This is a genomic window from Halobacillus aidingensis (genome assembly GCF_900104185.1).
GTDB lineage: Bacteria > Bacillota > Bacilli > Bacillales > Halobacillaceae > Halobacillus > Halobacillus aidingensis.
In genome coordinates this window covers 1-98140 of sequence record NZ_FNIZ01000017.1, presented here as the reverse complement: position 1 = coordinate 98140, position 98140 = coordinate 1, and the positions used below count along the sequence as shown (strand labels likewise).

The following is a 98140-nucleotide window of genomic DNA, read 5'->3' as shown; positions in this document are numbered from 1 at the left end:
CGGAGAACGGCTTCACGTAAAGGTAAAAAGCGCGCAGGAATCGTTGTAGCTCATGCGATGTTACGAATCTCCTACTACCTCTTAACACGAAAGGAAATGTATGTAGATTTAGGAGAAGATTACTTCGATAAACAAAAACAACAAGCCATTGTTAAGCACTCATTGCGTAGGTTAGAGGGGTTAGGTTACACAGTGACAATTGAGGAACCAAAGGTATCCTAAGTCCATTCTCCAACTCAATAGATCTTTGAATGAGACGCTCTCCTCAAAAAGAAGAATGAGCTGCGTCTACTTTAGTATTGCCATTTTTCCATATTATAGAACTTTATTTTCATGGTAGGAGTCTCACCGTTTCCCTCCGCCCCTTTGCCATATAAGTGTCTCGAAACCACTTCCAGGATAAGCTGCTTTTATGCACAGATTTAATGGAGGATACGAACTTGCAGGCACTCTATTCTGGGTGCGGAAACCTTGTTATGTAGCGCTTTATGCATATAACACAAGGATAGTGGAAGACCCCCGACACAGTAATGGGGTTCGTTTCTCACATTCATCGAATGGGGTGGTTGGGAAGCTGCGAGACTCCCGCGGGAATGGCTTGCCGTCATCCCCGCAGGAAAGCGAGTGGCTTCCCAACCACCCCTGACGCTCCACACGGAAAACGAACCCCGAAAAGTCTCGAAATAGAGTCTTCAAGAATCCTGCCAAATACTTTAATAACTCTTTTGTGTAATAAGTATCCTATATGCGAGCTTTAGGTTTATGTTCTCCCTTTTAAAGGAAAGCAATCTTTAGATTGTAAAATGAAGGGAGTTTATGAACATGGAAGAGAGAATCGAGTATTTGACTGATTGGCTGCGTACGAAGACAAAAGAAGCAGGGGCTGACGGGCTTTTGGTCGGAATCAGTGGAGGGATTGATTCCGCAGTTGTTTCGTATTTGATTAAACGTGCCTTCCCTGAAAATTCTTTAGGAGTAATCCTACCAATTAACCAAGGTGTTGAAGACCAAACCGATGCTCTGGATGTCGTAGAAGGTGCGGATCTTGATTATGTCGGTATTGAATTGACCGATACTTATCAAACGACTTACGACACGATTAAGAACCAGTTAAATGAAAAAGGTGATTGGAATGACGAAAAGTCACAGCTTGGTGGGGCGAATCTTCAAGCGCGTCTCCGTATGAGTACGCTTTATGCTGTAGGGAACAACTATAATTATCTTGTCGTGGGGACAGATAATGCAGCGGAAGATTATACGGGATATTTTACGAAATACGGAGATGGAGGAGTCGACCTCGTTCCTCTGATCAATTTAAGAAAAGAAGAAGTAAGAGAAATGGCCAAGGCGCTTAAGGTCACGGACTCTATCGTTCATAAAAAACCGAGTGCTGAACTTTGGGAAGGGCAGACAGATGAGGAAGAACTGGGAATGTCTTATGATACGATTGATGCTTATTTGAGAGGGGAAAAAATCGACCCCAAAGACGAAAAGAATTTGAAAGAACTTCACAAGAAAACCGCACATAAGCGCCAAATTCCAGCAGGTCCTGAGCGGTTCGAAGGAGAGTGATTGTCCAATTATGAAGCAGGATACAGCAATGATTATCATTGATATGATCAATAAAATGGACTTTGATGGTGGAGAGAACCTACTTGAAAACAGTCTCCCTGTAGCCGAGCGCTTACACAACTTCAAGAAAGAGGTGAAGAAGCAAGGAGTACCGGTGATTTATGTGAACGACAACTTCGGGCTTTGGCAGGATAACGCTTCTGATTTGTTGGAAGAGTGTAAAAAAGGAATAGGAAAACCTGTCGTGGAACAAATGGAGCCTGCTGAAGACGATTATTTTATTATTAAACCGAAGCATTCGGGATTTTTTGGTACACAGTTAAGTATTCTCTTAGACCATTTAGAAGTGAAAAACCTAATTTTGACTGGAATTGCTGGTGATATCTGCGTTATTTTCACAGCGAACGATGCCTATATGAGGGAATACAACCTTTGGGTGCCGGAAGATGGGACAGCTTCTGAGTATAAAGAAGATAATGAAAATGCCTTGAGAATCATGAAACGATCGTTGGCTGCCAGAACCGATTCTATGGATATCAATCATTTGAGAACCATTTTCAGTAGTTGACAGTATGGAGTACCTGTCATATATTATTAGGGAACACAGGTGATGGTTTCACGAATGTAACTTTTAACCCGTGAAGGAGAAATGATTTATGAGTGTGGTTGTTCTTAACTAATCCATGAACTGGATACGTCCTGAAAAAAGTGTGCGAAAGCATGCTTGGTTTGTTATACCTTTTTTTCTGGAACAGTTAAGAACAAGCATAAGCATAGCCGGATAAAACGATCCTAAAAGCTATGACTGGCTTAGTCAGTCATAGCTTTTTTTTCGTACATTCGTGGAACTACATTCTATATGTGTCCCTACGGAGTCCGCAGCGAGCTATCTTCAGCTTGTTGCGGACTTTTTTATTTAAATGATCACCAGTTGAAATAAGGAGGAAAAACATTGAATCAACAAACATATGAAAGTTTAGGCTTGAACACTATTTTAACAAGGGTTAGTGATTTCGCTCATACAGATCAAGGGAAAGAAACGATTCTGAGCCTGCAGCCATCCAATGACCAAAAGAGGTTGGAAAGAATGCATGAGGAAGTCAAAGAGGCAAGAGCCATTATAGATAGTCACAGTCATGTACCCATTCATACCCTTGGTGACATTCAGGCTATGATTGATCAAGGGAACAAAGGAATCTATATCCGTCCGCAGCAATTTGGTTCCCTTGTTTCTTTTCTGGAGCATTGTACAAAATTGAAAAGGTTTATGAATGATAAGCAGATTCTTGCGCCGACCATCTCTTTATATGTTGACTCTATCGCGGATTTATCCCAATTGGAAGAAGAGATTTATGGGAAAATACGCCATGGGCAAATAGATGAGTCTGCAACGAAAGAGCTGGGAAAGCTTCGAAGGAAAATAGATAAAACTCACAGTGATATGAAGACCAGAATGGAAAGTTCAGCTAAAAAGTATAGCTCTCTTCTCCAAGAAGCTAGGCCAGTGGATAAAGGGGGACGTCTGACCCTTCCTGTCAAAAGAGAAAACAGGTCCAAAGTGAAAGGTGTCATCCTTGACCAATCTTCTTCTGGAGCGACGTTATTCATAGAACCGAATGAAGTGACTTCCCTTCAAGAGCAGGTCCAGCTCTTGAAAATGCAGGAAGAGCAGGAGGTGGAACGGATCCTCTATGCGTTAACTGCCTCTGTTCTGGAAAAGGAATATGAATTGAATATCGCTATGGAAACGATGCACCAGTATGATGTTCTTTTTGCTAAAGCGAAATACAGCAAAGCGATTGATGGTTATTCCCCGGCGTTTTCACAAGGGGAAATTGAGGTCAAGGAGGGTCGTCATCCTCTACTAGGGGAAAAAGCCGTTCCGCTGAATCTCCATATGGGTGTGGATGATCAAGCCCTGCTCATTACTGGGCCGAATACAGGAGGGAAGACGGTAACGTTAAAAACGGTCGGCTTGTTTTGTTTGATGGCCCAATGTGGTCTGCCGATTTCTGCACAGCCCGGCACAAGGTTACCTCTTTTCCAACACGTTTTTGTTGATATTGGAGATGGGCAAAGTATTGAAGAGAATTTGAGCACCTTCAGTTCAAGACTGACGAACTTGATTCATATTTTGCAACACGCTAATGATCATTCCTTACTTCTTCTGGACGAAATCGGTTCAGGAACAGACCCTGGAGAAGGGATGGGATTAGCGACTGCGATTCTGGATCAACTCGCCAACAAAGGCTCGACCATTTTGGCGACCACTCACTATAGTGAAATGAAAACCTATGCCATGGAGAAAGAAGGGTTCATTAATGGAGCGATGGCCTTCGATTTGGAAACCCTTAAGCCTACGTACCAGCTGCAAATAGGAACAGCTGGGAAAAGTCAGGCGTTTGATATCGCCTATAAATTAGGACTGCATCCGGAAATCCTCAATCATGCTTATGACATCACATACAAGCAAAAAGAGAGCTTTACGAAAGATGATAAGCTTTTGAAAAATCCGTCCTATGCCAAGCAAGTGGCGATCAATAGGTACAGGCAAAAACGCAAAGCTCAGAAAAAAGAGAAAGCAGGTTTTCAAATGGGGGATAATGTGTGGATTCCAGCAGAAGAAGAAATGGGTATTGTCTATAAAGGGCCGGATGCTTTAGGCAATTACGTCGTCCAAATCAAAGGGGAAAAGAAAGAATACAATCAAAAGCGCTTGAAACTCCACATTTCAGCCGATGAATTATACCCAGAGGATTATGATTTTGATATTATTTTCAAATCCAAGGAATATAGGAAGATAAAAAAAGTAATGGATCGGAAACATGTCGATGGCTTAACTCTGGAAGATGACGAATAAAGGAGAGTGTTAGAATTTCAATTGGCACGTATAGGCGTGTTATTCTGAGTTAAACAGCAAAAAGGGGTGAAGAGGGTGAAGAAGCGGACGAAATGGGTCATGATTATAGCCGTACTTTCATTAGTTGCTGTTCTTGCCATCCCGGAAGCATATGCCTATTTAACAAAACGAAATTATGATAGTGAAGCTGTGACAGCAAATGAGATACCTGAAGGGTACGAGGTGGCGACTCTTTCGGGTGGATGCTTTTGGTGTATGGAGCCTCCATTTGAAAAACTGAAAGGCGTCCATAGTGTCGTATCCGGTTATACGGGAGGGGAAACAGAAAATCCTTCTTACGATGAAGTAGCTTCCGGGGGAACGGGCCATATCGAATCTGTCCAAGTCTATTACGATCCAGACCTGATTTCCTATGAACAGATTCTCGATGTCTTCTGGAGACAAATCAACCCGACCGATGACGAAGGTCAGTTTGTGGATCGAGGGTACCAATATACGACCGCCATTTTCTATCACACACCTGAACAGCGGGAAAGCGCTGAACAATCCAAACAAGAACTCCAAAATTCCGGTCGCTTTCAGAATGAATTAGTTACCCCGATCCTGGAAGCAGAAGAGTTTTACAAAGCAGAGGAATACCATCAAGATTATTACAAGAAAAATACTTTAAGATACGATTTTTACCGTGGGAACTCAGGGCGCGATCAATATTTAGAAGAGAAATGGGGAGAGGACTTAGAAGTGGATCTTCCTAAGAAATAATCTTTTTCATTGGACGCCATCTTTTATACAAAAACAAAACCCCTTCGCGGGAGCGAAGGGGTTTAAATCATTGAAATTCAATAACTCTCTGTTTCTTTAGGAATGGAAGGATTCGCATCCGTATCCATACTTGTATAGCCTACGTAACTGAAACCGATGACAATAATCATAAGAATGGCAAGTAAAATTCTTCTCATTATATTTCCTCCATCACTACAAACGACAGAAAAAAGCAGGTTTTGTCGAATATTGTAGATTGTTGCTTATTCCATTGTAAGCTTTCGAAAATAACATTACAAGCCTATCCTTCGTCTAAGAGACCATTTTTAAACCGATAACTCCGGCAACGATACAAGTAATGAACAACAGACGTTTTCGATTCGCTTTTTCTTTAAAGAAAAAGATGCCCAGCAAAACGGTACCTGCCGACCCAATTCCTGTCCATATCCCATAAGCCGTTCCGATTGGAAGATCTTTTAAAGATAAAGAAAGGAAATAGAAGCTCGCTGCACCTGCAAGTATAGCCATGAACGCCGGTTTGCGTTTTTGAAAGCCATCCGACAGCTTCAAGAAAAACATGGCCGTCATTTCTCCTACTCCAGCCATCATTAAAAATACCCATGCCATGCTTATCCCTCCTGTTGTACCTGTTCTGAAGTGGTCTCAGACATTTTCAAACCAATAATGCCTGTAATTAGAAGCACAATAAAAAAGACTTTCCCAGCACCGCCTCCGTCGCCAAGAAAGATCATCCCGATTAAAGCTGTACCTGCTGCGCCAATCCCTGTAAATATCGCATAACCTGTTCCAATATCAATCACTTTTAATGCTTTGGTGAAAAAAGTGAAGCTGATAACTATACAAATGACGGTAATAGTTGAAAAGAGGGGATCCGTGAAGCCCTCTGACAATTTCAAACCAACAGCCCATCCGATTTCGAAAAAAGCACCAAAGAATAAATAAATCCATGCCATCGTTTCATACCTCCCTAATGCTCCGGGTTTTTAATGCCAAGCCAGAAGATTTGCCAACTTGCTTCCTGTCTTTTTTCAAAAACATCCCGGTCATAAAAATTTTCTTCCAGAAACAAACCGTCAATCAACGTATAAAATGCAGAAGTCAGCGTATTTGTAGAAAGAGGGCGGATAATTTCCTTCTCTATCCCACGTTCAAATACCGGGCGGATAATCTCAGTCATACAGTCTTCCACCATTAAGAAAACTTTCTTAATTTCATCTGCGAATTCTTCGGGCGGAAAAAAGGTTACACGCTTGAAAAACATACCTTCTGTTGAATGAGCCATATGTTCCAGGTAGACACGATAGATCTCATGAAGATGATCAGCCACTGAGTCCTGGTGAATGGATCCTGATTGATTCATCAAATGACTCTTTTCTCTTTCTCCCACGTCATAAAGAACATGAAGAAAGATATCTTCTTTATTATCAAAATGGTTATAAAGAGAAGGCTTCTTTATTCCAACAGCTTCCGCAATATTGGCAAGGGTCGTATTCTCATATCCAAAATTGGCAAAGAGCTTGAGACTCTCTTCAATAATAGTTTCTTTTGTCATTCAGCTCTCTCCTTTCACTAACTAACGTTTGTTAGTTTCATTTTACCACGGCAGATGAACGTTGTCTAGAACTCTAATTTCGACATGTTTAGTCATGATTAATGAAGGGAATGCTCTGTAATAAGAGGACTTATACCATAAAAGGAAATGGTGAAATGGCACATAATTTTTTTCAAGGTGCCTGATACTAAAACAGAAGGGGATTGAATCGGTGAACCAATATAAACTGGATCGATACGAAGGGGCTTATGCGATTTTGGTCGAAGAATCCGAATTTAAGAATGAACTTTCTGTACTCAGAGAAAGGCTTAGCTTTGTAAAACCAGGAGATTATGTTGAAATAGAATTCGATTCCATTGGTAACCTTAAACATGTAGCTATTTTATCTAAATGTGACAAAATGGAAAAAGCTTAAGAAGAAGTGCGTCAGCGGCTCAGAAACTGAACCGTTGACGCACTTCTTCTTTTTCATCTACAAAAGCTCCAGATTGTGGAAGACTCAGTTTCGAGGCTTTTGTTGAGTGGATGAGGGCTGCGGGGAATAGCTCGCTTTCCGCGGGAGCGCGGTGAGCCTCCTCAAGCTTCGCTCTGCGGGGTCTCACCATGCACTTTTTTCCCGTAGGAGTCTCGCCATTCCCCTCCGCCCCTTTGCCATTTAACTATCTCGAAACCACTTTCGGAATTAGCTGCTTTTATGCACATGGTTATTGGAGAGGAATGAACTCCTAAACACACTATTCTGCATGCGAAAAGCTTGTTATAGGGCGCTTTTTGCTTATAAACCAGGATAGTGGAAGGCACCCTCCCACAGTAAATGGGTTCGTTTCTCACTTTCATGGTATGGGGTGGTTGGGAAGCTGCGAGACTCCCGTGGGAGAAGGAGATAGGCGAGATCCCGCAGGACGTAGTCCGAGGAAGCTCGGCGCACCCCACAGGAAAGCGAGTTGCTTCCCCACCACCCCTGACGCTCAACACAACAACGAACCCCGAAACATCTCAAAACTGAGTCTTCAAGAATCCTGCCATTAAGTTGAAGATATAGAAGGGGATTGTTATTTATTCATAATATTTAGACAATAATGTTGAATTACCTTGCATTTCTTTTGTATATCATCATAATAAAAGTAAGAGATTTGTACTGGGGGGATAATCATGCTGTTACGGAATGCAATGGACCTTTTGGATGAAGGTGTATTGATTAGTGATGAAGAATACACAATCACATACGTAAATCCTGCCTACGTAAAGATGTTTCAATTAGAGGAAGAACGGATCGTTGGCGAGAAACTTAATCATCTGTATCCGGATTTAGCACCAGAAAAGAAGCTCCTTTCCAAGTCCATCCAAGAGAAAAAAGACATCGGTTTTGAAGGTATGGATTTTCATTGGCAGGGAAGGGACATGGTGCTGCACTTTTACACTAAACGCTTCACTCATGAAGGGGAGAGTTTTGTTCTCATCCGTATATTCGATATGACGGAGCAGTCAAAGAGAGAGAAAGAATTAATCCATATGATTGAAGAAATGACAGCGAATATTGTAACCATTGCTAAAGGATATGCCCTCCTACCATTGCAGCCAATCTTGAGAGAGGAACAGCGCGATATTTTATTGGCAAGAGTACCTGTTTTATGTCAGGAACAGAATGTGAGCCGACTTGCCATCCAGTTTTCGGGGATTACTTCAATTGATGAAGAATGGGCGGTCCTTTTGAAAAACCTTATGATGAGTCTTAGGTTGTTGGGCATTGAAGTTGTCCTTGCTGGAATGCGTCCACAGGTAGTGGTGCAATTTGCGCAAAACCATATTCAATTAGATGGGGTCCGCACATTTATGAATGTGCAGCAAGCGACGAAATATTTCTTGGAAACGGGGTTGAAGCCGAGGTTCGAATAGAAGTGGAAAATACCCTCTCCATGGGAACTGCAGGCCCGGTCCTTATGGTTTTACGAATCATGGCCTTCATTATATTTCTAAGTATCTGCCTAAGGAAGCATGAAGGAATTGAAATGGGGACTTTCATTTTTCACTTCGTTGTAGAAGAGCAATTCTGAAGTCACCCTGTATTCCGCCCTTAGCTATGACATGTATGAAAGCAAGGGGACATGCCCTGATTTTATCTGAAGAAGGTCATAAACATGATCTTTTTAAGCTCAACTACCACTCCCGTTCGTTTTTTCCCCCTGAGAAAATACACATTCCGAGAAGGTTGACTTTCCTGAATACGATCCTTATTTAGATAATTTCCACACAAAACAGTAACGATTTTTAGTGTTCCTTCTTTATTTATCATCTTTTGATGTGATTCAGTAAACCACCCCATCCACATTTCCCCTGAGGCATATTTTCTGTTCAGGGGATTTCTATTATCCTCATCTTTCATTCAAGCAAAGAACACAGACTGCCTGCTGTCTAATGTGCTATAATACAAACAAATGTTCTTGGAAGGTGATCGATATGGAAGAGCTACTGGACGGACTAAATCCATCACAACAAGAAGCGGTCGTATCTACAGAAGGGTACGTCCGTGTCATCGCCGGTGCAGGTTCCGGGAAGACCCGTGCCTTAACTCACCGCTATGCCTTCATCGTGAATGAGCTGGGGATCGATCCGGCAAATATTCTATCTGTAACTTTTACGAATAAAGCGGCTCATGAAATGAGGCGACGAGTAAAAAAGTTGATCGGAGGGGAGCAGGACACAGGTTTTATAACCACCTACCACGGTTTTTGTGTCCGTGTCTTACGTGAAGATATCCACCGGCTTTTTTACCCGAAGAATTTTGTCATTTTGGACGTGGAAGATCAGAAGATTCTCCTAAGAGAGATCTTTGAAGATATGGGGTTAAAACTGAATGATAAAACGTTCAAAAGGATTCTCGATAAGATTGGAATTCTTAAAGGGAACACACATTATGTACAACAAATGATTTTACGTGGAGAAATGCCTTCTGTGGATGATTCGGGAGATCTTGACAGTCAGATTATTCAACAATATCTCAAGAAGCAAAAGCGAGTGTATGGGCTGGATTTTGATGATTTACTCAACTTTGTCTTTACTCTTTTTGATCAGAATAAAGAAGTACTGGAAAAATGGAAGGATCGACTTTATTATATCCAGGTCGATGAATTTCAGGACAGCAGTTTGAAACAATTCGAACTTGTTAAAATGCTTGCTGAAAAACAGGGGAATTTATTTGTTGTGGGTGATCCTGATCAAACCATTTATGAATGGCGTGGAGCCGATCCTAAGTATATGGTGGATTTTGAGAGTTACTTCCCTGATGCTCAGACCATTTTTTTGAAAGAGAATTACCGTTCGACACCGGAAATTCTCTCCTTGGGAAATGCTTTGATCCAGAACAATTATTTCAGGGTAGATAAGGACATGCTTCCTGTCAATCCACCTGGTGTGAAGGTGGTTCATTATCATGGAAAAGATGAGATTCAGGAAGCTAAATGGATTGTGAGTAAGATTAAACAGGTCGTGGCAGAAAAGAAGGCGAGCTTGAGCGATGTGGCCATTTTATATCGAGCGAATTACTTATCCCGTTTTGTAGAACAGGAACTTATTGCTGAGAATATTGAATATAAAATATTTGGAGGCTTCAAATTCTTTGACCGGTTAGAAATCAAGGATGCGCTCGCTCACTTGAGGATGATTGCATTTCAGGATGATTTGTCTTTCAGTCGCATCATAAATGTTCCTAAACGACAAATTGGCAAGAAGCGGATGAGTTTTCTCAGGGAGAAAGCAGAGGAGGATGGGCTTTCCTTATATGAAACCTTGAAAAAATATGTAGACCATGATCAGCTGAGGCGTACAGGAGCACGAACTTTTATCGAAGCGGTCGAGTATTTGAAGAAAATTAGAGGCAAGAGAAAAGTATCGGAACTGCTTCAAGAGGCTATGCAGGTGACGGGCTATGAAGCCTACCGGAGGGAAGACGGTGACCAGGAGAGATTGGATAATATGGCTGAGCTTCTTCATTCCATTGTCCAATATGAACAAACGCTTGGGGAAGACATTTATTTGGATGAATACTTACAAATGATCTCCCTCTACACAGACGACGACAGGGCTGACGAGGTGGCATCTGTCAAACTCATGACGATTCATACAGCGAAGGGCCTTGAGTATCCTTATGTATTTGTTATAGGAATGACAGAAAGTGTTCTCCCGAATGTCCGTGCATTAAGGCAGCGGAAAGAGAGAGGGCTGGAAGAAGAGCGAAGGCTTGCCTATGTAGCTGTAACGAGAGCGGAAAGGGAACTCTATTTGACTGAATCTGAAGGCTTTCAAAATGGAGGACAGAAGAAATACCCTTCCCGATTTATCTTTGAAGTCGAAGATCGTTTATATGACCGGGTCGGAGAGTTGGATGAGTCTCTTATTGAAGAGGCAAAAGAATATATACGTGCTTCGCATCGTCTTGAGAAAGAGCCTTCTGGTGAATTTTTCGAAAAAGGAACCCGGGTCAAGCATCCTGTTTTCGGTGAAGGTTCCATTGAAGAGGTCGATGAGAAGAAAAACAATTATATGATCTTTTTCGACCGACTTAAAGCTCCGAGACCAATCAGTCGGAACTTTAAAAAACTAGAAAAACTATAAATTAATCAAAAGAGCCGTCACCATACACGTGACAGCTCTTTTTTAGAAATCCTTGTATAAAAGATTATAGGATTTTATATAGCGTTTGCAACATTCATTGCTTTTTCTGCACGTTCCTCTTCAGGACCAAAGTATTCGAGCTGATAGATGACATCGAGATCCCCATCATACCATTCCACAAAAATATGGTCCTCCTTTTCCTGGACACCAGCTACAGCCCCAGAGTTTAATGGGACCTGCAGTTCAGATTCTTGGAGAATGTTCCCTGGTTCATACAGGGTGTGCACCACAGCTTTCTCTGAACCATCCGATTGGTAGAGGACCTCTACTCTCTCGTCTTCCACATTTGACTCAACATGAGTGACTTCGAAAGGGACATCTTCAGGAAGACCAAGCTTCTCCTTTTTCTCATCCGATAAGGAACCTACCGGCTGAGCGAACGTCTCCGGATAAGCCGTTTTCAAATCCTCAAGCGATAAATTTTGCGAGGAACAAGCGGCGAGAAAGATCAATGTCGCGAACAGTAGAATTCTTTTCCACATGTTTTCCACTCCTTGAACATAAAAAGAAAAACTTCCGTTCACATTTTACCATACTTTCCTCTATCTGATTCTTAAAAATTCTGATTTGTTTTCAATCCCACCCGTTAGATTTATTGTTGGGTATACCAACACGGATGTAGGAAGACATTAAAGGTTATTTGAAAAATAGTCAGATTTTCTTATATAACTTGAAACGTTTAAGGGAATCAAACGTAATAATAGAGTAGAAAAATAGAATCAACAGACTGGGTGACGGCTCAAAGGGGAAAATCTTAATCACAGTGAAAGGTAGGATGACATGGAAGCTATTCAAATTCGTACGTTTCTTGAAAAAGATTTTGACGCTGTCCAGCAACTAAATGAAGAAGAAGGATGGAGCGGCCTTGTGGAACGTGGTGAGGAAACGTTATGCTCCTGGCTGAATTCAGAACCAGCTTTGGTTGCGGTGGTGGATGGTGAACTCGTCGGTTTCCTCCGAGGACTGACAGATGGGTCCATCACTTTGTATGTGTGCGATCTGCTGGTGAAAGAAAGTTTTAGAAATCAGGGGATTGCGGATAAATTGATTCAAACCGCTCACGAATGCTATCCAAGTACACGTGTGGAAATGTTAGCATCAACAAAGTCCGAGGGTTACTATGCTCATCAAGGGTACCGCTCCTTTTATGGATTCAGGAAATCGGCTGAAGAAATGTAAAAAAACAACTGACTCGATGATATCGGGTCAGTTGTTTTCTTTTATATATTCGGCTTCTTCCTCAGGAGTGAGGAGGCGCTTGGCTTTTCCAATTGTGCCACGTTGCATTTCCCAAATCGTATTATGGTCAGCTACAGCATTTGAAAAATCCTCATCGGCCCATTTCATTAAAATTTGTTTATAGACATGCTTATGAGTCAAGTCATTCGTTTCCAAATGTTCGAGCAGCCAAGAAATGCGAAGGGAGTGGATTTCAAAAAACGTCCATTTTTCATCTGCTTTCACTTTTTGATGTGACATGCCATGAATGTATTCCTGGTATTCCTTGTCTGTCAACTCCGGCCCTGAAATCTCTCCTCCAAAAGGATTTTTTCCATCTTTCTCATAGGCTCTCAGTTCTTCCGCATTCACTGTTCCTGTGACACCCTGAGCTGTAGATACCCCCTGGGTTTGTACATACAAATAAGCTCCTGCGACGGCACCGATACATAGACAGAACGAAAACCATAGGATTAATCTCTTCATGTACAGCCCCCTTAAAAGTGTTTACCAGTAATTTCTATTATATAGGATGGGGTAGAGGAGAAAAAGAGAATGGTCGCAAATAAACTTGTATGACCTCTCCTTAGCTATCGACATAATGAGCTAATTTCGCTGCGAATGAGCGTGGGATGAATTTGGAGGCATAGGCCAATCCCTGGTTCATCACGCCGGGAATAACCACACGTTTTCCTTTCACAAAGCCGAGGAATCCTGACTTGGCTACCGATTCAGGAGACATCGTACTGTTTACAAGTTTCGTGTGCTCTGCTTTCGCTGTTTTGAAGAAATTGGTGTCTGTTGCGCCCGGGCATAAGGTGGTAACCGTCACACTTGTATCTTTCATCTCCTCGACAAGGGCTTCTGAAAGAGAAAGGACGTAAGCTTTGGAAGCATAGTACACGGCCATTTTTGGACCAGGTTGGAAGGCAGCCGTGCTTGCTACATTCAATACCCCTTTAGGGATGGAGCGGAAGCGAGCCGCTTTGATTTCAGGTAAAAACAGGTGAGTCAGTTCAGTTAGGGCATTGATGTTCACGTGCAACATTTTCTGTTGGTCTAGTAGAGGGAGGTCCTCAAAAAGTCCATTCAAACCAAAACCAGCGTTATTTACAAGAACAGTAACATGGAGGCCGAGTTCTTTCACCTTACTATACACAACTTCAGCTGCTCCAGGTTCTGATAAATCCTGAGGAATGATCGTAATCGGATGACCGTCCAGTTCCTCTTTTAACTGGTGAAGCTTGTCTTCGGATCGTGCAACGACAATCAAGTGATACCCTGATTTAGCGAATAGACGGGCAAGTTCGTATCCAATACCACCCGAGGCTCCTGTGATCAATGCAGTTGGCTTCATGAAAATCTCTCCTTTAACAACTTCATATGCAATAGATGCTAACAGTCTATACCCTATTACCAAGAAGAACAAATCACACGTTTGATTACTAAAAAATAACCAGACCAGGTCATCCATAATTTGGATGACCTGGTCTAGTATGTTTTGGCTATACAATCTCTTTTCGTTTTAGTGTTTGAATGGCTCCGAAAAGGAGGAGAACAATCGTAACAATGGTAAATAGACTTGCTAACCAAAGGTCTTGCCCGACTTCTCCGGTTCTTAGTAAGGAAGGGAGATAGGAAGTAATGTTTGTTGGACTCCATTCCAAAAGGTGAGAAAAAACACTTGTGACCAAATTTAATATCATGATGATACTAATCGTTAAAAACAAAACAAGGCCTGGGGTTTTCGTCCATGTGTTCATGAAGAGGCTTATGCTGATGACGAAGATAATATACAGGCCGTAAAAGCCAGCTGTACTCAATGCGTGAATGAAAGATACGTCACCAAAAAGAAGTTGAACATAATACCAGCTTGCAATTAAGCCGACGAAAATAGAAAGAAGAACAAGCGTAACATGGGCTGCCCATTTGGCAGTCACATAGGCGGTATAGGATACCGGCTTTACTAGGATCAACTCGGCCACCCCTGATTTCCGTTCTCCGGCGATTGTTCCCATCGTAATCAGGGCTATGACGAGCACACCGAGTGTGTTGATTTGTGAGATGCTCATCATGAATACATTGGCCGCCGGCGGAGTCGGGATATCAAAGGTCGCGCCGTCGGGGAGCCCTCCGGTAGATTCAAGTATTTGAGGGAGGTAATAAGTTGTCAAAGGATCCATGATACAAAAAAGAATAAAGACAAGAGGGACCCAAACCCACTTGTAATTTCTGGCGGACTCCAGGCATTCCTTTTTATAGATGGTCAGCCATTGCATGCTCGTTCACCACCTTCATGAATAGATCCTCAAGTGTCGTCTGTCCTACTTCAAAGAAAAGAAGCGGCCATTGTTCCTTAGATACAAGCTCTAAAAGAACATCTCGAGCTTCAGGCACATTTTGTACATAAACATGGATCTTTTGCTTTTGGATATCTGTATGGGTGACGAATGGGAACTCCTCCATTTTTTCTTTGTATGCTTTCATGTTTCCGTCAAAACGTAGAGTGATCTTATCTACCTGATGTCGTTCTTTGACGTCTTGAAGAGAGCCTGATTCTACAATAGCTCCTTTGTGCATGAGGAGGATTTCATCACTGGCCTCCTCCGCATCACCTAAGATATGTGTAGAATAAAGCAACGTAGTTTCTTGCTTCAACTCTTCCATCAAGTTTAGTACATCTCTCCGGCCAATTGGATCTAAGGCGGAGACCGGTTCATCAAGCAGGAGAACGCTCGGCTTGTGGATCATGGCTTGTGCAATCCCGAGTCTTTGCTTCATCCCGCCGGAGTACTTCGATATTTTTCGATTCTTGGCATCCGCGATCCCGACACGATCCAGCAACTGTTCCGCTAGTTTTTGAGATTCATGCTTAGGGATATGGGAAAGACGGGCGACGTAGTGAAGGAATTCCATACCAGTCATCCAACTGTGAAACTGCGGATGTTGAGGCAAGTAACCGATGTATTTGCGAATATCTCCTTTTACTCCATTCGCGAGTTCCACTTGGCCGGAGGTGGGGTGCATGAGCCCTGCGATCATTTTTAATGTGGTGGTTTTCCCTGCACCATTGGGGCCGAGCAAAGCGACGCATTTCCCTGATGGCAAATTGAATGTGATGTTCTTCACTGCATATTGTTTATCAAATGTTTTCGTTAAATTTTTCAGTTGAATCAAGACTCATGACTCCTTCCGAAAATAAAATAAGCGATGGGGCCGATCGTGTTGATGAATAAGATGATAAGCGCCCACATCCATTTTGGGCCATTTGTAGTCTCTGCACGAAATAAACTTACAAGAGCTGTAATCATTAAAACCAGTTGGATGATGAGCAGGGGAGCGATGATCGCTATATTCTCGTTAATGATATCCAAAACATTTTGAGTGAGTAACATGACATCACCTCCTTATAAGGTCTTTGTTCTGCCTTTAGAAAATTTTATGATTTCGTCACCGTTTTTTTTCTCTTCCAAACTGTTTTCCATAAGATGAAAAAGATGATGCTTGGTACAGGGAATTGAATCAGCCCTACGATTCCCCACAACCATGGTGCTTTTCCGATCTTTCTAGCTTTAATAAAAAGAATAGAACTTTGTGTCATGAGAATGAGAACAACGAGAAGCCATCCCCATATAGGCATTTCTTCAGGTCCGTAATGTTTCATTGTCGCATCTCCACCATTTCATAGCGTTCTTTATAGAAGTAGCGGATTAAAATGATAATTGAAGTGATTTGTGCAAAAACAAACAAAAGAGGGACATAGAAAAAGCTGAAAATAAGGAAAGAAATAAAAATGAACGCCATCCCCCATAAACAAGTCAATTCAAACCACAGTCGCCGGTACCAGAGGGCTGTCTGTTCTTCGATAAGATTCTCGAAGTAGGAGAGGGAAGGTTCAGTTAGTTCCATTTGTTCTTCTGTGTGCCGGGCTGCTTCCTGAAGCCTTTCTTCCAGTTTTTTTGGTGTCTTTTCATCTGTCATCCGTTCTCAGCTCCTTTCGTAAATTCTCCAGCCCATAATGGACCCTGGATTTCACTGTCCCTACTTTCACCTTGGTCATTTTTGCAATATCTTTATAGTCATAGCCGTAATAATGCTTCAAGACGAGTGGGATTCGATGTTCGTCCTCAAGTTTCCATAAGGCCTCCTGGACTTCATGCCAATCACTCGGAAAAGAAACAGGGGAGTGGGGAAATTCTTTTCGCAGTTTCTCATCCAGTTCCTTTTTCTTTTTTTGCTTTCGTTTGTAGTCCAAGTATGTGTGTGTAGCCATTTGGATCAGCCAAGTAGAAAACTTGGATCGATGATTAAACTGGTTGATTTTCTGGATAGCCTTGATTAGTACGTCCTGTGTCACATCATAAGCCAATTGTTCATCCCCGCTCATTTTCCATACATATTTAACGATGAAGCTATAGTGTTTTTTCAGGAGTTCAGCAAGCGCCTGTTCATTACCATCTTGTGCTCTCCTGATGAGATCCGAATCCATAAACATCCCTCATTTCGTTCCCTGACTATAAGACGTAAGTTTTCGTTGTTTCGTTCAAATGAACATTAAAAAATTTCTATTTTCCTCTTTTTCATCATAATTGTTACTAAAGGTCTCTGAAAATGACCTGAAGGAAGTTATTTCACTATATGGCAGGATTGTGGAAGACTTGATTTCGAGATGTTTGTGGGATTCTAGGGGCTACGGGAAAAGGTTCGCTTTCCGTGGGCGAGTGATGAGCCTCCTCGAGCTAACGCTCTGCGGGGTCTCATCTACCACGCACTTCCCACAGGAGTCTCACCGTTTCCCTCCGCCCCTTTACCATATGAGGTTCTCGAAATCGCTCTAGTAGTAACCTGCCAAGTTCGGTAATGAAAGACCTGCTCACCCACGCCGTTATAGAGTCGTTTTAACCATAGATTCTGCACGAATAAGGTGTGGGAACAGGGTCTGGGAAACGTCCGCATGAAAAGCGAATGGAGACACGAACGTGTGTGTTTTTCTACTGACTGATCCAAAACACCGCAAATCGTCGTTTCCCTGACCCCGTATCCATGGCCAGGAATTGTCATTCATTATTTCAACTAGGCAAGGCTGCCCTTAAGGCTGCACGGAATGTGCTCACCGCGCTCCCGCGGAAAGCGAGCCATTCCCCGCAGCCCCATCCACTCTACAAAAGTCTCGAAACTGAGTCTTCAAGAATACGAAGCTTATTTGGAATTCCACTGAGATTCATGGCTTAAGAATTATTGGAACAGACTGGTTGACTTTATTATCTGAATTTTATAGACTATTGGAAAGATATTTAAAAAGTGGCTTTATTACAAAGTCGAAATAAGCAAGTTGAGTAGAGAATGAGTTGAGTTGAGGCATAGGATGAGCTGAGCTGAGTGAGCGAGGAATCTTCGGACGTAAGGAGCCGACGGATTGCCTGGCCAATTTTCACCCCTTTTCTATCCACTCGTTTTCATCCCTCAACGTCTCATTCTCCATGATTTTAATGGAGAGGTGAGCCTTTATGACCACTTTTGAAACATTTCAAAGCGATGCTGAAGAGCATCAGACCATCCCAATTACACAATCGTTTTATACGGATACGTTAACACCGATTCACATGTTTCATGCACTGAATCATGAAGCTGTGTACATGTTGGAAAGCCAGGATCCTGAATCGCCATGGTCGAATTATTCCTTCCTTGGTCTTGATCCTATGGTTCAAATCAAAGAGGATAAGCAGCAGTTCCAAATCAAGGACTTTGACCAGAATGAGATCACGTATTCTGAAGACTTCAAGTCTGCTTATGAGAAAGTACTTGCAAAGCTTGATGTGAAACAGCCTCCCATCGACCTTCCGTTTAAAGGAGGAGGGGTCGGATATATCAGCTATGATGCCATTTCAGATTATGAGCCTGTAGAGAGAGCCATGACGGATGAGTTGAATCTGGCTAATTATCATCTGCTTTTCTGCAAGACGTTAATTGCTTACCATCATAAGACAAAAGAAACGACGATTCTATCCTTTGCTAGAAAAGAATCGGATCGCCCACTAGAAGAAATTTATTCTGAAACGAAAAAGCGGATCAAATCCATTACAAACCAGCTGCAGAAGGCCCACACACTTCCTGATTTAATGCTGATTGAAAATGAAACGGATAATGAATCCTTCCAGTTAGACAGCAATTATGAACCAGAAAAATTCAAAACTGATGTGGGAAAAATCAAAGAGTATATCCATGCCGGAGATATTTTTCAAGCGGTATTATCTCAACGTTTTCATACAGTAACGGACCGAAGCGGCTTTGAACTTTACCGGGTGTTACGGAGAGTGAACCCTTCTCCATATATGTTTTATTTGAAAATGGATGAAGTGGAAGTCATCGGAAGTTCTCCTGAACGACTCCTTGAGGTGCGTGACCGTAACCTTGAAATCCATCCCATAGCTGGAACGAGGAAAAGAGGACGAACCAAAGAAGAAGATGACGCTCTTGCTGAAGAACTCTTGCAGGATGAGAAAGAGTTAGCGGAACACCGCATGCTCGTGGATCTAGCACGGAATGATATTGGCCGCGTAGCTGAATATGGAACCGTACAGGTAAGTGAATATATGACCATCGGACGTTTTTCGAAAGTCATGCACATCATCAGTAAAGTGACCGGTCGATTGAAGGAGAGTGTTTCTCCTATTGACGCCTTGATTTCCTCCTTCCCGGCTGGAACATTATCAGGAGCACCAAAAGTCCGAGCCATGCAGATTTTGAGAGAGCTTGAACCTACTCCTCGGAACCTCTACGGTGGAGGGATTTTATATTTAGGCTTTGATGGAAACATTGACTCCTGCATTACCATCCGAACGATGACAAGAACAGGAAAAGATTTATATATCCAGGCAGGGGCAGGGATCGTTGCTGATTCTGACCCTGAAGCAGAGTATCAAGAAACATTGAGCAAGGCGAGTGCATTGAAGAAGACGATTCAATTAGCTGAGAAGATATTTGAGAAGAGTGGAGAAGGAGTGGAGACGAGATGAAAGATACATTAAGTAAAGTTGTCGCAGGAGAGGAAATGACGGAACAGGAAGCTTTTGAAACGATGGATAGGATTATGAAAGGTGAAGCGACAACGGGCCAGTTGATGAGCATGCTCAGTGTGATGCGTTACCGAGGAGAAACCGTTGAAGAAATGACCGGTTTCGTTCGAGCGATGCGTGAAAACATGACGAAAATGGATACGAATGATCCGTCCATTGTAGATACATGCGGCACCGGGGGCGATGGTGCTTCTACCTTTAATATTTCAACAGCTGTTTCCATCGTTCTTGCGAGCATGGGCGTGAAAGTCGCGAAGCACGGGAATCGCAAAGTTTCTTCAAAAAGTGGAAGTGCCGATGTTTTGGAGAAGTTAGGTGTTCCGATTGACACAACTCCAGAACAAGGAGCGCAGGCACTATCACAAAAAGGAATGACATTCATGTTTGCGCCTCTTTACCATAAAGCTATGAAACATGCAGGACCTGCACGGCAGGAGCTTGGCTTTCGTACCATTTTCAATTTACTCGGACCTATGTCCAACCCCGCGAATGCAAAAAGGCAGCTAATCGGCATTTATGATACGAATTATGCAGAGAAAATGGCAGAGACACTGAAGAAACTAGGCTCCACCCACGTGCTCTTAGCAACAGGAAGAGATGGGCTGGATGAGATCACGGTCACAGGGAAAAGCGATCTCGTTGAATTGAAAAATGGGGAAATCACTCGTTTTACTGTTTCACCTGAAGATTTCGGGCTTCCTTTAGGGAATCTGTCAGACATTCGTATTTCTAAAACAGAAGAAAGTGCCAGGATCATTAAGGATGTCTTGTATGGTCGTTCAAATGAAAGTGCTGCTTCCATTGTCACATTGAATGCGGCGGCTGGGCTTTACGTGGCAGGAAAAGCAGCAGACCTTCAAGAAGGCGTGCACCTTGTTCAAAAGGCGATCAGTGAAGGCGTCACAAGCAAGTACTATGAATCGATTGTTAATGAAAAGGAGAATCGTCAGTATGCTTGAAACCATCTTAGCTGTAAAACAACAAGAAATCGAAAAATTATATTTACCAGAAGAGCAGTCATTCCCTCATCATTCTCTCTATGAATCTCTGAAGAACGCACCATTTGCAGCAGGTGTGATTGCAGAGGTGAAAAAAGCATCTCCATCCAAGGGAATCATACGTGAGGACTTCAATCCTGTCCGCATCGCCCATGACTATAATGCAGCAGGTGTGCAAGCCATTTCGGTTCTTACCGATCAACATTTTTTCCAAGGGCACCGTGATTATTTGACGAACATCAAAAAAGTGGTGGATGTTCCTGTATTACGTAAAGACTTTATAATCGACTCATTACAAGTAGCTGAGAGTGCGTACATCGGAGCTGATGCTATTCTGTTAATCGGCGAAGCATTGGAAGCGGAGAAGTTGCATGAACTTTATCTTCAAGCCTACGAACTTGGATTGGAAGTACTTGTTGAAGTACACAGTGAAGAAACATTAACAAAAGTACTGAATGAGTTTACACCGAAAATCCTTGGCATCAATAATCGAAATCTCCATACGTTTGAAACGAAACTTTCACAAACCGAGCGCATGGCGAAACTTGCACCCAAGGAGTGTTTGTTGGTTTCAGAAAGTGGCATCTCTTCCCATGATGATCTACAGAAAGTAGCTGGTTACGGGGCTGAGGGTGTACTAGTCGGAGAGTCTCTTATGCGCCAGAAAGACATCAAAGAAGCGGTCCGTCAGTTGTTGGAAGGAGTGAATGTTCGATGAAAGAACCGATTGTAAAATTATGTGGGAACAGATCTTTATCAGATGTAGCCAAAACATCTTCCTCCCAAGCATCCCATCTTGGTTTCGTATTTGTCAGGAGAACAAAACGATATGTCCGACCGGAATATGTCGGACGCTGGGTGAAAAAAATCCGACCTAGACAAAAAATCGTCGGGGTTTTCATCGAGCCCACGATTGAGGAAATCGAAGAGATTCTTCATTTTGTCCCATTAGATGTTATTCAACTGCATGGAAATGAGACGGTATCTCAGTTGTTGAGAATCAAAGAAGCGTTCGGTCTGCCGGTCTGGAAAGTGGTTCACCATCAATCGGATGGCATTAAACAAATGGAAGTGTTCCGTGGGGTTGCTGATGGATACATTGTAGACAGCAAAGTGGATGGTGTTTCAGGTGGAACCGGGGTACGCTTCGACTGGGAGTCTGTGCCGACCTATCAGAAAGAATCATTTGACCAGGGTGTTCCGTGCTTGATTGCAGGTGGGATTAAACCAGAAAACGTTACAAAGTTGTTGCATTATCGACCGGACGGCATCGACCTATCCAGTGGCATTGAAATTGAGGACGGTAAAGACATTGGAAAAATTCAAGCAATCATGAAAGAGGTGGAGCAAAATGTTGCAAGTATTTCCTGATTTAAAAGGACGCTACGGTGATTTTGGCGGTAAATATGTACCGGAAACCCTGATGGGGCCGTTGCAGGAGCTGGAAGAAGCGCTTGATCAAGCGATGGCGGATCCGGCCTTTTTAGAGGAGTACCATCATGTATTAAAAGAGTACGCAGGCCGTCCCACTTCTTTGTCTTATGCAGACAAATTGACCGGCCACCTTGGAGGAGCAAAAATTTATTTGAAACGTGAAGACTTGAATCATACAGGGGCACACAAGCTTAACAATGCGATTGGTCAGGCTTTGCTGGCTAAAAGGATGGGGAAAGAGAAAATTATTGCGGAGACAGGAGCGGGACAGCATGGCGTCGCATCAGCTACGGTTGCCGCTAAATTTGGACTTCAGTGTATCGTGTTTATGGGAGAAGAAGATATCCGCAGACAGGAGTTGAACGTTTTCCGGATGAAGCTGCTCGGCGCGGAGGTCGTTTCGGTTTCTAGTGGAAACGGAACTCTCAAGGATGCGACAAATGAAGCGATTCGCTATTGGGTCGCCAACTGTGAAGACCACTTCTATTTAATAGGTTCTGTCGTAGGCCCTCATCCATACCCACGTATGGTTCGGGATTTCCAGCGAATTATTGGGGACGAATCTAAACGCCAGTTTTTAGAGGTGGAGAAGGAACTTCCGGATCGTATTTTTGCCTGTGTAGGTGGTGGAAGCAACGCTATGGGAATCTTTTACCCATTCCTTGGAGACACGAGTGAATTGATAGGGGTAGAGGCTGCCGGGAAAGGGATGGATACACCTGAACATGCAGCGACGCTTTCAAAAGGAACCCCTGGTGTGATTCACGGATCGATGACCTATCTCATGCAAGATGAGAATGGACAAATTACCGAACCTTATTCCATTTCTGCAGGTCTCGATTACCCTGGGATCGGTCCAGAGCATGCTCATTTATTCCAGACGAAACAAGTACGCTATGAAGCCATCACAGATAAAGAAGCGCTTGATGCATTGAAGCTTCTGACACAGATGGAGGGGATCATTCCGGCGATTGAGAGTGCCCACGCCCTTGCTCAAGCATTTAAAGAAGCACCTCAAATGAGCCAAAATGAAACGATTTTAATCAATCTTTCCGGTCGTGGAGATAAAGACATGGCAACATTAATGGAACATTTCCAGGAGGAGGTTTGACATGCTGACGAAGACATCATTTCAAGGGAAACTAACGAAAACGGAAGACCTGTTTATCCCATTCATTGTAGCCGGGGATCCAAGTCCGGAGCTGACGATTCAATTCGCTTTACGTTTGCAGGAAGAAGGTGCAGACGTTTTAGAATTGGGCGTCCCTTATTCGGATCCACTTGCGGACGGACCGACCATACAAAGAGCAGCGCAACGTGCATTGAAGTCAGGGATGTCTTTACGTAAAGCCATTGAGCTTGTTCCGAAGTTAAGAGAGCATGGACTTGAAATTCCAGTTGTGATTTTCACTTATTATAACCCTGTCCTTCAAATTGGTCATGAGGAATTCTTTCAACTCTTAGGAGAAAATGGAGTAGAGGGGCTTCTTATACCTGACTTGCCATTTGAAGAAAGTGAGGAAATTCGCAACCGGTCAGAAGAAAAAGGTATCGAATTCATTTCCCTTGTGGCGCCTAACTCAGATCAAAGGATCAAGCAGATTGCGGAACATGCGAAAGGTTTTCTATATTGTGTTTCTTCACTGGGAGTAACAGGAGAGCGAAAAGAAATGTCTGCCGAAGCTTTGGCATTCATTGAAAAAGTGAGACAGTACAGTCAAGTTCCAGTCGCTGTCGGATTCGGTATCTCAACGAATGATCATGTCCAACTTGTAAGAAATCACGCAGACGGCGTCATCATTGGAAGTAAAATCATTCGTTTGATAGAAGCAGAGATAGAAAATATTGAAAAAGGTAGAATGGACGAAGCTCTCAAACATTTCACCAAAGAAATCAGAGCACTCGTTCAGTAAGTTTGAAAGAGCTGAGAGGAGTGGAGCAGAGTGATCTATATGATCGACCACTATGACTCTTTCACCTACAATCTCGTCCAGTATCTTGGAGAGCTTGGAGAAGAAGTCATAGTGAAGAGAAATGATGAAGTAGGAATAGATGAAATTACAGAGCTGAGCCCGGATTTGATTTTTCTCTCGCCCGGCCCGTGTTCTCCAGATGAAACACCGATGACCCTGGAAGTCATCGACCGTTTTAAAGGAGACATTCCCATTTTCGGTGTTTGTCTTGGTCATCAGGCCATTGCTCAAGTGTTCGGTGGAAGTGTCGTGCGCTCGGAGAAACTGATGCACGGAAAATCATCACGCATTTTCCATGATGGAAAAGGGATTTACGAAGGGGTAAGCAACCCGATGGAGGCGATGCGCTATCATTCGCTGATCGTAGAGCTCTCAGATTTACCGGAGTGTTTTGAAGTAACGGCTTCAACAGTCGAAGGGGAATTGATGGGCATCCGTCACCTCGAATTCCCTATTGAAGGGGTACAATTCCATCCGGAGTCTATTGGTACAGGGGAAGGGAAACAATTATTAAAAAATGTCATCCAAAACCGTGTGAAGGCTTTCACCCCTTAATATGACATTAATATAGCAGAATGAAAAAGCTGGTACCTACAAAGGGTGCCAGCTTTTTTAACATAATAAACTATAACTCCCTATTCGCTTTTAAACTTTGGGGTTTCTTATATCTTCATGCATTTGAAGATGGGGAATGAATGCTTCCGTGGAGCGCTGGAGACCTATATGATCGGCGTGCTGAGAAACTCATCTAAATCGTTGATAAAAGTATTCATAATATCAAAACTCTCTGATTTAAATATTTAGTAGGTTTTAAAAGTAGAAGGGGGGGCGGGTATCCTTTTTTCTATTCGATATCATAGTATTCCAGTTTTTAATTAGGTATTTAGAACTAATTTTACTACAAAATTCTGTCGGATAATTGCTTATTTAACAGAAATTTCGTAAGAATAAAGCAATTCTTGGAAAGGTTGTGGTTATCGCTTTCATAAAGGTATGTGAAAAAATGGAATCCTCTAAAAATGCATGGAATAGCCCTTTTTCACTTATTGAATTGCCATTTTCACAAAATTAAAATCTATGTTAGTTTTATTATCGTTGTGTTCAAAGAGCGATTTCACATCATCGGCCGATGTTTTTATTAGAACAGCTCAACAAGAACCAGCCAACAAAAAACATCAGGAGATGATTTAGTAGTTATGGAACTGCAACAAGATCCAACTTTGTTATGGTTTATAGCAATCTATGGAATATTAATGGTCGGCATTGGTATATTCATGTCGAAAAAAGTAGCCGGCAGTGAAGATTTCGTATTAGCCGGTAAGAGTCTAGGACCTTTTGTATTGATGGGAACGCTTCTGGCTACATGGACAGGAAGCGGAAGTATTTCAGGTGGAGAAACGTCAATGGCTTTCTCATACGGGATTCTTCCTTCTTTGATGATGATGCTCCCAACGTTAGTCGGTATTATCATTCTTTATGTCGTCGCACCTAAAATCCGCGAGCACGGGAAATTCACCGTTGCCGGTATTTTAGAGTCGAAATATGGGCGTACATCCCGTAACATTGCGAGTGTTATTATCATTCTTGCTTATGTCGGTATCGTCTCTTATCAGATGAAAGGCTTTGGATTTATTCTTAATTTGACAACAGGTATGACTGTTCAAGCAGGTACGATGATTGGTGCTGCCATGATCATCTTCCTAGCAATGATCGGTGGACTTCGTTCGGTTTCTCAAACGGACGCCATCAGCGGATTTTTGATGGTGGGAGGTTTGATCATTACTGTCCCTACAATCATTATGGTTGCAGGCGGATGGAGCGAAATCGTCGCTAATGTTCCCGAGTCCCACATGAGTGCTACCGGTGGTTTGACGACGATTCAAATGATCGGTTATCTGATGCCTTCTTTGTTCTTATTACTTGGTGACCAAAACATGTATCAGCGTCTTGCATCTTCCAAAGGAGATAAATCTGCGAAGCGTGCGCAAATGGGCTGGCTGATTGCGATGATCGTCATTTCACCATCTATTTCATTAATCGCCTTTGCCTCCCGCTCCTTATTCCCGGATATCGACCCAGGAATGGCATTGATGGCTACTACAGTAGCAATGCCGGTCGCTATCGGTGGTATTTTGCTTGCAGCAGCAGCTTCCTTCATCATTACGACAGGGAACTCTTACTTGCTGTCTGCAGCTACGAACTTGACTTATGACCTTTATGGTAAATATGTGAATAAAGATGCTTCTGACAAAAAGCTTCTTGCTATGACAAGAATATTCATTGTGGCCTTGGGTGTCTTTGCCTTTGTAATTATCAGTTATTTCCCAACAGTATTAAGTGTGCAAATGTATGCATATACAGTTTATGGCGCTGGCTTGACTCCTGCTGTACTGGCCGTATTCTTCTGGAAGCGCGTCAATGCGGTCGGTGGTGTATCGTCCATGATCGCTGGTGTGGTGGCAACATTGACATGGGAAATCGTTCTAGGGCAGCCGTTCGAAGTGAACAGTGTAGTCGTTGCTGTGCCTGTGGCGGTTATTGTCTTGATTGTTGCAACGTTAATGACGACATCTGGATCTCAAGCTGTAAAGGCTACAAAAGCTTCATAATTTAAGAAATCCTCCCGGTACACGGGAGGATTTTTTGTTTACTCTTTTACTTTAAACTGGCGAATTTGTTCATTTAATTGTTTGGAAAGAGAAGATAATTCATCTGCACTATGAGAAACCTCTTCCACAGAGCTGTTGGATTGTTGGGCAGCGGCTGTCACTTGTTCCACACCTGCTGCAGATTCTTGTGAAACAGAGGCCACCTCTTCAATAGAAGCGTTCATTTCATAGCTATCCTCAGAAATTTTCTTAAGTTTGTCGGATATTTCACGACTTTTGGCTACCATATCTGTTACAGATTCTTCAATCTTATCAAAGGTTTCTCCAGTTACCTTCATTTGTTTTGTGCCTTGATCAACTTCTTCATATCCATGCTTTAGTGTTGTGACGACATTCGTTGACTCATTTTGAATGCCTGTGACAATTCCTGTGATATCTTCTACTGAATTGGTTACCTGCTCGGCTAATTTTCGTACTTCGTCCGCGACCACGGCAAAGCCTTTTCCATGTTCTCCAGCACGAGCAGCTTCAATAGCAGCGTTTAAAGATAGTAGATTGGTTTGCTCTGCAATATCTTGGATCACTTGTACGAGTTTAGAGATTTCTTGGGATTGTTGATCTAGACCACGTACTTTTTCAACGGCATCTTTGACAATCTGGTCGATGTTCTGCATCTGATTTACCGAATGCCGCATCATCTCACTGCCATCATTCGTCATGGATAAAACTTGTTGAGAAGAGTCTGCAACGTTCTCTCCATTATGGCGGGCTTCCTTGATTTCGTTTACGAACGAATCCATCATTTCAGACAAACGAGAGGAACTATGCGCTTGTGATTCTGAACCAGCCGAAAGTTCTTCCATTGTGGAAGCAATTTGTTCACTTCCTTCGCGAACTTCATCAGCGGATTGTTTCAATCCCCTACTTTGTTCAGAAACAGCTTCTGTTGCTTCTTGCAATTGTTCGATGATTCTTTTGATGCTTTCTTTCATTTCGTGTGTGGAAGCTGACAATTGTCCAATTTCATCGTCTCTGTGTTGGATGAGGTCAACCGTTAAGTCGCCTTCTTCGACACGCTTCATATTTTTTTGTAAATCAGTAATTGGCCGGCGAATCCGACGAGCTATCAGCACTGAAACGATCACGGATAGGATCAAAATGGCTAAAACGGTGATGGCAATCGGTAGAAGAACTGCGGCTCCTTTTTCTTCGAGTTCTGCTTTATCTACTGTTCCGACGATAATCCAACCAGTCGTTTCGTTGATCGAGTAACCTAATGTCTTATCTCTTCCATCATATTCGTATGTAATGACACCTGAAGGTTGCTCTTGTTCCATAATGTTCAGATAGTAGCTTTCCTCAGAAACATCTGTACCTACAAGATCTGGATCTGGATGGGAAAGAAATGTACCACTTTCATCAAAAATCGCTGCGTAACCGGTATCGGCGATCTTCACACCTTCCACAAGATTAAGAAGCGAGTTCATATTAAGGTCGATGGAGAATACGCCCATCACTTCATTGCCATCCATAACCGCGCGGGCTACACTCATAATCGTTTCGTTGGTATTTGTATCCATATAGGGATCTGTCCATATAAGACCGCCTTCGTTTGCGACCGCATCTTTATACCAAGGGCGTTCTCTAGGGTCGAACTCAGATGGTAAAGTCAATGTGGAATCAGTAATTGTCTCCCCAGATTCTTCGACGCCCATATAGGCATTTTTAATGATTTCGTTGGAAGAGCGGATGTCATCCATACGCCGGATGACGCGGTCTTCTTCAGAAGCATAATTGATGAATGCTTGTTCCTGAGAATAATGATTGACGATGTCTTCTTGAGATTGGAAAAACAATTCGAATGAATCATTTAATGAGTTCATTTGTTTCTCCACATTATCGGTCAGTTCATCGGTCGTAATGGAAACGCCGAATGTATAGCTCGCATAACCAATGATGATGCCAGCGGCGGTAATCAAAGTGAGGAATGGGATCAAAATCTGCCTCTGCAAGGTTCGATTCCAAAAGGATCCTTGTTTACTCTTTTTTCTTTTTCTTAACATGGTGTACCTCCGATTCTTATGTAAAATCGTTGCTGTTCCTTAACAGCAACGTTCCTATACATTTATCGGACGGTAAAAGTGAATTTCAATAGCCAGTGACATATTTTATAAGAGAAGCGTTCTTTTGTTTATGAAAAGTGAGGATAGAAAAAGCCACCATTTCATGTAGTGGAAATGGTGGCTCAAAGTAGTGGAGCATAGCGGGCTCGAACCGCTGACCTCTTCGCTGCCAGCGAAGCGCTCTCCCAGCTGAGCTAATGCCCCATATGTTTTTACTGTCATAATAAGGAATATGACCATATTATAGTGAGGTTGACCTACTCACATGAAATTATCACACAATTCATTGTAATGTGGTCAGAAAACAATGTCAATAGGAGATTAAAAAAAGATTATTTTTTAGAAATGGATTTAAAAAAATTGGTGAATTAGAAGGTTTTTTAAAGGTTAATGGAAAATCCTTAATATATACCAATAATTGGATGGAGTGTGTGTATGAGGATAAAAGAGTTTACAGTGAAAAATTTCAAGAACATAGGAATTACTCAGCCTTGTAAAATTATATTTCCAGAAAACTCGAATTTTATTACTATCATTGGAGAAAACAATATCGGGAAATCTTCCATTCTTCAAGCATTAAAATTGTTTCTTCCTGAAACAGATATACCAAACATTCCATCATTAGAACTGTTTCCTAATAAGGAAGAACCTTGTAATGAAGAAGAATGTATGGAGATCTCGCTAACGTTAGGTGATTTTAATATACCAGACCGAGATAACTCCTATATCAAACCTTATATTTTTGACGAAGAAATAAAATTAAAAAGGATATGGTCTTCTCCACTTGAAAAAGATAACGAGGTACCATTTAAGGTTTTTATTCCTAATCGGTTTGTAAATGAATTAGATATGGAAGCGACTTGGAATAGTAGAGCATTTGACGGTGTTTCACAAGAATTAATAACACAACGGGATAATTTTTGTGAAGAATACAATATATCTGGTACTATACCAAAAGCTAAAAAGAATGAATTTGTCAATTATCTCTTAATGAATGCACCTTCTCTTATCCAAGAAGGAGAACCAGAATGGATGGATAATCCAAACGGTTTTGCTTCAAAACTAAGATCGGTATTACCAAAGGTTGTTTATGTACCAGCGGTAAAATTAATTGATGATGAAGCAGACGCTAATAAGAGTAAGTCTGCTGCTAACCAAATCACATCTGCGTTATTTGAACACCATCTTAGTCAAACGCAAGAAATACAAAACTTTAAATCTGCTCTAGAATCTTTAAAAAACGTATTCAAAGATGATACTCGTCATGAAGAAGTAGCAAATCTTGAAGATAGTTTAAGTTCTAAATTACGACGTATAATGGACGTAGAAGTAAATGTAGACTTTGATGTACCAGAGGTAATGGAAAAATTACATTTAAACTCTAATATCCTGTTAAAGTATAATGATCTAATCACTGATCCTAAACAGCAGGGACATGGAGTTCAAAGACTACTAATACTATCACTTTTAGAATTAATGGCGGAACAATTAACCGAGCACCCATTAGTTGAGCGAGAAGAAACAAGTGAATGGAAAAGGAGTTTTTTATTCTTAATAGAAGAACCTGAGATATATTTGCATCCTCATTACCAAAGGAAAATGCGTGATTCATTAGTGCAAATTGCAAGACATCCTCTTGCGCAGGTCGCATGCACTTCTCATTCGGAGAATTTCATTGATCTAGCTGATAGACATCAGGGTACTGTTCTATTGAAATGTGATAACAGCACTGATCCAGAAGTATTGCAAGTTAATGAGAACATTTACTCTGGAGAAAACGCAGAAGAAAGAAGAAATAGAATGAGAATGCTATTAAATTTTAATACCACAACTTTAGAAGCGTTTTTTGCGAAACGAGTGGTTTTAGTAGAGGGGGATTGTGAAGCAGCAAGTATTCACGCAATTACAGAGGTTTTGAAAGGAATTAAACCTGCAATTGCAGCTCAATTAGATAGTGCTGTTAAAGAGGTTACTGTTATTCCATGTAATGGAAAACTAACACAAAAAGCTTACTATGAAGTGTTAACTTATTTTGGTGTACAACCATACTTAATACATGATTTAGATGGTGAAGATGCAGAGGAAGGTACTAATTTAAATATATTAAGGACTATTCAGCATGAAAATATAAGACTTACTCATGATCCGAATTTTGAAGAACACATTTTCTTAGAGAAATGGGAATCAGATAAACCATGGAGAGCTACAAAGAAAATCAACAATAATTTCAATGAATTTAAAGATGGTTTATTAAGGTTTTATTCTTTTATACTTGGAGAGGAAAAAATGACAGAGCTTGAAATTTATGAATCAGTGAATTGAAAACGAAAAACCTCACTCCAATTTATGGAGTGAGGTTTTTCACCTAATCGACAAAACAAAAAAGTAATCCACCCTGCCTACCAAAGCTAGGTGTAGGAATATTGTACCATTCTATGGTTTAAATAGACAAGTCCTTTAAAATTAGATTATAAAAGGTCGCTTTAAAATAGAAATTAATCTAATTTAATAATAGCGTTTTCCAGTACACCTATTAACCAATACATCTCTCCTTTATTAAAAATAACTTGAGAGAGCGGAAGGTTCTTATCTACGGTAGGCAAAACAGAGTCTGCTTCTACCTGAGAACGTAACCTTTCTTTTTCCTTTTTTGCCATTTCTAAATCAAGCTCAATAACACGCCAATCTATATCCAATCCTGTAATCTTTATTTTGTTATCTTCAACTGTGGCAATCCAATGTTCTGCCAATGAGTTCTCGTAATACCAAATGTTCCTGCTTTTTTCCCCGTATGCCCAGCTTGGTGGGTTTCCTTCTAAATTAATGATTAATTGCTTGCGGTTATTATCTTTATGCATAAAAGTATCTTCTCCTGTTATTTTTTGTTTATATAAAATTCCAGCTAAAAAGGGTGGATCTTTACTTGGAACGATGATGGTTAAAGGAGACTTAATCATATAACCTATCATCAATTCTGTTCTGTAAATGCAGCTTAAAATATTCTTTTTCGTACTCACTTAAAAAGTCAGCATTCATTATTATTTTTTTGTGTCATCAAACACTTTCCTTAAATCCTCTTCAGAAGGTTGCCAACCATAATACTCCTTATAATCATCTGGTATATAAAGTAACATCCACGCTTGGTTAACAATACCATTGACTAGATTTTTCTTTGATTCAAGTGTAATATTGGCTTTCATACCTTCTCGCCATACATCTTTAACCCGTTTAACATTTTGGTTGAAGACCTCTGCAATTTCATCAATGTTTTGGGTGTTATAAATTTCTTCCCTTTGTTCTCTAGAAAGTTCCCTAAATAGCGGGAGGCTTTCACCTAATCTGTGTTTTTCCTTCAAATTATCAAATAATAAACCTCTGCTCATTCTATTACCTCCAAAATATTTATTTGGGGTAATCCAACAAAAAAAGAGAGCCACCAGTTTTTGTTAGGGATTCCCCTAAACAAAACTGTTAGCTCTCTGTTGCCGCTCAACAATTTCTTACTTAATAATATAGCATAGAAAACAATAGACTTAAAGAGTATTTTTTAATTTTTCTAATAAAACTTACATTTCATTAATTAGAACTATGCTTTTTAAATACGATAAGCATCCCAATACTGACCAAATATGTTATTGTCGTATTTATTAAACCTCACATAATTTCTGAGCTCTTCTTTCACTTGACTAACATTCTTATTGTAAGATTTGGAAACTTCATTTATAAAACAAGACATATGTTTATCTTTCCAGTCTTCTAAAAAATTTACCGTCATATCACCACCACCCCCAAAATAGTCATGACTTTCATTATTCACCTCCACATATTCTCGCCATTTCTTGAAAAGTAAGTACTCATCTGGATTAAGTTTCATACCTATTCCTTCTTCTTCATGTTCAGTCTTTTGATCTATCATTGGGTCAGCTTTTTCTATATATTCCTTTCTATATTCCTCTATGTTCTCAACAAAATCAACATCTTGGGTATTGAATGGGGGCTTTAATTCATTTATGTATTTGTATTCTAATACTAACCTTTCTAATTTACTTTCCACTTTGAATAACTTTACACTGTATAGGTAGTCCTTATATTTGCATAAATCGTCAGAGTCATGCTTGAAGCGATCAATATATATTCGGTTATAAAAATCATTCGTTCTTCCAACATAAACTGGGAAATCATTTTTATCATAGATAACATAAATACCCCCGACCTTTCCTTTTTTATTCTTTCCATAAGGTTTTCGAGGGTACAAATGCTCCTGCCAAATAAACAACGATCTCCATAAATCATATGTTTTAGCTAAATTCATGTCTATTTCTAACTTTTCCATACTTTTTTCACACTCCTTATATATTATTCCCATTCTTATCATACTACTAATTATGCATATTTTGAATGAAGGCTATTGATTATGACCAAGAATTTCCTTCGCCCTATAAAGGGATACAGGGGTAAAACACGATTATAGTATCGTTATTTTTGGTTTCGTATCGCAAGTTTTTATAGGAGTGTGGAGAAAGCAGACATCTTTACTGATATAAAAACGGTGACTAAACTGAGCCACCGCTGTATAGTTCTAATATATCCTTTTATGATTCACACATCATTTTGTTCTTGGCACCTAAAACTCCTATGATACTTGTCTTATTGATTATATCAAAGCTTTTATTACTAACTTATACCACTAATATTCCTGTGTATATTTCTTTAGTAATTCACCTTTCTTGTAATATTCTACATTGACAGTTCGTGACTTTAGGTCAATCTCATAAAAAATTCCCAACTTATAACGACAAACATGATCTGGCAGTTTGGTTCCATCGAAACTAAAAGCGTTACCAGTAAAGGAATCTCTAGTTAACAACATCAGTCTATATCGATCTTTATTTTTTTCTTTTTGTGGGCGGTTAGACTTTTTCATTTCAATTGCAATTAGATTATCTTGCTCTAAGTTTGAGCCTCTACTATGAAGGATAATATCACAAGTAATTTTCATCACTTGCTCTTCATCGTCTATAATAGTTTTTACTTTCTTACCAAAATTCCTATTATATTCTACATCTACGATATACGAGTCATAGCATGCTTTCTTCTCTTCATGTAGATACAACATTAGCTGTCCACAAATGGATCGTTCAGAAACGCGACTATTTATATACTCACCTTGATCATATAAGAACTTTCTGTTGGTTTCTTCAAAAAGCTTTATTAAATCTTCTATAAAAATCACTCCTTTTCAAGTATAGTCATGAACCTTACTACAATTAAACTTTCCCATAGTAGTGATTTTTTGTAAACTCTTTGAAGTGTGTATTAAATTGAAGATTGAAGGTGTAATGATAAAAAGGTGTGATATTCGGTGTATATATAATATAGTACATAAGTTAATATCCAGTTCATACTAAACATTTAATATAATATATTATATGTACACCGAATATCGTACTTCTTCATATTCATTCATATAATTTAGCTTATATAAAAATCCTTAACAGTGTCCCAACTGAAAACTCTTCGTTTATCATATTCAATAGGAGTTTGAGTAAAAGCCTCAAAATGATTCGCCTTATAAGTGCTAGCCCTTCTTTTTTCTTCAGGCATATCAGGAACAAAATCCGTCGGTCTACAATTAATGAGATTATACTTTTTCATGTTATGCAGATACTTATCTCTGCTAGCTTTTTTCTGCCCGTCTGTGAAGTAATTTCTTCTAAAGAGATATCGCAACCCCTTTGAAATTTATCATTCTTAAATTTAAAGAAACCATAAAGATAAAATGCTTCACATCCAAGCTCGCTTTCATTACTCATACAATGTAGAAACACCTCGAACGGTACCAAATGAGTATTATCAATCTCGTAAAAAGTTCCATTCCAATAATTGATTTCTTCCGCTTCATCATATCTGAAAAATGCCTTTACAGGCACCTTAATACTTTTATTCCTTCTGTTTGGGGTTAAAACATCTTTAAGTTCAGGTGAAACTCTCTCTTCCATTTCTGAAAAAAGTTCAAACTCAGGGTCATTAAATTCATCCAACCACCACCGTAATGGGAAGTCATTGGAAGTCCTAGTATAATTTATTTTATCCAATATACCTTCGTGTTTAATTAAGTAATCTACCGTTTTGTTTGTCTTACTGTATCCAAGTATTTCTTTTAATAGCCCCCGATCATAATGGTGCTCTATATATTTACAATGACGGTATAACCAGGTTGTTAAGTAGTAAAAGGAGTAAGCAAAACCAATATGTGAAGAGGTTTCTTGGATGTTCTCTGTCAAATCCTCAAATATTTCGTTTGGCATAAACAGCTTACTTTCTTTTTCATCATACCTTAGCACCTCAGTTAATTTACTATGTCTCATTAATGAACTCCTTTTCATTCTAAATTTGAGAACAAAAAAAGAGCCAACTACTTCTCCCACGAAAATTCGCAGAAAAAGTAGTTAGCTCTTTGATGCAGCTAGGCTACGTTTTTTATTCTGTATCAAAGATAACAGAATTTTTCTCATTATTCAATAGTCCATATATTGTACAGGAAATGAAAATGTAAAATCGATTTATCCAATTGTTACTAGACTAGAGAGAAAGTAGTGTTATAGCCTGTTTTAAAGAAATGTAATTTAAAAAAACTGTAAAACACCCCCTATATAAGACCACTTCACATTCTGTAAAGTAGTCTTTTTTAATGTGTGACAATTTACTGCATATTTTGTACCATATAAGTAAGATGCTTCAAAATACAACCATAACATTTAGCACTTACACCCAAGGAGGCTACTTCTTTTGAGCGAAATTAAATTCTGGGAAGGAAAAGAATGGCAAAATCACATAGAAAAACTCTTAAAACTGCATTACCCATTGGGTGATTATGTACCTATTCCTGATAAAGATGGGGGAGATAAAGGCATTGAGGGTTTTAGTAGGGATGGAAGATGTTTTCAGTGTTATGCGGCTGAAGAACCTTTGACTATAGAAGAACTATATAATAAACAAAGAAGAAAAATCTCAAATGACATTAAAAAATTCAAGAACAACCAAAAAGAACTCTCAAGTTTTTTTGGTCCCACAAAAATCACAAGATGGATATTTGTTGTTCCAAGACACGAAACAAACAAAATCGTAGCACACGCAGAAAAAAAGCTAAAGAAGTAAGAGAAGAAAATTTACCATATGTAGGTGATGAATTTTACATTCATATTGTAAATGAAGAATACTTCTCCAAAGAGCTTAATACTCTTATACAATCAACTTCCAACCAACTACATATTGCCCACCAACAAGTTGACCATCATGAAGTAGATAAATGGATCGAAGATGATTCTGACAACCTACTAACGTTATTAAGTAGTAAAATTGAAAAGCTACCAACATTAGATAATGAAGAAAAGCTAAATGCTTTTAGGTTCGAGATGATAAAAAAATATATAGGTGGCCAAAACACATTATTTGATTTACAAAACAATCACCCTTATTTATATGAAATAGTTGATAGATGCAAGGCCTCATATGAAAATCAATTAGCTTTTGAAGGGCTAATGAGTTTAGATGATAACAGTAAAAAGTTGACTAATACAATGGAAAATTACAAAACAAACTTACAAGAAGAAGCCAAAAGTTTAAGCAATCAAACCATAGATACTTTAAAATTTGAAGCAATATCTGATTGGCTAATTAGATGTCCGTTAAATTTCTATTAGAAAGGGTGTAATTCAATGGAGTTGGTCAGTCATTTAAATGTTAAGTATTCATTCAGCAAAAGACCTCAATATTACTCCCCTGATTTAAACGTTGAAAGAGGAATATCTATATTGGTTCTAATATTAAGAATATGTTGTAGAAGTAATAGGTCAAGTTACCAACGTATTCAAGTTTTAAATTGGGTTGTGAAAAATAAAAGTTCAAGAGAAGAGTTCATCAATTTCCTAAAAAGCCCCAGCATCTTAAACACAGTTATTATTCGCCATGAACCATGGTTAAACAGAACTATTGATATTGCTATTGGTGAAGGGATCGTTGAGGTTTCAAATGGAAAGAACATAGCGCTCACAGAACTAGGAGTGAACTTTGCTACAGAAATAATAAATTCAAAACTGTTCATTCCTGAGAGGGAGTTTTTAATGAAAGTAAAGAAAACAGCCACCGAAAAAAAACTGGAGGAACTGATTAAGTTGGTGAGTGACCTATGAGTTTGAAAGTTAGAAAATTAAAGTTAGTTATTAATAGCCAATCAAAAACTTTCGGAAATATAATCCATTTCGATGATGGTTTAAACGTACTTAGAGCAGACAACTCAAGTGGTAAATCCACTTGTGTACAATCGATTTTATATGCTTTAGGATTAGAGAGTATGATTAGTGCAAGCCATAAGACACCCCTTCCTCATGCTATGACTGATTCTATTGATATTCATGGAGTAAGCTACAAGGTTACAAACTCAGAGGTGTATTTGGAAATCGAGAATGGTGATAATAAGATTCTCACAGTAAATAGAACAGTAAAAGGAAATAATAACAACCACTTAATCACTGTGTACGATGGTCCTTTACTATCAGGTCCTCTGTCTTCTAACATCAGTAAAAGTGATTATTATGTAAGAGAATCTGGTGCAGCAAAAAACCCTAAGGGATTCCATCATTTATTAGCAAGATTTATTGGGTGGAATATGCCTGAGGTTCTGCATTACAATGGTAATTCTATGCTCTTATATATTGAATGTATAATGCCTTTAATGTTTATAGAACAAAAGAGAGGCTGGTCTGCTCTACAATCAAATACACCTAAGCAATTCGGGGTCAGAGACGTAGAAAAAAGGGCATTAGAGTTTCTATTAGATTTGGACGCTTATAATTTATACATAAGAAAGCAGTCCTTAAATGATAAGCTAAAAGAAGCAAAAAATGAATGGAGTTATTTAACAAGGCAGATTAAAAGTTTTGTAAGTAATCAAGGATATGTTATAGACAACCTACCAAAGGCCCCCTCTGAATTTAATGTCATAGACAGTATTAAGGCATCATATGATAGTAAATTAGTTTCACTCGACAAACTGATTGAGATTAAACAAGAGGAGTTAGAAAAAAGAGACCACAGTCAAGTTCCAACTGTTAAAGAAGATATAAGCAGGATACAAAGTAAAATTAACGAAAATTCTGAACAGCTTGTTAAGGAACAATATTCATATAATCAATTGCTGAATGAGCTTGAACTTGAGAAGCATCAACTTAACCACACAAAAGCTAGGTTAGAAGCGATTAAAGAAGACCTAGAAAAATATAAAGATGTGCGAAAGCTTAGAAGATTAGGATCATCTGAAAAAATTAGTTTCACAAAGGGATTGTGCCCCACTTGTCATCAAAAAGTTTCAAATACACTACTCTTACAACTAGAGGATAAAAATCCTATGGGCATTGAAGAAAGTATTCAATTTTTAGAGGGTCAAAAGAAAACCATTTCTTTTTCAAAGGAGAACAGCTCTCGAATAGTAAAATATAAAGAAGAAGAATTAAGTAGACTTAGGACTATAATAAAGAACATCCAAAAAGAAATTAGAGATCTAAAAGAAACTCTGGTCACCGATGAAAGAGTCCCATCAACATTTGAGATTAAGCAAAGGATATATCTTAAGGAAGAAATAAAGACTCTTCAGTTAAATAGAGAGTATATAGAGACTTTAGAAGAGGATCTTTTAGAAGTATTAAATAACTACAACGACAATGTAATACAAATACAAAATCTACCTTCTGATTTATTATCTGATACGGATACTCAAAAAATCAAACAGCTAGAAAGCACATTTATAAAAAAAGCAACTAATTATGGATTAGAAAGTGTTAATCCCCACAGCTTAACGATATCAAGAGAATCTTATAAACCTATTCACGAAGGTTTCGATTTGCAATTTGACTTATCCGCTAGTGATTTAATAAGACATATTTGGGCGTATCTTCTTTCGCTTTTGCAGATTTCAGAAAAGTACGAGACAAACCACTTAGGGTTATTAATAGTAGATGAACCAAGGCAACAATCCACTGCCCCCGAAAGCATTAGAAGATTTTTACAAGATGCTGCAAAATCAAAAGAAGATGGCCACCAAATTATCTTCACTTCAAGTGAAACAGAGAAAGAGATGGAGAATTTAATTGGTGATATAACTGTAAACTACATCAACTTTGATGATAAAATTTTAGGTGAATATCTATAATAAAACTCCCCATCATTTTTGGTGGGGAGTTTTATATTTTTTAATGTTATTTAATAGTTGCATCTTAAAACTCTTGAAGAATTGCCACTAACTCGTTCAGTATTTTCACTTAATATGGTTGTGGTAAAATGAACGTATATTACAATTATAGGTAAACTATATACTCTTTGCTAACACAGTAGAAAACTAAATTACATTTCTAATTTTATGTATTGGGAGGAACAGGATGAATGTAAGAAACTATGCTCAGTGTGATGTTTGTAATACAGTTACTTTATTAAAGTATCAGATAGGTTATCTATCTTCTTATCCAATAAGTTATAAATGTGGAAAATGTGGGGTGACTATATTTGGAGAAATAACTTTAAATCAAGAAGAGGCTGATCACAACTTAACACTACAAAATGCTACCTTAATATATAAAGAGAAGGAAATTGGATTCATTGTACAGATCTCAGGAGAGTTTTTAGCTAAGAAAATAACTAAATGCACACCTGAGAATTATGAATCAGCTCTATTCTCACCATTTATTACAGAATCAGCTAACATGTGGGGGGAAATAGAGAACTTCAAAGAGCGGAACAATGACTTTTTATATTTAATAAACAATGAGTGGGGGAAAGTTAAGAGGATTTATGAGTTATATTCTAATTCCAACAGACAGTTTTTTATAAAAGAAGTCAGAAAGATACTTAACAACCAAACTGACACCCCCTTGGAAAAACAATCACATTTTATAAAAGCTATTAATAAAATTCTGTTTCTTATGTTCTCACCTATAACAACTTCAAATGGACATCATAAACTTTTAACAGATATCCTTTCAAAAGAGATCAGAGCTATATTTATAAAAGATAAAGAAAAACTTAGAGACTTCCTAAATGTAAATATCAGTTATTTTGCCAGTTACGAAAGTAAAATTTTGGATTTATTTGAACGATTCACGAAGATATACAACTTTATAATTCCAATATTCTCTTTAAATTTCAGGGAAGAATTAACGGATGCTGATTTGGTACAATTGGGTCTTACAACTACATCTTTTGAGGACATAAAACACTTTTATATAGATTGCTATGAAACCATTATTGAATCTTCTCACATATTGATTGGTTTAGATAATTTAAAAGTCAGAAATGACTATAGAAGAATGAGAGACCTCAAAGATTTTCCCAAAATAAAAACAATAGATGATTACTCAAAAATCCGAAACAAGGGAAACAAGATAAAAGTTTTAAGCAGTGAAGAAACTTTTGCAAATCTCATTATAAAACCTTTGGATAACGACATTAGAAACTCAATAGGCCACAATAGTTATAAAGTAGAAAAAGACTCACAATTAATTTCATTCTACTCTAACAAAGGTAACATTGACAAAGAACTATATTTAGTAGAATTTGCACAATATTGTTTCGAAATGTTTTTCTCTCTGTATAATACTATGCACACTATTCTTGACCTCAAAGAGATATATTATCTGTTCTTAGAAAAAGAAAGTCCAAATCAAGATAATTCCCAAAGGAAAAAGCAAAAAACTAAGAAAAGAAAAAACAAATCGAATATGAGAAAAAAGTCCAAAAAAGTGAACAGAAAGTAAATTACAACATTTGTAATAAAGGCACCCAGTAGGGGCCTTTATTACAGTAACCCCTTCAAAGGATCGTGTTCATCTAACACTTCTTTCAATTCATGCTGAAAATAACCAATGTACTGTCTAGTTACTTCAATCTTTGAATGTCGAGCAAGTAATTGGATCTCTCTTAAATTGGCCTTATTCATCAATAACCTCTTAATAAAAACGTTCCTCATAGCGTGAGGGGAAAAAGTCCCTTGAATACCTAATTCCTTTTTCAGACGTTTTATAAAAAGCTGAACACCATTCTTTGTTAACCGCTCTCCTTCGTTGTTCACAAACACTGATTCTGGCATATCTTTAAAGCGATTCTCAACAAAACTCTTGTACACTCTTAATTCTTTCGCAAGAGCCTCTGAAAGAGGCACTGAACCGCTTCTTCGACTCTTACTTTTCTGTATGGTGATCAACCAGTCATTGAAATCAATGTCGTTCCAATCTAGGCTGACTAACTCAGTTACTCTAAGACCAGTGCCAATAAGCGTAATCATAATAGCATGGTTACGAATTGAGTAAAGACTGTCCTCACGTCTTTTCATTCTCCTGAGATGTCTAAGAGCTAATTGTATGTCTTCTTCACGTACAATCTTAGGTGAGTCGTCCTCTCTAACTAACTTTATGTTCTTGCAGATATCCTTATCTATTATCTCCTCATCCAACATCCAACGCACCCACGATCTAATAAGCTTAAGCTTACTGTTAAAGGTTTTGGGCTTGTTTCCATGCTCCTTACAATGAAGCAGGTAAGCTTTGACAGTCTGTGATGTTAGATCTTGTGTATGTTCAATATCGTTCTCTTGAAGCCAATTCCCAAAGTGTCTGAATAAGTTCTCATACGACCTAAGACTGTTCTCGGTCAACCCTTGGAACCTTTTCTCTGCAATTAACTCTTTAAAACTCATTTCAATCAACATAAAAAATCCTCCTTACGTATTTGTGTAAGAAGGTCAACTATCTCAATATATGGTCTTGAAATGACTATTGTACAATTATCGGGATAGATGCTTTCGCAACAGCAATAGGAGGTTGAACGTGTAGCTCGCTCACTGCCAGCGAAGCGCTCTCCCAGCTGAGCTAATGCCCCGTATGTTTTTCGACAATTATTATTGTATATAGACAGATAGAAAAAATCAAGAGTTTTTTGTATTCTTCTTCCAATTAGAACGAAGGAAGCCATTAAGTAGGGGAGGGGGATTGTAAAATCATTTGAAAAATTTTGTATGAAGGATGGTAGAACTAGGGACCGATTCCAACCTTGGTAAATCAAATGCAAGGAAGTTTTACATAATCTAACAATATACTTAATATTCATAAAATTACAAAAACTATGTTGACTTCTCTTCTTTAGGTTATATAATACTTTTATAACGATGATAACGCTTACATAAAAAGGGGGATCCTCACTTTTGCCTATCCTAGAGGTCGAAAATGTATCGTTGCAGTTCGGTGGTGTGAAAGCTTTAGATGATGTGTCCTATCACCTGGAAAAGGGTGAGATCTTTTCGTTGATTGGTCCGAATGGAGCAGGGAAGACGAGTATGCTGAACTGTATAAGCGGACTGTACAAACCGACAGCAGGCTCCATCCGTTTTAACGGAAAAGAAATTCTAGGGATGAAACCGTATAAAAGGACTTCTCTTGGCATTGCACGTGCATTTCAGAATATCGCTTTATTTGAACATATGTCTGTTCTGGATAATTTGAAGCTCGGGCGTCATGTAAAAATGAAAGCGGGAATTTTTACGGGTGGACTTTACTGGGGTGGTGCGGAGAAGGAAGAGGTCGTCCATCGTCAGTCGGTGGAGGAAGTCATTGAATTTCTCGAGATGCAGGAGATCCGTCATACACCAGTCGGTACACTTCCATACGGATTGAAAAAAAGGGTGGAGGTAGGACGTGCGCTTGCCCTTGAACCTGAATTGATTTTGCTGGATGAACCGATGGCCGGGATGAATAGTGCTGAAAAAGAAGACATGGCCCGGTTCATATTGGATATGCATGAACTGAATGGAATTACGGTGTTCCTCATTGAACACGATATGGGGGTCATCATGGATCTTTCTGACAAAATTGCTGTCCTGGACTTTGGGAAACGAATCGGGTTTGGTACACCTGAAGAAATTCAGAAGAACCCCGAAGTCATCAAAGCTTATTTGGGTGAACAAGAAGTGACCACATAAGGAGGGGATTGTGGAATGACGCACCGAACGCTGCCTCAGCTTTTGTTTGAAAAAGCAGATAAAGAAGGGAGGGAAGTGGCCTTCCGCCAGAAGAATTTAGGCATTTGGAAAGAATGGACCTGGCATAAATATTACAGAGAGGTAGAATCACTAGCCCTTGGATTCCAAGAAGAGTTTTCGATCCAAGCAGGAGACCGCATCGGAATCATCGGGGATAATCGACCGCATTGGATTGTTACAGAACTTGCGGCCCAATCGATTGGCGCAGTCCCTGTGGGGATTTATCAAGATGCTTCGCCTGACGCGATGGCCCATTGCTTACACGAATGTGAACCGAGAATCTTAGTGGTTGAGGACCAGGAACAGGTGGACAAGCTTCTTGATATCATCGATTCGTTTCCAACCATTGAATCCATTCTTTTCTATAATGAAAAAGGTCTCCGGTCCTATTCGCATGACAAGCTTATGGATTTAAAAAACGTGCAGTCCATCGGTAGAACAAGAGCTAGTGAAGATCCGTCTTTCTTTGAGCATCAAATCCAAAAAGTAAAACCGTTGGATATTGCTTTCATTACGTTCACTTCTGGGGTGACACGTCACCCGAAAGCCGCTACTTTCACGCATACCAACCTGATCCAAACGGCTTTATCTATACATGAAGTAGACCCTGTAAAAGCTGATGATGACTACTTATCCTTCTTGTCTCTCGCTTGGATTTGTGAACAAGTGATGGCGGTCGGATTGTCCTTGACGAGAGGGATGACCATCAATTTTCCTGAAGAACCTTCTACCATATTAAACGATTTAAGAGAAATCGGACCACACTTGATCCAAGCACCTCCACGAACATTTGAGAACATATGGACGCGCTTCCAAATTCGAATGAATGATTCCACACGATTGAAGAAAAAAATATATACACTTACCGAATCCGGCATAGAAAAAAACGCACGAGCAAAATTGAGCAACCGTTCAGTCTCTTTTTTATCGAAAATCAGTTACTCACTGAATGACTTCTTTATGTACAGTGCCATTCGTGACCATTTAGGACTTTCACGTTTAAGAAGGGCTTACGTGACGGGCGGCAGGTTAAATAAGGATGCTTTTGAGTTTTTCCAAGGATTGGGAGTCAATGTGAAACAAACGTATGGAACGGTTGAAACGACAGGCTATGCTTCTATTCAGAGGGATCACGAATGGTCGGCTGAAGGTGCGGGAAAACCACTGCCTGGTTTATCTATGAGTATAGCGTCCAGAGGGGAAATTCAAGTGGAAGGTCTACAAGTTTTCGCTGGTTATTTTGGGGGACACCCTGTCACGGAATTTTCTACTGGAGATTACGGCAAAATCCTAGATTCAGGAGAAATCGAAATCCGTGGAAGAATGGAGGAGCGATTGGCTTTGGATTCAACAGATGGACGATCCTCCAGTGAAATCGAAACCGAGCTTCGGAAGAGTCACTACTTACAAGAAGCTTTGGTCTTCGGCGAAGGTCGTTCATATTTGACGGCCATGGTCACGATTCATCGAGCCAGCGTGGGGCGTTGGGCAGAAAAGAATCAAATCTCTTATACGAGTTACCGGGATTTGACGATGAATCCGGAGGTTATAGAACTCATCAGGGACCAAGTCGTCGAAATGATGGCATCTTTACCTGAAGAAAGTCGAATCAAACGGTTCGTCATCCTTCCTGAAGAGTTACGACTGAGTGATGGGGAAATGACGTCCACGCAGAAAACGGTACGGAGAACTGTGGAAAAGAATTACAAGCGTTATTTAGCAGCGTTATATAATGATGGCGGACAGTTCGATACACTGTCAAATCTATATTCTGAACAAACGAACGAGGGGGAAATCGTGCCCGTCATCTTATTAGATCGATCACAGGGGGTGGCTTGAGTTGACTTTCTTTATGCAAATGCTCGTCAGTGGAATTGTAGTAGGAAGTATTTATGCACTCGTAGCATTAGGGTTCGTCCTCATCTATAAAGCTAGCGATGCTTTGAATCTGGCAAATGGTGAATTCGTACTTATCGGATCATATATTTGTTTGACACTTGTCACTGCTTTGAAACTGCCTTTCTTAGTGGCTCTTGCGGTTACCCTGGGCGTGTGTGGTGTACTTGGGTTATTGGTTGAGAGGGTCGTACTAAGACCGTTACTGAATGCACCTACCATTTCGGTCATTATGGCGACGATTGGTCTCGGTAACCTGCTCGCAGGGTTGGTCCATATGGTATGGGGACACCAGACTCGTGTGTATCCAAACCTCTTTCCGAACACTCCGGTGACTTTTGGTGAAGTTCTTATTACACCTGTCTATTTATGGTCGTTCATTATTGTTATGGCTCTGCTCCTTGCTTTTACTATCTTCTTTAAATTCTCAAAAATGGGGGTGGCCATGCGCGCGGTAGCGGATGACCTTCAGGCAGCCGCCAGTATGGGAATCAATGTGAAACGAGTATTTGCTATCACCTGGGCGATTGCTTGTATCGTCGCTGCTGTCGGCGGGGTGCTGCTTGGAAATATAAACGGAGTGAACGCAACAATGAGCGTGATCGGCCTTACCGTTTTACCTGTGGTCATTCTGGGAGGACTGGATAGTATCCCTGGAGCCATTGTTGGTGGATTTATAATAGGAATATTGCAAAGTATGGCGGGTGGATATATCGACCCCCTTGTCGGTGGAGGATTGAAAGAAGTGTTTCCGTTCATCATAGTCATTTTGATATTAATGATCAAACCATATGGTCTCTTTGGAAAAGGTGGAATGGAAAGGGTGTGAGGATGTGAAAAATCCATTTGTAATGGAATGTGGCAATTACAAAACTCGATACGAGAAAGATATGGCTATTTTCTCAATCAAACGGGTGAAAATCAGGATGCTTGGACTGGCCATTCTAGCCTTTCTGTTTCCTTTGCTGGCTGATAATTACGTCATCGGTCTTGCGACTTTATGTGCGATTGCTTCCATAGGCGCTATCGGTTTGAACATTTTGACAGGATTCACTGGTCAGATCTCCATCGGGGTCGGTGCCTTCCTGGGTGTAGGAGGATATACATCCGCCATTTTAACAAGTACTCTGGGTTTAAGTTTTTGGGTGGCTTTACCTGTTGCAGGTCTCATCACAGCTTCTGTAGGAGCACTGTTCGGAATTCCGTCGCTAAGATTGAAAGGTCTTTATTTGGCGATTGCCACACTAGCGGCTCAATTCATTATCCTGTTTGTCATTAGCCGGTGGACAGGTTTGACAGGTGGAACCTCTGGAATGGTACTTCAACGTCCGTCCATCGGATCGTTTTCTTTGATGTCTGCAAGCAGCTACTACTATTTGTGTCTCATCATTTTGCTTTTCACCATCGTATATGCCCTGAATTTATTCCGGAGCCGTACAGGTAGAGCCTTTTTAGCTGTTCGCGATCGTGACGTAGCAGCAGAAATCATGGGCATCAATTTGTTCACATACAAGGTGCTTTCCTTCGCAATCAGCTCCTTTTTTGTTGGGATCGCCGGCGCATTGCTCGCTCATTATACGATGATTGTCAGCCCCGAACTATACAGCATCACAGTTTCGATTCAATACTTGGCGATGATTTTAGTCGGTGGCCTCGGGAGTATCCTTGGATCCATTCTTGGAGCCATATTTATTACACTTTTGCCTGTGGGCCTCGGTTTTATCATGGATTATCTCGCTGTCTATATGCCGGATATGCAAAACACATTAGCAGCCTTCCAGGAACTTGCTTTTGGTGCAGCCATCATCCTGTTTCTCATCTTTGAACCAGGCGGGTTGGCGCATATGTGGAGTAACATCAAAAATTACTTCAAAGTTTGGCCATTTTCTTATTAGCAAGTGGAGGGAAGGGTCTTTGCCTTTTTACTCTAAACTATATAACAAATAGAAAGGGAGTCGAGGATTTGATCAAAACGTACGCAAAATCAACGATGCTTTTGTTGTGTTTCATGCTGTTAATGGGGATGCTGGTTGCTTGTAGTGGAGATGAAGGAGCGGCTGGTGGAGACGCCGAAGCTTCTGACGGAAACACCGTGAAAATTGGAGCGCTCTTTGATATTACAGGCGGTACGGGTGATGTTGGGACTCCATATTCAGAAGGTGAGAAAGCTTACTATGAATATTTGAATAGTCAAGGCGGAATTGATGGTGTTCAAGTCGAACTCATTGGTGATGATTACGCCTACGACATGGCGAAAGGACAGCGTTTGTATCAAGAGCTCCGTGATAAAGACAATGTATCGGCCATTCTCGGTTGGGGAACGGCGGATACGGAAGCACTTCGTCAGCAAGTAGCGAACGATCAACTTCCATACTTCTCTGCTTCCTACTCAGAAAACCTGAAAAATTTAGAGGAGAGTCCATACAACTTTTTGACAGCAGCTACATACTCTGACCAGGGACGAGCTGTTGTGCAGTGGATCAAGGAGAATCACGAAGGAGACAATCCGACCCTCGCTCTCCTTTATAACGATACTGCTTTCGGGCGTTCACCAATTGAGGATATTAAAGCCTACGCGGCCGAAGTCGGTGTCGAAGTGGTGGATGAACAAGTTATTCCGGTGACGGCGACAGAAGCACAGTCCCAAATGTTGAATATGCAAGAGGCAGCTCCAGACTATGCCATCATTCAGCAAACATGGGGAGCGACAGCGACGATTTTACGGGAAGCTCAGACGCTGGGCATTGATACCCAATTCATCGGTTTGAACTGGGCGACTGGAGAAGGAGTTGTAGAAATAGCCGGGGACGCGGCAGAAGGAATGTTAGGAGTCGTCACTCACGCTTTCCCATATGAAGACTTGGAAGGGCTGGCTGAAATGGAAGAGTACCTGGAGTCCAAGGGAGAAAGTCTTGAAGATGTCAGTCAAAAATTCGTTCAAGGGTGGGTCACAGCTAAAATTATGGCCGAAGGGATAGGAAATGCTGAAGAGTTGAACGGAGAAGGCATCCGTAAAGGAATCGAACAAATCAAAGACATGGACTTAGGTGGTCTAGCTGCACCTGTTACTTTCTCAGAAGACAACCATGCGGGTACGAACCAAGTGCGTCTGGCTGAAGTAAAGAATGGGAAGTTCGAAGTCATCACGGATTATTTCAGTTATGAAGATTAAGAGTGTGGGGTCTCATGGTGAGGCCCCTTTTTTCAAAAGGAGGGTAAAGCCTTATGTTGAAAGTCAATAATATTGAAGTGGTGTATTCGAAGATGATTCTAGTCTTAAAAGGGATGTCCATCGAGGTGCCGGATGGAGACATCGTCGCTTTGTTAGGAAGCAATGGAGCAGGGAAATCCACGACGCTTAAGGCGATCTCAGGTTTGCTTGGGGGAGATAACGGGCAGGTGACGAAGGGGAGAATTACGTATCAAGAAGAAGATTTGACTTCAATGAGTCCTGATAAAATTGTTCAAAAAGGTATTTTTCAAAGTATGGAAGGAAGAAGAGTTTTTAAGCATCTCACAGTCGAAGAAAATTTAACAGCAGGCGCTCACACTAGAAAAGATCGAAGGAACATAAAGAATGATATGGAGCGTGTCTATCATTATTTTCCAAAGCTGAAAACATTACGTACCCGTCATGCAGGATTGCTCTCAGGAGGTGAACAACAAATGCTCGCCATCGGAAGAGGAATCATGGCGAAACCGAAGCTATTGTTGTTAGACGAACCGTCTCTTGGGATTGCCCCGCTTCTCGTCAAAGAGATCTTTCAAAACATTAAACAGATCAATGAAGAAGAAGGGATGTCCATCCTGGTCGTTGAGCAAAATGCCAATGTAGCGCTCTCCATCGCTGATTATGGATATATCATTGAGGACGGGCGCTCTGTTTTGGAAGCTCCTGTATCAGAACTGCTTTCTAACCAGGAAGTACAAGAACACTATTTAGGTATGAATGAAGAGGGACGTAAAAATTACAGAGACGTAAAATCCTACCGAAAAAAACAACGCTGGATTTAGAAGGTGAGCTTTGTAGAATAGTAATATTCAAATAAAAGGCAGGATTGTGGAAGACTCAGTTTCGAGACTTTTGTTGAGTGGATGGGGGCTACGGGGAATAGCTCGCTTTCCGCGGGAGCGCGGTGAGCCTCCTCGGACTCCGTCCTGCGGGTTCTCACCTAGCACTCTTTTCCCGCAGGAGTCTCCCCATTCCCCTCCGCCCCTTTGCCATGTAAGATTCTCGAAACCACTCCTTGGATAAGTTAGCTATCCAGCTTGATGGGAGTGTAAGATTAAACTCCCATGTTCAGGTTCATGAGAGCTTGATACAGAGCGATTTATGCTTCTAAACAGCGGGGTAGTGGAAGACAATCCAACTTGGGAAAGGGGTTCGTTTCTCACATTCAACGAATGGGGTGGTTGGGAAGCTGGGAGACTCCCGCGGGAATGGATTGGCTGGAGAGACCCCGCAGAGCTTTAGCTCGAGCAGGCTCTCCGCCATCCCCGCAGGAAAGCGAGCTGCTTCCCAACCACCCCTGACTCTTAATATGGCAAACGAACCCCGGTTATTTCGAAACTGAGTCTTACACAAACGGGAGCTTATACTTAATGGACACTTTCTGGATAGGAGGTGTTTTTTTATTGTCCAGGAAATAATCCAAATGAGGAAGAATATGGACAGAATGTGTCATAATAAATGGAATTTTGTTTAGAATTTGAGATTATAGGAAAAAGACAGGTAATTAATGATAAAGAGGTGAAAAAATGTCAGAAAGAAAAGTAAAGAACAGATGGTTGATCGCCTTAGGAGCGGTAGGGATTCATATATCTATCGGTTCTGTTTATGCCTGGAGTAACTTTACAGGCCCACTGAGCGAAGAATTTGGCTGGTCAGCAAGTCAAGTTCAGCTGACCTTCAGTATTGCAATTTTATTTTTAGGATTATCTGCAGCCTTTTTAGGATGGTTTGTGGAAAAGTATGGACCGAGGGTCGCCGGAATCACAGCTGCCATCTTTTTCGGGATTGGTGTGGCCGGGTCAGGAATCGCTGTAAGCGCAGGATCATTATGGATGCTGTACATATTTTACGGGGTGCTTGGAGGAATAGGTTTAGGTGTCGGTTATATCGCACCTGTTTCTACTTTAGTAAAATGGTTCCCTGACCGTAGAGGTTTGGCAACAGGGATGGCGATTATGGGCTTCGGGTTTGCAGCCGCTATCGCCAGTCCATTAATGGATTTTCTTATCAATTCAGTTGGAATTGCAGCTACCTTTTATATTTTGGGAATCAGTTATTTTGTCGTTATGATTGGTTCGTCCCTTTACATGTCCCGCCCTCCAGAAGGTTGGACACCTAAAGGCTATGATCCAGATAAGGAAACAGATACGGAAAATCAAGATTTAGCAAACTTGCGTGCAAAGGAAGCGTTAAAGACCAAGCGTTTTTATTACCTCTGGACAATGTTATTCATTAATGTCACTTGTGGGATCGCTGTTATTTCTGCAGCTAAACCATTGTTGGAGGAAAGTGTCGGGGTATCGACAGCCACTGCAGCCACTCTCGTGGGTGTGATGGGGGTTTTCAATGGACTCGGAAGAATCGGTTGGGCAAGTGCCTCCGATTATATAGGTCGTGCGAATACTTATATTACTTTCTTTGTTCTGCAGATCGGTTTATTCCTTGTTCTTCCTTGGACAACCGCGACTTGGATTTTTGTTATTGCTTTTTCTATTATTTACACTTGTTATGGTGGCGGCTTTGCTACCATCCCCGCGTTTATCGGGGACTTGTTTGGAACAAAAGAACTTGGTGCCATTCATGGCTATATTTTGACCGCTTGGGCGGCTGCCGGACTTGCTGGTCCTATCTTTGCAGCTTGGATGAAAGATACGACAGGAAGCTATGAGAACAGCCTCATTTTCTTCTCTGGTCTATTCGTCATCGCCTTGGTGGTATCTATTCTGACCAAGGTCGATGAACAGAAAAAGCGAAAAGCATTAATGAACAAAGAGAAAACAGCATAAATTAAAAACGAAACTCGGATGCAGGGACAGCATCCGAGTTTTCGTTTTTGAAACCATCTATTATAAATGAAAAAAAGGACGGATGAACAGAAGGGAAAGTCAGAAAGTTGTACAGAAAACAGTGGTTACAAATGAATGAGATCATCCTTCCTCCATTGTTTTTCCACGGTTCTTATCAATGGAAGACTGAATCATACTCTTAATGGCTTATCTTTTTACAAGGAAGAAGATTGTTGATTGGCTAAGAGGGAGAAGCGGGCGCGCATTCGATTATGAATGATGCTCATGGTTTCATTTATGATTAAAAGGTAAGACTAGTCACAGGTCTAGTTTTTACGTTTGAAAGCAATAGGAACAGTTCATTTTGTTTTTCATAACAGAAGCTTGATTTGCGACCAGAGAGCACTGAGGATTGCATTTCAAGGTTAATCGATAGCGAATAGGGGAAGGGTTGAATTAAGAGTCATTGGCAGTCAGGAGGAATTGTGATGTTGTTTTCAGGAACGAAGCTTTCAGACCTTTCGAAAGCGTCTATTATTATTATTTTGGCGGGCTTCGCATTGGTAGGCGGAGCCGTTTATTTCTTTACTGAGCTTGCGGCAGATGTCCTTGAACAGGAAAAATTCTTTGTGGACGAGACAGCGACAGATGTAGTGAGGTCAATTACTACCCCGTGGATGGATACGTTTTGGGGATGGACGACAGACTTGGGCTCCGTTTTATTCATATCCATAGCCTCTGTAGCATTACTTATCTTTTTATTGTTTTTTTCTCCGTTCAGCCGGTGGGTAGGTATTTATTTTGCCATCGTCATGATCGGCATCAGTGCTTTGACCAAATTGCTGAAGGTTTCCTTCGAACGCCAACGTCCAGAAGTGCTGGCGGAATATGATGGGACGGGTTTCAGCTTCCCGAGTGGACATACAACAGGATCCGTCGTTTTTTACGGCTTTCTCATTTACTTAATCGTAATCAGCCCTTTGAAGAAACCTTGGAAATGGACGGTAAATGTAGCGCTTGGAATATTAATTGCACTTGTGGGTCTCTCTAGAGTTTATCTAGGGGTGCACTTTTTCACGGATGTCGTTGGAGGCATGTTATTCGGTCTTGCATGGCTGCTCGTTTGCATAGCGGCACTGGAAATCACGATATGGAATCAGAGAAGGAGACAATCAGGGAGTGTTCAAACCCTTTCAAAAGGGAAAACTGAAAGGAAGCAAGAGAAAGGATGATTCAACCATGTTGTATATACTAGCCATATTTTTACCACCTTTAGCTGTATTGTTTACAGGAAAACCACTAAAGGCTCTATTGAATTTAATTTTAACTTTGATTTTTTATGTTCCAGGAGCGGTCCACGCGGCCGTAGTAGTGAAAGGTCATTACGACAGCAAAAAACGTGGATAAGCAAAAAGCCTGACCGCATGTGTGATGCGGTCAGGCTTTTTCTTTTATACTCCTCGTTTATTCCCCCAGACAAGTGCATGCACTTGTGGGAGAACGCGGACTTTATTAAGCTTGGATGAGGCGACAACTTGATCAATGAGCCATTCGTATTGATCAAGGAGGTGGCTGGCTAATGTTCCTGCTTCGTTTTCTTCCAAATCATCATTTCCGACTTGTAAAAAGAAAGGCACATTGGGATAACGTTCATGGACTTTTTCGGCATAGCTCAGGTCCTCTTTATTAAAGATGACCACTTTTATACTCGTGTTTTGAAGTCGGTCAGCGCCTTCCAAGCGGATTAAGATATCATCGAGAATGTTCCAATCCGTCTTCATCCCGGAGCTGGGTGGTTTAGGAGAGATAGTCAGGTCATCAATTTGAGTGAACCATTCCTGCCAACGGCTGCCCTGTGTCTCAAGGGCCACTTCAATTCCTCTTTCATGAAGAGGGACGATAAGCTCATGTAAATTTTTTAAGAGGGCAGGGTTACCACCTGATATTGTGACATGATCGAATTGCTCTCCACCGGTGTCGATCAGTCGGGTCACAATTTCTTCGGAAGTTAACCGCTCGATGTCATGCTTGGCGCTTCCATCCCATGTAAAAGCGGAATCGCACCACGAACAACTGTAATCACATCCGGCTGTACGGACAAACATCGTTTTTCTCCCGACAACCATTCCCTCGCCTTGGATCGTAGGGCCAAAGATTTCGAGAACGGGGAATTTATTCATCCATCATCCACTCCCGTCTTGCTTCTGCGAAACTTGTCGGTGTTTCGTAAAGTTTTACAAATTCAACACGACACTTATTCGGATCATCTTTCAAAGCTTCTTCCATTTTTTCATAAATCCAAACGACCATATTTTCAGCTGTTGTATTCATGTTCGGCAGTGTATCATTCAAATACCTGTGATCGAGATGGACCTCGATCTGTTCTTTCCAAATTTTCTTGATGTCACCAAAATCGATGATAAGCCCAATGTCATCCACAAAGCCGCTGACGCCAAAAATCACTTTATACGTATGTCCATGGAGATTTTTACATTTTCCTTCATAACAATGCAGGTGGTGAGCAGCGTCAAAAGTGAATTCTTTGCTGACGAGTACTCGCTTTTGGTGGTATTTTAACTCATGATGTTTGATGTCCTGATCCATTTTCTGCAAGTTTTCAACAATCGTAAACCCGTACATTATTTGGTCACCTCTTTTTTAGCGAGGTAAGTATGAAGGCCATTCCTGCGAAGTTCACAAGCCGGGCATTCCCCGCAGCCATCCCCTCGGATACCGTTGTAGCAAGTCAACGTTTTTTCACGGACGTAGTTAAAGGCATCCAAATCATCAGCCATTTCCCATGTTTCTGCTTTGTCCAGCCACATAAGTGGGGTATGAATAACGAATTCATCATCCATCGATAGATTCAGTGTGACATTCAAGGATTTAACAAAGACATCGCGGCAGTCTGGATAACCGCTGAAGTCTGTCTCACAAACCCCTGTCACAATATGTTTCGCGCCGATTTGCCGTGCAAGAATTGTGGCGAAAGACAAGAATAATTGATTCCTTCCCGGTACAAAGGTAGAAGGAAGTTCCCCATCTTCGCCATCTTTCACTTCAATATCATCCCTGGTTAAAGCATTAGGGGCAAGTTGGTTAAGTAAAGACATATCAAGGATATGATGGAGAACCTGCTGATCTTCAGCAATTTCTTTCGCCACTTCAATTTCTTCTTTATGACGTTGGTTGTAATCGAAAGTAACGACCTCAACGGAATCGAACTTCTTCAATGCCCAGAACAAACAAGTCGTACTGTCCTGGCCGCCGCTGAATACAACCACAGCTTTATTATTTTTTTCCATTAAAAAATTCTCCTTTCATCATCGAAAAAGAGAATTCTACACACCCAAAACCATTAAAAAAAACCGCACCTAAGGCAAGGTACAGTTCCATCCTTAGTTTTTTATAGAGGGTGTCGCTAGAACCTCTCCTGCCCTGAAGCAGACTTTATTTAATTTACCCTACTCATCTTAACACGAGAATATGCCCCTGGAAACCCTGCCATATACAAATGATTTACATTTAGCTTTAATAAACAAGATGGCAGGATTGTGGAAGACTCAGTTTCGAGACTCTTGTTGAGGGGATGGGGGCTGCGGGGAATAGCTCGCTTTCCGCGGGAGCTTGGTGAGCCTCCTCGAGCTTCGCTCTGCGGGGTCTCACCAAGCACTCTTTTCCTCTTCAATATCCGGTTCCGGCGCCTAGCGGCTAGTGAGACTTCCCTCGCTTTTGTACGATAAGTCAACATCGAATCACTCCGTTCTTCGTGTTTCCTTTATCTCCGCCAGCTCAGTCCAGTCCATACGCCGCTGATCGAGGCGCCTGCACACTTAAGGTAGGAGTCTCCCCATTCCCCTCCGCCCCTTTGCCATGGAAGATTCTCGAAACCACTTCTGGAAAAATCAGCTTGTATGATAGAGGGGAGTGGATAATATAACCCCCTCTACAGCTGGCATTCACAACGTAAAAGCTTGATACAGAGCGCTTTATGCATGCTTAGGAGAGACAGTGGGAGAAACTCCTTCTCGATATAGGGGTTCGTTTCTCCCTTACATGGAATGGGGTTGTTGGGAAGCTGCGAGACTCCCGTGGGAGAAGGAGATAGGCGAGATCCCGCAAGGCGATAGCCTGAGGAAGCTCGGCGCTCCCCCACAGGAAAGCGAGTAGCTTCCCAACCACCCCTGACTCCGAATACGGCAAACGAACCCCGGTTATCTTGAAACTGAGTCTTCCAGAAAAGGGAGCTTTAGTTGAATATGGGGCTATGAAAATGGCAATCTGAAAAAAACTTTTTCTATGAATGTATTTTATGTGTTGACTTCTGCATATGATTTTGTATAATTATAAACAATTCATTATAAAAATACATTCGTGGACGAAGAGAGTACGTATGAAGTTGGTCGACAGCGAGCCGGGGGTGGTGGAAGCCTGGTGACGGATTGATACGGAAACGCACTTCTGAGATGTTCGGTGAATAAAGTAGCCAGAACCGGGAGCCCCCGTTATCAGCTTCGAGTTGGTCTGAAATACAGACAATGAGAGTGGCACCGCGGATGATTCAAAATCCGTCTCTTACCCCAGGTAGGAGACGGATTTTTTTATGGACAATAAACGAGGAGGTTATTAATATGACAAAACCAAAAGTAGTATTAGCTTATTCCGGTGGATTGGACACATCGATTTCTGTTAAGTGGATTCAAGAAAAGTATGGGTATGATGTGATCGCTCTAGGATTGGATGTTGGTGAAGGGAAAGACTTGGAAACCATTCGTAAAAAGGCGCTGGATGTAGGAGCGATCAAGGCAATTATGGTAGATGCCAAAGAGATATTGGCTGAAGAATATTTGATGCCGGCTCTTAAAGCAAATGCTCTTTATGAAGGGAAGTATCCATTATCTTCTGCTCTTTCCCGCCCGCTCATCTCTAAACTGCTCGTTGAAGTGGCAGAGCAGGAGGGAGCGGTGGCTGTCGCTCACGGTTGTACAGGAAAGGGAAACGACCAGGTGCGTTTTGAAGTTTCCATACAGGCATTGAATCCTGATCTTGAAGTCATTGCTCCTGTTCGTGAATGGGGAATGACACGTGATGAACAAATCATTTATGCAGAAGAAAAAGGAATCCCGGTTCCTGTCAATCTAGAAAACCCATTCTCTATTGATGCAAACATCTGGGGGCGTGCTTGTGAAGCAGGAGTTCTTGAAGATCCTTGGAAAGAAGCTCCGGAAGCGGCATATGCCTGGACCAATCCGATTGAAGAGACGCCAGATCAGCCGGAGACCATTGAGATTGATTTCATAGAAGGAAAGCCAGTCGGATTGAACGGAGAAAAAATGGATCTTGTTCCTTTAATTGAGTACTTGAACGAACTCGGCGGCAAACATGGGGTTGGTAGAATTGATCATACAGAAAATCGTCTTGTAGGAATTAAATCGAGAGAAGTGTATGAAAACCCTGGAGCTATGATTTTGATCAATGCCCATAAAGAACTGGAATTTTTGACACAAACAAGAGAGGTTTCCCAATATAAAGCTAATGTTGATCAGCAGCTTTCCAAAATCATATACGATGGTCTATGGTATTCACCACTACAACCGGCTCTATCTGCATTCATTGATTCGACACAGCAGGTTGTCACAGGAACCGTTAGAGTGAAGTTGTTCAAGGGACACCATACAGTGATTGGTAAGAAATCACCGGTCAGTCTATATAATGAAGAACTTTCCACTTATTCGAAAGAAGATGCGTTTGATCATAATGCAGCTGTCGGATTCATTAAGTTGTGGGGACTGCCGACAAAAGTCCATGCAGACGTTCATAAAGGAGAGAAGTTACTGGACCAAGCGGTGGTGAGCCAGCATGACTAAACTATGGGGCGGCCGGTTTACAAAGCCCACAAATAAATTGGTGGAAGAGTACACCTCTTCCATCACTTTTGATCAAAAGCTGGCATTACAGGATATCGAAGGTAGTATCGCTCATGTGGAAATGCTCGGTGCGTGTGACATTATCGAAATGAGTGAAGTGATGCAAATCAAGGAAGGGCTGCTTACGATCAAAGAGAAAGTGAAGAAAGGAGACGTCACTTTTTCTGTGGAGCACGAAGATATTCACATGAATATAGAAAAACTGCTCATTGATGAGATCGGATCGGTCGGAGGGAAGTTGCATACCGGAAGAAGCCGGAACGATCAAGTGGCGACAGATATGCACCTTTATTTACGTGAAAAGACGAATGGATTGATGGAGCTGGTAGAGGCGGTTCAATCGTCCTTGGTGGAGCAGGCGGAAAAGCATGTGGAAACCATTCTGCCGGGGTACACCCATTTGCAGCGTGCCCAGCCCGTCTCTTTTGGTCACCATTTAATGGCTTACTTTTGGATGTTTGAAAGGGATAAGGAACGTTTGCAGGATAGTTTGAAGCGGATCAACTGGTCTCCGCTTGGGGCTGCGGCTCTTGCAGGAACGCCTTATCCGATTGACAGACAAATGACATCCGATGCTTTAGGGTTCGATCAGCCTTATCCGAATTCATTGGATGCCGTCAGTGATCGTGATTTTATACTTGAGTTCTTATCTATTTCCTCTATTATGATTACACACATTTCACGCTTGTCCGAAGAGCTGATTTTATGGGGAAGCCAGGAGTTTCAATTCGTTGAATTGGATGATGCCTTTTGTACAGGTTCAAGCATCATGCCTCAGAAGAAGAACCCTGATGTTCCAGAACTCCTCCGTGGAAAAACGGGAAGAATCTATGGGCATTTGATGGGATTGCTCACCTTACTGAAAGGGCTGCCTCTCGCTTACAACAAAGATATGCAGGAAGACAAAGAGGGAATGTTCGATACGGTTGAGACTCTTGAAGGAGCCTTGTCTTTGTTAGCGCCGATGCTTGCATCGATGCATGTTAAAGGGGATCAAATGAAGAATGCTGTAAATGAAGATTATTCGAATGCCACAGATATAGCGGATTATTTGGCAGTCAAAGGCATGCCGTTCAGAGAAGCGCATGAAGTGATCGGGAAAATTGTTTTGTATTCTATTCAACAAGAAAAATATTTGTTGGATCTGACCCTTGAGGAATACCAGGATTTCTCCCCACTTTTTGAAGCGGATATTTTTGAAAAATTGAATCCGAACCAAGTCGTAGCTGCCCGTAACAGTGAGGGTGGAACAGGGTTCGATCAAGTGAATAAACAAATCCAATTGGCAAAAGAACATCTCTCGTAGGAGAGGTGTTCTTTTCTTTGGCCCACCCAGAGGTTCGTCAAGGGTTTGAAAATGAGGAGGGAAGGATAATATAACCATACTACCTTTTATAGAGAGGGATGATCGTATGGCGAAAACCATTCAAGCTTACTTTTCAACAGAAAATGACGCAGAAAGTGCAAAAGCATCGTTGCAATCTTTATCGGTTGATCAGGATACAGTAGAAGCGATTCCTGAGGATACAGATATGACCCCAATTGTCCCTGTGGCAGGTTCAACGAATTCAGGTGGAGGAACGTTCAACTTTACAGAGGTCGTCTCCCCTAAGCATGACCGTGATAGTGCACTATCTGATAAAAAGCATTTGACCCACGTGCTTCATTTTTCAGTAAAAGAAGAGGAGTACGATCGGGCCATTCAAGTGATCAAAGATCACAATGGTCATATGGACAAAAAAGATTTCTAACAAAACCCCTGCGGAGACTAAATTCCGCAGGGGTTTTGTTAGAAACTTTCCATTGTGTCTACATGTACAAACTTGCCAAAAAGATCCCTATTGTTTCCTGGTAGATTTCATCAAACTGTTCAAGAGGTAGAGGATTTACTCCAAGCCCAAGTTCTACAGTGAAGCCAGGTTGTCGGAAATCTTGTATAAACCAGTCCTTATAGCCGGAAAAACTATCTACATAACGGATGGGTTTGTAACCGCTGACTCTTTCAAATTCGTTGACAATCGTCATGGAGCGAGGAGGTTCAAGCCCCTCATATCCCCAATAAATTACTTCTCCTTGTGTATGGAAAGCAAGCATCTTTTCGAAATTACGGGCACCGGCAAGCTCAGCCATTGCAACCGTCTCAGGCTCCGTCAACGGTTGATAACCAGGGAAATCTCTTGGCGCAGGGGAGGTTGGTTTTCTTGCTGCATCCACTTCCCATTTGGCAGGGTATTGGTTATTCAAATCCACTCCGCGAATATTTGCTTTCCAGCCAGAGAAATCAGTGTTCCCGTCATTGATAGTTAGTGCCAACTCCCCAAATTCCCCTTCAGGCGGTCCGTTCAAAACGAGGTCTACACCATCAGGGTCGACCATGGGAACAATGGAGAGTGTCACTTCATTGTAAAAAGGGGCGATTTCCAGCCCTCGAATGGTCTCTTTATTTGTTAAGGCCAGCAAGTAGTCATTAAGAAATTGCATGATTACTGCTGTGGTAATCCATTCATTTGCATGAAACGATCCGTTCCAATGCACAACTTTTGGACCACGGCCGATTTGAAGTTCAACAAGATCTTTTCCCATCACACTACTTCCAATCGTCTCTCTTCTAACAAACGGGTAGAGTTCGTAAAGTTCATTCAAATCAGTTGTGAGCACGTTGAAATCATAAGGACGGTTTCCATCTACAACTCTATAGGTTACTTGAACGGGAAGGAATAAAACCTGACCGATTTGAAGCATTCTAGGATTGACGGAAGGGTTTAATAAAGCAATCGCATCTAATGAAATACGACGCTCGCTGGCGATTTTCCAAAAAGTATCGCCGGATTGTATCCGATATTGACTCGTTTCATAGCCGGGGATACGAATGGTTTGTCCAATCTGAAGTGAAGATGGGTCCGCTTGTGGATTAGAATCTATGATTAAATCCAACGGTACGTTAAAAAGATTCGAATAGTACCATAACGTGTCCCCACTTCTTACTTTAACGTCCATAAGAGCCCCTCCTTTTTTACAGTCCTTTTTATAACTATATGGAAAATAGCTCAATTAATGAACGAACATCTCGCCTTCAATTTTCTACAATCCCAACATAACGATCTTTTTTCAGGTACAATAAAGGAATGGTCTTCTTCAACTAACTGGCAGGATTGTGGAAGACTCAGTTTCGAGATGTTTTGGGGTTCGTTGCTGAGTTGCGCGTCAGGGGTGGCTGGGAAGCAACTCGCTTTCCTGTGGGGGAGCGCCGAGCTTCCTCGGGCTACCGCCCTGCGGGATCTCGCCTGTCTCCTTCTCCCACGGGAGTCTCGCAGCTTCCCAACCACCCCATTCCATGAAGATGAGAAACGAACCCCTTTACTGTGTGAGGGTGCCTTCCACTATCCTGTTGTTATAAGCATAAAGCGCTCTATAACAAGCTTTTCGTATGCAGAATAGCGTCCTTAGGAGTTCATTCCCTTCCAATTACCATGGGCATAAAAGCGGCTTATTCCGGAAGTGGTTTCGAAATACTTATATGGCAAAGGGCGGAGGGGAATGGCGAGACTCCTGCGGGAAAAAAGTGCTTGGTGAGACCCCACAGGACGTAGTCCGAGGAGGCTCACCGCGCTCCCGCGGAAAGCGAGCTATTCCCCGTAGCCCCCATCCACTCAACAAAAGTCTCGAAACTGAGTCTTCCACAAACGAGAGCTTATGTGGGATGAATGACGGAATTAATTTTATAGAAAGTAGTGAATAATAGATGAAACCATTTGAAAAATTAGGAATATCGAAAGAGTTGACTGAAAAGCTGCAGAAGCAGGGGATTGCTTCTCCGACTCCCGTACAGGAACGTGCGATTCCACCTCTAATGGATGGAAAAGACATCATTGCCCAAGCACAGACCGGGACAGGGAAGACGTTCGCATTTGTTTTGCCTATTTTAGAAAAGGTAGACCCGTCCTTGGGAACTGTTCAAGCTTTAATCATCACCCCGACAAGAGAATTAGCTTTGCAGATCACTCATGAAGTGAACAAGCTGAAAAATGATGAAACTCATGTCCTTGCGGTGTATGGTGGGCAGGATGTAGCTAAACAAGCGAACAAATTGAATGGAAAAGCCCATATTGTCATCGCGACTCCAGGTCGTTTGTTGGATCATTTAAGACGAGAAACTGTCGAACTGACCAATATTCAGCAGCTTGTCATTGATGAAGCCGATCAAATGTTGGAAGCAGGATTTCTTCCTGATGTGCAAGAGATTATTGGACAGTGTGGAGCAGAAAGGCAAACGATGTTATTTTCAGCGACAATCACTTCACAAGTCCATTCCTTAGCAAAAAAAATCACGCATGATCCAGAGCGTATTGAAGTGAAAGAAGAGAAAGTGACGGTCTCTAACATCAAACAACTGTTATATGAAACGACCGATCGAGCTAAACAAGATGCTCTTATTCAAATCATGAGTGAACACCGACCATTTCTTGCGGTCATTTTCTGTAGAACGAAACGCAGAGCGAAAAAGTTGAATGACGCCTTGACCGCCAAAGGATATGAATCCGATGAGCTGCACGGTGACCTTTCTCAAGCCAAAAGGGAGAAAGTCATGCAGCGTTTCCGTGATGCTAAAATTCAGTACCTTGTAGCTACAGACGTAGCGGCTAGAGGCCTGGATGTAGAAGGAATCACCCATGTGTTGAACTATGATATTCCACAAGACCCTGAAAGTTATATTCACAGGATCGGCAGAACAGGAAGAGCAGGAGGCAAAGGGTTGGCGATTACTTTTGCTGCGCCTAAAGATAAGACTGCTCTTAAACAAATTGAACAGCATATCAAACAAAAGTTAGAAAGAAGGTCTATGGAGCATCTTTCCCCTGGAAAAAGAGAAAAAGAGGAAGAAAAAACTTCCCGACATAAAAAACGAAGAAGATAAGCAAAAACCAGAGTCCCTTCTAGACTCTGGTTTTTGCTTTTTTCATTAAAAAAAATTACTGATAAAAAACAATAACATTGAGGGGAGTTATGAAATATGATACATTATAAACATAATTCCGAGTTAACGCATTGGAATTATAAATAATGAGGAGAGATGAAATTTATGGGGATGGAATTCGTCGACCTATTCAACCAATGGGCGAGTTCATATGACGATACAGTGGCTGGTAAAGATCCGGAATATCGTGAAGTGTTTGAAGGGTACGATGAAATGTTGGCGCGCTTAGCGGAGCTTTCCGTATCCCCGGTTATGGAATTCGGAGTGGGTACAGCAAATTTGACGAGAAAGGTCATCGATCAGAACAAGGTCGTGCTTGGCATTGAGCCTTCCTCTGAAATGCGAAGAATCGCTAAAGTCAAGTGCCCGGAAGCAGCTATTTATGATGGCAACTTTCTGGATTACCCTAAACTCTTAACACCCATCCGGTCCATTATCAGTTCATTCGCTTTTCATCATTTGACGACCAGTGAGAAAGTCGAAGCCATTCAGAGCTTTCGAAATCGTCTTGAAAATGATGGGAAAGTAGTTTTTATAGACACCATCTTTAAGAACGAAGAACATAAACAACAGTTAATTATATCCGCAGAAAAACAAGGATTTTTAAATTTAGCGCAGGATTTGCAGGAAGAATACTACCCATTTCTAGAAGAACTAAGAGAGATGTTTGTCCTCAACGGGTTTGAGGTGAATTTTGAACAACTGAACAAATACGCCTGGCTCATTCAGGCTGAAAAAGGAGAAGGATGATCACATGCCAAAAATGAATGTTGAAAGCTTTAATCTTGACCACACGAAAGTTAGTGCCCCTTACGTACGTCTAGTAGGAGTGACAGAAGGAGAAAACGGAGATAAAATCTACAAATATGATCTTCGTATCAAGCAGCCGAACCAGGAACATATGGAAATGCCAGCCCTTCATTCTCTCGAGCATTTGATGGCAGAAAACAGCCGGAATCACCATGATCGCATTGTCGATATTGGACCGATGGGCTGCCAAACAGGCTTCTATATTGCCATCCTGAATGACGACAGCTATGATAACGTGCTTGATGTAATCGAGAAGACTCTTCAGGATGTTTTGGAAGCGGACGAAGTTCCTGCCTGCAATGAAGTGCAGTGCGGATTTGCTGCGAGTCACAGCCTTGAAGGAGCACAGAAGCTTGCGAAAGAATTACTGGAAAAACGCGATGAATGGACGGAAGTTTTTCAATAATAACGGGAGATGAGGATGCGATGGGTTACGTGAAGAATATACAATCATTAATTGGTCAGACACCTATGATCGAACTCACTCATTCCGAAATCCCGAATCAAGCTAGAATTTTTGCTAAGCTTGAATTCATGAACCCAGGCGGAAGCATCAAAGACCGTCTGGGTTTAAAACTGATTGAGGATGCGGTAGAACGTGGATTGTTGAAGGCTGGGGGAACGATCATTGAACCCACGGCAGGAAATACAGGAATTGGCCTTGCACTTGCTGCGATTGGAAAAGAAATCACCGTCATTTTTGTGACACCAGAGAAGTTCAGTCAAGAGAAACAAACTTTGATGAGAGCCTTAGGAGCTCAAGTCGTAAACACGCCTACTGAAAAAGGGATGAAGGGCGCTATAGAGAAAGCCGAACAATTGTGCAAGGAAATTCCTTCTTCATTCAGCCCTCAGCAGTTTCATAATCAAGCGAATCCAGATGCTTATTATGATACCCTCGGACCGGAAATTTTTAATGATATGAATGGAGATGTTGATGTTTTCGTCGCTGGTGCTGGTACTGGTGGTACATTTATGGGGACTTCCCGTTATTTAAAAGAGCGAATGGAACATGTTAAAACTGTGATCGTTGAACCAGAAGGCTCCATTTTAAATGGGGGAGAACCTGGACCGCACCGTACAGAGGGAATAGGAATGGAGTTTCTGCCTTTTTATATGAATCCCGATTATTTTGATGCGATTCATACCATTTCAGATGAAATAGCTTTCCGTCGTGTAAAAGAACTGGCTTTAAATGAAGGTTTGCTCGTAGCCAGTTCATCTGGAGCAGCCTTTGAAGCTGCATGGAGAGAAGCTGAAAAGGCGAAGCCAGGAGCAAGAATCGTAACCATCTTTCCGGACAGTAGCGAACGATATTTAAGCCAAGGCATATATGAGGAGTGATGACATGAGGAAAAAAACACAGCTCATCCACGGGGGAATTACAGGGGATGAAAAGACCGGAGCTGTCAGCGTTCCTATCTATCAGGTGAGTACCTACAAACAAGATGGAGTCGGTCAACATCGTGGATATGAATACTCTCGAACGGGAAATCCGACACGTTTTGCATTGGAAGAACTGATCAAGGATTTAGAAGGCGGCCACAAAGGTTTCGCTTTTGGTTCAGGTATGGCTGCCATCACAGCTGTGCTTATGACTTTTAATCATGGAGATCATGTGATTTTTACAGATGATGTGTACGGGGGCACGTACCGTCTTGTATCCAAAGTCATCCAGCGTTTTGGATTAGAAGCAAGCTTTATTGATACAAGTGACGTAGATAATATCAAGTCAGCGATCACGGATCGTACAAAAGCCATCTATGTGGAAACACCAACAAATCCGTTGCTTAAAGTGACGGACTTAGAAAAAGTGTCCGCTTTGGCGAATGAACAAGACTTGACGTTTATCGTCGATAATACCTTCAGCACCCCATACTGGCAAAATCCCATTGAGTTTGGAGCTGACATTGTCTTGCATAGTGCAACCAAATATCTAGGAGGGCACAGCGATGTCGTTGCTGGGCTTGTCGTAGTGAACAATGAGCAGCTTGCAGAAGATGTCCATTTTGTACTGAATTCTACTGGCGGTGTTTTAGGTCCCCAGGACTCATGGCTTCTTATGAGAGGAATCAAAACCCTCGGGATCCGCATGGAAGAAATTGAAGAAAACACAAGACAATTCGTCGAGTTTCTACAAGAACTTCCAGAAGTGACAGATATCTATTATCCAGGCCTCGACCATCATAAAGGAAGCGGCGTTCACCAAAAACAAGCGCGCGGGAACGGCGGTATGATCAGCTTTGATGTCGGCAGTGGAGAAAAAGCCGATCAAGTTCTCCGCAACGTAAAATATTTCACATTGGCAGAAAGCCTTGGAGCCGTCGAAAGTCTTATCTCAGTCCCTGCGATGATGACTCACGCCTCTATTCCAAAAGAGCGACGTGCAGAACTCGGCATTACAGATGGTCTCGTCCGCGTATCCATCGGCCTTGAAGATATCGAGGATCTGAAGGAAGATTTTTTACAAGCATTAAGAAAGTAGTAGGAAAAGGAGCACTTCTGTAAAGCGGCGCTCCTTTTTGTATAGCTCCTGATCACCTGAGCCACACTAAAAAGGATAATCGATCAGGAGTGAAGATGACATGGATTACACACATTATAAAAAACAATTGGAAGATCGTAAAAGAGAAATCGAACAACGTTTGATTGACAATAATCACTTTGGCTTAGATAGAGGTTTCGCAAGTGATATGGCATCAGGGGAATTGTCACAATATGACAATCACCCAGCTGATTCAGGCACTGAACTTTATGAGCGTGAAAAAGATATGGCCTTGCTTGGGCATTTGGAAGAAGAATTATCAGATATTCAATACTCATTAAAACAAATTCAACAGGGTACCTATGGAATTTGTGAAGAAACAGGAAGACAAATTCCGAAGGAAAGGTTAGCGGCGATTCCGACTGCACGGACCATTGCGAAAGCTTCGTCGAATCAAGATATATCAGGAGATCGACCTGTGGAAGAAGATGTGATTACAGATTTAGAAAATAACTATGGTCGTAACGCTGATGATCCGGAGTATAATGAACAAAATGCTTATGAACAAGTAGCTTCTTTTAATCAGAGCAGCATGACTTATGACGATTCATCTTTAATGGATAATCAAGATGGTGTGGGGTATGTAGAAGAATTCGAGCCTTTTGTATCTACAGATATGAATGGTTATACAGGCCCTGATGGGGTAAGCTTTCAGCGTAATGAGCATTATGATAAATACATGGATAGTCAGGATGAAGCAGAAGATAAGTACTAACTAAAACGCCAGGGCGATCGCCCTGGCGTTTTGTATGGAAATGTCTCTTTCAATATCCGACTTCTACTGCTGCGTTGACAATATACATGAGGTCATTTTTATCTTGTTTATCCTCTAAGACGATGCCACTCGTAGTGAGCATACCGCCTTCCAATACTTCTACGTTAACTTCCCCGTAAGGAATGGCTTCTTTGACTTGATCATAATCAATTTTGTCCAAGTCGCAGGGTAATGCTAATTTCACGTTAATTTTCATATTGTCTAAAGACTTTTGAGGAAGTACAGAACGGATTCCTGGCATGGAATTCGTATGTATGGCATTTTTGATGGCCCTAATTGAAGCTTTTGTCACATCTTGACCATGCACATCTGTTCCCATTCCAGTTTGAATAAACATCAATTGTTCCACTTATATTCCACCTTTTCTTTTTCTCCATCATAGCATAATGTGAAAAGCAACTACTTTGATTTCCATAGCGTTATCGCTATTCTTATATAAAAAGTCAGGGAGTAGTCCCTGACTTTTAGAAGATCAATATCCCACTTCTACAGAAGCATTGACCATATACATTTGGTCGTTATGATCTCCCTCTTCATTTAAAGTGATGCCACTTGTCGTGCGCATTCCGCCATCCATTAACTTGATTTCCACCTGCCCGTACGGAATCGCTTCTTTAATTTTGGTGTAATTTAATTCATCAATGTCGCAAGGTAAGGCTAGTTTGACAGTGGTTTTCATATTTTCCATAGATTCTTCTGGCAATGCTTCCTGGACACCCGGCATTGAATTTGAATGGATGGCATTCTCGATGGCGCGAACGGATGCCTTTGTAATATCTTGACCATGAACATCAATTCCAGTACCTGTCTGAATGAAGATTATTTGATCCATTGGCTAACCACCCTTCTAAATAAATTTTTGTTGCTTTACTAAGTGTTTAACACGTAATAAACGAAGTGAAACATGAAGAGTTTAAAGACAGTGGAAGGAATATTAACCGTCCATTGACACAATATTCTGTTCAACTGTATAATCTAATAATATAACCATAAAGCATACTATTTCGATAGGAATTATAATGATAAGGGTGAGGCATATTGTTTTTAAAGATGGAGGAAGTCGGAAAGACCTTTAACGATAAAGAAGAAGGCAGTTTTGAGGTCTTTTCTGAAATCGATTTGAATATTGAGGAGAATCAATTTGTTTCACTCCTAGGCCCCTCCGGATGTGGAAAATCGACGCTTCTTTCAATGGTTGCAGGGCTGGAAGACGTCACATCAGGCTCCATCCGGTTGGAGGGAGAAGAAATTAAGAAAGCTGGACCTGACCGAGGAATGGTCTTTCAACAACCGTCGCTTTTTCCATGGCTGAATGTAAAGGAAAATGTTCTTTTTCCTTTGAAGGGGCATGGGTCAAAAAAAGAGGCGGAAGAGAGAGCGGATCGTTTCTTACAGATGGTCCACCTCAGCAGATTTAAAGAAAATTACACCCATGAGCTTTCTGGAGGAATGCAGCAGCGGGTAGCGATTGCAAGAGCCCTTGCCATGGATCCTAAAGTGTTACTCATGGATGAACCGTTCGGGGCCCTGGATGAACAGACGAGACATATTCTGCATGAAGAACTGATGAAGATTTGGCAGGAGACACAAAAGACCATTCTGTTCGTCACCCACAGCATTCAGGAAGCGATTAAATTATCGGATCGGGTCGTCGTCATGGGTACACGACCAGGACGGATCATCGCTGACTTTTCCATCGACCTTCCACGGCCTAGGAAGAGGGACGATGAAAGAGTCATCGAGCTTGAGCGGAAGGTGATGGATTTGCTGGAAGGTGAAATCAATAAAGTATTGAGGGAAGAACTTCATGAAGCTAGCTATTAAGAGGATTGGATTTTTAGTTGTTGTTTTAGGTTTATGGCAGTTAGTGTATTCCATCGGTGTATTTGAAGATATCGTGTTTCCATCACCAATCAAAGTGGCCGGCGCTTTGTACGAAGGTTTTGCTGATGGTGATTTCATTAAAGCATTGGGCGCGAGTTTCCGTCATTTATTCATGGGCTTGTCCCTTGCTATTTTGTTTGGGACCGTAATAGGGGTCCTGCTCGGGAAATCGAAGCAGGCGGATGAAACGGCAGGAATGTATCTCATCGCCTTACAGAGTATTCCGAGCATTGTTTGGGTGCCGCTTGCGATCATGCTTTTCGGTTTTTCTGAATTTGCCGTTGTATTCGTTGTCGTCCTTGGAGGTACGTTCGTCATGGCTTTGAACGTACGGACGGCCATCTATAGTGTTCCCCCGCAGTTGGTCCGTGCTGCGAGGACGATGGGGACCAATGGAATTCCCTTGTTTTTCAGAGTGGAAGTTCCATCGAGTATTCCTTATTTTATGACAGGTCTCAGGCTCGCTTGGGCCTTCAGTTGGAGAGCCCTTATGGCTGGTGAGTTGTTAAGCAATGGACCTGGATTGGGTTACTCTTTACGGTACGCTCAGGATTATGCACGTATGGATCAAGTGATTGCTATTATTATTATCATTGGTGTCATTGGTGCCGTGGTCGATCAAGTGGTCTTTTCTAAGTTAGAAAGAAATGTAAGGAAACGCTGGGGATTATTGAAATCATAGATAGGAGATGAGGAGAATATGAAAAAGTGGTTATCCATTGTTGCACTTACTGTCATGAGTCTGGTGCTCGCTGCTTGCGTTAGTGATGATGCTGGAGCGAATTCTGAAGATGGTGGCAGTACAGAAGAAATTACGATTGGTTACTTTCCGAATATCAACCACGTAGCGGGTATGGTGGCAGAAACGAAGGATTTGTATGCTGAAACATTGCCGGACGGGACAAAAGTGAACTACCAATACTTCCCGGATGGTTCCTCGTTTATGACAGCAATCGAAACAGGTGACATCCAAGGAGGACTTGTAGGACCCGGCCCAGCGATGAACCACTTCACAAGTGGAGCGGAAGTCAATGTTGTTGCAGCAGGCTCAACGGGTGGTACAGTGATCATGGCTAGAGAAGGATCGGATATTAAATCTCCGGAAGACTTAGCAGGTAAGACATTTGTTTCACCAAGAGTAGGGTGTACACATGATGTGCAATTTGAAACGATGATGAAAGAGGAATTCGGCTTGACATCCGACCGTATTGATGGAGAAATGAAGCACGTCACAGGAAAACCTGCGACATATGCAAGCTTGTTTGAGACGAAAAATGTTGATGTGGCCACCGTTCCTGAACCTTGGGCATCTTCTATAGAGGAACAAGGAAGCGGTAAAGTCCTTGTCGACACCCAGGATGTTGCTTTTGGTGAAACATTGCCCGCAGCCGTGTTCGTCACTTCTCAAAAACTTGTGGATGAAAATCCTGATATGGTGGAAAGCATCGTAGAAGCTCACAAAAAAGCGACAGACTTTATTAATGAAAACCCGGAAGAAGCGAAACAGATCGCCATTAATAAAATCAAAGACATCACGGATCAAGAACTTTCAAAAGAAGTTATCGATCGTGCATGGGAGCGTATTGATTTCACGTATGAAGTGAAAGAAGAAAACCTTCAGAAATTCGCGGATGCTTCTTATGATCTTGAGTTTCTGAAAGAAAAGCCGGACTTGACTGGTCTGGTGGACACAAGCTTTCTTGATTGAATGAGGAAAGAGGCGGGGATTTCAACCGTCTCTTTTTTCTTGACTTCTTTTGATTCTTCTTTAAAAGGAATCAGCATGTGAAAAGCCAATATTATTTAAAACATCCCATTAGTTTTAGGAATTTAGGTCAAACTAAAAGGTACAGGAGGGATGCTCTTTGAAGCGCTTTTCAATCGTTTTTTTCATCATTGGAGTACTTATGATTTCAGGGCAGTCGGTTACGGCTGAAAGCGAATATAAAATTGTCCATAAAGATAAAGTGACGGAAGATTGGGAAGTCCATGTCGATTATCCAAGGTTTGAGCACTTGGAAAGTAAAGATCTTCAAGATACCGTTAATTTTCAAATCGTTCAGAAACTTGAAGATACGTTGAGAGACGTAAAGAGAGGGGCCGGAGAAATGATGGGTGTCCCTTATCTTTATTATGAAGAAACATCGGTATTTAAAGAAAAGACCTTTTATTCTATAGTGATGACCTCCCACATATCCAGGGGAAATCGCTACAATTCAACCGTCACTTCCATCAATTTTCAAGATGACCGAGGGGGATCAATAAAGAAGTTAAAAGACCTCGTGTATATCGATCGATTAAATAAGGAAGTGAAGAAAGCGTTGGAAGCTGATCCGGAGATGTATTTGCAAGAGCCGTTTGCTGGTGTAAGAGATAACACCGCTTTTTATGTGAAGGATGACCATCTTGTGCTCGTATTCAATAAATTTGAAGTCGCTGCTGGCGTCCATGGAACTCCTGAGATTTCAGTCCCTTTAAAAGGAATTCTTAAGGAAGAATTAGAGAAAAAAGTGCCTCCTTTACCTTCCTATACATTATCCACACATTGAATCGTGTATTAGTGCGTTTTTTAAAGGATATCCACATAATTAACATTTGGTGGAGGGAGTTTTACCCACAAAGGGATGCAGTTTAGAACCTCTGTATTTAGGCTGTTTAATCCGTTTACTCACATTGTGCACAACCTTGTGGATAATGTTAATAACATAAAAAGAAAAGAAGCATAAGCACTGCTTATGCTTCCAACATTTCTTCTTCATTTTGCTCTCCGTAGTAATGAAACAAATATTGATCTTTTGTAATGACATACAGGTCATAGACATCATCTGTGCGGTTGATCCAAGAAAACACTTCAGGATAAGCCTCGTTTCCAATGGATACATAGGGAATTTTAAGAGCAGCTTTCATCGAACGGACGTTGGTACGTCTGATTTTCATAAAAATAGCTTCTATATTCAATTGGAAAAACAATTCCTCAAAGAACGCTTCCTTGGCCATTTGATTGTATCCTTTGCCGAAATAAGGCTGACCGATCCATGTAGCTAAAAAGCCTTTGCTTTCCTGTATATCGAATAGGTTGATGGTTCCAATGGGCTGCCCCCACTCATCAAGGATGGTACGTGAAACCAATTCCCCCCGATCTTCAGCTTCTATGGTTTGTTTGGTCAAAAAGTAAAACTCGTCACTGGAAGATGCTTTGTGACGGACGTAAGGAAACACTTCAGGATGGCTCATCAACTCAAATAAAACCGGGGCGTCATGTAAGTCACGCTTTTTTAGCATAAAAAATCCCTCCTTGAATGAGGAGGGTGGTCCGAACGCATAGGAAATAGGCGTTCACTGGCCGGTTCGGACCACCCTCGAATTTTTATCAATTGCTCACAAAAATTCGGGGTGGGAATCGAACCCACTAGAACCAGTGTCATGACTGGTGGCGCACCATTTGCCTTCCCTACACCAAAAGCTTATAAAATATCATCTAAACTTATAATAATCCACTCCATCAAAAAAGTGAATAAAATCTTTGTAAAATGGACGTGGATTTTTTTACTAATTTTTAAAGTTCCTGTCGATCTGTTAAAACAGTAAATACAGCTAATCGTTCTGAATAAGTAGAAGCTTCATCATCATAAGGCCCTGTACATGTGATGAGGTTCAAATTGCGTGTGTTTGTGGGACCGAAAATTTCCCTGATGGGAGCATTTTTATAGGGATAAGATTCGATTCTGCTTACTTCAAACGTCAACTTGGTGTTTTCATCGTACACATGAATTTCATCACCTGGACTTAAATCCTTAAGGTCATAAAAAACGGCTGGTCCGCTATTTCCATCCACATGTCCTGCAATGACAGAGTTCCCCTGATTTCCAGGCATCGTCCCTGGTTCAAACCATCCGACATCAGTCAAGCTTTTTGGAACCGCCATACCGCCATCCGGTGTATAACCAAGAGCTTGAATCGAGGCATCCACGTCTATCGTAGGAATTTCAATCCGGTCAGGTGTGATGCCATATTGTTCGGAAGACGCATGAACAGCAGGCTTGTAATTTTGTTTAACTGGTGCCTTCTCTAATTGGTCCGTGACTATAGATTCCTTTTTAACTTCTACACCTTGGGTGCGTGTTGTTTCAGATGTAGAAAGAACCCTGGGGTCCTCTACAGGTTCTTCATTCAGCCATTGGAAACTGATGAAAAATACGAGGAGACCCAGGGCTAAAGGGAAAAGTTTTCTTACCATTTTTAGGCTTCTGAGCGTTTACGTGTCAGCATAAAGCCAGCACCCATGGCTAGTACACCTAGAAGAGCAGCATACATCCAAGCATTCGATGAGGAGTCAGCTGTTCCACCTAAACCAGTAGCAGGCATCATTGTCGGCATAGCGGCAGAGTCTTGGAGAAGCAATACTTCTGGGTTATCAGCTGTTCCAACAGCGAAAGCACTGTAAACTTTTCCTGCTTCAAGGTTTGTACCTGAAAGATCAATCAACTGTGTTCCATCTGTTGTACGTACTTCAAGGTCGTAGGAACCTGGATCAATTTCCATATAATCGGTGACCATTGGGAATTCTGCACCGGAGAATAAATCATCTCCACCAATTGGACCTACATCAACGGCTGGTGCACCAGGAATAAAGTGACCGACACGGACTTTGGCCATACCTTCAGTTGCTTCCATAGAATCTTGGATGGCCTTCAATTGAATGTTTTCTAAGTTATCAATCGCTGCAGCTGTATAAGCCATACCTGCCTCTACATTCACTGTGGTAGAAATGACAGGATCTTGTTCACCTTTTGTTCCAGCTGCATAAATTTCTACGGTATGTTCGCCGGCCGGCACTTCCATGTAATCAGTAGCAGCTTTGAATTCAGCACCTTCAACAACAGCTTCATCATTCAAGTAGACATCAACAGCAGGGGCGTCAGGGGATGCGTGTAGAACGCGTAGCATGGCGTTCTGATCGTGACTGTCAGCCAACACAGAAGGTGCGAAGATTCCCAAGATCAAAACAACAACAGCTAATGACGAAAACAATTTTTTCATGTTCCCACTCCTTAAAATTTTTTATATCCATTGCCGAGCGTTAGACCGGCAATTTCTACAATGGGGGTTTTCACAATGCGTTATGGAACTCTTGTACAAGTTTTGTATATCAATCATATACACCCTTTGTACAACTTTCAAACCTTTGGCTATGCTCAATATGTTTTTTGGGAACATAGAAAAACACCGGAAAATTCTTCCGGTGTTAGAGTGCTTCACTATTCTTGGAAATATACCATTTTTCCGTCAATCATCGTCCATATGGGTTTAGAAAGATACTCGAATGGATGCCCGCTCCATAATACGAGATCAGCGTCTTTCCCTTTTTCAATCGAACCGACCCGGTCATCGACACCAAGGTTCTTAGCGGGGGTGATCGTGATCCCGCGAAGAGCGTCCTCGATGTCCAGACCTTCTCTAGCAGCGAGTGCTGCACAAATGTTTAAGTATTGTATCGGTGTATAAGGGTGGTCAGTTGTAATCGACACGCGGATTCCGTGATCATGCAAAATTTTATATGTCTGCCAAGTTTTATTTCTAAGCTCTATCTTAGATGATCTCGTAAAAGTGGGGCCGACAGAGACTTGTAATTCTCTACCTGCTAGTTGATCCGCAATCAAATGTCCTTCCGTGCAATGTTCGATTCTCAAATCGAGGTCGAACTCGTCTGCAAACCGTAAGGCTGTAATGATGTCATCCGCTCTATGGGCATGAATTCTAACAGGAATCTCTTTGTTCAATGCCATGAGAATCGGTTTTACACGAAGGCCGGGATCGGGATCTTTCATAGCTGCATAAAAGGTCTCCCTTAAGGTCCCCATAATGCCTAGTCGAGTGATGGAAGCATTTTTAGACTGGGAGTGGATTCGTTTAGGGTTTTCTCCTAAAGCAAGTTTTAGGCCTGCCGTCTGTCTGAGAATCATATGATTAATCGTATGTCCTACCGTTTTGATAACAGAGGTCGTACCACCGATCATATTTGCGCTCCCGGGCATGATATGGGCTGTGGTAACGCCCGCTTTCCTCGCGTTAAAAAATGCAGGGTCAAGAGGGTGGGCCCCGTCGATTGCTCTCAGGTGTGGGGTTACGGCCTCAATCGTTTCATTTGCATCACTGCCAGCCCAGCCCGTTCCCTCATCATAAAGGCCGAGGTGGGTGTGGACATCAACGAATCCCGGGTATAAATCCAACCCTTTGCCATCGATAAATTCTGCTTGTTTCGGTAACTCGATGTTTTCACCGTAATCGTGTATTTTTCCGTCAACCACATGGACATATCCATTTTTTATAGAAGGAGATGTAATGGGGTGGATATGGACATTTTTTATAACAGTGTTCATAGACATACAGCCTTTCCCTTCGATATACCATTATTATACTTTAAAAAAGCCTTTTGGATAACTAAAATGAGCAAAGCTTAGCTTTGCTCATTGCAAGTTTACTTATTTAAAACGGATGAGAGTGCAGCTTGTAATTCCGGGTAGTGAAACGTGTACCCAGAGGCCATCGCTTTTTTTGGAATGACACATTGTCCATCTAATAGAAGAGTACTCATATCTCCTAGTGCAGCTTTCAGAGCAAAGGAGGGAGCCGGAATCCAATGGGGGCGATTCAATACATCCCCAAGGGTTTGGCCGAAATCTTTGTTTCTTTTCGGGTTGGGGGCTGTTCCGTTTAAAGGGCCGTGAATATCTTTGTTTTGGATTGCGAAATGAACAAGCCCGATCACATCATCGATATGGACCCAGGACATCCATTGCTCTCCTGAACCTAAATTACCACCGATCATCATTTTATAGGGGAGGGTCATTTTAGGGAGAGCTCCTTCTTCTCCTAAAATAATGCCGAAGCGGACATAGACTGTCCGAACCCCTTTTTCGGCTGCTTGTGAAGCGCGAGCTTCCCATTCCTCCACAACATTGGCTAGAAAATCATTCCCGGGTTCGGTTGTTTCTTCTGTGAATGTCTTGGTTTTTGATTGTCCGTAATATCCTACAGCGGAGGCGTTAACGAGCACTTCCGGCTTTTCTGGTAGTGCATCGATCAAGTCTAATACGCCTTCTGTCGATTTGATTCGACTTTCTAAAATGGACTGCTTTCTTTCCTCTGTCCAACGGCCACTGTTCAATGATTCCCCTGCTAAATTCACAATGGCATCAAGAACAGGAAGTTCTTTTTCTGGATGGAATTCCTCTCTCAACCAACCGACATAAGTCACTTGATTCGTGCCTTTGTACTTCTTCGGACTTCGTGTCAATATGTACACGTCATGCCCTTCTTGTACGAACTTCTCTTTCAATTGGGTACCAACAAAACCAGTACCTCCTGTGATGGCGATTTTCATGTTCATTCCTCCTGTGAGTGTGAGGTTGTCAATAGTTTACTCCATTTGGTTCGGTTTGACGATACGCAAGTCGAATTCCATGATAAAATATGGTCAAAGAGGTGAAGCGGATGGCTAAACTTACGAAAATTACGACACAGAAAAAACATAAGAATCGATACAATATCTTCCTGGATAAAGGAAATGGAGAAGAGTACGGGTTCAGTGTTGATGAAGACGTTCTCGTGAAATATCGTCTCCAGAAGAACATGGAACTTGATGATGCCTTAATCAACGCACTGATTCAGACCGATACGCTTCATAAATCTTATACCCTTGCGATCAATTATTTAAGCTATCGCATGCGTTCGGAAAAAGAGATCCGTGATTATTTGAAAGACAAAGAGACGGACCCGGAGCATATCGAAGAAATCGTTTCACGGTTGAACAAAGAACGATTGTTGGATGATCAGGAGTTCGCAAATTCCCTGGTGAGAACAAGAATCATGACTTCCAGCAAAGGGCCGCTTCTTTTGAAAAAGGAATTGCTGGAAAAAGGGGTTTCTGCTGTGAAAGCGGATGAAGCCATCACTCATTACTCTTTTGATAAGCAATATGATAAAGCGTTGAAATTTGCGGAAAAGAAATTGAAGAACGATGGCCGGAAATCTTATCGTCAGCAAGTTCAAAATGTACAACAGACGCTGATGCAAAAAGGATTTCAGGGAGACGTCATTCAAGAAGTCCTTGCTAACTTGCCGGAAGATGAGGATGAAGACACAGAATGGGAAGCAGTCATTTATCAGGGGGAAAAGCTGCTTCGCAAATTTAAGTCCAAAGCTGAAGGGTATGAATTGAAGCAGAAAGTCAAATCCGGTTTATACAGGAAAGGTTTTACATTCGATCTTATTGATCGTTTTATCGATGAGTATGTGAAGGAATAAAAAAAGAACAAGCCGTCTGACTTAAATGTCAGCCGCTTGTTCTTTTTTACTCAAAAGTCCTTTTTTATCCAAGTCCTCAATCGCCTCATGCACATGATCGACAACTGTACTTGCTTTTTCCTTCACCTGATCATGAGCTGTTGACATGGCATAGCTGTGAGGGGTCATTTCAAACATGCTCAAGTCATTGAAAGAATCTCCGACACACGCGATTTCTTCGGGTTGAATGCCGAGGCCTTCAATTAACTGCCTGAGTCCGCTTTGTTTGTTGATCGATTTAGGCATCATATCGACACATGTTTCATGAGAAATGAAACTGTCAATTTCTTCTCCGAATGTCTCTTTAATCCTTTCGGCAGCTTTCATGACGTCGGCTTCTTTCCCGTGCAACGCAATTTTTGAAGGGATAATCGTTTGGCCGACCTGTTCATTCAATTCAGGTTTGACGATGATTTCGTGAAACATCTGTTCAGAAATCATATCCACAAAAGCGTTCGATTCTTTCGTGAACGTTTCATCTGCTGTAGAAACTGTTTTAATCATCGGTTCTTGGTCGATGGTCTGAATGATTCGTTGGGCAAGTTCTGATTCAAACGTTTTGGCATGAATTGGTGTATCTTCATCGTTGAATACAAAAGCTCCATTTTGACTGACACGATGACCGTTTACACCTACACGCTTTAGAACCTCTGCAATTTCATGGTCCATACGTCCGGAGGCGACAGCAAGAGGGGGACCATCTTCCACCATTCGTTTCAATGCATCAATATCTTCGTTTTTAATATAATGATCGACACCAAGAAGGGTACCGTCCAGGTCTGTGACAAATAGTTTGATCATTGTTTCGTCTCCTTTCTCTGCGGGGCGTTTCCCAGCACCTAAATGATTGTACACGACGTAATCGCTTTCATACAAAGAGGAAAGCTTATTCCTTAGCCTTCCACTTGTAAAAAAAACAAATCAAATATAGGATAGAGGTTATGAAATGACTGAAAACGCTTTTAGTGTAATTTAAGTGGGGGACCATTATGGAAAAGCAGATAAAGATAAAAAAAGTGCTCAATAATAATGTAGTCATTGCTTCCCACCCAACTTATGAAGAAGTGGTATTAATTGGGAAAGGAATCGGTTTTAACCGGAAGAAGGGAGACGAAATTTCTTCCGAAAAAGCCGACAAGACATTTTTACTGAGTAATGAACAGGAAAAAGAACAGTATATGAGTTTATTGCCGTACATCGACGAGAATTTGATTGACTTCATGAGTGATATCCTCCATCACGTCGAATCGCGAATGGGACAAGAGCTCAACCAACATATTCACGTCGCGCTGACGGATCACCTTGCATTTGCTATCAATCGAGCAAAAAAGGACCTTCAGTTCTCGAATCCATTCTTACTTGAAATTGAATCCCTTTATCCGAAGGAATATCAAATTGCGATGGAAGTCGTGACGATGATTTACGATAAAATGGGCATCCAGTTTCCAGAAGGAGAGGTAGGGTTCATCGCTCTCCATATTCACAGTGCGGTAACGGACAAGACATTAAGGGAACTCAACCGCCATAACCAGCTCATCACACATCTTGTGCAGCTTGTTGAGGATACGATGGACGTTCAAATTGATAAAAAGAGTGTGGACTACCACAGACTTGTTCAGCATTTGCACAGGGCCATCGACCGGGTTTATCAAGATGAACACGTGGGAGACGAAATTCGTTTGGCTAATATGTTGAAAGAAGAATATCCTGTGTGCTATAATTTAGCATGGAAATTGATAAAAGTGATGCAAAAGCAACTGAATAAGCCTGTGGATGAGTCGGAAGCGATTTATTTGACGATCCATTTGCAGCGTTTAACCCATAAAACCTAAAACGTACGTGTTACTGACACGATCAGGCATGAGTACATGAAGGTGAAGTGGTTATCATAGGGATAGGACTATCCTTATGGAACCCATTCACCTCTTGTGCTCATGTTTTTTTATTGTCCTGCTGGTGAATAGCGGGACGAGCTATTATCCATAAACGGCGTCCTCAATAGGACGCTTAATGTTCCTTTTTTGTTGAAAACGTTTTATTTTTCTGACAAATGGATTTTATGGGGCCAGAGGCTTGCGTCACAAAATAAAAAGGAGGAAAACATAATGTTCAAGAATGCTTTCGGCACACTGCAAAAAGTTGGTAAAGCCTTGATGACTCCTGTCGCACTTTTGCCTGCGGCTGGTATTCTTCTTGCTTTTGGTACAAGCTTTGCTCAAGACAACTTTGTTGATAAAGTGCCATTCTTCGGAACACCTTGGGTTCAGACACTGCTGCAAGTAATGGCTGAAGCCGGAGGAATTGTATTTGACAACTTGCCGTTGTTATTCGCTGTCGGTGTTGCCATCGGCTTAGCAAAAGGGGATGGGGTAGCAGGTCTTGCTGCCATCATCGGTTATTTAATCATGAATGTGGTTATGGGGGTACTCGGTAATGTTGATGCCGATATGACCTCTGATCCTGCTTATGCGGAAGTCCTCGGTATACCGACGCTTCAAACAGGAGTATTTGGCGGTATCATCGTTGGTATTTTGGCCGCTGCTCTTTATAACCGGTTCTTCAATATTGAATTACCGCAGTTTCTCGGGTTCTTTGCCGGGAAGCGTTTCGTACCAATCATCACCGCTTTTTCATCCCTTTTCTTAGGGATTATCATGCTGTGGGTATGGCCATTTGCTCAAACAGGATTGAATGCTCTTTCACACTTAATGTTGGAGGGGAACCAGACCGTTTCTGCTTTCTTCTTCGGGTTGATTGAGCGTTCCTTGATTCCATTCGGCCTGCACCACATTTTCTATTCACCATTCTGGTTTGAATTCGGTTCTTACACGAACGCTGCCGGTGAGATTGTCCGAGGAGACCAAACGATCTTCTTCGAACAGTTGAGAGACGGTGTTGAATTTACTGCAGGAACATTCATGGTTGGTAAATTCCCATTCATGATGTTCGGTCTTCCAGCTGCTGCACTTGCGATTTATCACACAGCAAAACCTGAACGTAAAAAAGTGGTCGGAGGAATCATGGCTTCTGCAGCCTTGACTTCTTTCTTGACAGGTATCACAGAACCAATTGAGTTCTCTTTCCTATTCGTTGCGCCACTATTGTTCGCGATTCACGCTGTATTTGCTGGTTTCTCCTTCATGGTAATGGAGATTCTTGGCGTTAAAATTGGACAAACCTTCTCAGGTGGTCTGATTGACTTCATTCTGTTCGGTGTTCTTCCAAACCGTACCGACTGGTGGTGGGTCATCATCGTTGGTCTCGTATTCTCTGTGATCTACTACTTTGGTTTCCGTTGGGCAATCCTCAAGTTCAACCTGGCGACACCTGGACGTGAAGATGAAGCAGAAGACGCAGATGAAGATGGCGAAGTCGGCGATCTGCCGTTCGAAATTCTAGAAGCGATGGGTGGACAAAAGAATATCGCCCACTTGGATGCATGTATCACTCGACTACGTGTTTCCGTGAATGATAAAAATGATGTAAACAAAAATCGCTTGAAAAAACTTGGTGCTTCCGGTGTAATGGAAGTCGGTAACAACATCCAGGCCATTTTCGGACCAGTATCCGATACCTTGCGTGGCCAAATGCAAGACATCATTGATGGGAAAACACCAAGATCAAGAGAAGATGCTTCTGAAATGAAGAACGCAGAAAAAGCTGCAGAAGCGCCGGTCACTGATGGTGATCTGGAATTTGTAAGTCCTATCAAAGGTAAGATCATGCCAATCACAGAAGTGCCGGATCAAGTATTCTCTGGTAAGATGATGGGCGATGGCTTTGCAATTGAGCCGGAAGATGGTAATATTGTTTCACCGATTAATGGTAAAGTCCTGAACGTATTCCCTACAAAACATGCCATTGGCCTTGAAGCCGAAAACGGCATGGAAATCCTGATCCACATCGGAATCGATACGGTCGGATTAAAAGGGGAAGGATTTACAGCTAAGATCTCTGAAGGAGACGAAGTGAAGCAAGGTCAGGCATTGATGGAAGTGGACCTGGATTACGTGAAAGAAAATGCTCCATCCATCGTAACGCCGATTGTCTTTACGAACCTTCAAGAAGGACAGTCTGTAAACATTAAGGCATCAGGTCAAATCAATCACAATGATCCAGACATCATTGAAATTAACGAATAAAGAGGAGAGTTTAACATGGCAGAACAAACAATGAAAATTACAGCAGCTGACGGTGTACACGCACGTCCAGCAACAGCACTTGTACAAGTAGCAGGGAAATACCAATCCGATGTAAACATCGAGTATAAAGGTAAATCTGTAAACATGAAGTCCATCATGGGCGTCATGTCTCTAGGAATCCCGAACGGTGCAGAAGTAACGTTCAAGGCGGAAGGTTCTGACGAAGCGGAAGCTGTAGAAGCTGTTGTAGCAAAAGCAAAAGAAGAAGGTCTTGGAGAGTAATCTCACTGATCATAAAAAAAGGGCTTGCCGTTGCGGCAAGCCTTTTTTATGTACGTATTGAGATCGCGCCAAAGGACGGGTGGACCGCGCTAAAGAACGAGTGTACCGGTCCAAATAGGCGCTCGTTTCATATTTAAAAGCAATTGTTCTCTTTTTACGATTAGCGATCGATGAAAATTTCGTTTCGACCGTCATCCTCTGCAAAGATTTGTTCAGCCACAAGTTCTGGACCTTTTAACTTATCTGGATTTGCCACATGCTCCGTCTCGTTCCAAAATGGAGTGTTCATGCCTCCCATGTATATGGCAGTCGCTGTCATAGGTGAGTCTTCCCATTCTTTGTGCAGGCTCTCAGTAAATCCGCGTACAGCAAATTTACTTGCACAGTAGATGCTTTCATTCTTCTTTCCGCGTAGGCCGGCGGTTGAGATGATGTTCAATACACGACCCTCTGTGGATTCTAACATCGGAAATGCAAGTTGGGTGGTCAACATGGTCCCTTTGACGTTTGTGTTGAGAAGTTGATCTATCTTTTCTTCGGTATAGGAGGATAGCTCCCCGAAATGTCCAAGACCAGCGTTGTTGATCAATACATGTAAGGAATCGATCTGTTTAACAGCTTCTTTTATTGATGATTGCTCCGTCACATCACAAATGAGAACCTCTGCTTTTCCGCCTTGTTTTATAATATCGTTTTGAGTGACCTGTAAATGCTCAGCCGTTCTTCCTGAAAGGAATACCTTATAATCGTTCTTTGCGTAAATCAGGGCAAGAGCACGTCCTAAGCCTGTTCCGGCTCCTGTAATCCAAACATTCTTCATCCTCATCTCTCCTTATCTGTATTGCTTTATATTCATTGTGAACAAACCCTGCTAGAATGTAAAGAGAGCTTCAATAGAGGAGGTTTACTTTATGGAAAAAAGATATAGTGAATATACACAAGAAGAGTTGCGCCTTGAAATTGCGGAGTTGACTGAAAAAGCTCAAAAGGCGGAACAATTAGGAATGGTAAACGAATTTGCTGTTCATGAACGAAAAATCATTATGGCTAAATCCTATATGATGAACCCGGGTGATTTTAAAGCTGGGGAAACCTACGAAATTGATGGAGATCCGGAGCACACGTTTTATATTGAATATATGAACGGCGTGTTTGCATGGGGATACAGGAAAACTAAACAGGGGGAGAAAGCAAGCGACGACGAAGAAGCTTTGCCGATTTCTATGTTAGGGCACAAATTGGACGACATTTAAAGAAGCCGGGCACGTGTACACGTGCCCGGTATTTTTAGTTACGTTTACGCATTTGGATTTCAGTGATTTGGTCTGCTTGCGTTTGTTCTGTTTCCCCATTCACACGGCTGCTTAAATGTTTGATGCTGCGGTGTGAATAGTTGGCAGAGGCCTTCGATTTGAAATTACGTTTACCCATGGTAATTCCTCCCTACATCGTTGACATCACGATGTCTCGATCTAGCCGCTCTCTCTTGAGGTTTGCTATTGATCGTACCGTCTGGACGCTTCGCGAGATATTCGCTTTGATCATCCGGCGCATGCGTCATTTTTACATTAGGGAAATTCTTTGCCTTATTACGCATCAGTTACCCTCCTCAGGAGTCTCAATGAAGAGACAATATTAGTATGTACCTTCTTTGCGCCTGTATGTGTTACAATGGCAGTGTAAACATTGCCAAATATGGAGTGGTCACATGAATGAAATATACCAGCGTTTAGCTGAAAAATTATATGAGAAGAATCCGGAACTTACGATAGACGAAGCAAGAACATGGGTGGAACTTTTATGGGAAGATTTTGAATCAACAAGAGCAAAAGCTGGGCATGATTACCAAGGGAAACAGGTGACTGAACAGATTGTCGTGCAGTGGATCCACCATTATGGCCCGAAGCTTCATGAGTTTGTCGCTACAAATCCCAAATACAAAAAGATGCTTGAGAAAAAAGGGTATTTCCATTAAAAAGCACAGGATTTGAAAAGGAGCCTCTCATCTTGAGAGACTCCTTCTTTATGTTTTCCTCCCGCTTACAATACGTTCACATGGGGCTTACTTTGTTTTGAAGTTTTTCTTCTGTAAACACCCATCCTGTATAGGAATTGAGAATTTTTAAATTGTCTCCATGCTCATCATCAATTTGAGCCAATGCAACAAACGGGTAACGTCCCCGTGAGCGATACCGAAGATCAATGAACCTTACTTCTGTATATTCATCATAGTAGCTCATCTCGTACCTGTACACGGGAGAAAATGATAAAAAGGCTTTGATGTTATGATCGGTCAAAGCTTTTTGAATGACGGGATCTTCATAATCGATTGGTTTATTGGTGAATGTATCAAGGATAGTTAAATGTCCGTTTTCCGCCCTTCCCACGTAATAATGAGTAGGCGTAGTGATGGCAATCCTCCAAACATTTTGCTTCATTGTAGGGGAGGTCGCAATTTGTTTAACATCCTTGATGTTTTCATGAATCAGACGAACAAGTTCTCTTTTGTCAAAGTACCTTTTCAGGTAATAGAGTGCGATGACAAAATATATGATCAGCCATAATGTTCCGGGGTTTGCCCCTAAGTTCCATGCGACAATCCCTGCAATGTGAAGGGTGAAAATATACGGATCGAATGTATTAATGAACCCATAAGCGACCCATCTTTGGGAAATAGGGCGATACGCTTGGGTACCATAAGCATTAAATACATCAACGAACACATGCAGTATGACAGCAAGAAAAGTCCAAAGCCAAAGGTGCAGAAAATTCACCTCAGGAGTGAACAGATAAATGATGCTGGGAATGCTGATCCCCCAGAGCATCACAGCAGGAATGGAATGTGTGATGCCGCGGTGGTGCCGAATGTAGACCGCATTGTTCCTTAATTTTAGTACCGTGTCTGAGTCGGGCGCCTGTGATCCGATCATTGTTCCTATTAGAACAGCATTGAAAAGATCGGGGTCTGCATTGACAACAGGATCAAGCGTAGCCAGTCCCCCTAAGGCGACGCCCATGACGACATGTGTGCCTGTATCCAAGTTCCATACCTCCTTTGGCAGGTCGGACGTTCCAACAGTAGTTTATCACGAAGGGTGAAGAAAGATGAAAAGAGCCGAAAGAATTAAACATATTTTAAATAACTTCGACAAGGAATCCTACAGAAAGAATCTGATTCATTGGTTTAAAGAAGAGCAGCGGATTCTCCCATGGAGGGAAAATCAAGATCCTTACCGTGTGTGGGTATCAGAAATTATGCTCCAACAAACACGTGTTGATACGGTCATTCCCTATTTTAATCATTTTATGGATAAGTTTCCTACACCTGACGCTTTAGCCCAGGCAGATGAACAGGAGGTCTTGAAAGCGTGGGAGGGCTTAGGATACTATTCCCGTGCGCGAAATTTGCAAAACGCTGTGAGAGAGGTTGTATCTGAGTACGAGGGAGTCGTTCCCGCTGATGCTGAAGAATTAGGCAACCTTAAAGGCGTAGGACCCTATACGCGAGGGGCTATTTTAAGTATAGCCTATGATATACCGGAACCGGCTGTGGATGGGAATGTGATGAGGGTCCTATCCAGAATTCTTCGTGTTGAAGATGACATTAGCAAACAAAGTACGAGGAAGCTTTTTGAAGGGCTTGTAAAAGAATTGATATCTGATGAGGATCCCTCTTCTTTTAATCAGGGATTGATGGAACTTGGGGCCCTTGTCTGTACACCCAAAACCCCTTCCTGTATGCTATGTCCAGTCCAAGAGCACTGTAGAGCCTTTGATGAAGGAGTGGAAACAGAGCTGCCGGTTAAAGCTTCTAAAAAGAAACAGAAGAAATCTCCATATTTACTGCTTCTCGTGCAAAACGAAAAGGGAGATGTACTTATAGAGCAAAGACCGGACACAGGTCTGCTCGCTTCCTTATGGCAGTACCCGATGGTTCCTCTTGAAGACATAGGTCATGAAGCGGTTGCAAATTGGTTTTATGGTGAATATGGTTTGAAGGTGGAAGTTGGGGAATCTGTGGATCGCATCAAACACGTATTTTCTCATTTGATATGGGAAATGGAAGTCATCAAGGTTACTGTAAAAGAAGGAACGCTTGACCATGAGCGTGCAATATTCATTGCACCTGAAGACATGGAAGACTATCCATTTCCGGTGTCCCATCAGAAAGCACACCCTCATATTAATCGATGACAGGATGAGTGCCGCTGGTCCAAGTAGCTTCTTGCTGCTCCAAGCCGCCGCGGCGCTTAATTTCTTCATTGATTTCACGTAAAAGGGTGATTCCTTCAGAGTTCAAATACGGAGAAGACTGTGAAAGTGCATAGTGAAAGTAACCAAGCTCTTTTTCCTGCCACTTTTGTTTCGGTTCCATAGATAAAGCGGATAAATCTCGTCCTACATACATACCATTTCATCCTCCTTCTTAGATACTTTATGTACATCTGACCTCCTCATACATGTAAAAAGTCACCTAATAAAACGTAACAAACTTGTAACTTAAATGTAACGTAACCATCCAATCCTTTATGTGACAAGGATAAGACAAAAAATGACCTCGTTTGGCGAAGTTTTAGACTATTTACAATTCGGTGTCATTTGTGAATAATTAGTAATAGAACATAACGATTATCCATTTTGACTTATACCATACATATGAGAGGGTTTTATAGATGAATAAAACGAAAGTGGTAACCGCTGTCTGTGGGTCTTTGATTGGAGCGTCATTGTGGGGGAGTTCCGTTTTTGCTGATGAATTACATAAAGTCAAATCCGGGGAAACATTATGGAGGATCAGCACGAAATACGATGCATCCGTTTCCGAAATCAAATCATGGAACAAACTTGATTCAAATCTTATCCGTGTAGGACAGACCTTGGTCGTCGAAAAGGGGACTGATGCTGCACCACAAACACAGCCAGAAAAGACAGAAACCGTTTCAGCCACTACTTATAAAGTGCAGAGTGGAGATTCTCTATGGGCCATTGCTAATCGTTATGGTTTGTCGGTGTCAGAACTGAAAGAGTTGAATGGATTGACAAATAACGTGATTTATTCGGGGCAAAATTTAACCGTCACAGGAGAAGTGAGTCCAAAACCATCCGCTCCTGTTAAAAAAGGAACGTCCGAAGAACAGAAGGCTGAGCCAAAACAAGAAACAAATGATACATATACGGTAAAGAGTGGAGATTCCTTATGGGTGATTGCTACTAAATACGGAATTTCTGTCTCTCATCTTAAGAACTTGAATGACCTATCCAGTAATGTTATTCATTCAGGGCAAAAGTTAAAAGTGGCCGGTGAAGTCACTCCTTCACCGACGCAAACTTCTACGAACAATAACACCGCGTCAAGCTCTGGTCTTATAGCGGAAGCGAAAAAGCATATAGGCACACCATATCAGTGGGGAGGTACAAGCCCGGCAGGATTCGATTGCAGTGGTTTCCTTCAATACGTGTTTGCTCAGGAAGGCTTAAGCATCCCACGTACCGTTGCATCTATATATGCAGATAGCAGAATGGATTCTGTAAGTGGTTCAAATCGTCAGGTTGGAGATCTTGTGTTTTTTGAAACTTATAAGCCAGGTGCTTCCCATGCCGGGATTTATGTCGGTAATAACAGTTTCATCCACACTGGATCTACAAATGGTGTTGAGATTAGTTCATTGTCCAGTAACTACTGGAGTCAACGTTATATCGGTACGAAAAGATTATCCCATTAATCCAAAACCGCTCTTTTTAAGGAGCGGTTTATTTTTTGAGAAGATTTTTGAATGAAAATCCCATCTCCTGTGCACAATAATTTTTGCGGAGGTGATAAACATGGCTAAGCAACCGAAACAAAACAAAACAGCAGCTGGTACAGACGTTAACCACGTGAAACAACAAAACCAACAAGCTGCACAAGGGAAATCCCAATACGGTGCTGAATTCGCTCAACAAACTGACGCTCAGCACGTACAGCAGCAGAACCAAAAATCTCAGGCTAAGAAAAAATAACCTGAGTCGTTGGTAGGTTGGCCAGGCTGCCTTTTAGCCTGTATCAATCCCCCGATTGAAGAAGTCGCCCCTTTAGCGGGCGGCTTCTTTTATTTACATACCTTTATAATATTATTCAACAATATGGCGGGATTGTTGAAGACTTGATTTCGAGATGTTTCGGGTTTCGTTTGCCGTATTGAGCGGTGGGGGTGGCTTCCACTATCCTGGTGTTTTAAGCATAAAGCTCACTATAACAACTTTTTCGCATACGTAATAGTGTTCTTGCGAGTTGATTCCCCTCCAATTACCATGTGCATAAAAGCAGCTTATTCCGGAAGTGGTTTCGAGATCCTTATATGGCAAAGGGGCGGAGGGGAATGGCGAGACTCCTGCGGGAAAAAAGTGCATGGTGAGACCCCACAGGACGCAGTCCGAGGAGGCTCACCGCGCTCCCGCGGAAAGCGAGCCATTCCCCGCAGCCCCCATCCACTCACCAAAAGTCTCGAAACTGAGTCTTCCAGAATAGGGAGCTATTGTGGAAGAATGGGGATGTTTTGTTCGTGATACTCTTGGCTCTGGTCCAATTGTTTTCAATCCACTTCATTTGTCGTTATAATAGGTAGAAGGTGAAATGGAATAGAAAGGGAAGGGGGGATTGTATGCCCGGCCCAGAAGCAGGTAAACGGATAGAAATCCAGAGCTATAAGCACAATGGGCAGTTACACCGAGTTTGGGATAGTACCACAATATTGAAAGGGACAAGACATGTGATCATCGGTGCCAATGACCGTACGGAAGTAACAGAAAGCGATGGCAGAAGATGGATCACCAGAGAACCGGCCATCTGTTATTTTCACTCTAAATATTGGTTCAACATTATCGGTATGTTAAGGAATGATGGAGTATATTACTACTGCAATATTAGTTCTCCCTTCGTTTATGAAGATGAAACCATTAAATATATTGATTATGACCTTGATGTGAAAATTTTCCCTGATATGACCTATAAAATACTCGATGAAGATGAATATGAAATTCATAAAAAACGGATGAACTATCCTCATGTGTTGGATCGCATCCTCTATAACAACATTGATATTTTAATCAGATGGATTCGTCAGCGTAAAGGACCGTTTTCTCCAGAATTCATCGATCAGTGGTATGAAAGGTACTTAACGTATAGATAATGACCGATTGCGCACTTATAAAAAGTGCGCTTCGTTGTTGTTTGAATGGTTTAGAAAGAAGGTGTTGTTTTGGACAGTATAAAAAGGTATTTGCGATTTGTGCAGCCTTACAAAGGGAAAATCATCCTCACTGTACTTATAGGAATCGTTAAATTTTCTATCCCTTTGTTAATGCCGCTCATTATTAAATATGTCATTGATGATATCATCAATGCGGAAGACATGACTCAGGCAGAACGACTGGATCAATTGTTTCTCATTTTAGGTGGAGCCTTTCTCGTTTTCCTCATCTTGCGCCCGCCCATCGAATACATCAGACAATATTTGGCGCAATGGATTGGGAGTAACATCTTATATGATATTAGAGAGAAGCTTTTCGACCATATCCAACGTTTGAGTTTACGCTTTTATTCTAGAACGAAAACAGGGGAAATCATCTCCCGTGTCATTCATGATGTGGAGCAAACGAAAACGTTCGTCATTACAGGCCTTATGAACATTTGGCTGGATATGATTACGATTGTCATCGCGATCATTATTATGTTGACGATGGATCCGTGGCTGACATTGGTATCTATTGCTTTGTTCCCTTTTTACGGCTTTGCGGTCAAATATTTTTATGCGAGGTTACGAAAGCTTACCCGCGATCGTTCACAGGCTCTTGCAGAAGTTCAGGGACATTTGCATGAACGGGTACAGGGGGTTCCTGTAACGAGGAGTTTCGCTCTGGAGGATCATGAACAGGAACAGTTTGATGTGAAGAATAAGAACTTCCTGGATAAAGCGATCACCCATACAAACTGGAACGCCTACACCTATTCTGTGACCAATACGATTACAGATCTTGCTCCATTATTAGTCATTGCCTTTGCGGGGTATCAAGTCATTACAGGTTCCCTGACCGTCGGTACAATGGTTGCTTTTGTCGGATATATGGATCGGGTGTATAATCCACTTCGGCGCCTCGTGAATTCAGCGACCGTGCTTACACAATCCATTGCTTCCATGGATCGTGTTTTTGAATTTGTGGATGAAAAATATGACATTGTCGATAAACCGGGGGCAAAGAAAATGGAACATGTAAGAGGCGATGTCAAAGTAGAGGATGTCTCCTTTAGATATGATGAAGAAGATCCCCTCGTCCTTAAAAATGTTAACTTGGACATTAAACAAGGAGAGACCATCGCTTTTGTCGGCATGAGTGGTGGAGGAAAGTCGACATTGATTAGTTTAATCCCTCGCTTCTACGATGTCACTGCAGGTCGAATCTCTATTGATGGAACAGATATTAGAGACTTTGAAGCCAGGTCTCTCAGAGATAACATCGGAATGGTGCTGCAGGATAACATCCTCTTCAGTGAATCCATTGCGATGAATATACGAATGGGGAACCCGGAAGCCACCGATGAACAGATGATCGAGGCTGCTAAAGCGGCTAATGCCCATGACTTCATCATGGAGCTTCCGAATGGCTATGATACGTTAGTCGGTGAAAGAGGTGTGAAATTATCTGGTGGTCAAAAACAGAGGGTGGCAATAGCGCGGGTATTCTTGAAAAACCCACCGCTTCTTGTATTAGATGAAGCAACTTCTGCTCTTGACTTGGAAAGTGAGCACCTTATTCAAAATGCTCTTGAACGTTTAGCTTCTGAACGGACAACATTTATCGTGGCTCATAGACTTTCTACTATCACCCATGCGGACCGGATCGTCCACATCGAGAATGGTGAAATCGTAGAGGTCGGTTCTCACCAGGAGTTAATGAAGAAGCAGGGCCATTATTATGACCTGTACCAAGTGCAGGAACTGGATGATCATAAACAAGAATATATGGGAACGTAATCAAGAGCTCAAGGTTCAAAACCTTGAGCTCTTTTTATCGTTCTTGCATGAAGAGATTTTCAATAATATGTGAGTCTTACAGAATGGGGAGCTGTGTTGGTAAAGGGGATAAAAGAAGCCGAGTATGCTAGGCATACTCGGCTTTGGGTGTCTATTTTTCTGATGTTTGGATAAAGTCATCTTGATGGTGCGCCTGGTAACTTTTCAGTAACTTCTTGAGTCGCTCTAACTGATAGTGGTATTCCATCAATTGCGAGGCAAGGGGAAGGAATACCAGTTTATCAGGATTGTTGCTTTTTTCATAAACGCTCATCAGTCGTTCAACGAGCAAAGGGATGTCAGGTTCTTCAAGGCGTCTCAAAGATTGTTTGTGAGTATTCTTGATACGTCCCTTAAGACTCAGAATTAATTTTTCATGTGCATTGACTAATTTATCGAGCTCTTGTACAACGGCATCTTGAAACTGTTCTGGAATTTGTTCAATTTTGTGTTCCAATCGGTAAAAAGCTTTCAGGACATCGAAAGATTTTTTTGTTGTTGTAATCAATTGACGGAAGAGCACCATTTTTCTTCCTTTAGAGAAGTGACTCCCTTTGAAATAAGTTCTTTCTTCTGAATAAAGAAGATAGGTATGGTCAATCCAACGCATATCGTCCTGGATTCTTGTGATTTCATATTTAAGGGCAGGTTCATCGGATAAGTTTCTTGTAGTCACTCTCAGCCATTGCAAAATATCGTTGGTTGCACGGTCAATTTTCGTAAATAGCCTTGTTTCATATCGCGGTGGGAGAAAGACAAGGTTGACGATAAATGCCGCGAGAATACCGAGCAGCATGGAAGTGAACCTGGAACCTGCGAAGTATAAAAAGGTTTGGTCCGTCGAATCCATCAGGGCAATAACAGCTACAACGGCTAGGGCTATCGTGTTTTCGTTCATTTTTAATGTCGTTGTCATCCCGATGACAAGAATGATTGCAAAACCTACGATGAACGGGTCGTTGCCGAGGGTAAAGACGGCAATAATGGCAATCAACGCACCAATTGTGTTTCCTTGTACTTGCTCAATGATGGATTGATAAGATCGATAAATGGAAGGTTGAATGGAAAAGACGACAGCGATCGCAGCGAGTAGAGGGGAGACGAAACCGATCAAATGCCCGATATAAAGGGCAATCCCTACAGCTAATCCTGTCTTCATCATTCGTGCGCCTAATTTCATGGAAGTCATCATCCTTTAACCGTAAAAATATCTTATTAAGAAAAATCGTTCAAAAGAGACTTTTATATTGAAAAGCCGGATGTTCCCATTATACATCATTTTATATGGAGGAGAACAAAAGAAAAAGCTTATGCGTCATACGCATAAGCCAAAGGGGAACCAGCCTAAGCTGGAACCTATGAAAAGGGAAAGAAATGAAACAAAGATCATAATTCGTGGGAATATTCAGAATTATGTATATATAATAGCATGAAGATTTTATATAATCAACTAAATATTCAGAAAAAAGTAGTAGAAAAATCTCCCCTGGGATATAGGGGAGAGGGGGGATTAATCGTTGGCCATGGTCTGGAATGTTTTTTCGACGGCTTTTAATGTTTGGTCGATATCTTCATCCGTATGAGCGGTCGTCAGGAACCATGCTTCATATTTAGATGGAGCGAGATTGATCCCCTCAGCAAGCATGAGCTTGAAGAAGCGAGCGAATCGGTCTCCGTCTGTATTTTCTGCTTGTTCATAATTTTCGACTTTCTCATCCGTGAAATATACAGTCAACGCGCCTTTCAAACGATTGATTTGAATTTGCACGCCGTAATTTTCGGCATGTTCTAGAATTCCTTTTTCCAAACGGGCGCCGAGCCTGTCCATTTCTTCATATACACCGTTTTCTTGTAGTACCTCGAGACAAGCGATACCTGCAGACATGGAAGCAGGATTACCTGCCATCGTTCCTGCTTGGTAGGCAGGTCCTAGTGGAGCGACTTGTTCCATGATGTCCGCGCGACCACCGTAAGCACCAATTGGAAGGCCGCCACCAATGATTTTACCCATAGCTGTCATGTCTGGTTCTATATCTAAGAGTTGCTGAGCGCTTCCGTATGTAAAGCGAAAAGCGGTAATAACCTCATCATAAATGACTAAAGCGCCGGCGTTGTGGGTAAGTTCGTTGACTTCTTGGAGGAAACCTGGTTTTGGTTCCACGATTCCGAAGTTTCCTACAATCGGTTCAACGAGCACACCTGCAATTTCATCGCCGAATTTTTCAAGGGCCTGCTTGAATGGTTCGATGTCATTAAAAGGAACGGTGATGACATCTTGTGCAATCGATGCCGGTACACCTGCAGAATCTGGTGTCCCTAGAGTCGATGGACCAGAACCTGCAGCTACGAGGACTAAATCAGAGTGTCCGTGGTAACATCCGGCGAATTTAATGATTTTGTTTCTGCCGGTATAGGCGCGGGCAACTCGAATGGTCGTCATCACTGCTTCTGTACCTGAATTGACGAACCTTACTTTGTCCAATGAAGGAATGGCTTCTTTGAGCATTTTAGCAAAACGGTTTTCGAGGACGGTCGGTGTTCCGTACAGTACACCGTTCTGCGCAGCTTTGGTTATGGCTTCTGTGATATGCGGATGAGCATGTCCCGTGATAATTGGGCCATATGCTCCTAAGTAATCAATGTATTCATTTCCGTCGACATCATAGAAATGGGATCCTTCTGCTCGTTCCATATAAACAGGAGTTCCGCCGCCTACGCCTTTATACGCGCGGGAAGGAGAGTTGACTCCCCCGACGATATGTTCTTTTGCTTCTTTATATAAGTGTTCCGATTGAGAAAAATTCATAAGTTACCTCCTAAACAATCTTTTTCAACGTTTATTGTAGCATGCTTGTCCATCCTGAATCACAAAGGTGCTTCCCGGATCCAGGGACCCGGAAAGCATCCTTTGAAAGGTTCCTTCACTCTAGAGCGTTGAAACAGTAGTCCGATCGATTACGAGGAAAGTAACACAGAGGACACTTAAGCCTCAGTGAAAACTGTTCTTAGTATAGGAATGCTGCACCAACGATGATTAGAAGGATGAAAAGAACAACGATTAGCGCAAAGCCTCCGCCATATCCGTAACTCATTCACAATTCCCCCTTTCCATTGTTTACTGTATCTTATGCAGACTTTGATCCTCGGGCTGTGCGTTCGCCCGGTTTTGCCTGAAAAATGGACCTTCAACCAGTTCGATCTATAAGAGGCATAGCATAAAAGACCCCTTGCATTCATATGAACAAGTAGGGCTTGTTTACTCGTTTTAAAAGGGGCTTATCTATGATTACGATCATTATTTCTACTCTTTCCCTCGCACTGATTGGAATGAGTCTCCGTCAGATTTTTCACTCCCTCGAATTTGAACACAAAATATTTTCTGTTCAACTCTTTGTGTCTGTTATGATGTTATATACGATTGTCATGGTTGGATTTGGAATTATTTATGCTGCCCTGATCCTCCAAGGGGTAGAAGTTTACAAGGCAGACGTGCCGTTTATCCAAGGTTATTGGATTCACGATATGATAAGAAGTGTGTACTTCAGCGGGGTTACCTTATTTACTGTCGGTTATGGAGATTTGACGCCTGTAGGGATCGGAAAATGGATTGCAATCATCGAGGCGATGGTGGGGTATACTCTACCGGCTGCACTTGTTGCGAAAGTTTGGTTAAAGCATAAAGAGGAACGCTGAAGTTGGAAGTTTGTCTATTTTTAAGGTAACCTAAATGGTAGAAACCATTTAGGAGGGTCTTATCATGACAGTTGAAAAAGGAAAACAAGTACAAGACTTCACACTACCAGCAAACAGCGGCGAATCCGTATCCCTTTCTGATTATAAAGGGAAGAACGTAGTCCTTTATTTTTATCCAAAAGACATGACTCCTGGTTGCACGACGGAGGCTTGCGATTTTCGTGATCATCACGAGAGCTTCGAAGATCTGGATGCAGTCATCTTAGGTGTCAGTCCTGATCCAGTGGAGTCCCATGAAAAATTCATCAACAAGCATGATCTTCCATTCCTTCTGCTTGCAGATGAAGACCATCAAGTGGCAGAACAGTTTGGTGTATGGAAACTGAAGAAAAACTTTGGGAAAGAATATTATGGCATTGAGCGTTCCACCTTTATCATTGATAAAGAAGGGAAGCTTGCTGAAGAATATCGGAAAGTTAAAGTCCAGGGCCACGTCGAATCCGCTCTGGAATATATTAGAGAAAACCTATCGTAAAATCAACCGAACCATAGTCTACAAGTGACTATGGTTTCTTTATCGTCTAATATAGAAGTAAAGGGGAAGGAGTTGATTTCATGAAGATCGTTTCTGCCATTAAAAGAGTCCCGGATGAAATCCAACTGAGACTTCAAACACGTTTTCCTGAAGCTGCCTTCATTTTCTGTCATGGTATGGGAGAAGCTAAATATTACCTTGAGGAAGCGGATGTCTTCATTACATATGGAGAAGATTTGGATAGAGAAAAGATACAGTCAGCTAAGAAACTGAAATGGATTATGGTCTTATCTGCAGGAATGGATCTGATGCCTTTTGATGAAATTGCCAAAAGAGACATACTCGTAACGAATGTAAGAGGCATTCATGCACAACCTATGGGAGAGTATGCGATTTCCATGTTGCTGCAAGTGTCCCGTAAAGCGAAAACCCTCATACAACAAGAAGAGAATGCAGAATGGAGCCGCCGCCCCGTAATGAATGAAATAAGCGGACGTACGATGGTTCTGCTCGGAACAGGAGCCATTCAGCAAGAAGTCGCCCGTTTAGCAAAAGCTTTTCAAATGAAAACGATCGGTGTATCCAAGTCGGGGAAAAAGAAACCGCACTTCGACCAGGCTTTTCCGGTTCAACAATTGGAACTTGTTCTTCCACGCGCGGATTTCGTTGTGGCTGCTCTTCCGAGTACCCCTGACACGAAATATTTACTTGAGGAGAAACATTTTAAAGTAATGCCCAAGCGTGCTATTTTTCTCAATATGGGAAGAGGGGACTTGGTTGCATCGGAAGTGATTTTAAATGCGGTGCGTAAAAAAGAGATTTCACACGCGGTGCTCGATGTCTTTGAGGAGGAGCCCTTACCTGAAGATCATCCGCTATGGCGGGAAGAAAATGTAACGGTAACACCGCACTTATCAGGGATCTCTCCTCACTATGTCCCAAGAGGGTTCGATCTCTTTGAAAAGAATCTGTCTGTTTTTATAAGTGGAGATGGAGAATTACGAAATATTATTGATCCAAAACGGGGGTATTAAGATGAGGATTTACACACGTTCAGGGGATAAAGGGGAAACTTCTCTCATATATGGTCAACGTGTAGCTAAAAATGATATCCGAGTAGAGGCTTATGGCACATGTGATGAAGCGAACTCTATGATCGGTCTTGCTCTCAGCCATTTGAATCATGAAGATTGGACGGATAAGGAAGCTTTTCTTCAAACCTTCCAGAAAATCCAGACGGTCCTTTTTCATGTCGGGGCAGAACTGGCTACACCTAAAGGGAAAGATGTCATGTGGAAGCTGAAAAAAGAGCACATTGATGAGTTGGAGAAACAAATTGATGAATGGGATCAGTTACTTGAGCCTTTGAAGAATTTCATACTGCCTTCCGGGCATCAGGCGTCCGCCTCTCTTCACCTTGCCCGGACGGTGGTTCGCAGGGCAGAAAGGATATCGGTGGCACTAGAAGAAGAATTGGATAACCAGCTCGTCGTCTCTTATTTGAATCGACTATCTGATTTCCTCTTCGTAGCGGCTCGATATGTGAATCGTCAACTTGGTGGAACAGAGACGCCTTTAGACCCGGATGTATGAGAGACCAACTTTTTGAGCAGTGCTTTATATTGACAATTCCTTTAAGGAAAGGTTACACTAATTGTAAGGATTCTAATTTAATAATATTATAAATCAAGAATCAGTTTATGAAAGCGAGGTGCATGACCGTGTCAGACCATCGACTCCAAGATGCCATTGATACACTGAAAGGCTCTGGTGTACGAATTACTCCACAGCGTCATGCGGTGCTTGAATACCTGCTGAATTCTATGACTCACCCAACAGCTGATGAAATTTACAAAGCTTTAGAAAGTAAATTTCCGAATATGAGTGTAGCCACGGTTTATAACAATCTCCGTGTATTCAGGGAAATTGGACTCGTACGGGAGCTTACTTACGGTGATTCTTCAAGCCGCTTTGATTGTAATACAAGCGATCACTATCATGCGATTTGCGAATCATGCGGTAAAATTGTTGACTTCCACTATCCAAGTTTGAACGAAGTGGAATCATTAGCTGAACAGGTGACTGGATTTAATGTAAGTCATCATCGCATGGAAGTCTATGGAACATGTACAGAGTGCCAATCGAATAACGCTCACTAAAACTGGAAGCGCTAGGCTTTCAGTTTTTTTATGATAAATCATAAAAAAACTCCGCTGCACGTGCAGCGGAGTTTTTTTGCTTGAAATCATTGGATCGTTCATGAATTACTGTCCTTGAGTTTCCTTCTGATATCGCTTTTTATTATATTTCTCATCAAAATCTTTTCCTTCTAAAGACTTGTCCATCGTCAAAGGCTGATCGCAGTGCATGCACGCATCCACACGACCGAGCATCTTGGTCGGTTTTTCACAGGACGGACAAACGATTTGTACGGTTTTTGTTGAAAGCATGCCGATCCAGAAGTATACGACTGTACTGAGGCCGACAAACCCCACGCCCAATATCATGAATGTAGCCATTGCCCACATCGTATCTTTGAATAACAACCCGATGTACATCACGCCGATGCCAAGGAAGATCAGCCAGAAAGCAAAGGAACGAATCTTGTTGATTTTGCTGCTGTATTTTAACGCCACTCAGGGTCCCTCCTTACTATCTACCACGTAGTATAGCATATTTTCTTTAGGCAAATATAATAGGAAAAGAGGATTTTGCCTAAACATAGCGAATAAACACAAAGAAAGGGAAATTGAATGTGGGGGAAAGAATATGGAAGATCTATTACGCCCGATTTATCAAGAGAAAGCCAGTCAAAGTAACACGCTGGGCATTCTTATTTTAGAGAAGAAGAAACCGATTAGTCCTGTAACGGATAATTTTGATGTCATTCTATTCATTATTGTCCGAGACGCGGAGGAACTATGGTATGTTAAACATTATGAATTTGAAAATAAATCAGCAGCAATGCATATAGTGGATGAAAAGCTCCTCCAGCATTGGATCGATACAAGTTCTTATCGTCGAGCTGTAGAATGGGTCATTAACGGCAACGTCATTTTTGAGAGAAATGAGTATCTGACGAATTTAAAGGAACACTTGCGGGAGTTCCCTCAACAAACCCGCAATTTAAAGAAGGCGATTGAATTTGCAAAATTGATTCGTAGTTATAGCGAATCTAAAGACTTGTATGATTCCGAGCAGTATTTGGATTCTTACAGTCGCATGGTAAACTCTCTTCATTATCTAGCGCGGTTATCCATTATTGAAAAAGGGTTCCACCCAGAAGTGACGGTTTGGAACCAGGTGAAGCGGATTGAACCAGAAATCTATAAACTTTACCAGGAACTCATTGAAAGTGATGAACCTACAGAGAAAAGAATACAGTTAATGATCCTGGCTGTGGAACACTCGATTAGTAAAAGGTCAAGGGCAAGTGCTCAGCATTTGCTGCAGCTCATGAGTGAAAGAGAAGAGCCCTGGTCGTTTGGAGAACTGAAGGTGCATCCTGAAATTCAAGAATACATCTTGGACTTATCTTCAATGATTGAATATCTTGTAGACCATCATGTCATTGAAGTTGTGCCTCAGGATACGAAAGGGCCGCAAATATTCCATAGAAGATACAAGCCTGTTGACCAATATGTAGATCAGTGAAAAGATCCCCTCTTCTGAGTAGGAAAAAGAAGAGGGAATCTTTTTGTAAAAAGTTATTGACGGTAGAATTCACAGCGTGCTATATTAATAAGCGTCGCATTAAGAGAGCGGCAACGAGCTAAATAAAATCATGAAATAGTTGTTGACACAAAACGACATACATGATAAATTATTACTTGTCGCATTAAGAGAGCGGCCAGCCGCAAACGGCTTAACAAAATAAATCATAAAAAGTTGTTGACACAAACAACTGGACATGATATATTGATTGAGTCGCTGTTTTGAAGCGGCAAACAAAACATTGATCTTTGAAAACTGAACGAACCAACCAGTACGTCAAAACATTTCTTCTTTAAAGAAGAAATTTGAAACAAGCACATTCGGTGTGCAAATGAGCAAGTCAAACTTAACTTTTATGGAGAGTTTGATCCTGGCTCAGGACGAACGCTGGCGGCGTGCCTAATACATGCAAGTCGAGCGCGGGAAGCGAGTGGATCCCTTCGGGGTGAAGCTCGTGGAACGAGCGGCGGACGGGTGAGTAACACGTGGGCAACCTGCCTGTAAGATCGGAATAACCCCGGGAAACCGGGGCTAATGCCGGGTAATACTTTCTTTCGCATGAAGGAAAGTTGAAAGATGGCTTCTTGCTATCACTTACA

General features: G+C 41.6%; 101 protein-coding genes, 1 tRNA gene, 1 rRNA gene, 1 pseudogene, 1 riboswitch and 1 other annotated feature. Of the genes and pseudogenes, 63 read left to right on the top strand and 41 right to left on the bottom strand.

Going from position 1 to position 98140, the window contains the following annotated elements:
* From BLS23_RS15350 to msrA, 5 genes and pseudogenes are all read left to right on the top strand, one after another.
* Window positions 1-222 (top strand): annotated as a pseudogene (locus tag BLS23_RS15350) (IS110 family RNA-guided transposase); the annotation flags it as partial.
* A gap of 600 nt (window positions 223-822) precedes the next feature.
* Window positions 823-1572: an NAD(+) synthase gene (gene nadE / locus BLS23_RS15345; RefSeq protein ID WP_089653920.1), complete on the top strand. Its 750-nt coding sequence runs from the start codon at window positions 823-825 to the stop codon at window positions 1570-1572.
* A gap of 28 nt (window positions 1573-1600) precedes the next feature.
* Window positions 1601-2140, top strand: a complete 540-nt coding sequence (locus tag BLS23_RS15340) for a cysteine hydrolase family protein (protein WP_406945666.1) — start codon at window positions 1601-1603, stop codon at window positions 2138-2140.
* A gap of 384 nt (window positions 2141-2524) precedes the next feature.
* Window positions 2525-4432 (top strand): endonuclease MutS2, encoded by a 1908-nt coding sequence (locus BLS23_RS15335; RefSeq protein ID WP_089653918.1) that lies wholly within the window; start codon window positions 2525-2527, stop codon window positions 4430-4432.
* A gap of 75 nt (window positions 4433-4507) precedes the next feature.
* Window positions 4508-5194 carry a peptide-methionine (S)-S-oxide reductase MsrA gene (gene msrA / locus BLS23_RS15330; protein ID WP_244157234.1) on the top strand — a complete coding sequence of 229 codons (687 nt, stop codon included), beginning with the start codon at window positions 4508-4510 and terminating at the stop codon, window positions 5192-5194.
* A gap of 312 nt (window positions 5195-5506) precedes the next feature.
* On the opposite strand, the gene BLS23_RS15325 is transcribed toward msrA, so the two are convergent.
* Genes BLS23_RS15325 through BLS23_RS15315 form a run of 3 tightly spaced genes read right to left on the bottom strand, consistent with a single transcriptional unit; the run spans window position 5507 to window position 6767 of the window.
* Window positions 5507-5821: a DMT family transporter gene (locus BLS23_RS15325; RefSeq protein ID WP_089653917.1), complete on the bottom strand. Its 315-nt coding sequence runs from the start codon at window positions 5819-5821 to the stop codon at window positions 5507-5509.
* Between the two features lie 2 nt (window positions 5822-5823).
* Window positions 5824-6168 carry a DMT family transporter gene (locus BLS23_RS15320; RefSeq protein ID WP_089653916.1) on the bottom strand — a complete coding sequence of 115 codons (345 nt, stop codon included), beginning with the start codon at window positions 6166-6168 and terminating at the stop codon, window positions 5824-5826.
* Between the two features lie 14 nt (window positions 6169-6182).
* Window positions 6183-6767 carry a TetR/AcrR family transcriptional regulator gene (locus tag BLS23_RS15315; protein WP_089653915.1) on the bottom strand — a complete coding sequence of 195 codons (585 nt, stop codon included), beginning with the start codon at window positions 6765-6767 and terminating at the stop codon, window positions 6183-6185.
* A 211-nt stretch (window positions 6768-6978) separates the two neighbouring features.
* Between BLS23_RS15315 and BLS23_RS15310 the strand changes: the two genes are divergently transcribed.
* The 3 genes from BLS23_RS15310 to BLS23_RS15295 all read left to right on the top strand — a co-directional run bounded on the left by BLS23_RS15310 (window position 6979) and on the right by BLS23_RS15295 (window position 11378).
* On the top strand, window positions 6979-7182 hold the full coding sequence (locus BLS23_RS15310) for a hypothetical protein (RefSeq protein WP_089653914.1): 204 nt from the start codon (window positions 6979-6981) through the stop codon (window positions 7180-7182).
* 737 nt (window positions 7183-7919) lie between these two features.
* Window positions 7920-8663 (top strand): PAS domain-containing protein, encoded by a 744-nt coding sequence (locus tag BLS23_RS15305; RefSeq protein WP_089653913.1) that lies wholly within the window; start codon window positions 7920-7922, stop codon window positions 8661-8663.
* A 561-nt stretch (window positions 8664-9224) separates the two neighbouring features.
* Window positions 9225-11378: an ATP-dependent helicase gene (locus BLS23_RS15295; protein ID WP_089653911.1), complete on the top strand. Its 2154-nt coding sequence runs from the start codon at window positions 9225-9227 to the stop codon at window positions 11376-11378.
* A 74-nt stretch (window positions 11379-11452) separates the two neighbouring features.
* On the opposite strand, the gene BLS23_RS15290 is transcribed toward BLS23_RS15295, so the two are convergent.
* Window positions 11453-11920 (bottom strand): hypothetical protein, encoded by a 468-nt coding sequence (locus BLS23_RS15290; protein ID WP_089653910.1) that lies wholly within the window; start codon window positions 11918-11920, stop codon window positions 11453-11455.
* A 298-nt stretch (window positions 11921-12218) separates the two neighbouring features.
* Here BLS23_RS15290 and BLS23_RS15285 point away from each other — a divergent pair, with 298 nt between their 5' ends.
* On the top strand, window positions 12219-12617 hold the full coding sequence (locus BLS23_RS15285; protein WP_089653909.1) for a GNAT family N-acetyltransferase: 399 nt from the start codon (window positions 12219-12221) through the stop codon (window positions 12615-12617).
* 27 nt (window positions 12618-12644) lie between these two features.
* Here BLS23_RS15285 and BLS23_RS15280 read toward each other — a convergent pair whose 3' ends face one another.
* From BLS23_RS15280 to sigY, 8 genes are all read right to left on the bottom strand, one after another.
* Window positions 12645-13142, bottom strand: a complete 498-nt coding sequence (locus tag BLS23_RS15280; RefSeq protein ID WP_089653908.1) for a DUF6241 domain-containing protein — start codon at window positions 13140-13142, stop codon at window positions 12645-12647.
* 100 nt (window positions 13143-13242) lie between these two features.
* The gene (locus BLS23_RS15275) at window positions 13243-14013 is read right to left on the bottom strand and encodes an SDR family NAD(P)-dependent oxidoreductase (RefSeq protein WP_089653907.1); all 771 of its coding nucleotides are present in this window, start codon (window positions 14011-14013) and stop codon (window positions 13243-13245) included.
* A gap of 148 nt (window positions 14014-14161) precedes the next feature.
* On the bottom strand, window positions 14162-14935 hold the full coding sequence (locus tag BLS23_RS15270; RefSeq protein ID WP_089653906.1) for an ABC transporter permease: 774 nt from the start codon (window positions 14933-14935) through the stop codon (window positions 14162-14164).
* The gene (locus tag BLS23_RS15265; protein WP_089653905.1) at window positions 14913-15833 is read right to left on the bottom strand and encodes an ABC transporter ATP-binding protein; all 921 of its coding nucleotides are present in this window, start codon (window positions 15831-15833) and stop codon (window positions 14913-14915) included. Before BLS23_RS15265 ends, BLS23_RS15270 begins: the two co-directional genes overlap by 23 nt.
* Window positions 15830-16051, bottom strand: coding sequence for a PLD nuclease N-terminal domain-containing protein (locus tag BLS23_RS15260; RefSeq protein ID WP_089653904.1), 222 nt, complete (start codon window positions 16049-16051; stop codon window positions 15830-15832). Before BLS23_RS15260 ends, BLS23_RS15265 begins: the two co-directional genes overlap by 4 nt.
* A gap of 44 nt (window positions 16052-16095) precedes the next feature.
* Window positions 16096-16320 carry a sigma-Y antisigma factor component gene (locus BLS23_RS15255; RefSeq protein WP_089653903.1) on the bottom strand — a complete coding sequence of 75 codons (225 nt, stop codon included), beginning with the start codon at window positions 16318-16320 and terminating at the stop codon, window positions 16096-16098.
* Entirely contained in the window at window positions 16317-16637 is a 321-nt protein-coding gene (locus BLS23_RS15250; protein ID WP_089653902.1) for a DUF5345 family protein, read from the bottom strand. The genes BLS23_RS15255 and BLS23_RS15250 overlap by 4 nt, the downstream gene beginning before the upstream one ends.
* Window positions 16627-17145 carry an RNA polymerase sigma factor SigY gene (gene sigY, locus BLS23_RS15245; protein ID WP_089653901.1) on the bottom strand — a complete coding sequence of 173 codons (519 nt, stop codon included), beginning with the start codon at window positions 17143-17145 and terminating at the stop codon, window positions 16627-16629. Before sigY ends, BLS23_RS15250 begins: the two co-directional genes overlap by 11 nt.
* 1018 nt (window positions 17146-18163) lie before the next feature.
* Between sigY and trpE the strand changes: the two genes are divergently transcribed.
* The 8 genes from trpE to BLS23_RS15205 all read left to right on the top strand — a co-directional run bounded on the left by trpE (window position 18164) and on the right by BLS23_RS15205 (window position 26746).
* Window positions 18164-19672, top strand: a complete 1509-nt coding sequence (gene trpE / locus BLS23_RS15240; RefSeq protein WP_089653900.1) for an anthranilate synthase component I — start codon at window positions 18164-18166, stop codon at window positions 19670-19672.
* On the top strand, window positions 19669-20691 hold the full coding sequence (gene trpD, locus BLS23_RS15235) for an anthranilate phosphoribosyltransferase (RefSeq protein ID WP_089653899.1): 1023 nt from the start codon (window positions 19669-19671) through the stop codon (window positions 20689-20691). Before trpE ends, trpD begins: the two co-directional genes overlap by 4 nt.
* A complete protein-coding gene (gene trpC / locus BLS23_RS15230) occupies window positions 20684-21448 on the top strand; it encodes an indole-3-glycerol phosphate synthase TrpC (protein ID WP_089653898.1) in 765 nt (254 codons plus the stop codon). Before trpD ends, trpC begins: the two co-directional genes overlap by 8 nt.
* Window positions 21445-22101 (top strand): phosphoribosylanthranilate isomerase, encoded by a 657-nt coding sequence (locus BLS23_RS15225; protein ID WP_089653897.1) that lies wholly within the window; start codon window positions 21445-21447, stop codon window positions 22099-22101. The genes trpC and BLS23_RS15225 overlap by 4 nt, the downstream gene beginning before the upstream one ends.
* Complete coding sequence (gene trpB / locus BLS23_RS15220; protein ID WP_089653926.1) at window positions 22085-23275, top strand: tryptophan synthase subunit beta; 1191 nt, start codon at window positions 22085-22087, stop codon at window positions 23273-23275. Before BLS23_RS15225 ends, trpB begins: the two co-directional genes overlap by 17 nt.
* Window position 23276: 1 nt before the next feature.
* Window positions 23277-24077, top strand: coding sequence for a tryptophan synthase subunit alpha (gene trpA, locus BLS23_RS15215; RefSeq protein ID WP_089653896.1), 801 nt, complete (start codon window positions 23277-23279; stop codon window positions 24075-24077).
* 30 nt (window positions 24078-24107) lie between these two features.
* Entirely contained in the window at window positions 24108-24692 is a 585-nt protein-coding gene (locus tag BLS23_RS15210) for an anthranilate synthase component II (RefSeq protein WP_089653895.1), read from the top strand.
* Window positions 24693-25333: 641 nt separating this feature from the next.
* Window positions 25334-26746, top strand: coding sequence for a sodium:solute symporter family protein (locus BLS23_RS15205; protein ID WP_089653894.1), 1413 nt, complete (start codon window positions 25334-25336; stop codon window positions 26744-26746).
* 38 nt (window positions 26747-26784) lie between these two features.
* Here the strand turns inward: BLS23_RS15205 and BLS23_RS22060 are convergent, their stop codons facing one another.
* A complete protein-coding gene (locus BLS23_RS22060) occupies window positions 26785-28809 on the bottom strand; it encodes a methyl-accepting chemotaxis protein (RefSeq protein ID WP_089653893.1) in 2025 nt (674 codons plus the stop codon).
* 191 nt (window positions 28810-29000) lie between these two features.
* Window positions 29001-29073, bottom strand: a tRNA-Ala gene (locus BLS23_RS15195).
* Between the two features lie 231 nt (window positions 29074-29304).
* Here BLS23_RS15195 and BLS23_RS15190 point away from each other — a divergent pair.
* Window positions 29305-31191 carry an ATP-dependent nuclease gene (locus BLS23_RS15190; protein WP_089653892.1) on the top strand — a complete coding sequence of 629 codons (1887 nt, stop codon included), beginning with the start codon at window positions 29305-29307 and terminating at the stop codon, window positions 31189-31191.
* Window positions 31192-31364: 173 nt separating this feature from the next.
* On the opposite strand, the gene BLS23_RS15185 is transcribed toward BLS23_RS15190, so the two are convergent.
* From BLS23_RS15185 to BLS23_RS15165, 5 genes are all read right to left on the bottom strand, one after another.
* Complete coding sequence (locus tag BLS23_RS15185; RefSeq protein WP_143015288.1) at window positions 31365-31886, bottom strand: hypothetical protein; 522 nt, start codon at window positions 31884-31886, stop codon at window positions 31365-31367.
* A 21-nt stretch (window positions 31887-31907) separates the two neighbouring features.
* Window positions 31908-32252, bottom strand: a complete 345-nt coding sequence (locus BLS23_RS15180) for a hypothetical protein (protein WP_089653890.1) — start codon at window positions 32250-32252, stop codon at window positions 31908-31910.
* Between the two features lie 212 nt (window positions 32253-32464).
* The gene (locus BLS23_RS15175) at window positions 32465-33202 is read right to left on the bottom strand and encodes a GIY-YIG nuclease family protein (RefSeq protein ID WP_167356095.1); all 738 of its coding nucleotides are present in this window, start codon (window positions 33200-33202) and stop codon (window positions 32465-32467) included.
* Window positions 33203-33556: 354 nt separating this feature from the next.
* Window positions 33557-34102, bottom strand: a complete 546-nt coding sequence (locus BLS23_RS15170; RefSeq protein WP_244157232.1) for a hypothetical protein — start codon at window positions 34100-34102, stop codon at window positions 33557-33559.
* Window positions 34103-34520: 418 nt separating this feature from the next.
* Complete coding sequence (locus BLS23_RS15165) at window positions 34521-35237, bottom strand: hypothetical protein (protein WP_089653888.1); 717 nt, start codon at window positions 35235-35237, stop codon at window positions 34521-34523.
* Between the two features lie 421 nt (window positions 35238-35658).
* Here BLS23_RS15165 and BLS23_RS15160 point away from each other — a divergent pair, with 421 nt between their 5' ends.
* From BLS23_RS15160 to BLS23_RS15140, 5 genes are all read left to right on the top strand, one after another.
* Window positions 35659-36027: a hypothetical protein gene (locus BLS23_RS15160; protein ID WP_089653887.1), complete on the top strand. Its 369-nt coding sequence runs from the start codon at window positions 35659-35661 to the stop codon at window positions 36025-36027.
* Window positions 35955-36572: a hypothetical protein gene (locus BLS23_RS15155; RefSeq protein WP_089653886.1), complete on the top strand. Its 618-nt coding sequence runs from the start codon at window positions 35955-35957 to the stop codon at window positions 36570-36572. Before BLS23_RS15160 ends, BLS23_RS15155 begins: the two co-directional genes overlap by 73 nt.
* A gap of 15 nt (window positions 36573-36587) precedes the next feature.
* Complete coding sequence (locus BLS23_RS15150) at window positions 36588-37061, top strand: hypothetical protein (protein ID WP_089653885.1); 474 nt, start codon at window positions 36588-36590, stop codon at window positions 37059-37061.
* Window positions 37058-39076, top strand: a complete 2019-nt coding sequence (locus BLS23_RS15145; protein WP_089653884.1) for a coiled-coil domain-containing protein — start codon at window positions 37058-37060, stop codon at window positions 39074-39076. The genes BLS23_RS15150 and BLS23_RS15145 overlap by 4 nt, the downstream gene beginning before the upstream one ends.
* Window positions 39077-39302: 226 nt before the next feature.
* Complete coding sequence (locus tag BLS23_RS15140) at window positions 39303-40673, top strand: hypothetical protein (protein ID WP_089653883.1); 1371 nt, start codon at window positions 39303-39305, stop codon at window positions 40671-40673.
* Between the two features lie 41 nt (window positions 40674-40714).
* On the opposite strand, the gene BLS23_RS15135 is transcribed toward BLS23_RS15140, so the two are convergent.
* Entirely contained in the window at window positions 40715-41623 is a 909-nt protein-coding gene (locus tag BLS23_RS15135) for a tyrosine-type recombinase/integrase (RefSeq protein WP_089653882.1), read from the bottom strand.
* A 492-nt stretch (window positions 41624-42115) separates the two neighbouring features.
* On the opposite strand from BLS23_RS15135, the gene BLS23_RS15130 reads away from it, so the two are divergent.
* The 9 genes from BLS23_RS15130 to BLS23_RS15090 all read left to right on the top strand — a co-directional run bounded on the left by BLS23_RS15130 (window position 42116) and on the right by BLS23_RS15090 (window position 52270).
* Window positions 42116-42889 carry an ABC transporter ATP-binding protein gene (locus tag BLS23_RS15130; protein WP_089653881.1) on the top strand — a complete coding sequence of 258 codons (774 nt, stop codon included), beginning with the start codon at window positions 42116-42118 and terminating at the stop codon, window positions 42887-42889.
* A gap of 15 nt (window positions 42890-42904) precedes the next feature.
* Window positions 42905-44788, top strand: coding sequence for an AMP-binding protein (locus tag BLS23_RS15125; RefSeq protein ID WP_089653878.1), 1884 nt, complete (start codon window positions 42905-42907; stop codon window positions 44786-44788).
* A gap of 1 nt (window position 44789) precedes the next feature.
* Window positions 44790-45674 (top strand): branched-chain amino acid ABC transporter permease, encoded by an 885-nt coding sequence (locus tag BLS23_RS15120; protein ID WP_089653876.1) that lies wholly within the window; start codon window positions 44790-44792, stop codon window positions 45672-45674.
* 4 nt (window positions 45675-45678) lie between these two features.
* Window positions 45679-46740 (top strand): branched-chain amino acid ABC transporter permease, encoded by a 1062-nt coding sequence (locus tag BLS23_RS15115; RefSeq protein WP_089653874.1) that lies wholly within the window; start codon window positions 45679-45681, stop codon window positions 46738-46740.
* Between the two features lie 95 nt (window positions 46741-46835).
* On the top strand, window positions 46836-48017 hold the full coding sequence (locus BLS23_RS15110; protein WP_089653924.1) for an ABC transporter substrate-binding protein: 1182 nt from the start codon (window positions 46836-46838) through the stop codon (window positions 48015-48017).
* Window positions 48018-48070: 53 nt separating this feature from the next.
* Window positions 48071-48859, top strand: coding sequence for an ABC transporter ATP-binding protein (locus BLS23_RS15105; protein ID WP_089653872.1), 789 nt, complete (start codon window positions 48071-48073; stop codon window positions 48857-48859).
* Between the two features lie 744 nt (window positions 48860-49603).
* A complete protein-coding gene (locus BLS23_RS15100; protein ID WP_089653870.1) occupies window positions 49604-50863 on the top strand; it encodes an L-lactate MFS transporter in 1260 nt (419 codons plus the stop codon).
* A gap of 488 nt (window positions 50864-51351) precedes the next feature.
* Window positions 51352-52095, top strand: coding sequence for a phosphatase PAP2 family protein (locus tag BLS23_RS15095; protein WP_089653867.1), 744 nt, complete (start codon window positions 51352-51354; stop codon window positions 52093-52095).
* 7 nt (window positions 52096-52102) lie between these two features.
* The gene (locus BLS23_RS15090; protein ID WP_089653864.1) at window positions 52103-52270 is read left to right on the top strand and encodes a YqaE/Pmp3 family membrane protein; all 168 of its coding nucleotides are present in this window, start codon (window positions 52103-52105) and stop codon (window positions 52268-52270) included.
* Between the two features lie 44 nt (window positions 52271-52314).
* On the opposite strand, the gene queE is transcribed toward BLS23_RS15090, so the two are convergent.
* The 3 genes from queE to queC are packed head-to-tail and all read right to left on the bottom strand — an operon-like array spanning window position 52315 to window position 54168.
* The gene (gene queE / locus BLS23_RS15085) at window positions 52315-53043 is read right to left on the bottom strand and encodes a 7-carboxy-7-deazaguanine synthase QueE (protein ID WP_089653862.1); all 729 of its coding nucleotides are present in this window, start codon (window positions 53041-53043) and stop codon (window positions 52315-52317) included.
* Complete coding sequence (gene queD, locus BLS23_RS15080) at window positions 53036-53503, bottom strand: 6-carboxytetrahydropterin synthase QueD (protein ID WP_089653860.1); 468 nt, start codon at window positions 53501-53503, stop codon at window positions 53036-53038. Before queD ends, queE begins: the two co-directional genes overlap by 8 nt.
* Entirely contained in the window at window positions 53503-54168 is a 666-nt protein-coding gene (gene queC, locus BLS23_RS15075; RefSeq protein WP_089653857.1) for a 7-cyano-7-deazaguanine synthase QueC, read from the bottom strand. Before queC ends, queD begins: the two co-directional genes overlap by 1 nt.
* Window positions 54169-54255: 87 nt before the next feature.
* Window positions 54256-54300, bottom strand: a riboswitch (PreQ1 riboswitch).
* A gap of 929 nt (window positions 54301-55229) precedes the next feature.
* Window positions 55230-55442, top strand: a binding site (T-box leader).
* Window positions 55443-55494: 52 nt separating this feature from the next.
* Between queC and BLS23_RS15070 the strand changes: the two genes are divergently transcribed.
* The 3 genes from BLS23_RS15070 (at window position 55495) to BLS23_RS15060 (ending at window position 58541) form a co-directional block, all read left to right on the top strand.
* Entirely contained in the window at window positions 55495-56730 is a 1236-nt protein-coding gene (locus tag BLS23_RS15070) for an argininosuccinate synthase (protein WP_089653855.1), read from the top strand.
* Entirely contained in the window at window positions 56723-58096 is a 1374-nt protein-coding gene (gene argH, locus BLS23_RS15065) for an argininosuccinate lyase (RefSeq protein WP_089653853.1), read from the top strand. The genes BLS23_RS15070 and argH overlap by 8 nt, the downstream gene beginning before the upstream one ends.
* Before the next feature lie 106 nt (window positions 58097-58202).
* Window positions 58203-58541 carry a hypothetical protein gene (locus BLS23_RS15060; RefSeq protein WP_089653851.1) on the top strand — a complete coding sequence of 113 codons (339 nt, stop codon included), beginning with the start codon at window positions 58203-58205 and terminating at the stop codon, window positions 58539-58541.
* 58 nt (window positions 58542-58599) lie between these two features.
* Here the strand turns inward: BLS23_RS15060 and BLS23_RS15055 are convergent, their stop codons facing one another.
* Window positions 58600-59787 carry a M14 family metallopeptidase gene (locus tag BLS23_RS15055; protein ID WP_089653848.1) on the bottom strand — a complete coding sequence of 396 codons (1188 nt, stop codon included), beginning with the start codon at window positions 59785-59787 and terminating at the stop codon, window positions 58600-58602.
* A gap of 745 nt (window positions 59788-60532) precedes the next feature.
* On the opposite strand from BLS23_RS15055, the gene BLS23_RS15050 reads away from it, so the two are divergent.
* The 6 genes from BLS23_RS15050 (at window position 60533) to BLS23_RS15025 (ending at window position 65835) form a co-directional block, all read left to right on the top strand.
* Complete coding sequence (locus tag BLS23_RS15050) at window positions 60533-61705, top strand: DEAD/DEAH box helicase (RefSeq protein ID WP_089653846.1); 1173 nt, start codon at window positions 60533-60535, stop codon at window positions 61703-61705.
* A 165-nt stretch (window positions 61706-61870) separates the two neighbouring features.
* Window positions 61871-62515 carry a class I SAM-dependent DNA methyltransferase gene (locus tag BLS23_RS15045; RefSeq protein WP_089653845.1) on the top strand — a complete coding sequence of 215 codons (645 nt, stop codon included), beginning with the start codon at window positions 61871-61873 and terminating at the stop codon, window positions 62513-62515.
* 4 nt (window positions 62516-62519) lie between these two features.
* The gene (locus BLS23_RS15040) at window positions 62520-62981 is read left to right on the top strand and encodes an S-ribosylhomocysteine lyase (RefSeq protein ID WP_089653843.1); all 462 of its coding nucleotides are present in this window, start codon (window positions 62520-62522) and stop codon (window positions 62979-62981) included.
* Window positions 62982-63001: 20 nt separating this feature from the next.
* The gene (locus BLS23_RS15035; protein ID WP_089653841.1) at window positions 63002-63919 is read left to right on the top strand and encodes a PLP-dependent cysteine synthase family protein; all 918 of its coding nucleotides are present in this window, start codon (window positions 63002-63004) and stop codon (window positions 63917-63919) included.
* Window positions 63920-63923: 4 nt separating this feature from the next.
* Window positions 63924-65060 carry a bifunctional cystathionine gamma-lyase/homocysteine desulfhydrase gene (locus tag BLS23_RS15030; protein WP_089653839.1) on the top strand — a complete coding sequence of 379 codons (1137 nt, stop codon included), beginning with the start codon at window positions 63924-63926 and terminating at the stop codon, window positions 65058-65060.
* 100 nt (window positions 65061-65160) lie between these two features.
* On the top strand, window positions 65161-65835 hold the full coding sequence (locus BLS23_RS15025) for a TraR/DksA C4-type zinc finger protein (protein WP_089653837.1): 675 nt from the start codon (window positions 65161-65163) through the stop codon (window positions 65833-65835).
* A 49-nt stretch (window positions 65836-65884) separates the two neighbouring features.
* Here the strand turns inward: BLS23_RS15025 and BLS23_RS15020 are convergent, their stop codons facing one another.
* On the bottom strand, window positions 65885-66244 hold the full coding sequence (locus BLS23_RS15020; RefSeq protein ID WP_089653835.1) for a Lin0512 family protein: 360 nt from the start codon (window positions 66242-66244) through the stop codon (window positions 65885-65887).
* Between the two features lie 123 nt (window positions 66245-66367).
* Window positions 66368-66727: a Lin0512 family protein gene (locus BLS23_RS15015; protein ID WP_089653833.1), complete on the bottom strand. Its 360-nt coding sequence runs from the start codon at window positions 66725-66727 to the stop codon at window positions 66368-66370.
* 206 nt (window positions 66728-66933) lie between these two features.
* On the opposite strand from BLS23_RS15015, the gene BLS23_RS15010 reads away from it, so the two are divergent.
* The 4 genes from BLS23_RS15010 (at window position 66934) to BLS23_RS14995 (ending at window position 70328) form a co-directional block, all read left to right on the top strand.
* Window positions 66934-67719, top strand: a complete 786-nt coding sequence (locus tag BLS23_RS15010) for an ABC transporter ATP-binding protein (RefSeq protein ID WP_089653831.1) — start codon at window positions 66934-66936, stop codon at window positions 67717-67719.
* On the top strand, window positions 67703-68461 hold the full coding sequence (locus tag BLS23_RS15005; RefSeq protein WP_089653829.1) for an ABC transporter permease: 759 nt from the start codon (window positions 67703-67705) through the stop codon (window positions 68459-68461). Before BLS23_RS15010 ends, BLS23_RS15005 begins: the two co-directional genes overlap by 17 nt.
* A gap of 18 nt (window positions 68462-68479) precedes the next feature.
* A complete protein-coding gene (locus tag BLS23_RS15000) occupies window positions 68480-69487 on the top strand; it encodes an aliphatic sulfonate ABC transporter substrate-binding protein (protein WP_089653827.1) in 1008 nt (335 codons plus the stop codon).
* Between the two features lie 157 nt (window positions 69488-69644).
* Complete coding sequence (locus BLS23_RS14995) at window positions 69645-70328, top strand: RsiV family protein (RefSeq protein WP_244157229.1); 684 nt, start codon at window positions 69645-69647, stop codon at window positions 70326-70328.
* A 184-nt stretch (window positions 70329-70512) separates the two neighbouring features.
* On the opposite strand, the gene BLS23_RS14990 is transcribed toward BLS23_RS14995, so the two are convergent.
* The 5 genes from BLS23_RS14990 to BLS23_RS14970 all read right to left on the bottom strand — a co-directional run bounded on the left by BLS23_RS14990 (window position 70513) and on the right by BLS23_RS14970 (window position 75163).
* Window positions 70513-71061: a GNAT family N-acetyltransferase gene (locus BLS23_RS14990; RefSeq protein WP_089653825.1), complete on the bottom strand. Its 549-nt coding sequence runs from the start codon at window positions 71059-71061 to the stop codon at window positions 70513-70515.
* A 274-nt stretch (window positions 71062-71335) separates the two neighbouring features.
* Complete coding sequence (locus BLS23_RS14985; protein ID WP_089653823.1) at window positions 71336-72016, bottom strand: class F sortase; 681 nt, start codon at window positions 72014-72016, stop codon at window positions 71336-71338.
* A gap of 2 nt (window positions 72017-72018) precedes the next feature.
* Window positions 72019-72819, bottom strand: a complete 801-nt coding sequence (locus BLS23_RS14980; RefSeq protein ID WP_089653821.1) for a DUF4397 domain-containing protein — start codon at window positions 72817-72819, stop codon at window positions 72019-72021.
* A gap of 218 nt (window positions 72820-73037) precedes the next feature.
* A complete protein-coding gene (locus BLS23_RS14975; RefSeq protein ID WP_089653922.1) occupies window positions 73038-74159 on the bottom strand; it encodes an amidohydrolase in 1122 nt (373 codons plus the stop codon).
* A gap of 98 nt (window positions 74160-74257) precedes the next feature.
* Window positions 74258-75163, bottom strand: coding sequence for a TIGR01777 family oxidoreductase (locus tag BLS23_RS14970; RefSeq protein WP_089653819.1), 906 nt, complete (start codon window positions 75161-75163; stop codon window positions 74258-74260).
* Between the two features lie 110 nt (window positions 75164-75273).
* On the opposite strand from BLS23_RS14970, the gene recX reads away from it, so the two are divergent.
* Window positions 75274-76086 (top strand): recombination regulator RecX, encoded by an 813-nt coding sequence (recX, locus tag BLS23_RS14965; protein WP_089653816.1) that lies wholly within the window; start codon window positions 75274-75276, stop codon window positions 76084-76086.
* A gap of 21 nt (window positions 76087-76107) precedes the next feature.
* Here the strand turns inward: recX and BLS23_RS14960 are convergent, their stop codons facing one another.
* Window positions 76108-76926 carry an HAD family hydrolase gene (locus BLS23_RS14960; protein WP_089653815.1) on the bottom strand — a complete coding sequence of 273 codons (819 nt, stop codon included), beginning with the start codon at window positions 76924-76926 and terminating at the stop codon, window positions 76108-76110.
* 188 nt (window positions 76927-77114) lie between these two features.
* On the opposite strand from BLS23_RS14960, the gene glcT reads away from it, so the two are divergent.
* The 3 genes from glcT to BLS23_RS14945 all read left to right on the top strand — a co-directional run bounded on the left by glcT (window position 77115) and on the right by BLS23_RS14945 (window position 80549).
* Complete coding sequence (gene glcT / locus BLS23_RS14955) at window positions 77115-77957, top strand: glucose PTS transporter transcription antiterminator GlcT (protein WP_089653813.1); 843 nt, start codon at window positions 77115-77117, stop codon at window positions 77955-77957.
* Between the two features lie 273 nt (window positions 77958-78230).
* The gene (gene ptsG, locus BLS23_RS14950) at window positions 78231-80267 is read left to right on the top strand and encodes a glucose-specific PTS transporter subunit IIBC (protein WP_089653811.1); all 2037 of its coding nucleotides are present in this window, start codon (window positions 78231-78233) and stop codon (window positions 80265-80267) included.
* A 15-nt stretch (window positions 80268-80282) separates the two neighbouring features.
* Window positions 80283-80549 (top strand): phosphocarrier protein HPr, encoded by a 267-nt coding sequence (locus BLS23_RS14945; protein WP_089653809.1) that lies wholly within the window; start codon window positions 80283-80285, stop codon window positions 80547-80549.
* Between the two features lie 160 nt (window positions 80550-80709).
* On the opposite strand, the gene BLS23_RS14940 is transcribed toward BLS23_RS14945, so the two are convergent.
* Entirely contained in the window at window positions 80710-81369 is a 660-nt protein-coding gene (locus BLS23_RS14940; RefSeq protein WP_089653806.1) for an SDR family NAD(P)-dependent oxidoreductase, read from the bottom strand.
* Window positions 81370-81460: 91 nt separating this feature from the next.
* Between BLS23_RS14940 and BLS23_RS14935 the strand changes: the two genes are divergently transcribed.
* On the top strand, window positions 81461-81802 hold the full coding sequence (locus BLS23_RS14935; RefSeq protein ID WP_089653805.1) for a YfhH family protein: 342 nt from the start codon (window positions 81461-81463) through the stop codon (window positions 81800-81802).
* Window positions 81803-81836: 34 nt separating this feature from the next.
* Here the strand turns inward: BLS23_RS14935 and BLS23_RS21490 are convergent, their stop codons facing one another.
* Together BLS23_RS21490 and sspK are read right to left on the bottom strand one after the other, a co-directional pair.
* Window positions 81837-81980, bottom strand: coding sequence for a YpzG family protein (locus BLS23_RS21490; RefSeq protein ID WP_115824006.1), 144 nt, complete (start codon window positions 81978-81980; stop codon window positions 81837-81839).
* The gene (sspK, locus tag BLS23_RS14930; RefSeq protein ID WP_370632777.1) at window positions 81973-82149 is read right to left on the bottom strand and encodes a small acid-soluble spore protein K; all 177 of its coding nucleotides are present in this window, start codon (window positions 82147-82149) and stop codon (window positions 81973-81975) included. Before sspK ends, BLS23_RS21490 begins: the two co-directional genes overlap by 8 nt.
* 108 nt (window positions 82150-82257) lie before the next feature.
* Between sspK and BLS23_RS14925 the strand changes: the two genes are divergently transcribed.
* A complete protein-coding gene (locus BLS23_RS14925; protein ID WP_089653800.1) occupies window positions 82258-82524 on the top strand; it encodes a YfhJ family protein in 267 nt (88 codons plus the stop codon).
* 76 nt (window positions 82525-82600) lie between these two features.
* On the opposite strand, the gene BLS23_RS14920 is transcribed toward BLS23_RS14925, so the two are convergent.
* A complete protein-coding gene (locus tag BLS23_RS14920; protein WP_089653798.1) occupies window positions 82601-83590 on the bottom strand; it encodes a metal-dependent hydrolase in 990 nt (329 codons plus the stop codon).
* A gap of 64 nt (window positions 83591-83654) precedes the next feature.
* Between BLS23_RS14920 and mutY the strand changes: the two genes are divergently transcribed.
* On the top strand, window positions 83655-84743 hold the full coding sequence (gene mutY, locus BLS23_RS14915) for an A/G-specific adenine glycosylase (protein WP_089653796.1): 1089 nt from the start codon (window positions 83655-83657) through the stop codon (window positions 84741-84743).
* Here mutY and BLS23_RS14910 read toward each other — a convergent pair.
* Window positions 84733-84957 carry a cytosolic protein gene (locus BLS23_RS14910; RefSeq protein WP_089653794.1) on the bottom strand — a complete coding sequence of 75 codons (225 nt, stop codon included), beginning with the start codon at window positions 84955-84957 and terminating at the stop codon, window positions 84733-84735. The two genes, mutY and BLS23_RS14910, sit on opposite strands and share 11 nt — an antisense overlap.
* Before the next feature lie 265 nt (window positions 84958-85222).
* Between BLS23_RS14910 and BLS23_RS14905 the strand changes: the two genes are divergently transcribed.
* The 4 genes from BLS23_RS14905 to BLS23_RS14890 all read left to right on the top strand — a co-directional run bounded on the left by BLS23_RS14905 (window position 85223) and on the right by BLS23_RS14890 (window position 89560).
* Window positions 85223-86272, top strand: a complete 1050-nt coding sequence (locus BLS23_RS14905) for a C40 family peptidase (protein WP_089653792.1) — start codon at window positions 85223-85225, stop codon at window positions 86270-86272.
* 100 nt (window positions 86273-86372) lie between these two features.
* The gene (locus BLS23_RS14900) at window positions 86373-86549 is read left to right on the top strand and encodes a gamma-type small acid-soluble spore protein (protein ID WP_089653790.1); all 177 of its coding nucleotides are present in this window, start codon (window positions 86373-86375) and stop codon (window positions 86547-86549) included.
* Window positions 86550-87190: 641 nt separating this feature from the next.
* Window positions 87191-87718: a nucleoside tri-diphosphate phosphatase gene (gene ntdP / locus BLS23_RS14895; protein WP_089653788.1), complete on the top strand. Its 528-nt coding sequence runs from the start codon at window positions 87191-87193 to the stop codon at window positions 87716-87718.
* A gap of 69 nt (window positions 87719-87787) precedes the next feature.
* Window positions 87788-89560 carry an ABC transporter ATP-binding protein gene (locus BLS23_RS14890; RefSeq protein ID WP_089653786.1) on the top strand — a complete coding sequence of 591 codons (1773 nt, stop codon included), beginning with the start codon at window positions 87788-87790 and terminating at the stop codon, window positions 89558-89560.
* A 151-nt stretch (window positions 89561-89711) separates the two neighbouring features.
* Here the strand turns inward: BLS23_RS14890 and BLS23_RS14885 are convergent, their stop codons facing one another.
* From BLS23_RS14885 to BLS23_RS14870, 3 genes are all read right to left on the bottom strand, one after another.
* Window positions 89712-90779: an FUSC family protein gene (locus BLS23_RS14885; protein ID WP_089653784.1), complete on the bottom strand. Its 1068-nt coding sequence runs from the start codon at window positions 90777-90779 to the stop codon at window positions 89712-89714.
* 330 nt (window positions 90780-91109) lie between these two features.
* Window positions 91110-92405, bottom strand: coding sequence for a glutamate-1-semialdehyde 2,1-aminomutase (locus BLS23_RS14875; protein WP_089653780.1), 1296 nt, complete (start codon window positions 92403-92405; stop codon window positions 91110-91112).
* Between the two features lie 199 nt (window positions 92406-92604).
* The gene (locus BLS23_RS14870) at window positions 92605-92691 is read right to left on the bottom strand and encodes a YjcZ family sporulation protein (RefSeq protein ID WP_089653779.1); all 87 of its coding nucleotides are present in this window, start codon (window positions 92689-92691) and stop codon (window positions 92605-92607) included.
* A 190-nt stretch (window positions 92692-92881) separates the two neighbouring features.
* On the opposite strand from BLS23_RS14870, the gene BLS23_RS14865 reads away from it, so the two are divergent.
* From BLS23_RS14865 to perR, 5 genes are all read left to right on the top strand, one after another.
* Complete coding sequence (locus BLS23_RS14865; protein WP_089653777.1) at window positions 92882-93292, top strand: potassium channel family protein; 411 nt, start codon at window positions 92882-92884, stop codon at window positions 93290-93292.
* Window positions 93293-93356: 64 nt separating this feature from the next.
* A complete protein-coding gene (gene bcp, locus BLS23_RS14860) occupies window positions 93357-93827 on the top strand; it encodes a thioredoxin-dependent thiol peroxidase (protein WP_089653776.1) in 471 nt (156 codons plus the stop codon).
* Window positions 93828-93907: 80 nt separating this feature from the next.
* Window positions 93908-94861 (top strand): D-2-hydroxyacid dehydrogenase, encoded by a 954-nt coding sequence (locus BLS23_RS14855; RefSeq protein ID WP_089653774.1) that lies wholly within the window; start codon window positions 93908-93910, stop codon window positions 94859-94861.
* A gap of 1 nt (window position 94862) precedes the next feature.
* Window positions 94863-95420, top strand: a complete 558-nt coding sequence (locus tag BLS23_RS14850; protein WP_089653771.1) for a cob(I)yrinic acid a,c-diamide adenosyltransferase — start codon at window positions 94863-94865, stop codon at window positions 95418-95420.
* Window positions 95421-95542: 122 nt separating this feature from the next.
* Window positions 95543-95986: a peroxide-responsive transcriptional repressor PerR gene (gene perR, locus BLS23_RS14845; RefSeq protein ID WP_089653921.1), complete on the top strand. Its 444-nt coding sequence runs from the start codon at window positions 95543-95545 to the stop codon at window positions 95984-95986.
* Between the two features lie 105 nt (window positions 95987-96091).
* On the opposite strand, the gene BLS23_RS14840 is transcribed toward perR, so the two are convergent.
* The gene (locus tag BLS23_RS14840) at window positions 96092-96463 is read right to left on the bottom strand and encodes a YgzB family protein (RefSeq protein ID WP_089653769.1); all 372 of its coding nucleotides are present in this window, start codon (window positions 96461-96463) and stop codon (window positions 96092-96094) included.
* Window positions 96464-96596: 133 nt separating this feature from the next.
* Here BLS23_RS14840 and BLS23_RS14835 point away from each other — a divergent pair, with 133 nt between their 5' ends.
* Together BLS23_RS14835 and BLS23_RS14830 are read left to right on the top strand one after the other, a co-directional pair.
* Window positions 96597-97481: a nucleotidyltransferase-like protein gene (locus BLS23_RS14835; protein WP_089653767.1), complete on the top strand. Its 885-nt coding sequence runs from the start codon at window positions 96597-96599 to the stop codon at window positions 97479-97481.
* A 412-nt stretch (window positions 97482-97893) separates the two neighbouring features.
* A 16S ribosomal RNA gene (locus tag BLS23_RS14830) occupies window positions 97894-98140 on the top strand; the annotation flags it as partial.

Excerpts from the sequence above, each read along its gene's own strand:
- nadE (WP_089653920.1), top strand. The coding sequence starts at position 823 with ATGGAAGAGAGAATCGAGTATTTGACTGATTGGCTGCGTACGAAGACA.
- BLS23_RS15340 (WP_406945666.1), top strand. The coding sequence starts at position 1,601 with ATGATTATCATTGATATGATCAATAAAATGGACTTTGATGGTGGAGAG.
- BLS23_RS15325 (WP_089653917.1), bottom strand. The coding sequence starts at position 5,821 with ATGGCATGGGTATTTTTAATGATGGCTGGAGTAGGAGAAATGACGGCC.
- BLS23_RS15320 (WP_089653916.1), bottom strand. The coding sequence starts at position 6,168 with ATGGCATGGATTTATTTATTCTTTGGTGCTTTTTTCGAAATCGGATGG.
- BLS23_RS15315 (WP_089653915.1), bottom strand. The coding sequence starts at position 6,767 with ATGACAAAAGAAACTATTATTGAAGAGAGTCTCAAGCTCTTTGCCAAT.
- BLS23_RS15305 (WP_089653913.1), top strand. The coding sequence starts at position 7,920 with ATGCTGTTACGGAATGCAATGGACCTTTTGGATGAAGGTGTATTGATT.
- BLS23_RS15295 (WP_089653911.1), top strand. The coding sequence starts at position 9,225 with ATGGAAGAGCTACTGGACGGACTAAATCCATCACAACAAGAAGCGGTC.
- BLS23_RS15290 (WP_089653910.1), bottom strand. The coding sequence starts at position 11,920 with ATGTGGAAAAGAATTCTACTGTTCGCGACATTGATCTTTCTCGCCGCT.
- BLS23_RS15285 (WP_089653909.1), top strand. The coding sequence starts at position 12,219 with ATGGAAGCTATTCAAATTCGTACGTTTCTTGAAAAAGATTTTGACGCT.
- BLS23_RS15280 (WP_089653908.1), bottom strand. The coding sequence starts at position 13,142 with ATGAAGAGATTAATCCTATGGTTTTCGTTCTGTCTATGTATCGGTGCC.
- BLS23_RS15275 (WP_089653907.1), bottom strand. The coding sequence starts at position 14,013 with ATGAAGCCAACTGCATTGATCACAGGAGCCTCGGGTGGTATTGGATAC.
- BLS23_RS15270 (WP_089653906.1), bottom strand. The coding sequence starts at position 14,935 with ATGCAATGGCTGACCATCTATAAAAAGGAATGCCTGGAGTCCGCCAGA.
- BLS23_RS15260 (WP_089653904.1), bottom strand. The coding sequence starts at position 16,051 with ATGTTACTCACTCAAAATGTTTTGGATATCATTAACGAGAATATAGCG.
- BLS23_RS15255 (WP_089653903.1), bottom strand. The coding sequence starts at position 16,320 with ATGAAACATTACGGACCTGAAGAAATGCCTATATGGGGATGGCTTCTC.
- BLS23_RS15250 (WP_089653902.1), bottom strand. The coding sequence starts at position 16,637 with ATGACAGATGAAAAGACACCAAAAAAACTGGAAGAAAGGCTTCAGGAA.
- sigY (WP_089653901.1), bottom strand. The coding sequence starts at position 17,145 with ATGGATTCGGATCTCATCAGGAGAGCACAAGATGGTAATGAACAGGCG.
- trpE (WP_089653900.1), top strand. The coding sequence starts at position 18,164 with ATGACCACTTTTGAAACATTTCAAAGCGATGCTGAAGAGCATCAGACC.
- trpD (WP_089653899.1), top strand. The coding sequence starts at position 19,669 with ATGAAAGATACATTAAGTAAAGTTGTCGCAGGAGAGGAAATGACGGAA.
- trpC (WP_089653898.1), top strand. The coding sequence starts at position 20,684 with ATGCTTGAAACCATCTTAGCTGTAAAACAACAAGAAATCGAAAAATTA.
- BLS23_RS15225 (WP_089653897.1), top strand. The coding sequence starts at position 21,445 with ATGAAAGAACCGATTGTAAAATTATGTGGGAACAGATCTTTATCAGAT.
- trpA (WP_089653896.1), top strand. The coding sequence starts at position 23,277 with ATGCTGACGAAGACATCATTTCAAGGGAAACTAACGAAAACGGAAGAC.
- BLS23_RS15205 (WP_089653894.1), top strand. The coding sequence starts at position 25,334 with ATGGAACTGCAACAAGATCCAACTTTGTTATGGTTTATAGCAATCTAT.
- BLS23_RS22060 (WP_089653893.1), bottom strand. The coding sequence starts at position 28,809 with ATGTTAAGAAAAAGAAAAAAGAGTAAACAAGGATCCTTTTGGAATCGA.
- BLS23_RS15190 (WP_089653892.1), top strand. The coding sequence starts at position 29,305 with ATGAGGATAAAAGAGTTTACAGTGAAAAATTTCAAGAACATAGGAATT.
- BLS23_RS15180 (WP_089653890.1), bottom strand. The coding sequence starts at position 32,252 with ATGAGCAGAGGTTTATTATTTGATAATTTGAAGGAAAAACACAGATTA.
- BLS23_RS15175 (WP_167356095.1), bottom strand. The coding sequence starts at position 33,202 with ATGGAAAAGTTAGAAATAGACATGAATTTAGCTAAAACATATGATTTA.
- BLS23_RS15165 (WP_089653888.1), bottom strand. The coding sequence starts at position 35,237 with ATGAGACATAGTAAATTAACTGAGGTGCTAAGGTATGATGAAAAAGAA.
- BLS23_RS15155 (WP_089653886.1), top strand. The coding sequence starts at position 35,955 with ATGGATATTTGTTGTTCCAAGACACGAAACAAACAAAATCGTAGCACA.
- BLS23_RS15150 (WP_089653885.1), top strand. The coding sequence starts at position 36,588 with ATGGAGTTGGTCAGTCATTTAAATGTTAAGTATTCATTCAGCAAAAGA.
- BLS23_RS15145 (WP_089653884.1), top strand. The coding sequence starts at position 37,058 with ATGAGTTTGAAAGTTAGAAAATTAAAGTTAGTTATTAATAGCCAATCA.
- BLS23_RS15140 (WP_089653883.1), top strand. The coding sequence starts at position 39,303 with ATGAATGTAAGAAACTATGCTCAGTGTGATGTTTGTAATACAGTTACT.
- BLS23_RS15135 (WP_089653882.1), bottom strand. The coding sequence starts at position 41,623 with ATGTTGATTGAAATGAGTTTTAAAGAGTTAATTGCAGAGAAAAGGTTC.
- BLS23_RS15125 (WP_089653878.1), top strand. The coding sequence starts at position 42,905 with ATGACGCACCGAACGCTGCCTCAGCTTTTGTTTGAAAAAGCAGATAAA.
- BLS23_RS15110 (WP_089653924.1), top strand. The coding sequence starts at position 46,836 with ATGCTTTTGTTGTGTTTCATGCTGTTAATGGGGATGCTGGTTGCTTGT.
- BLS23_RS15105 (WP_089653872.1), top strand. The coding sequence starts at position 48,071 with ATGTTGAAAGTCAATAATATTGAAGTGGTGTATTCGAAGATGATTCTA.
- BLS23_RS15100 (WP_089653870.1), top strand. The coding sequence starts at position 49,604 with ATGTCAGAAAGAAAAGTAAAGAACAGATGGTTGATCGCCTTAGGAGCG.
- BLS23_RS15095 (WP_089653867.1), top strand. The coding sequence starts at position 51,352 with ATGTTGTTTTCAGGAACGAAGCTTTCAGACCTTTCGAAAGCGTCTATT.
- BLS23_RS15090 (WP_089653864.1), top strand. The coding sequence starts at position 52,103 with ATGTTGTATATACTAGCCATATTTTTACCACCTTTAGCTGTATTGTTT.
- queE (WP_089653862.1), bottom strand. The coding sequence starts at position 53,043 with ATGAATAAATTCCCCGTTCTCGAAATCTTTGGCCCTACGATCCAAGGC.
- queD (WP_089653860.1), bottom strand. The coding sequence starts at position 53,503 with ATGTACGGGTTTACGATTGTTGAAAACTTGCAGAAAATGGATCAGGAC.
- queC (WP_089653857.1), bottom strand. The coding sequence starts at position 54,168 with ATGGAAAAAAATAATAAAGCTGTGGTTGTATTCAGCGGCGGCCAGGAC.
- BLS23_RS15070 (WP_089653855.1), top strand. The coding sequence starts at position 55,495 with ATGACAAAACCAAAAGTAGTATTAGCTTATTCCGGTGGATTGGACACA.
- argH (WP_089653853.1), top strand. The coding sequence starts at position 56,723 with ATGACTAAACTATGGGGCGGCCGGTTTACAAAGCCCACAAATAAATTG.
- BLS23_RS15060 (WP_089653851.1), top strand. The coding sequence starts at position 58,203 with ATGGCGAAAACCATTCAAGCTTACTTTTCAACAGAAAATGACGCAGAA.
- BLS23_RS15055 (WP_089653848.1), bottom strand. The coding sequence starts at position 59,787 with ATGGACGTTAAAGTAAGAAGTGGGGACACGTTATGGTACTATTCGAAT.
- BLS23_RS15050 (WP_089653846.1), top strand. The coding sequence starts at position 60,533 with ATGAAACCATTTGAAAAATTAGGAATATCGAAAGAGTTGACTGAAAAG.
- BLS23_RS15045 (WP_089653845.1), top strand. The coding sequence starts at position 61,871 with ATGGGGATGGAATTCGTCGACCTATTCAACCAATGGGCGAGTTCATAT.
- BLS23_RS15040 (WP_089653843.1), top strand. The coding sequence starts at position 62,520 with ATGCCAAAAATGAATGTTGAAAGCTTTAATCTTGACCACACGAAAGTT.
- BLS23_RS15035 (WP_089653841.1), top strand. The coding sequence starts at position 63,002 with ATGGGTTACGTGAAGAATATACAATCATTAATTGGTCAGACACCTATG.
- BLS23_RS15030 (WP_089653839.1), top strand. The coding sequence starts at position 63,924 with ATGAGGAAAAAAACACAGCTCATCCACGGGGGAATTACAGGGGATGAA.
- BLS23_RS15025 (WP_089653837.1), top strand. The coding sequence starts at position 65,161 with ATGGATTACACACATTATAAAAAACAATTGGAAGATCGTAAAAGAGAA.
- BLS23_RS15015 (WP_089653833.1), bottom strand. The coding sequence starts at position 66,727 with ATGGATCAAATAATCTTCATTCAGACAGGTACTGGAATTGATGTTCAT.
- BLS23_RS15005 (WP_089653829.1), top strand. The coding sequence starts at position 67,703 with ATGAAGCTAGCTATTAAGAGGATTGGATTTTTAGTTGTTGTTTTAGGT.
- BLS23_RS15000 (WP_089653827.1), top strand. The coding sequence starts at position 68,480 with ATGAAAAAGTGGTTATCCATTGTTGCACTTACTGTCATGAGTCTGGTG.
- BLS23_RS14990 (WP_089653825.1), bottom strand. The coding sequence starts at position 71,061 with ATGCTAAAAAAGCGTGACTTACATGACGCCCCGGTTTTATTTGAGTTG.
- BLS23_RS14985 (WP_089653823.1), bottom strand. The coding sequence starts at position 72,016 with ATGGTAAGAAAACTTTTCCCTTTAGCCCTGGGTCTCCTCGTATTTTTC.
- BLS23_RS14980 (WP_089653821.1), bottom strand. The coding sequence starts at position 72,819 with ATGAAAAAATTGTTTTCGTCATTAGCTGTTGTTGTTTTGATCTTGGGA.
- BLS23_RS14975 (WP_089653922.1), bottom strand. The coding sequence starts at position 74,159 with ATGAACACTGTTATAAAAAATGTCCATATCCACCCCATTACATCTCCT.
- BLS23_RS14970 (WP_089653819.1), bottom strand. The coding sequence starts at position 75,163 with ATGAAAATCGCCATCACAGGAGGTACTGGTTTTGTTGGTACCCAATTG.
- recX (WP_089653816.1), top strand. The coding sequence starts at position 75,274 with ATGGCTAAACTTACGAAAATTACGACACAGAAAAAACATAAGAATCGA.
- BLS23_RS14960 (WP_089653815.1), bottom strand. The coding sequence starts at position 76,926 with ATGATCAAACTATTTGTCACAGACCTGGACGGTACCCTTCTTGGTGTC.
- glcT (WP_089653813.1), top strand. The coding sequence starts at position 77,115 with ATGGAAAAGCAGATAAAGATAAAAAAAGTGCTCAATAATAATGTAGTC.
- ptsG (WP_089653811.1), top strand. The coding sequence starts at position 78,231 with ATGTTCAAGAATGCTTTCGGCACACTGCAAAAAGTTGGTAAAGCCTTG.
- BLS23_RS14945 (WP_089653809.1), top strand. The coding sequence starts at position 80,283 with ATGGCAGAACAAACAATGAAAATTACAGCAGCTGACGGTGTACACGCA.
- BLS23_RS14940 (WP_089653806.1), bottom strand. The coding sequence starts at position 81,369 with ATGAAGAATGTTTGGATTACAGGAGCCGGAACAGGCTTAGGACGTGCT.
- BLS23_RS14935 (WP_089653805.1), top strand. The coding sequence starts at position 81,461 with ATGGAAAAAAGATATAGTGAATATACACAAGAAGAGTTGCGCCTTGAA.
- BLS23_RS21490 (WP_115824006.1), bottom strand. The coding sequence starts at position 81,980 with ATGGGTAAACGTAATTTCAAATCGAAGGCCTCTGCCAACTATTCACAC.
- BLS23_RS14925 (WP_089653800.1), top strand. The coding sequence starts at position 82,258 with ATGAATGAAATATACCAGCGTTTAGCTGAAAAATTATATGAGAAGAAT.
- mutY (WP_089653796.1), top strand. The coding sequence starts at position 83,655 with ATGAAAAGAGCCGAAAGAATTAAACATATTTTAAATAACTTCGACAAG.
- BLS23_RS14910 (WP_089653794.1), bottom strand. The coding sequence starts at position 84,957 with ATGTATGTAGGACGAGATTTATCCGCTTTATCTATGGAACCGAAACAA.
- BLS23_RS14905 (WP_089653792.1), top strand. The coding sequence starts at position 85,223 with ATGAATAAAACGAAAGTGGTAACCGCTGTCTGTGGGTCTTTGATTGGA.
- BLS23_RS14900 (WP_089653790.1), top strand. The coding sequence starts at position 86,373 with ATGGCTAAGCAACCGAAACAAAACAAAACAGCAGCTGGTACAGACGTT.
- ntdP (WP_089653788.1), top strand. The coding sequence starts at position 87,191 with ATGCCCGGCCCAGAAGCAGGTAAACGGATAGAAATCCAGAGCTATAAG.
- BLS23_RS14885 (WP_089653784.1), bottom strand. The coding sequence starts at position 90,779 with ATGAAATTAGGCGCACGAATGATGAAGACAGGATTAGCTGTAGGGATT.
- BLS23_RS14875 (WP_089653780.1), bottom strand. The coding sequence starts at position 92,405 with ATGAATTTTTCTCAATCGGAACACTTATATAAAGAAGCAAAAGAACAT.
- BLS23_RS14870 (WP_089653779.1), bottom strand. The coding sequence starts at position 92,691 with ATGAGTTACGGATATGGCGGAGGCTTTGCGCTAATCGTTGTTCTTTTC.
- BLS23_RS14865 (WP_089653777.1), top strand. The coding sequence starts at position 92,882 with ATGATTACGATCATTATTTCTACTCTTTCCCTCGCACTGATTGGAATG.
- bcp (WP_089653776.1), top strand. The coding sequence starts at position 93,357 with ATGACAGTTGAAAAAGGAAAACAAGTACAAGACTTCACACTACCAGCA.
- BLS23_RS14855 (WP_089653774.1), top strand. The coding sequence starts at position 93,908 with ATGAAGATCGTTTCTGCCATTAAAAGAGTCCCGGATGAAATCCAACTG.
- BLS23_RS14850 (WP_089653771.1), top strand. The coding sequence starts at position 94,863 with ATGAGGATTTACACACGTTCAGGGGATAAAGGGGAAACTTCTCTCATA.
- perR (WP_089653921.1), top strand. The coding sequence starts at position 95,543 with ATGACCGTGTCAGACCATCGACTCCAAGATGCCATTGATACACTGAAA.
- BLS23_RS14835 (WP_089653767.1), top strand. The coding sequence starts at position 96,597 with ATGGAAGATCTATTACGCCCGATTTATCAAGAGAAAGCCAGTCAAAGT.